Genomic DNA, 110,993 nt, shown 5'->3' on the forward strand with positions numbered 1-110,993 from the left:
CCACCCGGGTCAGCGCCGAGTCGAAGATCGACGAGGCGGGCTGCCCGGTGATGTCGCTCGACACCAGCGGGTCCTCCGAGTAGTCCAGGATGCCGCGCAGCGGGCCGTCGGCCGCCGCACGGTATGCGGCGAGCACCTCGTCGCGGGTGACGTCCCGAGCGACGGTGGTGTTGAGCTCCACGATGGAGCCGACGGGCACCGGCACGCGGATCGAGTCGCCCGACAGCTTGCCGTCGAGCTGAGGCAGCACCAGGCCGATGGCCTTCGCGGCGCCGGTCGTCGTCGGCACGATGTTGACCCCGGCCGCACGCGCACGGCGCAGGTCGCGGTGCGGGCCGTCCTGCAGGTTCTGCTCCTGCGTGTACGCGTGGACGGTCGTCATGAAGCCGTGCTCGATGCCCGCGAGGTCGTCGAGCACCGCGGCGAGCGGGGCGAGCGCGTTCGTCGTGCAGGAGGCGTTGGAGACGATGACGTGACGCTCCGGGTCGTAGGCGTCGGTGTTGACGCCGTACGCCAGGGTCACGTCCGCGCCGTCGGACGGGGCGCTGACCAGCACGCGGCGCGCGCCGGCGTCGAGGTGGGCGCGTGCGGCCTCCGCGGAGGTGAAGCGCCCGGTGGACTCGAGCACGACCTCCACCCCGAGCTCGCCCCACGGCAGGTCGGCGGGCTCGCGCTCGGCGAGCACGCGGATGCGGCGACCGTCGACCACGAGGGTGTCCCCGTCGACCTCGACGGAGCGTCCGAGCCGGCCGAGCGAGCTGTCGAAGGCGAGGAGGTGCGCGAGGGTCGCAGGGGCGGTGAGGTCGTTCACGGCGACGACCTCGAGGTCGGTGTCGCGCCCCAGGAGGGCGCGGAGGGTGTTGCGGCCGATACGGCCGAATCCGTTGATGGCGATGCGGGTCATGGGCGTTCCTTTCGTGTTGCCGCATCCATGCTCGTCATCGGCTGACGCGTCAGCTAGTGGCGTGGATGCCATGCTGCGAAAGTATCGCGCCAGACATTTCGCCAGGTGGCGCAAGGATCACGCCAGCAGCCCGTCGACAGGTGGCCAGGCGGATCGTCAGGCCGAGAACGTGTTCCGGTACTCCGTGGGCGATGTCCCGAGGATGCGCTGGAAGTGCAGCCGCAGGTTGGCGCCCGTGCCGAGTCCCACGCGAGCGGCGACCTGCTCGACGCCCAGATCGGTGCGCTCCAGCAGCTCGCGCGCCAGGTCGACCCGCGCGCGGAGCACCCACTGCATGGGGGTGTAGCCGGTGTCCTCGACGAACCGCCGGGAGAACGTTCGGGCGGACACGTTCGCGTTCCGGGCCAGCTGGTCCAGGGTCAGCGGCTCGGCCAGGTGCGCGAGCGCCCACTCCCGCGTGCTGGCGAACAGGTCGCCGAGCGGCTCCGGCACACTCCGCGGCACGTACTGCGCCTGGCCGCCGCTGCGGTACGGCGCGGACACCAGCCGCCGGGCGACGCGGTTCGAGAGGCCGACACCGTGGTCGCGGCGCACCAGGTGCAGGCAGAGGTCGATGCCGGACGCGGCGCCCGCCGAGGTGAGGATGTCGCCCTCGTCGACGAACAGCACGTTCTCGTCGACCCGGACCAGGGGATGCCGCTCCGCCAGCGCCCGCGTGTAGTGCCAGTGGGTGGTCGCGCGCCTGCCGTCGAGCAGCCCGGTCGCAGCCAGCGCGAAGGCCCCGGTGGAGATGGCGGCGAGCCGTGCGCCGCGCTCGTGCGCGGCCAGCAGCGCTCCGACGACGGAGGCGGGCGGCTCGGTGGTGGCGGGCGAGCGGTAGCCCGGGACGAACACGGTGTCGGCCTGCTCCAGCGCCGACAGACCCTCGGCCACGTGGTACGAGAGGCCGTCCCCGCCGGTCACCAGCCCGGGGGCCGCGCCGCACACCCGCACCTCGTACGGCATGCTCGGCCGGTGCGAGAAGACCTGCGCCGGGATGCCCACGTCGAGCGGCTTCGCGCCCTCCAGCACCAGCACGGCGACGCGGTGCGGCGCGCTCATGACCGGGCGGAGACGATCTGCAGCAGTGCCGCGCGCAGGGCGTCGGGGTCGGCGACCTCGGGGAACACGTCGTCCTCCAGCCCGCGCACCCCCGCGAACGCCGACCGGCCCGCGTCGGTGATCGCGAGCACGTGCCGGCGACGGTCGACCGGGTCGGGAGTGCGGGTGACGAGGCCCTCACGGACCAGGCGGTCGACGGTGCGCGACATGGTCTGCGGTTCGACCTGCGCCATCCGCGCCAGATCGGACTGCGAGTCGAACCCCAGCTCGAGCAAGTGCAGCACGATCAGTCCGGCGTGCGTCAGCCCGCGCTGCTCCAGCGCCTCGGCCCACGCACGCTCGACGGCCCGCGAGGCGGCGCCGAGCAGCCGGCCGAGCGGCCAGTTCTCGGGGCGGTGCTCCTCCGCCTCGGCCTCGCGCGTGTCCATACCCTCATCGTACGGATGCGCGGGCCGCAACGGTGCGCGCTGTGCGCATCCTGTGCGGTCTCCCGCTCGCGCTCAGTCGGTGCCGGAGTCGAACGCGGCGCCCTCGGAGCTGAGGTCGATCTCGCGGGAAAGCTCCTCATCCACCGACTCGACGCCCTCGAGGATCGCGCGGGCGCGTCCCTCCTCCAGTTCGCCGACCAGCGCGCCGGTCGGGCCGCCGATCAGGCCGGCGGCGGCGTACTGCTCCAGCCGCGACCGGGAGTCGGCGATGTCGAGGTTGCGCATGGTCAGCTGGCCGATGCGGTCGGCGGGGCCGAAGGCGGAGTTGCCGACGCGCTCCATCGACAGCTTCTCGGGGTGGTAGCTGAGCGCCGGGCCCGCCGTGTCGAGGATGGTGTAGTCGTCGCCGCGGCGCAGTCGCAGCGTGACCTCGCCGCTGATGGCCGAGCCGACCCAGCGCTGCAGGGACTCGCGGAGCATGAGCGACTGCGGGTCGAGCCAGCGGCCCTCGTACATGAGGCGGCCGAGGCGGCGGCCTTCGTTGTGGTAGTTCGCGACCGTGTCCTCGTTGTGGATGGCGTTGAGCAGGCGCTCGTAGACGATGTGCAGCAGGGCCATGCCCGGCGCCTCGTAGATTCCGCGGCTCTTCGCCTCGATGATGCGGTTCTCGATCTGGTCGGACGCGCCCAGGCCGTGACGGCCGCCGATCGCGTTGGCCTCCAGCACGAGCGCAACCGGGTCGTCGAACTCGGCGCCGTTGATGGCGACCGGACGACCGGCCTCGAACCGGACGGTCACGGTCTCCGGCGTCACCTCGACGTCGTCGCGCCAGGCGGCGACGCCCATGATCGGGTCGACGATGTCGAGACCGGCGTCCAGCTCCTCCAGGCGCTTCGCCTCGTGGGTGGCGCCCCAGATGTTGGCGTCGGTGGAGTACGCCTTCTCGCTCGGGTCGCGGTAGGGGAAGCCGCGGGCGACGAGCCACTCGCTCATCTCGGTGCGGCCGCCCAGCTCCTCCACGAACGCGGTGTCCAGCCACGGCTTGTAGACGCGCAGCCGCGGGTTGGCGATCAGGCCGTAACGGTAGAACCGCTCGATGTCGTTGCCCTTGTAGGTGGAGCCGTCGCCCCAGATCTCGACGCCGTCCTCCATCATCGCGCGCACCAGCATGACGCCGGTGACCGCGCGGCCGAGCGGGGTCGTGTTGAAATAGGTCTTGCCCGCCGAGCGGATGTGGAAGGCGCCGCACTGCAGCGCGATCAGTCCCTCCTCGACCAGGGCGCGCTTGGCGTCGACGAGCCGGGCGATCTCGGCGCCGTACTCCTTCGCGCGGCCGGGGACCGCGTCGATGTCGGGCTCGTCGTATTGCCCGATGTCGGCGGTGTACGTGCAGGGCACGGCGCCCTTCTCACGCATCCACGCGACCGCGCAGGAGGTGTCGAGCCCTCCCGAGAACGCGATGCCGACTCGCTCACCGACGGGCAGACTGCTCAGAACCTTGGACACGGCGACCAGCTTACCGGGCGGGGTGCGCGGTCTCGGTGCCGCGGTGGCGCTGCAGTGCCGCCGCCGCGCGAGCGGTCGCGGGCGCACATTCGTGCCGAATGCGCGGCATCGCGCGCGGTGGAGCGACATTCGTGCCGAATGTGCAGCGCGCATCAGCGCGGCGGGCGCGGAGATTTGTGCCGAATCGCGGTTTTGCGACGCCCATAACCGCGATTTGGCACGAATCGTGAGGCGAGGGGAGGGGAAAGGCGCGGGTCAGCCCCGGCCGTCGGGGGATGGGGCGGGGCACGCGGCGCCGGGCTGCGTCAGCAGCTCGAAGTGCCAGGCCTCGTTGGCGTACGCCTGGCACAGTCCCCAGGCGTCGCCGAAGCGGTTGAGGAAGTCCATCGCTCCGGCGTCGGCGATGTCGACTGCCTCGCCGCGCACGTGAGCGGAGTCGCGGCCGCGCCGCACCCACTTCTCCGCCTCCTCCTCGCTGCCGTACCGGGCGACGGCCTGCGCGAACAGGGACTCCTGGTAGCGTTCCGACCTCCAGCCGTCGGCGATGGTGATGCGCGACCCGTCGCCGTCCTGGACCATCGCCTGCTGCGCCTGCCGCAGCGCGTCGAGCAGCCGAGGGTCCAGCCGGGTGACCGCCGGAAGCTCGCTGTCGAGCTGCAGCGAACTCCCCTCGGGGATGTACCCGTCGTCGTCGGTCAGGCCCCGGACGCTGTCCGGGCCGGCGCCCTGGGCGGTGCCGGGCGCGGTCCCCGGCTCACCGAAGGGCCGGACGAGCGCACCGGCCGAGGCGCTGCATCCCACCAGGGTCGCGGCGAGCAGGAGGGACAACGCTGCCCCGAGGAGGCGCGGACTCTGTGGGTGCATGCCTCCACGCTCGCAGCCCGCGGCCGGGGCCGCGTCCGCCGGCAGGCGCATCCGGGTCCGTCGCGCGGCGTACGACCGAGACACCGTGGCGCCCTGCCTGCTCCCGTCCCGCGCCGCGATTCGTGCCAAATCGCGGTTATGAACGCCGCATAACCACGATTCGGCACGAATCGTGACGGGGCCGAGCGGCGAGACCGGGTCAGGCGAGCCGCGGCGTGCGCGGCGGCTCCGTGCGGCGGCGGCCCGTCGCCTCGAAGGCGGCGGCCAGCCGCAGGAGGGCCGCGTCGTCGTACGCGCGGCCGGCGAACGTGAGGCCGACCGGCATCCGCGTGTCCGTCATCGTCCCCATCGGCACGGTGACCGTCGGGATGCCGAGGTGCCGCGGCACCAGGTTGCCGTTCGCGACCCACACCCCGTTGCGCCAGCCGAGGTCCGCGGCGGCGGGGTTCACGTCCATGTCGGCGGCGGCGACGTCCGCGACGGCGGGGAAGACCACGGCGTCGAGGCCCAGCCCGTCCATCCACTCCTCCAGATCGACGCGACGCGTCTCCTCCAGCCCGCGCAGGCCGCCCTCCAGCTCCGGGATGCTCTCGAGCGTCGTCCCGGGATGCGCACGCACCCAGGCGGGGTAGTCGGCGATGTCGTCCTCGAAGCCGTCGTAGCGGTCGGGAAGTGCGCCTTCCGGGTGCGGGAAGATCCGCGAGCCGTCCACGTCGGCGAGCGTCCGCAGTGCGGGATCGCCGTTCGCCGCGAGGAAGTCGTCCCACGCCCACGCGGACAGGTCCACGATCTCGCGCCGCAGGTAGGCGGGGCTCACCAGCCCCCGCGTCGCGATGGTCGGCGCGCCGGGACGGTCGCCCTCGTAGTTCGACACCGCCGGGAAGTCGACCTCCACGACGGTCGCGCCCGCAGCCTCCAGGTCGCGGCGGGCCGCCTCCCAGAGCGCCATCACGGATTCGCGCGTCTCGATGCGGCGGCCGGTCGGGCCGCCGATGCCCGGGCGCTCGGCCGTGCCGGCGTCCGGGTCGGCGTTGATGTACATGCGTGGGACGCCGATGCGACGCCCGTCGAGGGAGGCGCCGTTCGCGAGAGACGGATACGACGACGGCCGCAGCTCGGACGCCCGCGGGATCGGCACCCACGGCTGGGCGCGCCAGAAGTCGCCGCGCGTCTCGGCGTCGTCGGCGACGATCACGTCGAGCACCTCGAGGAGGTCGGACATGGTGCGCGTGTGGGGCACCACCACATCCATCGTCGGCACGAGCGGCCAGTTCCCGCGCACCGAGATGACGCCACGCGACGGCGTGTAGGCGCACAGCGCGTTGTTGGAGGCGGGCGCCCGGCCGGAGGACCACGTCTCCTCGCCGAGACCGAACGCGGCGAAGCTGGCGGCGGTCGCCGTGCCGGACCCGTTGGAGGACCCGGACCCGAACGCCGCCGTGAGGTAGTCGCCGTTGTAGGGGGACTCGGCGCGGCCGTAGACGCCGCGCTGCATCCCCCCGTTCGCCATCGGGGGCATATTCGTCAGCCCGAGCAGGATGGCGCCCGCGGCACGTAGGCGCTCGATGGTGAACGCGTCCCGCTGCGCGACGAGGTGCTCGAACGCGGGCGACCCGGCCGCTGCGGTGAGCCCGCGGGCGAGGTAGCTGTCCTTCGCCGTGTACGGGATGCCGTCCAGCGGCCCGAGCGTCGCTCCGCCGGCACGGCGGGCGTCGGATGCGCGGGCCTCACCGAGCGCGTCGGGGTTGCGCACCACGACCGCGTTGAGGCGCGGGCCGGAGGCGTCGTACGTGTCGATCCGCGCCAGGTACGCCCTCACCAGCTCCTCGCTCGTCGTCTCCCCGGCCTCCAGCGCGCGTCTCAGGTCGGCGATCGAGGCCTCCACCACGTCGAACGTCATCGGACCCCCTCCACCGCCGGCTGCTGCTGGGTGATGCAGTGGATGCCGCCGCCGCGCGCGAAGATCGGCCGCGAGTCGACCATCGTGACGCGACGCCCGGGGTAGGCGGCCTGGAGGATCTCGGTCGCCTCGGCGTCCGCGCGTTCCTCGCCGAAGCCGCACGCGACCACGCCGTCGTTCACGACCAGATGGTTGACGTAGCTCCAGTCGACGAACCCCTGCGCGTCGCGCAGCGTCGCCGGTGCGGGCAGGTCGATGATCTCCCACGCGCGTCCGGCCGCGTCGGTGGTCGCGGCGAGCAGTGCGCGCAGCTCGCGCGAGACCGCGTGGTCGGGGTGCTCCGGGTCGCGCTGGGTGTGCAGCAGGAGGGTTCCGGGGGACGGGATGGTCGCCACGATGTCGACGTGACCGTTGGTGCCGAAGTCGTCGTAGTCGCGGGTGAGCCCGCGCGGCAGCCAGATCGCCTGCGTGGCGCCGATGGTGCGCGCGAGTTCCGCCTCCACCCGCTCCTTGTCGGCGTAGCGGTTGCGGCGCGGGTCGAGCTGCACCGTCTCGGTGAGCAGCACCGTCCCCTCGCCGTCGACGTGGATGCCGCCGCCCTCGTTGACGAGCAGGGAGCTGACGAGCTCGGCGCCGGTGCGCTCCGCGACGAACCGGGCGATCTCGGCGGACTTCCGCCACTCCGCCCACTCCGGGTCGCCCCAGCCGTTGAACGTCCAGTCGACGGCGCCGAGAACGCCGGGGCGCTCGTCGTCGATGACGAAGGTCGGGCCGAAGTCGCGCATCCAGAACTCGTCGAGCGGTGCCTCGACCTGGTCGACGTGCGAGCCGAGCATGCGCCGGGCGCGCTCGCGCTCACTCGGGTCGACGACCATCGTCACCGGTTCGTACTCGGCGACGGCGTGGGCGACGGCCATCCAGGATGCGTAGGCCTCCTCGGCGGAGGCGGCGTCGTCGCCGAGCGTCAGCCCGGCGCGCGGGAACGCCATCCACGTGCGCTCGTGCGGGGCGGTCTCGGAAGGCATGCGCCAGGTCATCGGGGCCTCCATCGGTCGGGGACGACGTTTGTTGATCAAATGATCAATAAGTTACCCAGAAGGTACCTATACTGGGCGGACCATGTCAAGAGCACCCCGCCGACCGCCCGCCGAGCGCCGCGCCGAACTGGCGACCGCGGCGCGCGACCTGGCGCTCGCCGACGGGCTCGCGGCCGTCACCCTGCGCGGCGTCGCCGGGCGCGCGGGCGTCACCCCCGCCCTCGTCGCGCACTACCACCCGGCGATGGATCAGCTGGTCGCCTCGGCGTTCACCGCGGTGGTCGGCGCCGAGCTCGCGGAGGTGGAGGCGCTGCTCGCTCCCGGTGACGGGGCGGTCGGCCGGCTGGCGCTGCTGCTGCGCACCCTGCTCGACGGCACGCGCGACGACGTCACGCTGGTCTGGGTGGAGGCGTGGGCGCTCGGGCGCCGCAACGACGCGCTCGCGGCGGCGGTCCGTGCCCAGATGGACGCCTGGCAGGCGCTCATCCTCGGCATCGTGACGGAGGGCGTCGACGCGGGAGACTTCTCCGCGGACGACCCGGCCCGGGCCGCCTGGCAGCTGCTCGGGATGATCGACGGACTGAACGCGCAGGCCCTCGTCCGCTGGGGTGCCGGCGGCGACCGTGGCCCCGTGCTCGCCCGCGCAGTCGAGGGGATGCTCGGCCTGCGCCGCGGGTCGCTGGACAGCGCGTCGACGACGTAGGCCGCGTTCGAGACCTGCGTGGATGCCCGTACCTCCCGCGAGTGGTGACGATACGTCGCCATTCGATCGGCGGCTGCGACGCCTCACCTGATCCAGGCGAGCAACTCCGCACGGAACTCGTCGGGCTTCTCGATGTGGGCGGAGTGGCCGCAGTCGTCGAGGACGACCTCGCGCGTTGTGCCGCCGGCGTCCGCGTAACGGTCGAGGACCGCGCGCGTCTGCGCCAGCATGGGTTGCGGCGGGGCGACCTCCTCGCCCGGCCAGCCGGGGATGACCCCGGCGGCGCCGAGCTGGTTGAGGTCGAAGAACGACGCGTCGCCGACGATGGCGTCGAGCGCTCCGTGGATCCACAGGATGGGCGGCTTCGCGGGTGCGTCCACGATCCCGGAGGTGTCGAAGTGCGTCGGTGCGATGGTGTTGAGGATGCCGCGTGCGCCGGGCGCGAATCCGGGCCAGTGCTCCGACGCGCCGGCGTCGCCCGGGTAGTTGTCGGGACCGGTCGCCGTGGAGAGCATCGACTCCACCCACAGGTCCTCGTACTCGGACTCGAAGCCGGGGGCGACGTAAGAGGAGCGGTAGACCGCACGCGGTGAGGTGGGAGCATCCTCCGACGTGTCGCCGGCGGCGAGTCTTGCGACGAAGTCGGGGTTCGCGCCGCCCCCGCCGGTGCCGGAGGCGTCCGCGTTGAGGAGGGAGCCGTCGGCCGCGGTCCCGCCGAAGCCGTACGGCGAGACCGGGGAGACCAGGGTCAGGGTGGACACCAGGTCCGGCCGGTCGAGCAGGAGCTGCATGACCACCCCGCCGCCCAGGCTCCAGCCGACGAGATGGGTCGCGCCAACGCCGAGCGCATCCGCCACGGCGGCCACGTCGTCGGAGAAGTCCCGCACGCCCCGGGTCGCATCCACCGGGAGGGTCTCGCTGTCGCCGAAACCGCGCAGGTCGACGGCCAGCGCTCGCACGCCCGGCGGCAGCGCGAGCATGAGCGGCTGCCAGAACAGCGAGGACGACACGTTCCCGTGCACGAACAGCACCGTCTGCAGTGGGTCGCCGTCGGCGGGCCGCTCCAGCACGTTGGCCGCGTAGCGGCCGGTGGCGACACGGTGGGCGGTGATGCCCGGCAGCAGGGTTCCGGTCATGCGTGGGTCTCCTTCGGGTCGAGGACGGGCATGACCTGCCGTAGGCCGCTCTCCGTCATCAGGATGGTGTAGTGGTTCACGTCGTGGGCCTCGTGCGCGCTCAGATTCGGGAGGCGGCCGCACCACTCCTCGACGACCGACGTCTCGTAGAGAGGCGGCCCGTCGAGCAGGCCCCGCGGCGCCCGGACGAAGTCGATCGGCAGCCGCAACCCGGCGAGGGCGTCGGCGTAACCCGCCGAGCCGTCCAGTTCGAGCGCGTTCACCGAGACGGCCGCCGGGTCGACGCTCGAGCGCAGCTCGGGCGCCTCGCCCACGAGGTCGTACGCCACGTAGTCGGCGATCGCCGTGTTCCACCACGGCCCGATGGCGGGATGCGCGCGCCAGAAATCCTCGTAGGCCTGCGCCGACGGGAACCGCATGCGCAGGCGCTCCAGCGCGGGGCCGAGCACGACGGCCGGCAGGTCCTCCGGCGGCACGCCCTCCGGAAGCGGAACGGGAAGCCCGCCGTCGATCAGCACGAGCCGTTCGACACGGTCGGGATGCCGCTGCGCGAGCCGTACCGCGACGAACGCGCCCATCGAGTGGCCCGCCACGGTGGTCCGCTCGATCTCCAGGGCGTCGAGCACCCGGGTCAGATCGTCGGCGTGGTCGTTGAGCGTGAATGGTCCCGGCAGGCCTGCGCTGCGCCCGCGTCCGCGGAGGTCCGGTGCGATGATGCGCCGGTCCGGCAGGGCCGCCGCGGCGAGCATCCAGGCCACGTGGTTCGCGGTGATCCCGTGCACGGCCAGCAGCGACCCTCGGGTGGCGTGCGGGTTGTAGTCGCCGCCGGCGAGGGTTCCCCCGCGCACCGGGACGGCGAGTGGATGCTCGGCTCCGGTCGTCATCGCGCGCTCCACCCGCCGTCCATCGTGTAGCTCGCCCCGGTGACCATGCCGGCCGTGTCGCCGGTGAGCCAGAGCGCCAGGCTGGCGACCTCGGACGGCTCGACCAGCCGCTTGATCGCCTCCTCCGCGAGCAGCACCTTCTCGAGCACCTCGCCCTCCGGGATGCCGTGCACCCGCGCCTGATCGGCGACCTGCTTCTCGACCAGGGGCGTCCGCACATACCCGGGGTTGATGCAGTTCGAGGTGACGCCGTGCGGTGCCCCCTCCAGTGCCGTCGTCTTCGACAGACCTTCGAGCGCGTGCTTCGCCGTGACGTACGCCGACTTGAACGGCGATGCGCGCAGGCCGTGCACGCTCGAGATGTTGACGATCCGGCCGAAGCCCCGGTCGTACATCCCCGGCAGCGCGGCGCGGATGAGGAGGAACGGCGCCTCCACCATGATCCGCAGCATGAGGGCGAACGTCTGCGGCTCGAACTCGGGGATCGGGCGGACGGTCTGGATGCCCGCGTTGTTCACCAGGATGTCGGTGTCGAGCGTCAGCTCGGCGAGCTCCTCCGTCGTGGAGAGGTCGACCTCCCAGGCGTCCCCCCGGAGCCGGGCGGCGACGCGGCGCGCCTCGTCGCCGTTCACGTCGGCGATGGTCACCCGCGCCCCGGCCTCGGCGAACGCCTCGGCGCAGGCCAGCCCGATGCCGCTGGCGCCCCCGGTGACGAGCGCTCTGCGCCCGGTGAGATCCGTCATCGCGACCCTCCTCCCGGCCGCCATCGGCCTCGGCCGCACTCTAATGCGCGCGCCGGGGGAACGGAAGGGACCGGGGGAACGGAGGGGATTCGCGGTGCCGCGTCACGCGGGCCGGGGGCGCACCGTCTCTTCTCATGAGACCCGAGACCAGGCCGGCGCCCCCTCGATCGAGCGCGGTGTGCGGCCGACGTGAGGAGACCCGCTGTGAAGTACGCCCGATCCGCCCTGCTGGGACTGACCGCGCTCTGCGGCGTCGTGGCCTCTCTGCTGCCGGCAGCGGCGTCCGAGGCCGCGCCGGCCGCCGCGTCCCGCGCGGAGGCGCACTGCTCCGTTCCGGTGCTGCCCGAGACGATGCCCGTCTCGGCGGCGACGGCGGATCACCCGGAGGCGCTCGATGCGATCGCCGCGCTGAGCGGCACCACGGTCGCCGAGTTGCGCGAGCAGGTCGCGGACGATCCGACGGCCTGGGTCGGCGAATGCGGCGTGCTGCAGTACCGCGACATCCCGCACCCCGGCGTCGACGAGGACGCGCTCTCGCCGGCGACCCTGTCCGCGCCGGAGGACCCGGTCGTGGCGCTCGCCGACACGTTCGCCCTGGAATCCCTGCCCGGCGCCAAGCGGACGCTGTTCCTCAACGTCCACGGCGAGACGATCACCGGCACCTGGTGGAACGACGCGGACGACACGCCCATCGTCATCCCGCCCTACTCCATGGACGACGACCCTGCGTTCTCCGACGAGGAACTGCTGGAGATCCAGCGCATCTGGTCCCGGGTGTCCGAGCTGTTCGCTCCGTTCGAGCTGAACGTCGTCACCGGGGACCCCGGACGTGACGCGATCGACCGCACCGACGGTGCGGACGACCGCTTCGGCGCATCCATCGACATCACCAGCGGACGCAACGCGATCCAGGATCGGTGCGGCTGCGGCGGTCTGGCGTGGAGCCCGGCCTTCGATATCACCGGCGACCTCCACATGCAGCTCCAGCCCGCGTTCGCCTTCACGGAGGGCGTCGGGACGGGCGCCAAGATCGTGGCGGGCACCGTCGCCCACGAGATCGGCCACCAGCTGGGACTCCAGCACCACGGGCAGGGCGCCGACGAGTACTACACCGGATCGGATCCGTGGGTTCCCGTGATGGGCGAGATCTTCGCGCAGCCGGTCATGCAGTGGGCGAAGGGCGAGTACGCGGACGCGACCAACAGCGCACAGGACGACCTTGCGATCATCGAACGGTCCATCCCGCTCCGGGCCGACGACCACGGCGACGACCCGGAATCCGCGAGCCTTCTGGGTGAGGGACTGACGGTGGGCGGTCTGATCTCCACCCGCGACGATGTGGACGCCTTCCGCATCACGGCAGCGGGCGAGACCACGGTCAGCGCGCTCGTCCCCACCGGATCAGCGCTCGATGTCGAGCTGACCGTTCTCGACGCGTCGGGTCGCGACGTCGCCCGCGTGAACCCGGAGGTGGTCCGGGTCGACTGGGAGCGGGCGGACGGCCTCAGCGCCACCTGGACGGCGAGCCTCCCCGCCGAGGGTGGCACGTACACCGTCCTGGTCGACGGCGTCGGCACCGGCGACCCGATGCTGCCGGGAAAGTACACGGACTACGGCTCGCTCGGCACCTACACGGTGTCGCTGAGCACGCAGCCGGCTGTACCGGCCGGACCGACGGACCCGGCGCCCCCGGTCGACGCGACCGACCCGACCGATCCGACCGACCCGACCGATCCGACCGATCCGACCGATCCGACCGGTCCCACCGATCCCACCGGTCCCACCGATCCCACCGATCCCGCCGACCCGGCGGTCACCACTCCGGCGGAGGGCCTCGAGCCCGGGTCGGGGGCGGACGGGGACCGGGTGCTCAGCGAGACGACCCCGGCGATCGTGCCCGTCGCCGCCGGCACGGCCGCGCTGGCGACGACCGGAACCGTCGTCGCCTGGTGGGCGGGCGGCGCGGCGGCTGCGACCCTGACGATCGGGCTGGCGCTCCTCCTGATCCGGCGCCGACGCGAGGACGGAGCGGCTCGGGCTCAGCCGTAGACGAGCCCGATGCGCTCCCGGACGCTGTCCAGCGTGCCCATGATCTCGACCGATTGGGAGAGCGGCAGCCGCACGTCCTCACCGCCGCCCGCCGCGATGAGGCGCTCGATCGCGCGGGCCTGGTACTGCATCCCGCGCCCGGTGATGCGCGACTCGTAGGTCTCGATGACGTGACCGTCCGGCGCGACGACACGGAACGAGGTCGGTGCGTAGAACGTGGCATCCAGTTCGACACGCGCGTCGGTCCCGACGACCATGGCGCTGTTGTCGCCCACGCCGTCCAGCCCGCTCGTCAGTGCTGCCTGTGCGCCGCTGCCGTAGCCGAGCAGGAGCGACGTCTGGCGGTCGACGCCGGTGGCGGTCGGGGTGGAGAGGGCCAGCACCTCGGACGGAGCGCCCAGCATGTCCCAGGCGAACGAGACGGGGTAGATGCCGAGGTCGAGCAGCGCTCCGCCGCCGAGGGCCGGGTTCAGCATGCGGCCGAGCGGGTCCGGGTTGGTGCGCTGCTGGTGGTGGGCCACCACCGACCGGAGCTCGCCCAGGGTGCCGTCGCTGATGATCTCCTGCAGCCGCTCCATGTGGGGCAGCCACCGCGTCCACATCGCCTCCAGGGCGACCAGGCCCCGCGCGCGGGCGGCGTCGGCGATCTGCTCGGCCTCGGCGCGGTTCATCGTGAACGGCTTCTCCACCAGCACGTGCTTGCCCGCAGCGAGCGCGAGCAGCGCGTTGGGGGCGTGCTGGGGATGCGGCGTCGCCACGTACACGACATCGACGTCGGGGTCGGCGACCAGCTGCTCGTAGCTGCCGTGCGAGCGCGGGATGGCGTGCGCGGCCGCGAACCGCGCCGCGGACTCCGGCGTGCGCGATCCGACCGCCGCGACGGTGTGGCCGTCGAGTTGCAGGTCCCGTGTCATGGCCGCTGCGATGCCGCCGGTGCCGAGGATGCCCCACGCGGGGGAGGAGGTCGTCATGCGGTCATCGTACCGACGCGGCTCACTCCCTCAGCAAACCTCGCAGCGTGCCGATGGTGTCCGCGTCGCCCGGGTCCTTGTCGTCGCGGTAGCGCTTCACGCGCGCGAAGCGCAGCGCGATGCCGCCCGGGTAGCGGCTGGAGCGCTGCACCCCGTCGATGGCGATCTCGACGACCGTCGTCGGGGCCACCCAGACGGTGCCCGCCGTGCGCCGCACCTCGATCTCCTGGAAGTGCTCCGTCTGCCAGGCGAGCAGCTTGTCGGTGAGGCCCTTGAACGTCTTGCCCACCATGACGAAGCCGCCCGGGTCGCCGTACGCGCCCCCGGGGTCGCGAGCGCCGAGGTGGATGTTCGACAGCAGCCCCTGCCGGCGCCCCGAACCCCACTCGACGGCCAGCACGACCAGGTCGTAGGTGTGCACGGGCTTGACCTTCACCCAGCTCGACCCGCGGCGGCCCGCGGCGTAGAGCGAGTCGACCGCCTTCACGACGACGCCCTCCTGGCCCGCGGCCAGCGCTTCGCGCGAGACCCGCTCGGCGACCTCCGGGTCGTCGGTGATCTCGCCCGGGATGCGGTGCTCGCCCGCCACCCGCTCCAGTTCCGCGAGCCGGGTGGACAGCGGTTCGTCGAGGAGGTCGCGGCCGTCGACGTGCAGCACGTCGAAGAACCACGGGCGCAGCGCCGTCTCGCGCACGGCATCCGCGGGGACCTCGGCCGCAGGCTCCCTCGACTCTGGGCTCGCGGCATCGCTCCGCGCCGCCCCTGAGCTCCACCGTGCGAAACGCGACATGGTCTCCTGGAACGGACGCGGCGCCCCCTCCTCGTCGAGCGAGAGCGTCTCGCCGTCGAGGATGACGTCGCGCACCGGCAGCCGGCGCACCACCTCGACCACCTCGGGCAGGCGGTGCGTGATGTCGGCCAGGTTGCGGGTGAAGACGCGCACCTCGTCCCCGTGACGGTGCACCTGGATGCGCGCGCCGTCGAGCTTGTACTCCACGGAGGCCCGGCCCGTCGTCGCGAGCGCATCGGTCGGCGTCGGGGCGGATGCGGCCAGCATGGGGAGCACCGGGCGGCCGACCTCGAGGCCCACCGCATCCAGCTCCCCGGCCGTGCCGGTGAGGGCGAGACGGGCCGTCTCGCCGAGGTCGCCGGACAGCATCGCGGCCCGCCGCACGGCCTCGCCGGTGCGGTCCGACGCGCGGGCGATCGCATCCGTCAGGACGCCCTCCAGGGCGCCGGTGCGCATCTCCCCGAGCAGCACGCGGGCGACGAAGTCCTGCTCGCGGGCGGTCGCCCGCGACGAGAACCCCTGGAGGACGCGGGTGCGCTCGGCGGCCGATCCCGTGCCGGAGAGCGCGGCGAGCCGGTCGAGCAGCGCATCCAGATCGTCGACGGTGAGCGACGGCTCCGCGGCGGGCTCCGCCATCACGCCGTTGAGCCCGCGCCAGCCGACGCCGACCCGGCCCTGCCGCGCTTTGCCCACGAGGAATCCGACCGCCGGGGCGATCTCCTCGGGCGCGAGGCCGCCGAGCAGCGCGGCCAGCGCATCCACCTTGGCCAGCCGGGACCGTGTGGAGGCGACGGCCTCGGCCGTGGTCACGAGCGCATCGAGGAGCACGAGCCCATCCAACCACCGGCCTCCGACGTTCGGGGTCCGGGATGCGGGCGGCCGGTGTCGGGGGACCGCCCTAGGCTGCATCCATGAACCCCGTTCACAACCTCGACGCCGCGTTCGCGCTCATCCCCGAGCCGTGGCAGCCGCACCGGCTCACGAGCGTCAACGACTACGACGTGAAGGTCGCCCGGCTCCGCGGCGAGTTCGTCTGGCACGCGCATCCCGACACCGACGAGCTCTTCCTCGTGCTGTCCGGGCGCCTCACGATCCAGCTGCGGGATGGTGACGTGGAGCTCGGTCCGCACGACGTGTTCGTCGTTCCGCGCGGGGTGGAGCACCGTCCGCGCGTGGACGACGGCGACGCCCTGGTGATGATGGTCGAGCCGGTGGGCACCGTCAACACCGGGGACAACCCGGGGGAGCGCACGGCCGGACTGCGCGAGCTCCCGGCGACCTGACTCCGCCCTCACACGGTGGCGAGGAACCCGGAGATCACATCGAGTGAGCCCGGGACGATGCGGTAGTAGGCCCAGGTGCCGCGCTTGCTGCGGGAGAGGAATCCCGCTTCCGTGAGCACCTTGAGGTGGTGCGAGACGGTCGGCTGGGAGAGGGCGAGCGGCTCGGTGAGGTCGCAGACGCACGCCTCGCCGTCGGCGTGCGCGGCGACCATCGAGAGGAGCCGGAGGCGGGCGGGATCGGCGAGCGCCTTCATTGCCCGGGCGACCGAGCCGGCGTTCTCCTCGCTGATGACCTCCCGGGTGATGGGCGCGCAGCACGCCTGCAGGTCGCGGAGGGGGAGCAGCTCGGTGATGGCCATGAGGAGATTCTCGTCGCTATATTGACAGCCGTCAATGTATTCGTTCATCCTGTGTTCATCGACAAACGTCGATGAAGGAGGTAGAAACGATATGGATTGCTGTGAGACCGGCGTGTGCCAGCCGCTTCCCGACGGGTCCTGCCCGCCCGACTGCTGCTGACCCACGGGGCCGCCGCTCACCGCGGGCGGCGGCCCCACCCGCCACCCCGACCGCCGACAGGAAGACCCGATGACCGCATCCACCCGACCCACCGTCCTGTTCGTCTGCGTGCACAACGCGGGCCGGAGCCAGATGGCCGCCGGCTACCTGCGCGAGCTCGGCGGCGACCGCGTCGAGGTGCTCTCCGCAGGCTCCGAGCCGGGCGACGCGATCAACCCGGTCGCCGTGCAGGCGATGGCCGAGGAGGGCATCGACATCGCCGGGTACACACCCGCCATCCTCACCACGGACGCGGTGCGCGAATCCGACGTCGTCATCACGATGGGCTGTGGGGACGCCTGCCCGATCTTCCCCGGCAAGCGCTACGAAGACTGGGAGCTCACCGACCCGGCCGGGCGCCCGATCGACGAGGTGCGCCCGATCCGCGACGAGATCAAGGCGCGGGTGTCGGCGTTGCTGGAGGAGCTCCTCCCGGCGTGAGCCGGGCGCATGTTCGCGATTCCCTCTCATCGCTGTCCGCTTTCCATCGGACCACCGGATCGCCGCGCTATCGTCGTCTCGTCCACATCCCTTCTGCAGACGGGCGACGCGTAATGCCGAGACAGGAACGCGCCGAGCGCACGCGGGTCGCCATCCTCGACGCCGCAGCCGCCGAGTTCGACGAGCACGGCTACCAGGGTGCGCGACTGGAGCGGATCGTGGTGCGCACCGGTTCCACCAAGGGCGCCGTCTACTTCCACTTCAAATCGAAGCTCGACATCGCCCGTGCGCTGGTCGACGACAAGTACGGGAACTGGCCCGTCATCATCGGAGAGGTCGCCGAGTCGGGGCTCCGCGGGCTCGCGGCCGCCGAGGAGCTGACGCAGCGCGTGGCGGCGGTGTTCGTGCAGGAAGTGCGGGTGCGGGCGGCGATGAAGCTCTCGCAGACGATGTTCCCTCCGACGCTCGAGCGGAACCCGTACGAGCGCTGGATCGTGGTCATCGGCGGGCTGCTGCAGCAGGAGGTCGACGACCGTGGCCTCCGCGGAGTGGATGTGCGCGAGCTCGCCACCGTGGCGGTCCACGCCTTCTTCGGCGCCTACATGATCGCCGACGAGCTCGGCACCCTGGATGCGTTGCCCCAGGACGTCACGCGCATGTGGGATGCACTCCGGCCGACCCTCGCGGCTCGCTGAACCGTCGGGAAAACGCTTGTTGCGATCAAACCGGTGAGTCCGTATGTTTAAGCCGGGGAAACGGACGGCGTCCGCGCCGTCATCCGGGGGAGTGCGCCCCGTCTCGTTCTGGAGTCGGGGCGTGCCCCGGCGCCCGGCCTACTCGGCCTGCCTGCGGCCGGCGCGCGAGCGGCGGACGCGCCGGACGACCAGCCAGGCGAGCGTCAGGCCCGCTCCCGCGTAGATCACGACGTCGAGGTACTCGGTGTAGCGCTCCACCAGGTGGTACTGCGTGCCGAGGGCGAAGCCCGCTCCCACCAGCAGGGTGTTCCACAGCAGCGTCCCGGCCAGGGTGAAGAGCGCGAACCGGGCGAACGGCATCCCGGTGGCCCCGGCCGGCAGCGAGATGAGGCTGCGGACGAGCGGCACCAGGCGGCCGAAGAACACGGCGCCACGGCCGTGGCGCCGCAGCCAGTCGGCCGACGTGCGGAAGTCGCTCTCGTCCACGAGCGGCAGCCGGGCCAGGAGCCGCACCGCGCGATCCTCTCCGAGCCTGCGCCCGAGCAGGTAGAGCACGACGGCGCCGGTGAAGCTGCCGAGCGTCGCAGCGACCAGCACCAGCACGACGTTCAGTGAGCCCTGGAACGCGAGGAACCCGGCGAACGGCAGGACGACCTCGCTCGGAATGGGTGGGAACACCACCTCCGCCAGCGCGCAGATGCCGACCCCCGCCTCGCCGAGAGCGGTCATGACGCGGGCGGCGGCGCCCGCGATGCCGCCGAGCTCGCCGGGGTCGGTGGAGGCGGTCGGCAGGGCGAGGGCGAGGGTCGTTCCCGTCATGCCGACGACGCTACCGACGGAGCTTGGGAGCCCGGTGGATGCCGTGCTCGCCAGGCGGCGTCAGCTCACGCGCACGAAGGTCTGCTGCCATCCGGTCGAACCGTTCGGTGCGATCGGCTCGCGCTTCTGCTGCTGCACCCGGCCGGCGCGATCCGTCGCGCGGACCGAGAGCGTGTGACTGCCGCTCGTCGCCTGCCAGTCGAGCGACCACTGCACCCACGTGTCGGCGTTGATCGCCGTCGAGAGGTTCGCCTGCTGCCAGGCGCCGCCGTCGATCTTCACTTCGACGCTCCGGATGCCGACGGTCTGCGCCCAGGCGACACCGGCGATCTTCGTCGGGCCTGCGGCCACCGGCTTGTCGACGCGCGGGGTGTCGATGCGGCTCGACAGCTTGATCGGCGCCTTCGCGCTGTAGCCGCGCGGCGTCCAGTACGCCTGGTCGGCGGCGAACGTCGTCACCTTCAGCTCGGTGAGCCACTTGGTCGCCGAGACGTACCCGTAGAGACCGGGCACCACCATCCGCACCGGGAAGCCGTGCTCCAGCGGCAGCGGCTTGCCGTTCATCGCGACCGCCAGGATCGCGTCGCGGTTGGCATCCATCAGCGCCTGCAGCGGCGTGCCCGCGGTGAACCCGTCCACGCTGCGGGAGAGGACCATGTCGGCGCCCGAGCGGGGACGCGCCATGGCCAGCACGTCGCGCACCCGGACGCCGAGCCACTTGGCCGTGCCGACCAGGTTGCCGCCCACCTCGTTCGAGACGCAGGTCAAGGTCACCGAGTACTCGTCGAGTCCCATGTCCAGCAGGTCCTGGAAGCCGAGCTCGACGCGCTTCTCGACCATCCCGTCGACCGTCAGCTTCCACGTCGCGGGGTCGACGGAGGGCACGGTGAGGGCGGTGTCCACCCGGTAGAAGTCGGCGTTCGGGGTGAAGAGCGGGGAGATGCCCGGCACGTCGAGCTCCGCCCCGGCGGGCACCGTCACGCGCGACCGTGGGGAGGGCAGGCGGACGGCCGCGCGAATGGCGGCGATGGACGAGGTCGCGGCGGAGCCCAGCCGCGAGCCGACCCCGGCGACGACGGCTCCGACCGCAGCGACGCCCGTGAACACGAGGAAGCGGCGGCGGTCGACGCCCGCCTCGGCGGCATCCGCCGCGCGTCCGTCGCGCCAGCGGTGGAGGCGCCGGATGAGGAACGTGAGCAGAAGGGCGCCGGCGACGGCTCCCACGGCCGACGGCAGGGCGGAGATCAGTGTCGCGCCCGTGCGGGTCAGGGTCGCCACCACGGCGGCGATCCCCGCGACCGCGAACAGGGCGGCGCCGAGCCGTCGCCGCCACAGCTCGAGCACACCCGCGACGGCGGCCGCGACGAACACCGCGAGCCCCAGCGAGGCGAGCAGGAACAGCTTGTCGTTCGAGCCGAACAGCTCGATGGCGAACTCCTTCGCCCAGCGCGGCACGATGTCGATCACGAACGAGCCGACGGCCAGGATCGGGCCGGCATCCCGCGCGGTGACCAGGGCGACCAGCTCGGCGACGGCCAGGAACACCCCTCCGCTGACAGCGCCCGCGAGGGCCGCCCAGAGGTTGGTGCCGGCCCTGCTCTTCGTTCGCTGCGTCATCACGACGGTGGTTCGTGACCGGGGGCTGCCGCGGATTGGTCCAATCCGATTCCGCCGCCATCCCGAACCCCTCATGACCGCCGCAGCGGTGGCCTCTCGATCAGCAGCATCCCTTGAAGGAGAACAATCATGCGAACCACTGCCCGTCTCGCAGCGGCCGGCCTGCTCGCCGCCGCCGCTCTGGCCCTGACCGCCTGCTCGTCCGGAGCAGGCTCGGCCACGAACGACAAGAGCAGCGCTCCGATGGAGTCGTCCAGCCCGTCGGCGTCCACCATGGACCCGGCCGCCGACCTCGTCGGCCCCGGCTGCGCCGCGTACGCCGAGCAGGTTCCGTCGGGCTCCGGCTCGGTGGCCGGCATGGCCGAGGACCCGGTGGCCACCGCCGCGAGCAACAACCCGCTGCTGACCACCCTGGTCGCGGCCGTGTCCGGCAAGCTCAACGCGAACGTCAACCTGGTCGACACCCTGAACGGCGGACAGTTCACCGTCTTCGCCCCGGTCGACGACGCGTTCAAGAAGATCGACCCCGCGACCATCGACACGCTCAAGACGGACGCCGGCGCTGCGACGCTGACGTCCATCCTGACCTACCACGTCGTGCCCGGTCAGCTCTCGCCGAACGAGATCGTCGGCACGCACAAGACCGTCGAGGGCGGCGACGTCACCGTGAGCGGCTCGGGCGACTCGCTCAAGGTCGACGACGCGAACGTGATCTGCGGCGGTGTGCACACCGCCAACGCGACCGTCTACCTCATCGACTCGGTGCTGATGCCCCCTGCGAAGTGACCCTCTCGCCCCACCCCGGAGCGGCCGTGCTCACGCACGGCCGCTCCGCTGCGTCCGCCGGCCGTGCCGACGCCCCGCGCTTACCGCCCCCGCCGCCTCCGTCGAGGGCGGGGGTGGGCGAGGCGGGTGGGAGGCCGACGGTCGCTCAGTCGCGCGCCTCCTGCACGTCGTGTGCCTTGAGCGTGCGGTAGGTGGTGACGGGATGCGTCCCGAGCACGATCTTGCCCCGCGAGTGCAGGTTCTGGAGGTCGTCGTAGTCGTACGCGATCTCGTCGAGCGGGTAGAAGCCGGAGATGAGGAGGGTGAACGCGCGCTCATCCGCCAGCTGGGCCAGCCGCGCCAGCTGGGCGCTGCCGTGCGCGACCGTCTCCGGGTCGTCCTGCAGCAGGCGCAGCTCGATGTCGCGGCGGTCGCCGCAGGTGCCGATCACCCGCGCGCCGCGGTGCTTGGCGAGCTGGGTCTTGACCATCGTCGGTCGCTCCTTCTCGTGCGGATCTAGTCGTCCGGCAACCACAGTTCTCCCGGCCGGTACGATCCGAAGCTCCACTCGCGGCCGCCCGGGTCGAGGACGCGCGCCCGCCGGCCTCCCCACCCGGTGTCCCCCGGCGGGAACACCTCGGTGGCGCCCGCCGCGATCGCGCGCGCGTACGCGGCATCCACGTCGGGCGTGACGAGGTAGACGCCCACGCCGGTCGACACTCCGACGAGCGGGGGAGGAGGCTGCGTCGTGTCGGTGCCGAGCATCACGACCGTGTCCTGCCACCGCAGCTCGCAGTGGGCGACCGTGCCATCCGGTGACTGCTGCCGCTGCAGTACGTCGAACCCGACCGCCTCCAGCCATTCGATCGCCGCGCGGGCGTCTCGGTAGCTCAGGTAGACGGCCGACGAGATCATCGGTCGAGCTCTGGCCTCTGCACCTGGGGCGGCCGCGCCCGCAGATCGGTGCGGATGCCGTCGAGCACCGCATGGACGGAGACCCGCTTCGCCTCCGTGTCGACGACGTTCGCGGGGACGGTGACGATCAGCCCGGACTGGTAGAAGGCGCGGATGCGGAAGCCGCCCGCCCAGGAGCTGTCGGACTCGTTGTCCGACTCCGATCCGCCCGACAGCTCGAAGCGCAGCAGGCCGGATCGGCTCTCGACGCGGGTGACGACCTGGGCGCCGGGCGTGCCGTCGTCGATGACCTCGCTCGCCACCACGATGCTGTCGGTGAAGACGCCCACGCGCAACGTGACGGTGGAGAGCCCGGACGCCGCCGCGGCTCCCAGGTAGATGATCCGCTCGTCGCCCACGGCGAGTTCCAGCTGGCGGAGCAGCACCGGGTACCAGTCGGGGCTCGAGCCCAGCAGGTCCACCAGGCCGCGCTCCGCGTGAAGCAGTGCTCGGAGCTGCTCCTGAATCGTCGCGGTGTCCGTCATCGCGTGCCCTCCCTGTGAGCGTGGGCGCGATCGACGCCCTGCTCACAGCGTATCGCTAGCCAGGCTAGAAAAGCGATGCTCTCGTGTTCGGGATGCTGAGAAGAGCGGAAGGGGAGGGGCCGTCTGGCCCATCCCCTTCGGTGCGAACCGCGACGAGATCCGGGTCAGCTGGAGTCGATCGTGGAGGCCGATGACGTCGCCGGGTTCGTGACGGCCTTGCCGCCGAGGCGGTGAGGCGCGGGTTCGATCGCGTCGCGGTGTTGTGGCAGCGTGGTGAGGGCGGCCCCGGCGCCCGCCGAGGAGTGAGCGTGCGGGCCGCTGGGGAGCGGCGATCGCCCGCTTCGCTCACGCATGGCACGCCGCTCCGGCAGCTCGCTCGACCGGGAGTGGGAAGGCGCCGTCGATCCGAGCGACGAGCAGTGTCAGAGCGAACGCGTCAACAAAGACGAACGCTACGAGAGGCGCTCCCGGTGGGCGCGGACGCGCGCCGCGTTCCCACAGCGCGTGGAGGAGTGCCAACGGGCGGTGCCGTTCCGCGACGTGTCGAAGAAGGCGACCTGGCAGCGCGGGTTCGCGCACAGCTTGAGCCGGGACAGCTCTCCTCGCGCCTGCGCCTGGAGCAGTGCGGCCGCTACCCGGGTCTCGACCGCATCCACCGCATCGAGGTCAACAGTCGCCGGCCCAACGGTTCGGCGAGCATGTCGCGCCATCCATTCCGCTTCCAGGTGCGAAATGGAGGGAGTCGACCATCCACACTCCGTGGATTCTCTTCAGCTCGGCGACTTGGGGGGTTGCGTATCCGTACTCCGGCAGCGGTTTCGGGCGCAGCATCTACGTCGTCTCCGAGAATTGAGCCCTCATCACCTGCCCCTTCAGGTTCAGGGAGGTCACGGAGATCGTCGTCCTGAAGCCGGTGAATGTGTCGGAGGACGCGGCCTTGGATGGAAGATTCATGAGTGCGGCCTTCTGCGCTGCGGTCACCATCGTCGGAAAAGGAGTTCCAGGCCGCGAAGCGCCGGGTATGGGCGTGACCACTTGGGCATTCCGATAACCGATGTCCGCAGCGATCACCTCGTGGATTTGCTGTTGCTCCACTGATGGCACAGCACCAGTTGCCACTTCAACGACCCACACGCTACCCGCGAGAAGGAAGGCGACCGTGCACCCAACAGCAAGGATCCATCGTCTGCTGCGCCGTCGAGGTCCCTTTAGCCGAACCTCCTGCTCCACGCTCACAAGCTTGCACGCTAGCGGTGGCGACACCTGGTGCTGGCCCGTCACGGCGACGTTGGGCGAAAGCCGGTCGTCTATTGGACACCGATTCAGATCGCGCAGCCCGTCCCGGATCGGGGATCGACTTCCGAACGCGGTCTAGAAATTCGATGCCCGCCTGCCGGCCAACGCTTCGGTGACATCCGCCAGAGATTCGAGTCGAAGGTCTGCCAAGCCCACCTCGGGGCGTTGGGCGTGGATGAATCCCCAGGGGCCGCGTTTGATGAAGGCAGTGCGCATGCCCGCTTCGCGTGCAGGCAGGACGTCATTGTCGAGGCGATCGCCAACGTAGAGGATCTCCTCAGGGGCGAGGCGAGCCTCCCTCACCAGCCGCGCGAAGAACTCGGCCGAGGGCTTTTCGACACCCCACGCCGCGGACGACGCAAGGAAGTCCGGCGAGAAGCCCACCGTCCGCAGTTGCGCCTCTACTCCCGCGGGCTGGTTTCCCGCGATACCGACGACTAGACCGTGGTCGGCGGCCGCTCGGAGGCATGCGAGCGCATCAGGGTAAAGGTCTGCTTGCTCGATCATTGCGGGCACTGCCGGCTTCTCAACACCGAGGAGCGACCAGAGCTGACGGTGGTCCTCCCCGCGCTCGATCAGCGCACCGAGCAGCCCCATGAGGGTGAACGCGGTCACGCCCGCAGCCGCTGCCTGGGCGGACCAGGAGCGCGTTTCGTCGACGAGCGTCTCGCCAACGTCGAAGACGATGCCGTGGACACCTGCGGGCAGTTTGATGGGCACGAGTGAATCCTTCCGCGCAGAAAAGCGCTGTTCCGTAAGCCGGTCGATCAACGGGACACCCGCGCCGGCCTCACCCTAACGCGCCGGATCGCGTACTTCGAAGAGCAGGGCGATTCCCGTAAGATCCGCCCGCAAATATGCCCGGTGGTGGTACCTCAAACGCTCCAGTTCGGACCATGCTCTGCCTCTCCACCGATGCTCAAGATCTCAGTTCGCAGGTCAATGTCTCTGCAGTCGCTCGGCGTCGATGACGAGAATGTCAACCGACGCGGAAATCTCCATGGGACGGGTTGAGTGCCAACTTAAGTTGGTGCTGTCCTAACTAATTCGCGAACTGTCATCAGCTCGCAGACGGGAATGCCGGCGCCCCCCGACGGTTATATAGTTAGCGCATATAAACAATCGACTCCACGTACTGGCACGCACACCGACAAGGACTCCCGTGGCTCGCACCGGCATCTTCACCAAGGACCACCCGCACTACCGCTGGGTGGCGCTCTCGAACACCACCCTCGGCATGCTCATGGCGACGATCAACTCGTCGATCGTCATCATCTCGCTGCCCGCCATCTTCACCGGCGTCAAGCTGAACCCGCTCGAGCCCGGCAACGTCTCCTACCTGCTCTGGATGCTGATGGGCTACATGCTCGTCACCGCCGTGCTCGTCGTGATGTTCGGCCGGATGGGCGACCAGTTCGGCCGCGTGCGCATCTACAACCTCGGCTTCGTCATCTTCACGCTCGCCGCGATCGCGCTCTGCCTCGACCCGTTCACGGGTGGACCGGGGGCGCTCTGGCTGATCGCCTGGCGGTTCGTGCAGGGCATCGGCGGCGCCATGCTGTTCGCCAACTCGACCGCCATCCTCACCGACGCGTTCCCGGCGAACAAGCGCGGTTTCGCGCTGGGCCTCAACCAGGTCGCCGCGATCGCCGGAAGCTTCATCGGCCTCATCCTCGGCGGCGTGCTCGCCGAGATCGATTGGCGGGCCGTGTTCTTCGTCTCCGTGCCGTTCGGCGTCATCGGCACCATCTGGTCCATCAAGTCGCTGCACGAGGTCGGCCAGAAGAACCCGGGCCGCATCGACTGGCTGGGCAACGCGACGTTCGGCATCGGGCTCATCGCCCTGCTCACCGGGATCACCTACGGCATCCAGCCCTACGGCGGGTCCAGCCAGGGCTGGGGCAACCCGTGGGTGCTCGGCGCGATCATCGGCGGACTCGTGCTGCTCGCCCTCTTCGTCGTGGTCGAGCTGAAGGTGCCCGCGCCGATGTTCGACATGCGGCTGTTCCGCATCCGGGCGTTCTCGTCCGGCATCTTCGCCGGCTTCCTCGCCGCGATCGGCCGCGGCGGTCTGCAGTTCATGCTGATCATCTGGCTGCAGGGCATCTGGCTGCCGCTGCACGGCTACAGCTACGAGTCGACGCCGCTGTGGGCGGGCATCTACATGCTCCCGATCACGATCGGCTTCCTCATCGCCGGACCGATCTCCGGCGCGCTCTCCGACCGGTTCGGCTCGCGCGCCTTCGCGACGGTGGGCCTGTTGCTCGTGGCGGCGACCTTCGTGGGCCTGCTGCTCATCCCCGTGAACTTCGAGTACTGGCAGTTCGCCGTGCTGACCGGCCTGAACGGCATCGGCTCCGGTCTGTTCTCGTCGCCCAACCGCACGGCGATCATGAACAGCGTGCCCGCGAACGAACGCGGCGCGGCGTCCGGGATGGCCGGCGTCGCCCTGAACGCGGGAAGCTCGCTCTCCATCGGTATCTTCTTCTCGCTGATGATCGCGGGGCTCTCGGTGGCGCTCCCGTCCGCCCTGACGAACGGCCTGACCTCGCACGGCGTCCCGTCGAACATCGCCGCGCAGGTCGGCAACACCCCGCCGGTGGGCTCGCTGTTCGCCGCGTTCCTGGGCTACAACCCCATCCAGAGCCTGCTGGGCCCGACCGGCATCCTCACCGCTCCGCACGTCGACGGCGCCACGCTGACCGGCAAGGAGTTCTTCCCGCAGCTGATCTCGGGACCGTTCCACGACGGACTCGTGGTCGTCTTCCTCGCCGCCGCCGTCATGAGCGTCATCGGCGCCGTCGCTTCCTTCCTGGGCGGGGGCAAGTATGTTCATGAGGAGGCCGCCGCGGTTCCGACGCGGCAGGCCACTGAGGAAGGCGAGGAAGTCGGTGCCCAGCGCGCATGAAGCTGACGAGCGGCCGGCGGCCGGACGCGACGACGATGTCCCCGGCCGCCTGGCCCTGGCCGTGGGGCGGCTGAACCGCCGCATCCGGTCGTCCACGGGAGGGCTCAGCCACGGGCAGCTCTCCGCCCTGTCCACCGTCGTGCGCAGCGGTCCGCTCAGGCCCAGCGAACTCGCCGCCATCGAGGTGGCGGCAGCGCCGACGATCACCAGGATCGTCGCGGAACTGGAGGCGCGCGGCCTCGTCGAGCGGACGCCCGACCCCGAGGACCGCCGCTCCCTTTTCGTCTCCGGCACGGAAGCGGGACGCGCCCTGCTCCTGGAGGCGCGCTCGGACCGGGCCCGCGCGGTCGCGGACGTGCTCGGCGAGCTCAGCCCGGACCAGGTGGACGCGATCCGCGCGGCACTCCCCGCGCTTGAGCAGGCCGCGCAGGTGGCGCCGCCCGCCGCATCCACCCTCTGAGGTCGAGCTCGCCTCAGGGGCGCCCGCGAGGAGGCCGCGCGGGCACGACAGGGTGCGCACCCGTCTGGCCTGCCGCTCGGCGGCGATCGCCAGGATGCGCGAGCGCTGCGCGTACCAGCCGATCACGAGCAGCGGGATGATCACGACGAGCGATGCGACCGCCCACGTGCCCATCGGGTAGTCGAACGCCATCAGCACCAGCACCGCGACGAGGAACGCGAGCGTGAGCCACGCCGTGAACGGGGAGCTGAACGGGCGGAACGACGGCCGCCGCGCCCTTCACCGCGACGACCAGCGCGCCGCAGCACCCGGGCCCTGGCGCGTCGACTCGGCGCTCAGGCGACGGAGAGCAGCGCGGCAGCGACGACGGCCAGCACGAGCCCCGCCCACTGCAGCGGCGCCACGCGCTCCCGCAGCACCACGGCGGCGAGCAGGATGGTGCCCGCCGGATACAGCGCGACCAGGACCGACATCGTGGTCAGGTCGCCCAGCCGCAGTCCGAGCAGGATGAGCAGGTTGGCAGACGCGTCGAGGGCTCCGCCGGCGACCGCGATGGCCGTGCCGCGCGCGTCGAGCCGCGCGCCGGCCGCCGCTCGACGCCGGCTCCGCAGCACGAGCAGGGCCACGACCGACCACATCACGGCTCCGTTCACCGCACGGTTCGCGATCAGCGGCACGACCCCCGAATCCGCGGGCGTCTGGTCGAGCAGGATGAGGAACACGCCGATCATCGCGCCGGCTCCCACCGCCATGAGCAGTGCGCGGAGGCTCGGGCGGACGGCGCCCCTCTCGGGGACGAAGCCCACGAGCACCACCGCGACCAGCGCCATCCCGAGCGCGACGTATCCGAGCACACCGAAGCGGTCGCCGCCCAGGAGGCCCCAGGCCATCGGCACGAGGGCCGACACCAGGGCGGTCAGCGGCGACAGGATGCTCATCGGGCCGAGCGCGAGGCAGGCGTACAGCAGACCGACCGCGACCGAGCCGACCACGCCCGACAGTGCGCCCCAGCCGAGCGCGGCCGGAGACCAGACGCCGCCGGCCAGCGGCAGCGCGAGCAGCAGCAGGAGGAGCCCGCTGATCGCGCCGACGGCTGTGGTGCGCACCGGGCCGATGCGCCGGGCGGCCACGCCGCCGAGGAAGTCGGCGGAACCGTAGACGATGGCGCTGAGCAGCCCGAGGACTGCGGCCGGCATCAGCTCCCGGCCAGACGATACGTGTGCAGCACGGCCCCGCCGGCGAACCGGTCGAGGGCGGCGAGTTCGAACGTCCACTTCTCGTGGTCGTCGGGGAAGATGCGCAGGCCGCCTCCGACCATCACCGGGTAGGTGAGAAGGCGCAGCTCGTCGACGAGCCCCCACACCAGCAGAGACCGCACAAGGGATGCGCTGCCCGCCACGAGGATCGGGTCGCCCTCGCCCTCCTTCAGAGCCGAGACGGCGGCGCGGACGGGCGGCTCCAGAGCGGTCGCGTTCCAGGTGAGTTCGCTCGGCCGGGAGGTGACGACGGACTTCGGCATGGCGTTCATCTTGTCGGCGAACTCGCCGTCGCGCGGCGGCCAGGCGTCGGCGAACTGCTCGTAGGTGCGGCGTCCCAGCAGCAGGGACTCGGCCTCGAGCACCTCCCGCAGCTTGAACGCGCGGAGGTCCTCGGTGCTGAACGGGATGGTCCAGCCGGAGTGCGGGTGCGTGGGCTCTCCGCCCGGAGCCTCGACGACGCCGTCGAGGGTCATGAACTCGGTCACGATGAGCCGCCGCATGTGGGCGATGGTACCGGAGCCGGGGTGTGGACGGGCGGGTTCTCCACAGATCCGCCGGCGCCGGGGGAGCCGTCAGGGGCCGCCGTTACGATCGATGCATGAGCGACACTTCCGGCTGGGTCCCCGACGACAGGGATGCGCCTCCTCTCGACGAGGAGCCGCCCTTCCCCGAGTACGACGACCCGTATGCGGGTGCTTCGCCGGTGGCTGCCGGGGTTGCTCCGGGTGTTGCTCCGGGTGTTGCTCCGGCAGCGCCGGCCGTTCGGGCCACTCCGCCGCGCTTCGGCACGGCGCACGACGCGTTGCGCACGGTGTTCGGCTACGACACCTTCCGCGGTCAGCAGCAGGAGATCATCGAGCGCGTGGCCGGTGGCGGCGACGCGGTCGTGCTCATGCCGACCGGCGGCGGCAAGAGCCTCTGCTACCAGATCCCGTCGCTGCTGCGCGAGGGAACGGGCGTGGTCGTCTCCCCGCTCATCGCCCTCATGCAAGACCAGGTGGATGCGCTCATCGCCGTCGGCGTGCGCGCCGCGTTCCTGAACTCCACGCAAGACGGCGCAGCCCGTGCGGCGGTCGAGCGGGCGTACCTCGGCGGCGAGCTCGACATCCTCTACGTCGCCCCGGAGCGCCTGTCGTCGGAGTCCACCAAGCGCTTCCTCGAGCGCGGCCGCATCGCGCTGTTCGCCATCGACGAGGCGCACTGCGTCTCGCAGTGGGGGCACGACTTCCGTCCCGACTACCTGGCGCTCTCCGAACTCGCCGACCGCTGGCCGGACGTCCCGCGCATCGCCCTGACGGCCACCGCGACGGAGGCCACCCACCGCGAGCTGACCTCGCGCCTGCGGCTCGAGGGCGCGGAGCACTACGTCTCCGACTTCGACCGTCCGAACATCCAGTACCGCATCGTGCCCAAGGCCGAGCCGCGCAAGCAGCTGCTCGACTTCATCACTCGCGAGCACCCGGGCGACGCCGGGATCGTCTACGCGCTGTCGCGCAACTCGGTGGAGAAGACGGCCGAGTTCCTCTCGTCGCGCGGCCTGACCGCGCTGCCGTATCACGCCGGTCTCGACGCGTCGGTGCGCGCGGCCACCCAGTCGCGCTTCCTGCGCGAGGAGGGCGTGATCGTCGTGGCGACCATCGCCTTCGGCATGGGGATCGACAAGCCCGACGTGCGCTTCGTCGCCCACATCGACCTGCCCAAGTCGGTCGAGGGCTACTACCAGGAGACCGGCCGTGCCGGGCGCGACGGCCTGCCGTCCACGGCGTGGCTGGCGTACGGCCTGCAAGACGTGGTGCAGCAGCGCCGCATGATCGACGACTCCCCGGGTGACCTCGCGCACCGCCGCCGGATGACGCAGCACCTGGATGCGATGCTCGCCCTCTGCGAGACGGTCCAGTGCCGCCGCGTCAACCTGCTCGGCTACTTCGGCCAGAACTCCTCCCCGTGCGGCAACTGCGACACCTGCCTGACCCCGCCGGAGAGCTGGGACGGCACCATCCCCGCCCAGAAGCTGCTGTCGACGGTGGTCCGCCTGAAGCGCGAGCGCAACCAGCGGTTCGGGGCGAGCCATCTGATCGACATCCTGCGCGGCAAGCGCACCGCCCGGGTCGAGCAGTACGGCCACGACGCCCTCGCCACCTGGTCGATCGGCGACGACCTGTCCGAGAGCCAGTGGCGCGGGGTGGCCCGGCAGCTGATCGCCCAGGAGCTCCTCAAGCCTGAGGGCGAGTACGGCGTGCTCACGATCACTCCGGCGAGCGCCGAGGTGCTCTCCGGCGCCCGTCCCGTGATCCTGCGCACCGAGCCCGAGCGACCGGAACGCGCCGCCCGCTCCTCGCGCAGCGCCGCATCCTCGGCCGACGCCGCTCTGTCGCCCGCAGACGCGGACCTGTTCGAGGCGCTCCGCACCTGGCGCGCCGCCCAGGCTCGCGAGCAGTCGGTCCCCGCCTACATCGTCTTCTCCGACGCGACCCTCCGCGCGGTGGCGGCCGCCCGCCCCGCCACGCCTTCGGACCTCGACGGCATCCCCGGCATCGGAGCGAAGAAGCGCGAGGCGTACGGCGAGGCGTTGCTCGCGGTGGTCGCGGCGGCAGGCGCCGCCGCTCCGGTCGCGGGGTAGGGGCCGCAGCCCGGCGCAGCTCGGCGCAGCCCGGCGCAGCCCGGCGTCGGAGAGTCGTCCACCTTATGAATCGAGGGCTTGCGTCGGAGATAAGGACGACTCCCGCCCCATCTCTCCTGCTGGCGCGTTGCGTCGGAGAATCGGCCGCCCCCTCCCGCGGAGGCCCTTATGTCGGAGATCTGCGGCGGTGTGTCGGAGATCCGGTCGAATGCGCCTCGAATCTCCTTCCCCAGAGCGTTCTGTCGGAGATTTTGGCCCTGTTCTCCGACGCAAGCTGCAGCCGCGACGTGCCTCATCGGTCGGAGACTCCGCCGCCCGCCACGCCGGCCTCCCTCTGGCGTTTTGCCTCGGAGAGTCGGCCCCTGAACCGCGAAAAGCTCGGCGCCGGAGATCTGCGGCCGCGTGTCGGAGATCCGGTCGAGTGCACGTCGGTTTCTCCGTCCGGCGCCGTGTGTCGAAGAGTCGAGAACTGTTCTGCGACGCAAGCGGGATGACGGGTGCGGGTGAGGGACGCTGCGGCACGCGGTGCCGGTCGGCGACGACGAGAGGGCGCGCAGCCGCAGCCTCCGGGGCACGGTCGAACAGGCGGTAGACGGCAGCCGACGATCCGGTGGGCGGGCGCGCATCCCCCTCGGTCCGGGGTGTACCCCAACACGCATCCGGCCGTACCCCTTTGCGAACCGCGCAGCGCAGGGTACGTTGCGTGTTTCATGCGGGCGACCAGGGAATTCCTTGCGGCCGTCCGACGTTATGACATCGAACGATTACTGCGGCGATCTCGAAGGAGGAAGCAGGAGATGGCACGAATGATCGAGGAACTCGAGGACGAGACCGGCGCCGTCATCAAGTACAAGCGTCACGCGAACGGTCGGGGACTCGTGTCCCCGACGGCGCGGGTGGCCGACTCGGCCTACATCGAGCCCACGGCCTACGTGGAGGCGGATGCGCGTGTCGGGACCGACGCCTACGTCGGCGCGGGCAGCTGGATCGACAAGGGGGCGACGGTGGGCGACCGCACCTTCGTCGGTGCGAACGTGCACATCGGCGCGGGATGCGTGGTCGGCTCCGGCGTGAAGATCGGCAGCGGTGCGAAGCTCGGGGAGAACGCGATGGTCGGCAACGGCGCGCGCATCGAGCGCGACGCGCAGCTCGCCGCCGGTTCCGTCGTGGAGCTGAAGGGCGCGGCTGCGGCTCGCGCCGCACTCGCCACCCCGCTGCGGGCGCCCCGCCCGCAGCAGGGGCGCGACCTGCGGACCCCGCGGGCGCCCCGCCAGGCCGCCTAGCCGCTCGGCGCCGGGCCCCGGCGCCGGGACAGCGGATCGAAGCGCCGCTCCCCTCCCCGGGGGCGGCGCTTCTGCGTTCCCGGAGTGGGGCGGGGGTTGTCCCATCGCTACGAGGCCGAACACCCGCGTTTGGAGGTTCCCACAACGTGGGGGTTGGACGTCGCCCCGGCCCTTTGTAGGCGGCGCACCGACGTTTTCGTCTGTCACGGCGGTCGTCGTAGCGTGTCGTCATCCCGCGATTTTCTTGAGGAGAGGTCATGGTCGACACTGCCGAACGCGTCCCGAGCGCAACCTCCACCACCCCGGCCCCCGCCGTCCCCGAGCCCGCGCCTGTCGGCGTCGGCGCCGCCCCCCGTGTGGACGTGGAGGCGCTGGGCCGCCAGCTCCTCGGAGACTGGGCGGAGGCGCGGCTGGCGTCACGCCGGCTCGCGGGGCGTCCCGAGATGCAGAAGCAGGAGGGACTGTCCGTCGCCGAGCACCGGAAGCGGGTGTTCGAGCAGCTCAAGCTGCTGGTCGAGAACGGCCAGGTGCACCGCGCCTTCCCGAAGTCGGTCGGCGGCGAGGAGGACAACGGCGGCAACATCGCCGCGTTCGAGGAGCTCGTGGCGGCCGACCCGTCCCTCCAGATCAAGTCGGGCGTCCAGTGGGGCCTCTTCGGCGCCGCCGTGCTGCACCTCGGCACCGAGCGCCACCACAGCGCCTACCTGCCCGCGATCATGTCGCTGGAGGTGCCTGGCGCGTTCGCGATGACCGAGACCGGGCACGGCTCCGATGTCGCGAGCATCGGAACCACCGCCACCTACGACCCTGACACGCAGGAGTTCGTCATCGACACCCCGTTCCGCGGGGCGTGGAAGGACTACCTCGGCAACGCCGCGGTCGACGCGACCGCAGCGGTCGTGTTCGCTCAGCTCATCACGCAGAACGTGAACCATGGCGTGCACGCCTTCTACGTGCCGATCCGCGACGCCAACGGCGACTTCCTGCCCGGCGTGGGCGGTGAGGACGACGGCCAGAAGGGCGGGCTGAACGGCATCGACAACGGCCGGCTGCACTTCACCGGCGTCTGCATCCCGCGCACCGACCTCCTCAACCGCTACGGCGACGTGGCCGAGGACGGCACCTATACCTCGCCGATCGCGAGCCCCGGCCGCCGCTTCTTCACGATGCTCGGCACACTCGTGCAGGGTCGCGTCTCGCTCGACGGGTCGGCGACCATCGCATCCAAGATCGCCCTGAAGATCGCGATCACCTACGCGGACCAGCGCCGCCAGTTCACCGCCGGGAGCGACACGGACGAGGAGGTGCTGCTCGACTACCAGCGGCACCAGCGTCGCCTGCTGCCGCGCCTCGCGACGACGTACGCGGCGAGCTTCGCCCACGAGGTCTTCCTGCGCAAGTTCGACGACGTGTTCAGCGGTGTGGCCGATACGGACACCGACCGGCAGGACCTGGAGACGATCGCGGCCGCGCTCAAGCCGCTGAGCACGTGGCACGCGCTCGACACGCTGCAGGAGGCGCGCGAGGCGTGCGGCGGGTCCGGCTTCCTGACCGAGAACCGGCTCACGTCGCTCCGCCAGGACCTCGACATCTGGGTCACCTTCGAGGGCGACAACAACGTCCTGCTGCAGCTGGTCGCGAAGCGCCTGCTGACCGACTACAGCCGGAAGTTCGCGAAGGCCGACGTCGGTGCGCTCGCCCGGTACGTCGTCACCCAGGCGGCGGGCAAGGCCTACCACGGCAGCGGTCTGCGGAGCGTCGCGCAGACGGTCCGCGACTTCGGCTCGACCGCCCGCGCGGTCAACTGGCTTCAGGAGCCGTCCACTCAGCGCGAGCTGCTGACGGCGCGGGTCGAGACGATGATCGCGACGATCGCCGGACGCCTGCGCCCCGCATCCAAGCTGGGCAAGAAGGCGGCGGCCGACCTGTTCAACGCGCAGCAGAACGACCTGATCGAGGCCGCGCGCGCCCACGGCGAGCTGCTGCAGTGGGAGGCGTTCACGGACGCGCTCGAGGATGCGCCGGACGAGGGCACCAAGCAGGTGCTGACCTGGCTGCGCGACCTGTTCGGCTTCGGGCTGATCGAGAAGCACCTCGCCTGGTACCTGATCAACGGCCGGCTCTCGCCGCAGCGGGCGCAGGCCGTGTCGGCCTACATCGACCGGCTGCTCACGCGCATCCGTCCGCACGCCGTGGACCTGGTGGATGCGTTCGGCTACGGCCCCGAGCTGGTGCGCGCGAAGATCGCGTCCGGCGCCGAGGCGGAGCGCCAGGCCGAGGCCCGCGCGTACTACGCCGAGCGCCGCGCCGACGGCACCCTCCCGCCGCACGAGAAGTCGCAGAAGAAGCGCTGACCCCGCCGCCGGCGCCAAATCGCGCGCGTTCCCGCCCCGCGCGCGATTCGTGCCGAATGGTCGTTGTGGCCGCGCGAGAGCCTCGATTCGTGACGAATGTCGCTCGCCGCCGCGTGCGATGTGCACAAATCGTGAGCTCGCGAACGCGCGTCAGAGCAGGCCGAGGGCGCGCACCGCGTCGCGCTCGGCGACGAGTTCCGCCACCGACGCGTCGATGCGCTCGCGCGAGAAGGCGTCGATCGGGAGGCCGGGGACGATCCGCCACTCACCGCCCACCGAGCGCACCGGGAACGACGAGACCAGTCCCTCCGGCACCCCGTACGACCCGTCGGACACAACGCCGGCGCTCGTCCAGCGCTCGCCGGTTCCGTGCACCCAGTCGTGCACGTGGTCGATCGCGGCGCTCGCCGCCGACGCTGCGGACGACGACCCCCGCACCTCGATGATCTCGGCGCCGCGCTTCGCGACCCGCGGGATGTACTCGTCGACGAGCCAGCGCTCGTCCACCAGCTCCGTGGCGGGACGTCCATCCACGGTCGCGTGACTGAGGTCGGGGTACTGGCTGGCCGAGTGGTTCCCCCACACGATGACGCCCTCGACCGACCGGACGGGCACGCGCAGGTGCCGGGCGAGCTGCGCGACCGCGCGGTTGTGGTCCAGCCGGGTCATCGCGGTGAACCGCTCGCGCGGGACGTCCGGCGCGTGGGCGCTCGCGATGAGCGCGTTCGTGTTGGCCGGGTTTCCGACGACCAGTACCCGGACGTCGGAGGCCGCACCGGCATTGATCGCCTCCCCTTGCGGCCCGAAGATGCCGCCGTTGGCACGCAGCAGGTCGCTGCGCTCCATCCCGGGCCCGCGCGGGCGCGCACCCACCAGCAGGGCGACGCTGGTGCCGTCGAACGCCGCGCGGGCGTCGTCCGTCACGTCGACGGAGTGCAGCAGCGGGTACGCGCCGTCCTCCAGCTCGAGGGCGGTCCCTTCCGCCGAGCGCACCCCGGCCGGGATCTCCAGCAGCCGGAGGCGCACCGGCGTCTCGCGGCCGAGCAACTGGCCGGACGCGATCCGGAACAGCAGCGCATAGCCGATCTGGCCGCCCGCCCCTGTCACGGTCACGGTGACGGGCGTGGGGGACGCGGACGGGGTGGATGCGCTCACGCCGCGAGCCTAAACCGCAGCCGGGTCGACCGCGCAAGCCCCGAGTCCCGCCGTCGCCCGCGGCGTACGGTGTGGCCATGACGTTCGATCCGAATGCCGACATCAGCGGCGGCAAGGTCCGCCGCCGTGGCCGCACCACCGGGATCGCCGCGGGAGGCGTCGGCCTCGGCGCGATCGCGGTCTTCCTCATCGCCCAGCTGCTCGGGGTGGACGTGAGCGGGCTGGTCGGGGGCGGCTCGGGCGGCGGGACGCAGCAGATCGGCACGGGCGACCAGGAGGTGGCCTGCAGCACGGGCGCCGAGGCGAACGCGAGCGTCGACTGCCGGATGAAGGGCGCGGCCGCCTCGCTCGACACGTACTGGTCGGACGAGCTGCCGCGCCTCGGCGGAGCCTACGAGTCGCCGCAGTTCATCCTGTTCACCGACCAGACGAGCACCGGATGCGGCGGGGCGACGAGCGCGGTGGGCCCGTTCTACTGTCCGCCCGACCGGACGCTGTACGTGGACACCGGCTTCTTCGACGAACTACGGTCGCGGTTCGGCGCGAGCGGCGGTCCGCTGGCCGAGATGTACGTCGTCGCGCACGAGTGGGGGCACCACATCCAGAACATCTCCGGGATCATGGACCAGCACACCAGCCGGCAGACCGGTCCGGCGTCGGACAGCGTGCGCACCGAGCTGCAGGCGGACTGTTTCGCGGGGAGCTGGGCGGGCGCGGCGTCGACGACGAAGGACGAGAACGGACGCACCTTCCTGGAGCCGATCACGGATGCGCAGATCGCCGACGCCCTGAGCGCCGCCGCCGCGGTCGGCGACGACCGCATCCAGAAGGCCGCCACGGGCCGGGTCGACCCGGAGGGGTGGACGCACGGCTCGGCGGACCAGCGTCAGCGCTGGTTCACCACCGGCTTCCGCCAGGGCGCCGCCGCCTGCGACACGTTCTCGGTTCCGGCGTCGCGCCTCTGATCGCCGGCAACGCGCGCGGGCGTCACGAACCGGTCGTCACTGCGTCTTAAGGGGTATGGCGCCTTTCACGTCGACGGTCCCCGAGGGGCTCGCGCTGCTCCTGCTGCGCGACTCGGACGGCCGGCGCGCCGTCGAGGCGGCCACGTTCGACGCGGTGCTCGCCGCGGGTGTGCTCGCCGAGCTGGCGGTACGGGGCGCAGTCCGGCTCGACGGGAGCGGCCGCCTGGTCGCCGACGTCGCGGGAGGCGGGGCGGCCGCAAGCCCCGGGGCCGTCCTCGCCGCACCCGGCCCGATCGATCCGCTGCTGTCGCGAGCCCTGGACGCTCTCGCCGCATCCGCTGCGCCGCAGACCGACGAGTGGTGGGTCGCCCGCCTCGCCCGGCCGTCCCTGTCCGCGGAGGTCCTCGACGCGCTCGTCGGTCGCGGCATTCTGGCCGAGCGCGCCCGGACCATCCTGGGGTTCCCGGTGGCGCCCGCCTATCCCGCGCTCGAGTGCGCCGAGGAGGAGGCGCTCCGCGAAGCGGTGCGGTTCGCGCTGGCCGTCGATCACCACCCGGGCCCGCGGGTGGCCGCGACGATAGCGCTGCTGGATGTGGTGGGGCGTCTGCGCGACGTCGCCGGCTTCATCCCCGACGGCGGTCTGGACCTCCGCTCCGGCCAATGGCCCGCTGCCGCACTCCAGGCGTGGCTGCTCGGCGGCGACCCGGTGGCCGGTGGCGCGCTGCGAACATCCATCGAGCGCGGCGACGCCGGCTGAACCGTGCCGGGCACTAGCCTGGCGGAATGCGCACCCTCTACCCGGAGCTCGAGCCGTACGACAGCGGGATGCTGGAGGTCGGCGACGACCAGCAGCTCTACTGGGAGGTGAGCGGCAACCCGGAGGGCAAGCCGGTCGTCTTCCTGCACGGCGGCCCCGGCGGTGCGACGACGCCCGCGCACCGACGGCTGTTCGATCCGGAGCTGTACCGGATCGTCCTGTTCGACCAGCGGATGTGCGGGCGCAGCCTCCCGCACGCCAGCGCCCCGGACGCGGATCTCGCGGTGAACACCACCTGGCACCTCGTGGAGGACATCGAGCGGCTGCGCGAGCACCTGGGCGTGGACCGCTGGCAGGTCTTCGGCGGCTCGTGGGGGAGCACACTGGCCCTCGCGTACGCCGAGACGCACCCCGACCGCGTGACGGAGCTCGTACTGCGCGGCATCTTCACCCTGCGTGCCCAGGAGCTGGACTGGTTCTACGAGGGCGGTGCGGCAGCCCTGTTCCCGGATCTGTGGGAGGGTTTCGTCGAGCCCGTCCCTCCGGCCGAGCGGTCGCACCTGATGCGCGCCTACCAGCGCCTGCTCTCCGACCCGGACCCGGCGGTGCACCGGCCCGCCGCGGTGGCATGGTCGCGCTGGGAGTCGTCGACGATCACCCTGCTGCCGCGTCCGGAACTCGTGGAGTCTTTCACAGAGCCCGCCTACGCCGTCGCCTTCGCGCGCATCGAGAACCACTTCTTCGTGAACGGCGGGTGGTTCGAGGAGGGCCAGCTGATCCGGGATGCGCCGAAGCTCGCGGGCATCCCCACCGTGATCGTGCAGGGCCGCTACGACGTCTGCACGCCCCCGATGACCGCATGGGACCTCCACCGGGCGCTGCCGGAGGCGGACCTGCACATGATCCCGGATGCCGGGCACGCGTTCGATGAGCCGGGCATCCTCGATGCGCTGATCGAGGCGACCGATCGTTTCGCGGGGACGCGCGAGCGCGACCCGGAGAGCGAAGCGGCGGCGGAAGAGGAGCCGGCCGGCTCAGCCGGCTAGCGCCGCCAGCGCCTGCCGCAGCTGCGTCGACGACGTGGTCATCGTGTACGGGAAGTAGACGACTTCGACGCCGACCGCGGCGAACTCGCGCTCGAGCCGCAGGCCCTTCTCGGTGCCGCGCCAGTCGTCGCCCTTGAAGAACACGTCGAACCGCAGCTCGCGCCAGGTGTCGAGTTTGTCGGGGACGGTCTCGGCGACCGCCTCGTCGACGTACTCGATGCTGCGCACGATCTCGAGCCGCTCCGCCAGGGGGATCACGGGGCTGACGCCCTTGGTGAGCTCGAGCATCTCGTCGGAGACGACGCCCGCGATCAGGTGGTCGCACTGGCTCTTGGCGTGCTTCAGGATGTTCAGATGTCCGATGTGGAACAGGTCGAACGCCCCTGCGGCGTAGCCGATGCGTCGGGTCACGGGCTTCCCCCTCGGTTAGTTTGAGATTTCCTCACCTATGTTGGCATGAATAGTGAAGATTTGTCAGCATCTTGTTCTGGGGGTGGACTGGACGGGTGCTTGTCACCCGAATGGGGATGGCGGTTTGTGAGACTTTCTCAATTAGACTGCAGGCACGGCCCGACCGCCGTGAAGACGTCCCACTGACCCGGGTGGGGTGCGCTCGTCGTCGGGTCGTGGAGGGGTGGTCCCATGACGACGCAGGAAGGCGCAGCGCAGTCGTATCGCGCGGTCGTGCGCAGCCTCGCTGGCGCACAGAAGCAGTCGCTGCCGGGTTCGCCTCCCTACTCCGTCTACGTGAACCGCCGTGCCGGCCGCCTCATCGCGGCATGGGCCTACCGGGCGGGACTCACCCCGAATGCCGTGACGGCGATCTCCGCCGCACTCACCTTCTCCGGCATCCTCGTGGTCGCGCTCGTGCCGACCGCCCCCTGGACCGGCCTGCTCGTCTGGGTGCTCCTCGCGCTCGGGTACGCGTTCGACTCCGCCGACGGTCAGGTCGCCCGTCTGCGGGGTGGCGGGTCCGCCGCGGGGGAGTGGCTCGACCATGTGGTCGACAGCGGCAAGATCTCGGCTCTGCACCTCGCGGTGGCGGTCGCCATGTTCCGCTTCTTCGATCTGCCGTCGGCCGCCTGGTTGCTGCTCCCCCTTCTTTACGCGATCGTCGCGAACGTGACGTTCTTCGGGATGATCCTCAACGACCTCCTGCGCGCGGCGCGCGGCGGCTCGACCGAACGGGCCGGAGGCTCGCGGTCGGCGCTCAAGACCCTCCTGCTGGTGCCGACGGACTACGGCGTGCTCTGCCTGGTCTTCCTCGTCCTGGGGTGGCCCCTGCTCTTCACCATCGTCTATGGCCTGTTCTTCGTGGCCAACCTCGGCGCACTGACCATCGCACTGCCTCGCTGGTTCGGTCAGATGCGCGCACTCGGAAGGAAGTCCTGATGTCCGCTGAGAACACGCCCGAGCCGAACGGACGACGTCGTCCGTGGTGGCTCTGGATCGCCGGCGCCGCTGCGCTCGTCCTCCTCGTCGGCGGCGTCTGGTGGGGGGTCGCGGCCGGTTCCGCGTCGCAGACCTCGGCCGACGGCCCGGCCACGGCTCAGCCGTCCACGTCCGCATCGGCAGGTCCGAAGACGGCGGCTCCGGATGCATCCACCCCGGCGCCATCCGCTCCCGGCGAGAAGCCGACGCCGACGACGGTGCCCGGCGCGGCCGGTGCGGACCTCCCCCAGCGGGAACCGGTGGCTTTGAACTCGAAGACCACCGTCGACAAGGGCGTCACGGTGACGATGTCGGATCTCGAGTCCGTGAAGGGCGAGGCGCAGGGCGTCGGCGAGGTGGCCGGTCCGGCCATACGCTTCACGCTCGACTTCGCCAACGCCGGCGACGCCGCATACCCGACCCCGCAGATCGTCGTGAACACCTACTACGGACAGGACAACACCCCGTCGTCGCCGCTGAGCGGCCCGGGGGTGACCGCGCTGCCCGCCAGCATCCCGGCGCACTCGAACGCGTCGGCGACCTATGTCTTCACCGTGCCGGAGGACCAGCGTGGGTCCGTCGTCATCACGGTGGACTATCAGGCGGGCTCGCCCGCCATCGCCTTCCAAGGCGCCGCCCCGAAGTGAGTCCCACGTCCCCCCAGTACGGGGGACCGGCCCTCGTTTCACCCAATAACTGAGCTAAGCTCAGCGTCAAATTAACTGAGAATTAGTCGACAAAGCCCCGTCAGTACCCCGAACCGACGATTCTCCTCAACCCGAACACAGGATGAAACCGTGACTGCATCGCACGAACCTCCCGCCGACGGCGGGACACCCCAGGAGATGGCGGGTCAGCAACGTCGGAGCCACAGGCGCCGACGTGCCGCGATCGGCATCGTCGCTGCAGCCGCAGCGATCCTCGCGTCTCTCGTCGTCGTCCAGCCCGCCGTGGCCGACACGGCCCCGCCTCCCGGTGATCCCGCCACCGTGAGCGCCGACCCGCTGCCCACCGTGCAGATGGACGGCGTCGCATGGGCGGAGCAGGTCGTCGGCAACACCGTCTACGTCGGCGGTCAGTTCTCGAACGCCAGGCCTGCCGGCGCCGCCGCCGGCACCAACCAGACGCCGCGCGCGAACATGCTCGCGTTCGACCTCACCACCGGCGCACTGAACACCACGTTCAACCCGAGCCCGAACGGGCAGGTCAAGGCGCTGGCGGTCTCGCCGGACGGAACCCGGCTGTACGTCGGAGGCAGTTTCACCACGATCGGGGGCGCGACCCGCTACCGCCTCGCGGCGTTCAACACCGCGACCGGCGCGCTCATCACGAGTTTCGTGCCCGTTCTGAACGCGAGCGTGGCCGGCATCGTCGCGACCAACACGACGGTCTACGCTGTCGGTGGATTCAGCTCGGCCGGCAACCAGGCGCGAACGTACGCCGCCGCCTTCTCGGCGAGCAACGGGGCACTGCTGCCCTGGGCGCCGACGATCGCGGGCGGCACTGCGCAGCACCTCGCCATCTCGCCGGACGGTTCCAAGATCGTCCTCGGCGGCAACTTCACGTCCGTCAACGGGTCGTCGAACCCCGGCTACGGCCTCGCCGCCGTCACCCCCGACACCGCGACCCTGTTGCCCTGGAACGTGAACAGCCTCATCCGGAACGGCGGGACGCAGGCGGCGATCGAAGCTCTGCACGCCGACGCGTCGGGCCTGTACGGTTCCGGCTACGTGTTCGGCTCCGGCGGAAACCTCGAGGGCTCGTTCCGGGCCGACTGGACGAACGGCGACCTCGTCTGGGTCGAGGACTGCCACGGCGACACCTATGACATCACGGTGCTCCAGGGCGTCGAGTACGCGGTCGGCCACCCGCACTACTGCGGTAACATCGGCGGCTTCCCGCAGACCAGCCCCGACTGGACCTTCCACCGGGCGCTGGCGTTCACCACGGACGTGCGCGGCACGATCACGAACGACCCGTACGGCTACTACAACTTCGCGGGCAACCCGCGTCCGGACCTCCTGAACTGGTACCCCGACGTCAACACCGGCACCTTCACCGGCCAGAGTCAGGGGCCCTGGAGCAACGAGTCCTCGGGCAACTACCTCATCCTCGGCGGCGAGTTCACGCGCGTGCAGGGCAAGGCCCAACAGGGCCTCGTCCGGTTCGCCATGCCATCCGTGGCGCCTCTGAAGATCGGCCCCCAGATCCCCGCATCCTCGTACAGCCCCAACGTCATCTCCCTCACCGAAGGAACGGCGCGGATCAGCTGGAAGACGAACTGGGATCCGGACAACGAGACCCTGACCTACGATGTGATCCGCGGCCAGGCGACCGGCCACCCGATCTACACGACCCAGGTCACGACGCCGTTCTGGCAACCCAAATCCCTCACGTTCACCGATACCGGGCAGGTGCCGGGCTCGACGCAGACATACCGGATCAGAGCCACGGACCCCAACGGCAACTCCGTCCTCGGCCCGTCGGTCTCCGTGACCATCGCCAGCTCCGGATCGATGACTCCGTATGCATCCAGCGTGCTGAACGCGAGCCCCGAGTACTACTGGCCGCTGAACGAGAGCTCCGGCAGCAACGCCTACGACTGGGCGAACGGGAACGACGCAACGCTCAACCCGGGTGTCACGCGTTCGGGAACGGGACCGCTGAACCCCGACAGCACGACGGCAGCCAGCTTCGATGGCGCAAGTGACGGGTTCTTCCCGTCGCCCACCAACGAAGACGGTCCGAACACGTTCACGGCACAGGCGTGGATCAAGACGACCACGACCCGCGGCGGCAAGATCCTCGGCTTCGGCAACCAGGCGACCGGCGACTCCGGCAGCTACGACCGTCACGTCTACATGGCCAACAACGGCCAGGTCTACTTCGGTGTCTACCCGGGCGGCGTGCAGACGCTGAACACCCCGATGGCGCTGAACGACGGTCAGTGGCACCAGATCACGGCCACGCTCGGCAGCGGAGGCATGGTGCTCTATGTCGACGGCAAGCGCGTCGCATCCCGCACCGATGTCACAACCGGACAGGGCTACAACGGCTACTGGCGTGTCGGTGGCGACAACCTGAACGGCTGGCCGAGCCAGCCGGCGAGCAACTACTTCGGTGGTTCGATCGCCCAGGTGGCCATCTACCCGACGGTGCTGAGCCGCACCCAGGTGTCCTCCATGTACCAGGCGGCCGGATACAGCCTCAACACCCCGTCGGCGCCCGCGGACGCCTACGGTGCAGCCGTGTACCAGAGCGACCCCGACCTGTACTGGCGTCTGGCTGACACCGGTACGACGGCGGCCGACTCCTCCCCGTACGGCCAGACCGGCAACTACCAGGGTGGCTACACCCACGGTCAGACCGGAGCGCTCAGTGGTGTCGCGAACGCCGCAACGGCGTTCAACGGCAGTTCGGGCGTGGTGGTGAGCAGCCAGCAGGTGTCCAACCCGACGACGTACTCGCTGGAGGGATGGTTCAAGACCACCACGACCTCCGGCGGCAAGCTGATCGGGTTCGGCGACCAGCCGAGCGGACTGTCCAACAACTACGACCGGCACGTCTACATGCAGAACGACGGACGCCTCGTGTTCGGAGTGTGGACCGGCCAGACCAACACGATCACGTCGCCGACGCCGCTGAACGACGGCAACTGGCACTACGTGGCCGCGACGCAGGCCTCGGACGGCATGGCGCTGTACGTGGACGGTGTGAAGGTCGGCACCAACCCCCAGACGCAGGCCCAGGGCTACAACGGCTACTGGCGCATCGGCGGGGACAACACCTGGGGATCGAGCAGCCCGTACTTCAACGGAACGCTCGACGAGGTCGCCGTCTACTCGACGGAGCTCTCGGCCTCCACGGTCGCGAACCACTACGCGCTCGGCTCCACCGGAACTCCGGCGAACCAGCCGCCGACGGCGTCGTTCACGGCGTCGACCTCCGGCCTCGCCGTGTCGACGGACGCCTCGGCGTCGGCCGACCCGGACGGCACGATCACCGGATACTCCTGGAACTGGGGCGACGGCTCGACGGGGACCGGCGCCACCGCGACGCACACCTACGGCACGGCGGGTACCTACACGGTCACGTTGACGGTCACCGACAACGCGTCCGCCACGGGGACCACGAGCCAGCAGGTGACGGTGGCACCCGTGCCGAACCAGCCCCCGACGTCGTCCTTCACGGCGACGACGAGCGGTCTGACGGTGAACACCGACGCGTCGGCGTCCGCGGATCCGGACGGCACCATCATCGGCTACGCGTGGAACTGGGGTGACGGCTCCACGGGAGCCGGCGTCACGGCCAACCACACCTACGCCGCCGGCGGCACCTACACGGTGACGCTGACGACGACCGACAACAGCAATGCGACGACCAGCTCGACCAAGCAGGTCACGGTCGCCGCGCCCAACCAGCCTCCGACGGCGGCGTTCACGTCGTCCTCGACCGGGCTGGCGCTGAGTGTGGACGGCTCGACCTCGAGCGACCCGGACGGCACGATCGGCTCGTACGCGTGGAACTTCGGTGACGGAGGGACCGCGAGCGGGGCGACCGCATCGCACACCTACGCGAGCGCCGGCACCTACACGGTCACGTTGACCGTCACCGACAACCAGTCGGCGACGGGCACCACGACCAAGCAGGTGACGGTCGCGGCGGCGAACCAGCCTCCGACGGCGGCGTTCACGTCGTCCTCGACCGGGCTGGCGCTGAGTGTGGACGGCTCGACCTCGAGCGACCCGGACGGCACGATCGGCTCGTACGCGTGGAACTTCGGTGACGGAGGGACCGCGAGCGGGGCGACCGCATCGCACACCTACGCGAGCGCCGGCACCTACACGGTCACGTTGACCGTCACCGACAACCAGTCGGCGACGGGCACCACGACCAAGCAGGTGACGGTCACCTCGGGCACCGCGACCGTGCTGGGAGCCGACGCGTTCGGCAGGACGGTGGCGAACGGCTGGGGGACCGCCGACACCGGCGGCGCCTGGACCCTCACCGGGACGGCGGCGAACTTCTCCGTCGGCAACGGGGCCGGATCCATCGCGGTACCGGTCGGCATGACGCGCACCACCCGCCTGGGTTCCGTCTCGTCCGCGGCGAGCGACGTGCAGGCGTCGTTCACCGTCGACAAGGCGGCGACCGGCGGCGGCCAGTACGTCGGGCTCATCGGCCGGCAGGTCGGGAGCACCGCGTTCTACGGCCGGGCCTGGATCAAGGCCGGAGGCGCCGTGCAGCTCCAGATCCTGGAGGGCGGTACGACGCTGAAGGCGCTGAACATCGCCGGACTCACCTGGACGCCGGGCATGGTGCTCAACGTCCGGATGACGACGGTGGGTGACGGCACGACCACGACGCTGAATGCCAAGGTGTGGAACGCCGCACAGGCCGAGCCGGCCGCCTGGCAGGCGACGGCGACGAGCACCACGGCCGCCATGCAGGCCGCGGGCAGCGTCGGCACCGTCGCGTACGTCTCCGCCTCGGCGACGGATGCGACGACCACGGTGGGCGTCGACAACTTCAGCGCGAAGACCGCTCAGTAGTCGGGGTCATCGGGATGGCGGGGAGTCCGGGACAGGCGAAGGCCGTCTCGAACCCCCCGCCATCCCGCACGTATGGCCGCGGTCGAGGTGAGGAACTGCCGCCTGCCGCCCTGCAGCAGGATCTCCCACGCGACGGGGAGTGTGGCACGGCGCCAGGCGCGCACGGTGTCCGCCGGCAGGTTCCTCGTCGCGAACAGCAGCCGGTTGCGGATGTTGTAGTAGTAGTAGGTGCCGGATTTGGCGGTGCCGGAACGCGAGCCGTCGGTTCCCTGGGTCCCACCCTCGTCGTGGACGGCGGTCGCATCCTCGACCAGCGCGAGCGCGCCGCCGGCCCGGGTGACGCGCACCGAGAGGTCGACGTCCTCCCAGTAGAGGAAGTACTCGTCGGCGAACCCGCCGACCGCATCCCACAGCCGTTCCGTCATGAGCAGGCAGGCGCCGCTCAGCCACGGGACCCGCTCGCCGGGCACGGTGCCGCGGCGTGCGGCGGAGCGGATGCGCCCGTCGCGCAGGTAGACGTCGGCTCCGAGAGACCACGGCGATCCGTCGGGGCGGCGGACGACGGGGGAGAGCAGCGTCATGGGCTCGGCGACCGAGCGTGCGACCAGCGTCTCCACGCTGGGCCGCTGGATGGTCGCGTCCGGGTTCAGCAACAGGAACCGCTGGGCGCCGAGCTCGCGGGCGCGCGCGACGCCGGCGTTCATGCCGCCGCCGAAGCCCAGATTCTCCTGCTCCACCACGTCCCAGCCGAGCGGTCCGGCAAGCGCACGCAGCGCCGTCCGCTCGCTCTCGGTGGAGAAGTTGTCGACGACGACGATCGTCGCCTCGGGCACGTCGGCCGCCACCCCCGCGAGGGTGTGCGACAGCAGCGCCGAGGACCCGTAGTTCACCACCACGACCGCCAGGTCGTCCAACTCGCCCGGGAGCCCTGATCCTGTCATGATGACAATCGTGCACCACGTCGTGATCGCTGTGCTCACTTTCCGCAGGCCCGCCGACATCCGGGCTGTCCTCCCGTCGCTCGCGCGCGAGATCGAAAGCGTGAAGGCGCTGCCGTTCGAGGTGCGCATCCAGGTCGTCGACAACGACAAGGAGGCGAGCGCGCGGGAGGCGGTCGCCCAGCTCGCGGACGGCCTCCCGGTGCCGATCGGCTACGCCGTCGAGAGCGTTCCCGGCATCTCCGCGGCGCGGAACCGGGCGCTCGCCGAGTCCCCGGCCGACGACCTCCTCGTCTTCATCGACGACGACGAGCGCCCCGAACCGGGCTGGCTGGGCGCCCTGCTCGGCGTGTGGCGCACGGGCGAGGCGGAGGCGGTGGTCGGGCCGGTCCGGTCGACGTTCGAGCGGCAGCCGGACGCCTGGATCGAGGCCGGCGGGTTCTTCCAGCGCCGCCGCCTGGCGACCGGCGAACGGGTGGACGTGGCGGCCACGAACAACCTGCTGCTCGACCTCGCGTTCGTGCGGCGCCACGGCATCCGCTTCGACCTCGACTTCGGCATCACCGGCGGCGACGACACCATGTTCACCCGCGAGCTCGTCCGTGCCGGCGGCCGCATCGTGTGGTGCGCCGAGGCGATGGTGGTGGATGTCGTGCCCGCGAAGCGCGTCACCCGCCGCTGGGTGATGCTGCGCGCGTTCTCCAGCGGCAACAGCTGGGCGCTCACGTCGCTCAAGCTGGCCCAGTCGCCGGCCGAGCGCCTCCGTACCGTCGCCGGGCTGGTGGTGCGCGGCGCCCTCCGCGCGGCGGGCGGCTGCCTGCGGATCGTCGAGGGCATCCTGCGGGGGTCGCTGGACCGCCGCGCTCGCGGCGCCCGCACCCTGGCCCGCGGGCTCGGGATGCTGACGGGCGCGTTCGGCTACCGGTACCAGGAGTACCGGCGCGGCTGAGCCGGCCGGACGGCGTCAGGCGGGCAGTCCGCGGAGCCGGCGGGCGTGCCGGTACGCCTCCACGTGCTCCTCGCCGACCGTCGTCCATTCCCGGGCGGAGAGGTCCGGGCGGCCGCACGGCGGGTCGGTCCGGAGCTCCTCGAGCGTCCGCTCCAGCGTCTCGGTGGTCAGCGGGCCGCTGTAGCGGCGCACCCACTTCTCGCCCACCTCCTCGCCCAGGGCGCGGTTCACCTCGTTGTCGGGGATGAGCACAGGGCGGTCGAGGGAGAGTGCGGCCAGCGTCCCGCCCGAGTTGTGCATCTCGCGGTAGGGGAGCACCACGAGTTCTGCGGCGGTGGCGATGCCGACGAGCTGCTCGTCGCTGAGGAATTCGAGCTTCAGTTCGATGCGGTCGTCGTCGTGCGACAGCTCCTCGACCTCCGCGGCGAGCTCGGGCGTCGACGGGCGCCCGCCGACCTCGAGCGAGAGGTCGCCGGGGAGCCCGCGGAAGGCCCGGATGAGCGCCTGCACGTTCTTGTAGCGCCGGATGAGCCCGAAGTAGGCGACGCGACCATCCACCCGCTCCTGCCGCGGCTGCTCGCGGAACCAGTCGCGGTAGTGGCCGTGCACGATCGTGATCGAGTCGGCGTCGTCGGGGACGGACGTCTGCGGGTTGAGGGTGATGCGCAAGGTCGTCAGGCGGTCGAAGCAGTGCAGCAGCGCTCGCTCCCGGCGGCTGATCCCGTCGGGCAGCTCCAGGTTGTGCATGGTGCGGACGAGCGGGATGCCGAACAGGTAAAGCCGGACCAGCAGCAGCCAGGAGAGACCCTGCCGCACCAGGGCGCGCAACGGGGTGCGCCCGGTGACCAGGATCTCCGGCCAGTGCACGTGGAACACGTCGTAGCGTCGCAGCAGGGCGTTCCGCCAGCTGAAGTACCGCAGCTCCACTCCCGGCTGAGCGCGGATCGCGTCGGCGAGCATGATGACGTACGGGTTCGTGGTGGGGCGGGGCTGCGGGAAGGACTGCTGGACCACGAACGGCCGGCGGCTCGCGGTGAGTCGTTCGGTCACGAGGGCACCGCCTTCGTATCGTCTCGGCCGCGTTCCAGCAGGGTCATTCCGATGAGGAGCGTCAGCAGGGTCACCGACGAATACCAGGGACCGAAGAACATCGACCAGAGCGTCCTGACCGCCAGATAGATCAGAAGCGCGCTCGCGGTCCTCCGGGCGACGCTGTGGCCCAGCCCGCGCAGCACGTACCAGAGCAGGGCCGCGGCCAGCGCGACCCCCGCCACGCCGTACTTCGCCCACAGGTCGCCGATCATCGAGTGCAGCTCGAAGCCCGTGCCGAACATGAAGTTGTCGACGTAGCCGTTGTTCGGGTCGTAGTTGATGGCGAGCATCCCCTGCTTGGCGACGAGCACTTGGCTGGGCGAGGCGTAGGTGCCGGAGCCGAAGCCGAAGGGGTAGTGCTGCATGAGCGAGGCCGTGGCTGCGAGCTCCGGCCTGCCGCCGAGGATGAGCGAACCGGAGGTGTCGATCTGCGCGATCGTCCGCTGCTGCGTCGCCTCGCCGAGCGCGCCGTCGACGATGAGCGACTGCCCCACGTTGTACGCGATCCCGGAGACCAGCAGCAGACCGAGCAGCACACGCGTCGTCGAGGCGCGTCTCGTGCGGGATGTCGGCCGCAGTTGCCAGAGGACCAGCACGCCCGTCAGCAGGAGGATGGCGAAGCCGCTCCGGGCGTCGCTCACCATCGACAGCGCCGCGAGCGCCACCACGATGACGAGCTCGAGCACCCGGCTCCTGCGGATCATGGCGATGCTCAGGGCGATCACGGTGACCGGCACGGCGAACACGAACTTCCAGGGGTTGCCTCCGGCGAGGATGCCGTGCGGGTCGATGCCGACCAGCAGGCCGATCCCGAAGAACAGTCCGACGCTCCACAGCGGGAGCAGGGTGCGCGCCCAGAGCACGACCCCGATCGCCATCATGGTCCCCACCAGCACGAGGGTGTTCTGCAGGGCGAGGCCGTTGCCGGTCTGCGCGGTCCCGCGGGCGAGCCCGGTGAGAAGGTAGCCGTTCACGGCGGCGGCTCCGCCGAGCACCATCAGGAGGATGCCGCCGCGGTAGCGGGGCAGAACGGAGATCCAGACGGGGAGCAGCAGCAGGGCGACGACGTACCCGACCGTGAGTCCCTGGGGGAGTTGGATGCGGGCGCCGATGACGACGAGGGAGAGCGCGGCGACGATGCGGGCGACCGTCTGCATCGCCGTGGGACGCACGTCCGCCACGCTGCCCGGCAGCGGGGAGCGGTCACTCCTGGACGCTGCCGTGAAGCGGAGCGGCGAGGGGTCGGCCACGGCCATCTGCGCATCCTTTCGGCTGATTATGAGATTGTCTCATGAACCGCGAGGCCGGCCCTAGTCCCCCATAGGGGTCAGAGTCGGCTCCTGCGCGGCCGCCTCGCGCGCGGCTGCGCGGCGCCGGGCGAGATCCCGCCGCACGTACCAGAGGTTCGGGATGACCTGGCACAGCAGCACCGCGACCGTCGAGCCGATGATCGGCCCGCCCGCGCCCAGCGTCAGGGTGAGCCACCACGACAGCCCGAGGTTGATCGGCACCATGATGACGATCGGCAGCACCTGGAAGGTGAGCCCGCGCTGATCGGTCATGTACATACCGATCGGGTACTTCGCCGCCTGCACGGCCACGAAGGCGATGTAACCGCCCACCAGCCAGCCGTCCAGCTGCAGCTTGCCGTCCGACACGAAGGCCGCCACCCACGGGAGCAGCGCCGCCAGAACGAGCGCCGTCGCGAGCCCGCCGCCGGCGAACGCCAGCGTCGCTCGCCACGGCGTCTCCACCCGGTCGGCCGAGCGTGCCCGGGCGAAGACCGGCCACAGCGCCACACCCGCCGCCGCGATCGTCTGCAGGATCAGGCCGAACAGCTGCGTCGCCAGGTTGTACTGGGCGAGTTCGGTCCCCGTCGTCAGGTGGCTGAGCAGCAGGCGGTCGGTCTGCATGGCGATCGGCAGCGCGAGCATCTGCGCCAGCATCGGCCAGGCCAGGCCGAAAGCCGCGACGTTGCGCACACGACGTACGCGGGGGACATCCCGGATCGCCTTGCCGACCTGCGGCTTCATCAGCCGCGCGGCGAAGAGCAGGCACAGCACCGAGACGAGCCCGGCCGCCACGTACGAGAAGACCGCCAGGTAACTGCCGGCGGGAACGGAGAGGAGCGCCACCAGGCCGACCGAGAGGAACATGAAGGGAGCGACGACGAACTGGGTGGTGACCTGCAGCGTCGTCTTCTCGAGCCCGACGAGGATGCGCTGACCGACCGTCAGCGGCAGCGCGAGGCCGAAGACGGCCAGACAGAGGAACGCGGCCAGGTCGCCGGACCCGGGCGTCAGACCCGCGCCAAGGAGCGTCGGCCACGCGCCGAGCAGTGTGATGCCGAGGGCGATCAGCAGGATGACGGTCCCCGCCCCCATGAGGATGCGGAGCGCGGTCGTGATCGCGCGGCGCACGTACGGGTCCGTCCGCGGGTCGCCCGAGCCGGCGATGGCGTTGATGACGACGGCGGCCATCCCGAGATCGGCGAAGGGCAGCAGCGTCGACAGCGTCGAGAGCAGCCCGTACTGCGCGTAGGCGTCGGTGCCGAAGTGGGAGATGATCAGGCGGCTCGTGAAGATGCCCAGGATGCCGGAGGCGCCCATGACGAGCACCTTGATCAGAGCGGTGGAGGAGACGGCGCGGAGTGCGCCCCTGCGCCCGGTCACCGGGCTGCGACGCTCTCGTCGGGCGCCGGGACGCGGCCGGACAACCAGTCGTCGGCCGCCCGGCGTCCGTCCGTCGACGGCAGCGCCGCCAGGAGTTCGGACGGGGAGCGCCGGTCGTCCAGCGCGTTCGTCAGGGCGTAGGCGAGCTCGTCGGCGTCCGCGTCCGCCGGCAGGACGAAGTGCCCCGTGCGGCTGAGCCAGTCGGCGAGCCCGGTCTCGGCGGTCGTGACGATGACGCAGCCTGCGGCCAGCCCCTCGACGATGGGCAGGCCGACCTGCTCGCGCCACCGCGGCCGGCGTTGCGACGGCAGGACGAGGACCTTCGCGTCCGCCAGGCGGCGGGCGATCTCGTCCCGAGGCGGGTCCACCCGGAGGGTGATGGACGGGTCCGCTCCGGCGGCGTCGCGCGCGGCGTTCTCGAGCGGCCCCTTCCCGAGCAGCAGCAGTCGCGCCTGCGGACGGCGCAGCCCGACCAGCGGCCAGGATGCGAGGACCAGCGGCAGTCCCTTGCGTTCGTCGAAGGCTCCGAGGAAGACGACCTGCTGCGCACGGTCGTGCAGCGGGACGTCCGAGGCCGGTGAGGGGAGTGCCGGGATGGTGATCGTGGCCGCTCGGGGTCGCCCGAGCATCCCTTCGTAGAGGGCCCGCGAGCTCTCCGTGCCGAACGCCAGTCGATCGAGCCGCGCGTGGACGTAGCGCGCGAGCCTCATCCTCGCCCACCATCCCGCTCGGCCCTTCAGCGATGCGGGCGCCGGCGGCCGGAGGTTCTCGATCGCGTAGCTGACCACCTGGGTGCGGCGCCTGCGCAGCATCCCGGATATGCGGACCGCGGCGATGGCCAGCGCGGAACGCGCGGCGGCGGAGAGCATGAGCGGCTCGTTGACTTCGAGGACGTCGACGTCCGACCGTGCCAGCAGGAGGGCGGCGCGGGCGTCGCCCGCGCGCACGATGTCCAGCCCGGCCTCGAGGCGGGGGTCGTAGTCGTACCGTCGGTCGCGGTAGAGGATGCTCGCGGGCGCGTACTCGTGCGCCCGCTCCAGGTGGGCGGTGCGGACGATGTCGTAGAGGCGGACCGACCGGTGCTGCAGCCTGCGTGCGCCCATGTCACTCGCGTCCGGAGCTGACCGCGTCCTGTCGGTCCTCGCTGCGCCGGCGCTCGAACAGCGAGGTGATGGAACCGCCGGCCGCGGCTTCCGGCGCCGTGGACTCGGCCAGGTCGTCGGTGGGAACGGGGTCCGGCAGGGTCTTCTTCACGCCGGTCGCCGGAGAGTTCGTGATTCGGCGGTAGGGCAGTGCGGGCCGTCGCGCCGGCGCGGCGGACGCCACATAGCCGCGGTACGGGTTGCGCGGCGCCGGCGGCATGAAGTTGAGCACAGCGCCCTGGATCGGCGCGTTGACCCCCTGAAGCGCCTCGAGCGCGAGCCGCAGGTCGTGCCGGCTGGTGGAGTTGTGGTGCACGGTGACGAGGGCGCCGTCCGTCAGGCGGGCGAGAGGAAGCGTGTCGGTCACGGCGAGCAGCGGGACGGAGTCGAAGACGACGAAGTCGTATTTCTCGGACATCGTCTGCACGAGGTCCGCGAAGGATGCGGAGCTCAGCAGCTGGCCCGGGTTCGGCGGGATGGCGCCGGAGGCGAGGACGTCCAGGTTGGGCACACCCCACTGCTGGACGGCGTCTTCGAGGCTCGAGCGGCCGACCAGCACGGTCGTCAGCCCCACCGAGCCCTCGATCTGGCAGTAGCCGGCGATCGACGGGCGGCGCAGATCCGCGTCGACGAGGAGCACCCGCTGCTCGCGTTCGGCCATGGCCAGGGCGAGGTTGATGGCGACGGTGCTCTTGCCGTCGTCGACGGACGGCGACGTGACGACCACCACGTGGAGGGGTTTGTCGAGGTCGGCGAACTCGAGGTTCGAGACCAGCCCGCGGTACGCCTCGGCCTCCGCGGATCCCGGAGCCGCCAGGACGGCGAGCGGGTCGGCCCGCCGGCGCCCGCGCGGGATGCGGCCGAGGATCGGGATCTCCGCGATGCGCTGCACGTCGTCCCCGGTGCGGATGCGGGTGTCGAGCAGTTCGCGGAGGATGGCGTAGATCAGTCCGATGACGGCACCGGCGGCGAGGCCGATCACCAGGTCGAGCGTCCGGTTGGGCGAGACGGGCGTCTTCGGCAGGGTCGCCGCGGCGATCACCGAGGCGGAGACCGAGGCCTTCCCGTCCTTGTCCTTCGGAGCGATCTGGGCGATCGCGTTCCCGAGCGACCCGGTCACCGCGGAGGCGATCTTCTGCGCCTGGGCCGGGTCCGTGTCCTCCGCCGAGATGTCGATGATGACCGTGTTCACCGGCGATTCCGCCGTGATCTTGGAGGCGAAGCTCGCGAGCGTTCCCGAGTACTTCAGGTCCTCCATCGCCGGCTGCAGCACGCTCGCCGTGGTGACCAGCGCGGTGTACGACTGCACGACGTTCTGGGCGAACGTTCCGCCCTGGAGCAGCTCGGTGGTGCTGTCGCCTTGGCGGGTGGATATGAAGACGCTGGAGCTGGAACGGTACACGGGCGTCGTCTGCGAGGCGACGAGGAGGCCCAGGGCGCCGCCGACGAGAATGAGGGCGGTGATGGTGATCCAGCGCTTGCGAATGGCGCTGAGATACTGGTGTAGGTCCACGGTCGGTGGTCCCTTCGGTCGGGTAGGTTAAACGCTAAGCCACCGCCATCGATGAGTAAAGCTCAGGTTACACCCCCGAGAGGGGGTCAATCCTCGGCGAGGGTTCGTTCAGCGACCGTCGACGACTGCGGTGACGGCGGCGTCGTAGCCGGCGCGGGAGTGCCGTTCCGCCGCCTCCCGGCTCGCCTCGACCGCCGACTGCCGCGCCGCGGGCCAGTCCGCCGCGATGCGCTCGACCGCATCCGCGATCGCGGTCGCCTCACCCGGAGCGACGAACCAGGCAGAGGCGTACCCGGCGGCGGCCTCACGGAGCCCCGAGGTGTCGGACACGATCAGCGGACGGCGGCTCAGCACCGCCTCGACCGCGGTGTTGCCGAACGGCTCGTCCGCCCGCGAGGGCACGATCGCGATGTCGGCCGCCGCGAGCGCATCCCACACCGCCGGCACGAAGCCGGCGAAGTGCACCCGCCCCGCTACGTCCTCGTGCTGCACCTGCCGATCGAGCTGGTCGCGGAACCACTCGTATCCGGGGAACACGTCCCCGACGACCGCGAGCTCGGACGCGACCCCGCGCCGGGTGAGCTCCGCGACCGCCTCGATGGCCACGTCCACCCCCTTCCGCTCGGACAGCCGTCCGACATAGATCAGCCGGATCGGGCCGTCGAGGCTCGGGCGCGGGTCCGTGGGAGCGGGAGGCGCATCCACCGCGTTCAAGACGACCCGCGTGCGGTCCCGCAGCCTCGGGTACGGCTCGGCGAGCACCTCCGCGCTGAACCGGCTGTTCGCGGCGATCGACTGGGCGAGCAGCAGCGGCGTCGAGAGGGCGCGCTTGGTCAGCGCTCCGGCGGATCCCTCCGCCTCGTGCACGTGGGCCACGGCGCGGCGGCCGGTGAGACGGGCGGCGAGCAGCCACACCGGGATCGTGACCGTGCTGACGTAGACGGTGTCGACGCGGTTGCGCAGGATGGTGCGCATGGCCCGCACCAGAGCGACCGGCAGCTCGAAAGCCAGACGGATCAGGCCGCGGGGCGACAGCATACTCTTGCGCAGCACCGGCGCCGGCACGATCTCGGCGCGCGCACCGCGACTTCGGCACTCCGTGAGCAGCGGTCCGTCCTGGGGCAGCACCACGAGCACGTCGTGATCGTCGCTCAATGCGGAGACTGTCTCCAGCATCACGCGGTCGGAGCCGTACAACTCGGCGCTCGGGTGGGCGATCAGCACGGATCCGCGGCGCGCGCTCATCCGGTCTCCTCACTGAGCCGGGTCCGGGCTCGTCGGGCGCTGCGGTGGTCGGTTCCCTGCAGCGGTCACCGCTAGCATAATGAGAATTCGTCGACGCGAGCGGATCGGAGACCCATGCCCGTCATCCTCCTGGTGTGCACGGCCAACATCTGCCGGTCGCCGCTTGCTGCCGGACTCCTGGACGCCGCCCTCCGTCCTCAGACCGGCTCATCGCTCGCCGTCCTCAGCGCGGGGACCGCGGCCGTGGACGATGCGCCGATCTGTCCCACCTCGATGCGCCAGCTGGAGGCGCGGAACGGCGACCCGTTCGTGGCCGACGCCTCACGGCGCGGCCGGCTCACCGCCGACCTGCTCGGCGACGCCGATCTCGTCCTGACCGCCGATCGCAACCAGCGCTCGGTCATCGCCCAGCTGGCGCCTGCGGCGCGCGCCCGCACGTTCACGCTGCGGGAGGCGGTCCACCTGGCGCGCGCCTGGCCGGCGGCCCGCGAGACGGCAGACCTCGCCGAGCTCGTCCAGGGGCTCAACGGACTGCGCGGGCGCGTGCCGCTGCCCGGAAGCGGCCGGAGCGCGCTGTTCTCATCGCGGCACAGCGGCATCGACATCCACGACGGCCACGGGGCGTCGCCCCGCCACCACGCCGAGACCCTGCAGGAGGTCAGCGCGTTCACCGAGGGGCTCGCCGCCTTCCTGCGGCAGGCCGTCGCGGTCGCGTGACGCGCGGCCGCCGGCGCCGGCTGAACGAGAAGGCCCCTCCCCGCGACGCGGGAAGGGGCCTTCTCGTTCAGCTCGAGGGTCTCACCAGGAGCCGAGGTGCCGCGTGCCCGTGGGCTGGCCGATGAGGGCCGCCACGGCGGCGGGCAGGGGCAAGGCTGTCGAGGCGACCTCGGCCTGACCCGCGCTCGTCAGCGTGAGGGCGGACGAGAGCACTCCGGTGCCGGTCACGGACGTGGAGTTCCTGTCCTGACCGGTGGCTGCGGCGAACGCCTCGGCGGTCGCGTAGCCCTTGGTCGACGTCGCGGTCTGCATCCAGACGATGTCCACCGACGGCTTGCCGGCGACCGTGCGCTGGTAGAGGTTGCCGTTGATCGTCAGATTCATGGCAGCCCCGGACAGCTGGTGCGCCTGGTCCTCGACGGTCAGCTGGGCGATGCCCTTGGCGTCAGCCAGCACGTTGTTCGAGACCGTCACGTTCTGCACGATCCACGAGAACGTGGGGTCCGGCTGCGGACGCTTCGGGTCGTGACCCGGAACGGACAGATCTGTCTCGCGCCGCGAGTCCTGCATGAGGGCGATGTTGCGGCTGTTGCGGACGGAGGTGTTGTTCCAGATCGCGCTGTCCGAGGTGTCGAAGAGCCGGATGCCGTTTCCGCTGTTGTCTCGGGCGACGTTGTCGGCGACGGTCACGTGCGCGGAGAGCTCGGCCTCGAAGCCGTCGCCGCCGTTCGACACGAAGTCGTTGCCGGTGATGGACGCGTCGTAGACCGACTCATCGAGCCAGAGGCCGGTGGTCGCGTTCCGCAGGAACGCGCTGTCGGTGACCGAGATCCCCCGGCTACGGGTGATCTTGAAGCCTCCGGAGACCGGCTCCTGCTTGAAGTGCTCGCTGTTGTTGTCGGCGACCAGCAGGCCGGACGCCTTCAGGCCGTAGGCGCCGTTGGCGCCGGCGCCCAGCATGCCGTTGCGTGCGACCGTCAGGTTGCGCAGCACGTCGTTCGTGCCCCAGGCGTAGACACCGATGGTCGCGTTGTCTACGACCGTCAGGTTCTCGAGGGTCACGTTTTCGACCTGCGCGGTGACGGCGCCCATGTCCTTGGCGGACGGCGCGTACCGCTGGAAGCCGATGCCGCGCACGACGGAGCCGGCGCCCTGCACCCGCAGGGCCTGCTGCAGCGTGCTCACGCGCACCGAGTGGCCGGCCGGGTTCGTGCCCAGCACCAGCTGGTTCGAGCCGTTGTCCACGAAGAACGTGCCGGCCGTGACCTGACTGCGCGAGGCGACCTGCTTCTGCTGCACGCCGTCGACGAAGACCTGGTCCGGGTGAGCGGCCATCGGATACGCCGGGTCGAGGTAACGCGAGGCGTCACTCATACCGCCGCCGAAGGATGGGCTGGCCAGGAAGTCGTACGTGTAACCGCCGGAGACCCACGCGGAGCCGGAGGCGCTCCAGCCGCCCCAGCTCTGGCTGCCGTCGAACCACACGGCTTCGCCGGGGTAGTTCTGGATGGTCAGCTTCTTACCGCTGGGAACGGTGACGGTCTCGTGGTACGAACCGCCGCGGATCACCACGGTCGACCCGCTGGGGGCGCCGTTGACGGCGGCCTGGACGGTCGAGTACGGGTGGGCCGAGGTGCCGTTGCCGCCCGCAGGAGCGGACGACGAGGCGAAGACGGCGTTGGCCGGGACCGGGTAGTTCGCCGTGCCGACGGCCGCCGAACCGACGCTGCCGCGCGAGCCTGCCGACGAGACGCCGTCCTTGGGCGGCTGCACCGGGGAGGTGGGCTGGGTCGGAGCCGGCGCAGTGGGCGCCGGCGGAGCGGGCGCCGGAGCGGCGGGCTGCGTCGGGGCCGGGGTCGGCGTCGGAGTGGTGGGCGACGGAGTCGGCGTGGGGGCCGGCTGCGTGCTTCCCGCATCGGGCGTGGCCGTCAGGTTGTCGACGCGCACGGTTGCAGCGGTCGACGACTGGGACAGATACGACCACACGCCGATTCCGCCGGCGGTCTGGATGCGACGACTGCTCGTGTCGGTGCCGCTCGCCTGCCAGGTGCCCGCCCCGGTGCCTGCGGCGGTGACGCGGGCGCTCAGGGAGACGGAGGACGTGCCCTTGACCGCGAAGTCGAGGGTGTACGGCTTTCCGGCCTCGACGCCTGTCGCGACGACCTTCTCGGCCACGACGTTCGTCGTGTTCGAGGTGGAGCCGTCCACGCGCCGGATGAGCAGCGTGGCGTCATGCGCGGCGTTGAACCGGAGTACCGCTTCGTAACGCGTCCCGCCGGAGCTTCGGGCCTGGAGGGCCGTGGAGACTCCGGAGCCGCGTGACGGCAGCGCAGGGAGCGTGAACGTCGCTGACGTCTGCACGTCGAGTGCGGAGAAGGAACGCAGCGACGAGCTGGCGCTCGTCCCCGGCTTGCTCAGGGTGAAGACGCCCGTTCCGGACGAGACCGTGAGCGCCGGAGCGTTCTGCGAGGTGTAGGCACCGCCGCTTTCTGCGGTGCCCCAGCCGCCGCTGAGGGTGCGGCTGAAGTCGTCCGAGACGACGGTGGGGCCGACGGCCAGAGCCGACGAGAGCCCAGCTGCGACGGGAGCGGCCAGCACTGCGGTCACCGCAATGGCGATCGCGGAGTTCCGCACCGTGCGGTGCTTGTTCGTCTCGGGGGTCGGGGTGGAGGAGGGGATACGGGTAGTGGCGGCGTGCCGCCCATGAGATTTCTGGGTTTTGCGCGTCATATGCGGGGGATTTCCCGCCGTCTCGGGTGGGGGTGGCAGCCGGAGATGGCACGTTACGGGTCCGAGTACGGCGTGTTCGAAGGATTATTGCTCATGACGCAGCCGTTGTCGAATCGTTAACTTGCCCAGACCACAAGTCCCCCTTTCGTGGTACACGCCGTCTACCCGCAGACCGACCGGACTGTTCGCCCCGAGACTTCCGCATCACGACGCGGGTCTCGAGGTGGACGGCCAGTTCGGTGTACCCCTCGGCCACCCGATCCCAGTCGTAGCGCTGCAGCGCCCGGTCGCGAAGGGTCGTCCCGACCTCTCTCCAGTGTGCCGTATCCCCCTCGATCTGCTCGATCCGGTGCGCGACGTCATCCGCGCCGGCGAAGTAGAGCGCGTCCGGCCCGGCGACCTCGCGGTTGAAATTGACGTCGTATGCGAGCACCGGTGCCGCCGCGCCCATCGCCCGCAGCAGCGACGGATTCGTGCCGCCGACCGAGTGGCCGTGCACATAGCTCGCAGCGTTGGCGTAGAGCTGGTCCAGCAGGTCCTGGTCCCAGACCCCTCCCAGCAGGCGGATGCGGTCGTCGTCCGCCGCAGCGTCCGCGATGCGCTTCGAGTACTCGGCGGCGTACGGCGCCGACCCGACCACCACGAGCGGCAGCTTCGCCGAGCTCCTGCGGTACCCGTCGACGATGACGTCGACATGGTTCTCCGGCTCGAAGCGCGCCACCACCAGGTGGTACCCGCCCGGGGTGAGGCCCAGCGCATCCAGACCCGGGTCGTCGAGGGCGGGGATCGCCTTGGCGCCGTAGGTGAGAAGGCGGGTGTCGACGCCGAATTCGTCGGTGTAGTAGTCCGCGATCCCCTGGGCGTCGGCGATGAGCGCATCCGCCCAGCGCACCGACAGCGATTCGGCGATCCGGTAGTAGCGGCGGCCGACGCGTCCCCACTTGCCGCGCTTCCACTCCAGACCGTCGACGTGGACGGCCACCGGCACGCGCCCCAGCCGCAGGATGGGGAGGAACGGCGAGTTGGCGGCATTGAACACGAACGCAGCGTCGAAGCGCCGACGCAGCACCGCGTGCAGCACGGAGAGCCCGGTGTGGCTCAAGGTCTCGAGCGTCTTGGAGCGCAGGGCGGGCAGGTGCACGAGTTTCATGCCCTCGTACACCGCCGGCCGCTCCGCACCCTTCCGGGTGCGGCAGTACACGGTGACGTCCGCTCCGGCCGCCGCCATGCGCCGCCCGATCTCGTCCACCGCAGTCTCGAACCCGCCGTACGCCGCCGGCACGCCGCGCGTGCCGATCATCGCCACGCGCATCGGGCGACTCTCCGGACGCGGCATCAGTACGCCCCCACGGGATGCGTCAGCACCTTGACGGTGCGCCACATGATGACGAGGTCGCCGGTCAGCGACCAGTTCTCGACGTAGTAGAGGTCGAGGCGGACGCTCTCCTCCCAGGAGAGATCGGAGCGACCGTTCACCTGCCACATCCCCGTGAGTCCCGGCTTGATGTAGAGCCGGCGGTGCACGTGGTTCTCGTAGACCTCGACTTCGGAGGGCAGCGGCGGGCGCGGGCCCACCAGGCTCATGTCTCCGAGGAAGACGTTGACCAGCTGCGGCAGCTCGTCCAGCGAGAACTTGCGCAGCGTGCGGCCGACACGGGTCACGCGGGGATCGTGCTTCATCTTGAACAAGAGGCCGTTGCCGTCGCTGCTCTCGCGGAGCGCGGCGAGCCGCGCCTCCGCGTCGACGACCATCGACCGGAACTTGTACATCTTGAAGCGCTCGCCATTACGGCCGACGCGCTCCTGCGAGAAGATCACCGGTCCGTTGTCGTCGAGCTTGACGGCGACCGCGACCGCCAGGAAGAGCGGCGAGAGCAGCAGCAGGGCGAGGCCGGATGCGAAGAAGTCGAACGCCCGCTTGAGCACGTGCTTGCCGCCCTCGAACTGCGGGATCTCCACGTGGATGAGCGGCAGGCCCTCCACGGGACGGAAGTGGATGCGCGGGCCCGCGACGTCGGTCAGCGGCGCGGCGAGCACCAGCTCGGTCGCCGTCCCCTCCAGGTTCCAGGCGAGCTTGCGCACGAAGTCCCCCGAGCTGAGGGCGCGACCGGCCACGATCACCGTGTCCGCGTCCAGCCGCGCCGCAGCGTCGGCGACCCCCGACAGGTCGGAGACGATCGGTACCTCGCGCTCGGGGCTCGCGATGCGGCGCCGCATCTCGGCGTCCTTCTTCGCGCCCTTGCGCTTTCCGGTGTCGAGGGCGGCACCCACGACGTTGTAGGCCGCCCCCGAGTTCTGGTGGATCTGCCGCACCACGTAGTCGACGTCGTCGAAACGCCCGACCACGAGGGCACGCGACAGGTAGTGGTCGAAGCTGCGCTGCCTGATGAGCCAGTGGCGCCACATCCAGCGAGAGAACAGCACGCCGGCCATGCCGGCCGGAAGCGCGACGATGAAGTAGCCGCGGGCGATGTCGATCTTCGCCACGAGGAAGAGGATGGCCAGGACGCCGAACGTCGTCGCCGTCGCCGAGACGACGCGGCGGTACTCCGAGACGCCGATCCCGATGACGCGGGGATCGCGCGTGCGGTACACCGACAGGGTGAAAAGCCAGGTCGCGGCGATGATCAACGACAGGTAGACGTAGTCGAGGTGCATCCCGGCGGTCGGGGCGGCCGCGTCGTCGAATCCGAAGCGCACGAACACCGCGCCGATGGTGGCGGCGAGGATGATTGCCGTGTCCGTGGCGAGCAGTCGATAGCGGTAGCGCTTCGCCCAGGTGAGTTCCGAGCTGCGCCCGCGCAGTGCCGTGGGCGCGACGATGCCGGGGAGCCGGGGGCGGATGACGGTCATGCCGTCACCTCCGCAGCGCCGGCGCCGGCATCGTGTCCCATCGGGGAGCCGGCGGCGGCTGGGGGGAAACCGTGGTCTCGAACGGCTTCACCGCCGCCGGCTCCGCTCGTGGGGCGACTCCCGTGGTTCCGCGCGCGCCGAGTGCTCCCCGTTCGGATGGGGTTGAGTGCGGGGAGCGCTCGGCGCGGCGAATTCGGGTACACGTGTAGTCACCTGCGGGTCGGGTTGGTATTGCTTTTTTCGGGTGGTGTGAACGATCGGAGTTCCAGTACCGTAAAGTGACTGTTCCTCACCAATTCACAAAACTGAGAATACATCGTTTTCTCAGGTTGGCGTCACCCGCTTTTGGGGGGTGAGTTATTCTCACCTTTCGTTCCGGTGTCGGTGGAGCGGCATAAGCTGGCGGCATGTGCGGCAGGTTCGCGATGGACGACAAGGTCAACGCCGAGATCACGGAGTTCGTGGAGCGGACGGGACGGCGGCCCGAGGAGTGGCGCGCCGACTGGGAGGCGGACTACAACATCGCGCCGACCGACGACATCCCCGTGCTGATCGACTCGGCGAAGACGCGGGAGCTGCGCTTCGAGCGCGCGCACTGGTCGCTCGTGCCGTCCTGGTCCGACACGCTCAAGACGAAGTTCCCCACCTTCAATGCCCGGGCGGAGGACATCGCCGAGAAGTCGACCTGGCGCAAGCCCGTCCAATCGCACCGGGCGATCGTGCTTGCGCGCGGCTACTACGAGTGGCAGGGGCCGAAGGGCAGCAAGACGCCGTACTTCATCCGCTACCCGGAAGGTCGCCTCATGGGCTTCGCCGGTCTGTACTCGTGGTGGCGCGACAAGAGCAAGGCGGAGGACGACCCGGATCGGTGGGTGCTCACGGCCACGATCCTCACGTCGGATGCCGTGCAGACGCTGGCCGACATCCACGACCGCAACCCCGTGATCCTGCCCGAGGAGCTGTGGCAGCACTGGATCGACCCGTCCATCGTCGGCGACCAGGCCCTGGTCGACGAAGCGGTGCGTGCGGGTGTCGCCGAGGCCGAGACCCTGCGCTTCGACCAGGTGGCCCCGTTCAAGACCAGCGACGACGGGCCGCAGCTGATCCAGCCGGTCGACGCCGCCTGAGTGTTCGGCGCCGCCTGAGTGTTCAGCGCCGCCTGAGTGTTCAGCGCCGCCTGAGGGGTCGACCAAGCCCGCACGGTCGGCGCAGCCCGGACGGTCGGCCAAGCCCGCACGGTCAGCGCAGCCCGGACGGTCAGCGCGTCAGCTCGATGATCACGCTCCGGTGGGTCGTGATCGTCCGGCCGGTCTCGAAGAAGCCGAGCGCCTGCAGATCGGCGAGGCCCCACGTGTCCTGCACGCCCTCGTCGTCGAGCTCGATCATCCAGACCCGCTCCACCCCGTCGAAGCGGCCGCGCTGCGCCGCCTGCGGCACCGAGTAGGCGCTGTCCGCCCACCAGTCGTTCCGGTAGTAGGGGACACGCAGTGTGACATCCCGCACGCCGCGGAACCCGTCGGGGTAGGTGCGCATCGCGAGCCGGGGGCGCTGCGAGGGTCGCGCCGACTCATCGAAGACGACCGCATCGCCCGGCCCGGCGTTCGCGGCCATCGCCGCGCTGATCTCCGCCCAGTCGCTGTCGTTCTTGGCGTAGGGACCGCGCTGCAGCACGTAGACCGGTGCGCACAGGGCGACGAAGACGATGGTCGTGCCGGCGGTCGCGGCCACCGTTCTCCGCGGGTCGCCCCCGAGCAGCCTCCCGAGCAGCAGGATGCCCTCCGCGACGAGCAGAGCGGCCGCCGGGGCGGCGAACGTCGAGTAGCGGCCCGTGTACATCGGGTAGACCAGATTGACCAGGAGCATGACCCCGGTGGGCAGGAACAGCCAGGTCGCCGCGACGAGGCTGGTCGACACGCCGCGGGGTGCCGTGCTGGAGGGGCGCATCCCGCGTGAGCGCCACGCCCGCCACGCGGGCCACAGCGCCAGAGCGATCAGCGCCCATGCCGGGATCGCGACCCACGGCATCCCGAACCACAGGAAGTAGTACCAGATCGACGGGTCGTCCGGGGTGGCGCTCAGGTACGCAATCTGGCTGCGTTCGAGGTAGGCCAGCGCCGCGAGCGGCACGAGTGCGACCACGCAGGCGGCGGCGCACAGCGCCCATGCCCGGAGGATCGAGCGCGAGGCCCTGCTGCCGAGCAGCACGGCGCCGTGCGCGATCAGCAGGGTGCAGAAGTACAGGAAGAGGTACGAGGACACGGCCATGCCGGCCGCGTACAGCAGCCACGCGATCCGCCGCGCTCCCGGTGGGAGCCGTCGCCCGCCTCCGTCGACGAGCCAGAGCAGGAGCAGCGTGAGCCAGGCGGCCGCCGCGGCGGTGAACGCGTACGACCGCGCCTCCTCACCGGCGTACGTGAGCCGGGGCAGGACGGTCGCGACGATTCCGGCGACCACCGCCGCCCGGGCGCCACCGCGCCGCCCCGCGAGCAGGGTCACCGCCGCGACCGCCGCGCCCACCGCCAGGGCGCTGGGCAGCCGCAGGGCGAACGCACTTTCTCCCGCCAGCCGGATCCAGCCGTGCATGAAGAGGTAGTAGAGCCCGTGCACCGCGTCGACGTGGAGCAGCATCCCGAGCAGGCTGCCGATCGGGCGCTTCGCCGAGAGCAGCGTCGCCGCCTCGTCGCCCCACAGTGACGGGATCCAGCTCGCCGCGGCGCACAACACGGCTGCGAGGAGGCCGAAAGCGCCCGCGATGCTCCACGGACGCACCGCGCGGGGCGGCGCTCCGACCCGGAGCTCCGGTTCGACGAGGACGGCCATACCACCCGGTTCTAGACGGCGGACGGGAACACCTCAGAGACAACCAGATAACCCTGGGGGACGCGTGGGGGAGCACTACGGAAACTCACAGCCCGTACCTGCTCCGGCGGCCACTGCGCCGGTTGCTTCCCTCGCGTTCCCGCGGTTTTTCAGACCTCGCCGCGCCGCGCGCCCGCCCAGAGGTCGACGCCGGCGTCGACCGCATGGCGGTCGATTGCGGCCAGTTCCTCGTCGGTGAACGACAGGTTGCCGAGCGCCGCCACGTTCTGCTCGAGCTGGCCCACGCTGCTCGCGCCGATCACCAGCGACGTGACGCGCGGGTCGCGCAGCGCCCACGCCAGGGCCAGCTGGGCGAGCGACTGGCCGCGCCCGGCGGCGATCTCGTCGAGCGCGCGCAGGTGCCCGATCGCCTCGTCGGTGAGCCACGACGCGTCGAACGAGTCGCCGCGGCTCGCTCGGGAGCCCTCGGGCACCCCGTCGAGGTACTTGTCGCTCAGCATCCCCTGAGCCAGCGGCGTGAAGCCGATCACGCCGGTCCCGAGCTCGTCGACCGTGTCGAGGAGGCCCTCGGTCTCGATCCAGCGGTTCAGCATCGAGTACGACGGCTGGTGGATGAGCAGCGGCGTCCCGAGGTCGGCCAGGATCTCAGCGGCCCGCCGGGTCTCCTCGGCGCTGTACGACGAGATGCCGACGTAGAGCGCGCGCCCGGACCGGACGGCCGTGTCGAGCGCCTGCATCGTCTCCTCCAGCGGAGTCGAGGGGTCCGGACGGTGCGAGTAGAAGATGTCGACGTAGTCGAGCCCCAGCCGGTTCAGCGACTGGTCGAGGCTGGCGAGCATGTACTTGCGGCCCCCGCCGCCCTGCCCGTACGGCCCTGGCCACATGTCCCAGCCGGCCTTGCTCGAGATGACGAGCTCGTCCCGATGGTCTCGGAGGTCGTCGCGCAGGATGCGGCCGAAGTTCTTCTCGGCCGAGCCGTAGGGCGGCCCGTAGTTGTTCGCCAGGTCGAAGTGGGTGACGCCGAGATCGAAGGCGCGGCGGATGATCGCGCGCTGGGTGTCGAGCGGCCGGTCGTCGCCGAAGTTGTGCCAGAGACCGAGCGAGAGGGCGGGCAGGTCGAGTCCACTGCGCCCGGTGCGCCGGTAGAGCATGTCGTCGTAGCGTGCGGGATCCGGAGTGTAGGCCATGCCTCCACAGTGCTACGGCGCGGGTGCGATGTCCAACCGGCGCCGGCTTCCGGTGCGCTGTACGAATCCACCGCCGGCTACCGCAGATCGATGGCCGATCAACCCCTTGCCGCCGCGGTGGTTCAGCGGTCGCATGGCACCATGACCGACGAAATCACTCCCTCCACCGACGCCACCGCTCCCGGACAGCCCCAGGGCGCTCCAGCACCCTCCGACACACCGGTGCACGATCAGCCGACCGCGGCCGGGCAGGCGCCGGCCGGCACCGCGCTCGACGACGACGCCGACCTCCCCGCCGACGACGAGACGGCCGACACCCTCCAGAACGACGCGCTGCTGGACGAGGAGCAGCCCTGACGCCAGATGCGTAGAAACGGGTGAGGCCGGGGCCATCCGTGCGGATGGTCCCGGCCTCAGTGGTGGTGCGGGGTGTTACGGGGTGGCCTTGGCCTTCTTGCGGCGGTTGATCAGGATGCCGCCGCCGGCGCCGGCGGCGCCGAGGAGGGCGATTCCGGCGACGATCGGGGAGACGATCGGGCCGACGACACCGGCGGGGGTGTCGATGGTGGCCAGGGTGGCCGGCTGCACCGTGGTGGTGCCGCCGGTGGTGGTGACGCTGCCGGAGCCGATGAAGGGCAGGTCGGTGGCGGCCTGTGCGCCGTCGGCTGGGGCGGTGACCTGGACCTGGGCGCGGATCAGGATGGTGTCGCCGCTGTTGAGCGGGACGGTGGTGTCGGTGACGGTGCCGTCACCGATCACGAACGGGCCGGAGCAGTGGAGCACGGTCGGGGACTCGATGGTGCACTTCACGTACGTGGGGTAGGCCGTGTACTGCTGGGTGACGCGCAGGAAGCCGCCGTCGGAGGAGAGCCCGGTGCCCTGGGCGAAGGTGGTGCCTTCGGGCGCGGTGACGCGGAAGTCGACGCCGCCGGAGCTGATGGTGTCGGTGTCACCGGTGTACTGGAAGGCCATGTCCACGGTCTTGTTCTGCCCGACGGTGTAGTCGCTGGCGGTGTAGTGCGGCGCGGGCTGGTACGCGGCCCACGAACCCGACGGAGCAGCCGGAGCGTCAGGCCACACGCCCTTCAGGTACAGGTTGGCGGAGCGGGGTTCCGTTTGGATCGCCATCTGCTGGTTTGACGCGTTGAAGGCCTCCTGCAGGTAGATCGTGTCCTCGAAACTTCCGCCGGGACCCGTCGGCTCCCAGTCGAGGTCGGACGTCGTGATGACCGTGGACGGCTTCGCGAGCGTCACGTCGACCGTCACGGTCCCGACAGTGCCGTTGTAAGGAGCGATCCACTTGAGCGGCGTGATCTTGATCGTGTCGCCCTTGGCGTTGGTATACGTGTACGGCTGCACGCTGACCTGGGTGCCCGTGGGGGGCGGGAAAGTGAAGCTGTGGCCCTCGTGGACGTACGGGCTGTCCGACAGCTTCGTGTTGGCCGGCCAGTAGTGGTTCCATGTGCTGTAGCTGTAGCGGGCGACAGGCACGTCGCTGGTCCACGTGGCGGTCGGGCTCCAGTGCTGGCCTGCGGGAACGTTGACGATGTGCGCCTCCCCGGGAACGCCGGGCGTCGGGGTGGTCAGCGTGACGGTGCCGGGCGTTGCCGCGCTGGCGGGGGCGGCCGCGAGGGCCAGAGCGCCCGCGGCGATCGTGGCGCCGAGGACGCTGGCAGCGACCGTGCGCTTCCAGAACTTGCTCATAGATGGTTTCCTTTTGATGTCGGCAGCTTCGTCTCATCCACGGTCGGATTCCGTTGGCGCGAAGCGTTGTCATCAAAAGAGACGTTGTAATGCCTGCATTCATGACGCGGGCTGACTGCAGCATTTGGCCGCATTCCGCCCGCAAACGAAAACGGCGGCCGTGCTCGGTGAGCACGGCCGCCGCGGGACGGAACAGGGGACGGGTCAGGTGCGGCTCGCACCGCGGCGCATCCAGCCGACGATCGCCGTGATGATGAAGAAGACGATGCCGAGGATCGCCAGCCAGAGCAGGCCCTTGATGGCGAAGCCGAGGATGGCCAGGATCAGCCAGATGACGAGCAGGATGATGATGAGAGCGATCATGTGAACATCTGACCCCTCCGCGTGCGGCTCGTCAATGTTCAGCGGCGGCCCTTGCGTGCCGCCCGGTTTCGTGCGAAGACCCAGCCGACCACGCCGCCGATCGCGAACACGATGAGGACCAGCGCCCAGGTCGGGATGACGAGCTGCCCCCAGAGCAGGTAGATGGTGGCCTGGTCGCCGCCGACCCCGTTCTGGATGGCGACCACGATGAGCAGCACGACCAGCACGATGGCCAGCCACTTGCGCTTGAGGAAGCGCACGAACGCGTTCTCCTGGGTGCCCGGGGTGCTGGTCATGGCGTCAGTATGGCGCGACGGCCCCGCCCTCCGACAGGGCCGTCGCACCGCGGGCCGGCGGGATCGGTGTCAGCCCACAGGGAGCTTCGTGTCGTCCTGGTGGTACAGGAAGTCCTCGAGCGGGAACGGCTTGTGCTCGATGGCCGCGGCGATCGCCAGCTGGCCGATCACCGTCTCCACCACCGAGCGCTCGAACGGGCCGAGCCCCGCATCCACCGGCACGATGGTCAGGCCCGCGTGACCGGCGCCCGGCACGGTCGCCGGGTCGGCGGCGGTCACGAGCACGACGCGCACGCCGGCGTCGAGCACGGATGAGGGGATGGCGAGCTCGCGTCCATCGCCGAACACCACGAGCGCATCGCCCGCCGACAGCACCTCCATCGGGCCGTGGAGGTACTGGTACGTCTCGAAGGCGGCGCTCGGGGTCCGCAGCCCCTCGCGGACCATCAGCGAGAGCTCGGACGCGGACGACAGCGAAGCGCCACGCCCGACGACGTCGATCGCGTCGGCCTCGGCGAGCACACGGCCGATCGTCTCGGCCGCGTCCGCGTAGTCGCGCAGGGCGTCGGCGGCCCTCGAGGGGATGCGCTTCGCCTCGGCGGCGGCGTCGAGCGCGCCGACGTGGTCGAGCAGCAGCGCGTAGGCGAGGATCGTCGCGGTGTAGCCGCTGGTGTACACGGGGGAGTCGGGGAAGCCGCCCAGGCCGAGCACCGCATCCACCGTGTCCCGGATGGGCGCCTCGGGGTGGTTCGAGATGCCGATCCGCGTGCCCTCGGGGAGCGTGCGGGCGGCGTTCAGCGGCTCGGGGCTGCGTCCGGACTCGGACACCACGATGTGGTGGTCCGCCCGCACGGCGACGAGGCCGTCGGCGAGGTCGGACGCGACGACCGATGAGGCCGGCCGGCCCGTGGCCGCCAGGGCGGCGACGAGCGCGTGCGCGGAGTTGAGCGAGGCGCCCATCGCCACGACGGACACCGACTCGTCGGCACCCCACCGGCCGAGCCCGGAGGCGGCCAGGTCGAGCAGCACGGTCTCCCGGGCGAGGGCGAGGTTCTCCGGCTGGGCGCGCATCGCGTCGACGAACGGGGCTTTGGGTTCCATGTGTGTGGTCCTTACGTGTGGGTGAGGGAGGTGGGTCGGGGGATGGTCAGCCCTTGACGGCGCCGGCGGCCATACCGCTGACGACGTACCGCTGGAAGATCAGCGCGACGATGATCGGGGGCAGAGCCGCGAGGATGCCGCCCGCGGCCACCAGCCCGAAGTCGGTCGTGTAGCGTCCGGCGAACTCGCTGATCGCGACGGGCAGCGTCTTGGCCGCGTTCGACGAGGTGAAGATCAGCGCGTACATGAACTCGTCCCACGCCAGCAGGAACGCGAACATGATCGCCGCGAAGATGCCCGGACGTGCGGCGGGCAGCACGACGCGGAACAGTGCGCCGAGCCGCGACGCTCCGTCGATGCGGGCCGCCTCCTCCAGCTCCTCCGGGATGGTGAGGAAGTAGTTGCTCAGGATCCAGAGCACGAACGGCACCACGAGCGAGCAGTCCACGATGATCAGGCCGACCACCGAGTCCAGCAGGCCCAGCGAGTTGAGGATCAGATAGAGAGGTATGAGCAGCGCGATCTGCGGCAGCATGTACGTCGCCAGGAAGAGGATGAGCACCGCCTGCCGGAAACGGAACCGCAGCCGCGCGAACGCGTAGGCGCCGAGGATGCCGACGACCATCGAGACCGCCACCGTCCCGACCGCGACGATGGTCGTGTTGGCGAGCGCCGCGCGGAAGGTCGCGCCCACGCTCTCCGCCCCGCCGCGGAAGATCAGCTCGTAGCGGCTCCAGTCGAGCGTGCCCGGGATCCACTCCAGCGGTGTCGAGATCAGGATGCGCTGCGGCGTGACGCTCGCGATCACCATCCACCCGAAGGGCAGCAGGATGACCACCGCGACCACCAGAGCCGCCAGGTGGATCAGGATCGAGTTGCGGGTGGTGCGCTTCACAGCAGGCTCATCTCGGATCGGCGCAGCATGCGCAGGTAGACGAAGGTCAGCGCGAGGATGACCAGCACGATGATGTACGACAGCGCGGCGCCGACGCCGAAGTTCTGGTCGGAGAACGCCGTCGTGTAGGCGTAGTACGCGATGGTCTGGGTGCCGTTCACCGGCCCGCCGCGCGTCATCGCGTAGACGATGTCGAACACCTTGAACGCCTCGACCGTGCGCAGCACCAGCACGATCGAGATCGACGGCACGAGCATCGGCAGCACGATGCTGCGGAAGATCCGCGGCCAGCTCGCCCGGTCGACCTTCGCCGCCTCGTACAGCTCGCTCGGGATGGACGTCAGCCCGGCCAGCAGGAAGAACGCCACCAGCGGGGTCGTCTTCCAGACGTCGGCGACGATCACCATGTTGAGCGCGAGGGTCGGGTCGCCGAGCCACGCCTGGTACTGGTCGATGATGCCGAGCTGGGTCAGCGCCGCGTTCAGCGCGCCGTACTGGGCGTTGAAGATGCCCTTCCACATCGCCGCGTTCACGATCGTGGGGATGGCCCACGGAATGATGACGACGGCACGGAACAGCCACCGCGCCCGCAGCTTCGCGTTGAGGAGACCGGCCACGATCAGGCCGAGCACCAGCTCCAGCGCGGTCGAGACGAGAGTGAAGTACAGCGTCCGTCCCATCGCCGCCCAGAATCCCGGCGCGGTGAGCGTGTCGATGTAGTTCTGCAGCCCGACGAACGGGGTGTCGGTCGCCAGCGCCGAGTTCACCTCGAAGAACGAGATGAGGAGAGTGCGCAGGATGGGGTACACGATGACCCCGAACACCGCGATCGCCGCGGGCAGCAGCAGCCAGAAGGCGAGCCTCCCCTGGTTGTCGCGCTTGCGCCGGTTGCGGCGCTGCCCTGTGGCGGGGGCGCGTCGCTCCGTCTCGACTCCGGCGACCGACACGCCGCTCATCCCTGGTTCTCGTTCGCGGCCTTGACCGCGTCGTCGAGGGCCTGCTGCGGGCTCTTCTTGCCGAGCAACGCGTTCTGCAGCTCGACCTGGATCGCCTGCGACACGGTGTTGTAGTTCGGCACCGGCGGGCGCAGGATCATCGAGTCGTAGGCCTTGCCCGCGGCGGCGAACACCTCGGGGTTCGTCTTCGTGATCTCGGGCTTGGTGTAGCTGGCCTTCCAGTTCGTCATCGAGCTCTTGACGTACTTGTCCTGAACGGCCTCGCTGGTCATGTACTCGATGAACTTCCACGCAGCCGCCTGGTGCTTCGACTTGGCGCCGATCGCCAGAGCCATCGAGCCGTTCACGCCGGGGTTGTCGCCGTTCGGGCCGGCCGGGGGAGCGGTGACCGCGATCTGCCCGACCACCTTCGAGATCGACGGGTCGTTCTGGTCGCGGAAGGTCGACTCCCAGTTCAGCTCCATCGCCGTCTTCCCGGCCGCCATCGACTTGTCGGTGTCGTCCTCGAGGAACGTCGTCGACGCCGGGTCGCTGAGCCCCTCATCCAGCGACTTCTTCATGAACTCGAGCGCCTGCACGCCCGCGCCCTTGTTGATGTCGAGCTTTCCGCTGGAGTCGGTGAACTGGCCGCCGTACGCCCCGAGCAGCTCGGCGTAGTCGCACACGAGCGCCTCCGCCTGCGACCAGCTCCACGCGATCGGGTACTGCACCACCCCGGCGTCCTTGAGCTTCTTGGCGACGGCGAGCACGCCGTCCCAGGTCTTCACGTCGTCGGCAGTCGCCCCGACCTTGGCGAGCATGTCCTTGTTGTAGAAGAACAGCTTGGTGGACGGACCCCACGGGACGCCGTAGAACTTGCCCTTGTACTCGGCGCTGGTGAGCGCGCCGCCGAGCATGTCGCTCTTCCACGACGACGGGAACCGCTTGGTCACGTCGGTGATGATGTTCTTGGAGGCGAACTCCGCCGGCCAGATCACGTCCAGATGCACGACGTCGTACGTGCCGGCCGGAGCCGAGGTGACGATCTTGTCGTGCAGCGCCTCGTAGGCGACGAACGTCGGCTTGACGGTGATCTTCGGGTTCTTCGCCTCGAAGTCCTTGATCATGGCGTTGACGTCGGACTCCGAGTAGCCGGCCTGCTTCATGAACAGGGCGTTGATCGTGCCGGTGCCGTCGCCCTCCCCGCCCGACGCGGTGCCCGCGCCGGTGACACTGCAGGCGCTGAGGGCGAGAGCGGCGGTCGCGGCGAGCCCGAGAGCCCCGAGTGTGCGACGGCGCCCGGTGGATGTGATTCTCATGACTTCCTCCGTGTGTTCGATGGTGCGAAGGGGACGACAGTGGCCGCCTCCGTGAGCCGCCGGGCGAGCGCGAGGGCGCCGCGCACCGGGGCGACATCCAGCAGGTGGATGGAGTGGGTGAGCCCGCGGGCGCGGAGGCGCTCGCCGAGGGCGTCGAACAGGCGAGGCTGGTGGCTGACCACGCCGCCAGCGCAGACCACGTCGTCTCCGGCCGCGCCGCGGCGGTGGACCAGCTCGACGCTCCGGGCCAGCTCGTCGGCGGCGGCGTCGATGACGCGCGCGGCCCGCGCGCTGCCCGCATCGGCCGCCGCGAAGACGAGGGGTGCGGCGGCGCCCCAGGCGGTCACGCGGGGGCGGACGGTGAGGGCGTTGGAGAGCCCGACGATCTCGTCGACGCCGAAGTGGGCGAAGAGCGCGTCGGCCAGCGCGTCGCGCGGCTCGTCCTCGTCGACCGCGTCGAAGAGCGAGCGCACGGCGTCCCGCACCAGCGCGGGGGCGCTGCCGGGGTCGTTCAGGATGTAGCCGTAACCTCCGGCGCTCACCAGGCCGCCGTCGGCGCGGCGGCCGACGACCTTGCTGCCGGTGCCCGCGATGACGGCGATCGCCTCGTCGAAGCCGGCGGCCGGCCCCACGAGCTCGACATCGTTGACGGCCAGCGCCGGCCCGTCGTGCAGCTCGGAGAGCATGTCATCGAAGGCGAGTGTCTGGGCTTCGCTGTCGAGGCCGTGGGCGCCGACGACGAGGGGCGCCTCCGCGGCGCCGGGAACCGCATCCAGCAGGGCGAGGAGGCCGCGGACGTTGTCCTCCGAGTGGAGGTTGCCGCCGTGCTGCCAGTCGGCGGTCTTGACCGACCGGTCGAGGAGGGCGGCGCCGGCGTCGTCCTCGACGCACACGTGCGTCTTGGTGCCGCCGATGTCGATTCCGACGATCACGTCTGCTCCTCTGCGTCGTTGAAGGGCCTCCTTCTTTCCTATCGGAGTGAGAAGAAGGTGACGCCCAACCTAGGCGACGCTGCGCGCTTCCGTCAACCCCCGCCCTTCCCCCGCCCCGTCCTCGGCAGTGCGACATTCGTCACGAATGAACCCCTTCGCCCGTCCCGAAGCGACATTCGGCACGAATGGGCCCCGGGCGCCCGGCGCGACATTCGTCACGAATGTGTGCTTCGGGGCCGCCGAAGGCGACATTCGGCACGAATGTGCGCGTCAGAAGGCGAGGTACGCGACATTCGGCACGAATGTGCGCGTCAGAAGGCGAGGTAGGCGACATTCGGCACGAATGTGCGCGTCAGAAGGCGAGGTAGGCGAAGCCGTTGACCTCGGCGGCGGCCAGTTCCGCGGCGCCCAGCAGCACCGCATCCTCTCGGTGGGTCGCCGGCTCGATCCGCGGCACGCGGATGATGCGGCCGCGCAGCCGCTCCTGGATGCCGGGGATGACCATGTCCGAGCTGCCCACGAAGCTGCTCCCCACCACGACGAGCTCCGGGTCGAGCACGATCACCAGCGCCGCGACCGCGATCGCCACCATGTCGAGGATCTCGTCGGCCAGCTCCTGCGCGTCCGCATTGCCGGTGCGGGCGAGTTCGAAGACGTCCTCGGCGGTCAGCGAGCCGGAGGCGGGGATGGGCATGCCGCGTTCCCGCGCGCGCTGCGTCAGGGCGAGCGAGCCGATGCGGTCCTCCAGGTCGCCGCGCGCGTCGTAGGAGCGCTCCAGTGAGGACCGCTCCATGAGCAGGTAGCCGATCTCTCCCGCCTCCGCCCTCGCCCCGCGGTGCAGTTCCCCGTTCGCGACGATTCCCGCGCCGAGGCCGTTCTCGAGGAACAGTGCGACCAGGCTGGACAGCCCCCGGCCGGCGCCGGCGTGCAGTTCGCCGTAGGCCAGTGCGTTCGCATCGTTCTCGACGACGACGGGCAGGTCAGTCCGTTCGCGCAGCAGTGCGCCGAAGGGGACGCCGGTCCAGCCGAACTCCGGCATCGTGCCGACGACGCCCTCCGGCTGCTGCACGACACCGGGCACGGCGATCCCGACCGCGAGGCACGGGGTGCCCATCGAGTCCGCGGTCGCGATGAGGTCGTCGAAGAGCCGGAACACCTTGCGCAGCTGCCGGTCCTGGTCGGCCGTGCCGCGCTCCCCGCCGCCGTCGGCCCCGCCCCCGGCCGCCCCCGCCTGCCGAGCCGCGAGCGCCACCGACCGCCGGAACACCACCTTCCCGTCGAAATCGACAAGGATGCCCGTCACCGTCTCGGCGCGCAGCTGGATGGCCGCGACGAGGCGCGAGCTGCCGGCGTACCGGAGCAGGACGGAAGGCCGCCCGCCGGTCGACGGCTCCTGCCCCGCGGGCACGATGAGGCCGTCGTCGATCAGGGATGCGGTGAGCCGGTTGATGGTGGCCGGGCTGAGCCCCGTCCTGACGCCGAGCTGCTGCCGCGAAAGCGCGCCGGATTCACGCAGCGCCTCGATGATGGCCGTCTGGTTGACGCGCGCGAGGGTGCTCGTGGTCGCCGTCGCCCGCGTCCGCTTCGCCACCGGCGCCTCCTCGTCCCGTCACCGCTCCCGCGGCCTGCGCACACTTTACTATCGCAGTGAGGGGATGTCGCCGCCGCCGCCCCCGCCGCCGCCCCGACACCGGCCCTGCGCCGCGCTCAGCCTAGCGACGCTGCGATCGCTTCCGGGATGCAGTGCGCTCGCCGCCCCCGTGACCCGCTGCGGGGGCACTCGAAGTGGGGCGAGCATCCGCTCGGACGGTAGGGGTACCGTCGGCGGCATGTTCCGGTTCCCTCATGCAACGGGCCGGCGGCGGACTGACCCCGCCGTCGGCTCGTTGCTGGCCGGAGCCATGGCGGGCGGCATCCGCGACATCTACGGGCACACGGTCACCTACGTGCCGGAGGACCTCGTGTACGTCGAGCGGCTGTTCACCGACCTCCGCACCGACGACGGGTTCGTCGGCGACGAGTTCACCGTGCAGAGCCTCGGCTGCCTGATCGGCGAGATCCTGGTGCGCACCGACGGGGGCCACTGGAGCGCTCCGCATCGTCGGCGGGGAGCCCCGGACGACGCGGGGCTTGAAGTCGTGCTGCCGAACGGCCGGGCGGTGAACCCCATCCGTGCCGCCTACGATCGCGCGGACCGCGGCGCCGACTCGTCGGTGATCCGGTTCCGCCAGGTGGCGCTGGCGTCCTGACCCGCGTCGCCGGACCTGTGCGCACGCGCCGGCGTGCGGCATGATCGTCGCCGGGAGCACATCCTCCCGCCAGGAGGGACGGCGATGTCGAAGACACGGCTCGAGGCCTTCAGCGACGGCGTGCTCGCCGTCGCCATCACGCTCCTGGTGCTCGACCTGCACCTCGGGCCCGGCGAGCCGGGCGGCCTGCTCGCGCAGCTGGCGGCGGCGTGGCCGTCGTTCGCCGCGTACGTCGTGAGCTTCCTGGTCATCGGGGTCATCTGGGTGAACCATCACGCGGTGGTGCGGCTGGTCGAAGTCGTCGACCGCACCCTGCTGTTCTGGAACCTGGTCCTGCTCATGTTCGTCACCGCGCTGCCGTTCACGACGTCCACGCTGGCTGCGGCCCTCGCCGGCGGCGACCCGAGGGATCTCCGCGTCGAGGCGGTGCTGTACGGCGGCGCCATGACCGGCGTCGCGATCGCGTTCACCGTCCTCCACGCGCGCATCACCGGCCAGCTGGTGGCGTCGGGCGAGATGGATGCGGCCACACGCCGCCGCTCGCTGCTGCGGTTCGGCGCCGGCACCGTGCTCTACCCCCTGGTCACCGTCGTCGGACTGTTCAGCGTCGTCGCGATGCTCGTGGCGCTGGCCGCCCTGAGTCTCTACTACCTGTTCAACCAGACGGGCACGCCGGAGAGCGGCCCCCTCCATGACCGTCAGCCGTCCTGAATAGGACGCTTTCACTACGCTTTTTGACGCTCCGGGTCGCGGCGCCGCCGCGGCTGCGGCACAGTGTCGGAATGAGCTTCGGACCGGCACGATCCCTGGAGCAGCTCTTCGCGACCAGGTCGAGCATCAAGTGGCGCCGCTACCCCGCCGACGTCCTTCCGGTGTTCGTCGCCGAGATGGACTTCGATGTCGAGCCGGCCATCCTGGACCGCGTCGCCGAGACGCTGCGGCACTCGGACACCGGCTACCTGGACTCCGCCGGTCCGCTGGCGCCCGCGTTCGCCGCCTTCGCGGCGCGCGAGTGGGGCTGGGAGGTCGATCCCGGCACCGTGCACCTGGCGACGGATGTGACGGTCGGCGTGGTCGAGGCGCTGCGGCTGGACCTGCCCGACGTCGCTGGACGCGTGGTGCTCACCCCTCCCGTGTACCCGCCGTTCTTCGAGATGGTGGACGAGGCGGATGCGGTGGCCGTCACCGTTCCGCTTCTCGAGGACGCGGAGTGGTCGCTCGACCTCGCAGGGATCGAGCGCGCCTTCGCGGAGGGGGCGGACGCGTTGCTGCTCTGCAACCCCCAGAACCCGACCGGCCGATGTCACAGCCGCAGCGTCCTGGAGGCGCTCGCCGCGCTGGCCGCCCGCTACGACGTGTTCGTGGTCAGCGACGAGGTGCACGCGCCGCTCGCGCATCCCGGAGCCGTCTTCACCCCCTTCGCGCCGATCGCCCGGGCCGCCGGCGCCCGCTCGGTCACCGTCACCTCGGCGAGCAAGGCCTGGAACCTCGCCGGCCTCAAATGCGCCGTCGTCGTCCCGGCCGACGATGCGTCGGCACGGCTGCTGACCGATCTGCCGGAGGAGCTGGCCGCGCGCACCAGCATCCTCGGCCTCCACGCCAACGTGGCCGCCCTCTCCTGCGTCGGCTGGCGGGACGACCTCCTCGACCTGCTGGTGTCGAACGTCCGGCTGCTCGAAGCCGAGCTGGCCGGGCACGCGCCTGCGGTCCGCGTCGTCCGGCCCGACGCCGGGTATCTGGTCTGGCTCGACTTCCGCGACGCCGGCCTCGGCGACGACCCCGCCCGCGTTCTGATCGAGCAGGGGAGGGTCGCGCTCAACTCGGGGCTCGCGTTCGGCGAGCCGGGGCGTGGCTTCGCCCGCATCAACCTCGCGTGCAACCCGTCCACCGTGGTGGAGGCGGTGCGCCGCATCGCCGCGACCGTCGCCGCTGCCCGCGAGCGGGCGGTGCTCGCCGGCTGAGGGTGCGCAGCGGCCGACGGTGCTCGCCGGCTGACGGTGCTCGCCGCCGACGCCGACCCCGCCGACGCCGCCGTCGATCGTCGGAGAATCGGTCCCGAATCTCCGACGCAGAGCTCTGGCGCAGGAGTTCCGGGCGGAGGTCAGCCGATCATCCGACGGCAGGCGCCGGATTTCCGACGATGGCGCCGACCGGGCACTTCACGGCGTACCGCCCGTGCCGCCCGCAGCCCCGTCCCCCGCGGCGACCAGCCCGCGGTCGAGGTCGTCCAGGATGTCGCGCACGCTCTCCAGCCCGATCGACAGGCGGATCAAGCCCGGGCCGATCCCCGCCTCCGCCTGCTCCTCGGGCGTCAGCTTGGCGTGGATGGTGCTGCCCAGGTGGATCGCGAGCGTCCGCACGTCTCCGATGTGCGTCATCGGCGAGATCAGCTCCAGCGCGTCGATGAAGCGGCGGGCGGCCGCCCGGCCGCCGGCCAGCTCGATGGACACGATCGATCCCGCTCCCGCGGGCAGGTAGCGCTGGGCGCGGGCGTGGAACGGGTTCGACGGGAGCCCGGGGTAATGCACCGTGGCGACCTCGGGCCGTGCCTCCAGCCACTCCGCCACCGTCTGCGCGCTGGCGACGTGCCGGTCCATCCGCACCGACAGCGTCTCGATGCCGTGGAGCAGCAGGAAGCTGCTGGTCGGCGGGACGGTCGGCCCGTACTCGAGCACGATCACGCTGCGCACGTACGCGAGGTAGGCGCCCTCGCCGTAACGCTCGACGAAGGACGGCGCGCCGGGTCGCGGCGCCGCGGCGAGCTGCGGGAACCGCTCCGCCTGCGCCGCCCAGTCGAAGCGGCCCGCGTCGACGATCGCGCCACCGATGACGGAGGCGTGCCCGGACAGCCACTTCGACGTCGAGTGGATGACGATGTCGGCGCCGTCCTCGATCGGGCGCCACAGGTACGGGGTCGGCACGGTGTTGTCGACGACCAGCGGGACCCCCGCCTGGTGGGCCAGCCGGCCGATCCGCTCGATGTCCACGACCTGACCGAGGGGATTGGGGAGCGTCTCGGTGTACACGGCCTTGGTGTTCGGTCGGATGCGCGACGCCCATTCGGCGTCGTCGGCGTCGTCGGGCACGTACTCGAACTCGATCCCCTGGCGGGCGAGCACACCGCGGAACATCTCGCGCGTGCCCTCGTAGAGCGAGCGTGTGGCCAGGATGTGGTCACCGTGGGCCGCGAGGGCGCTCAGGGCGGACGCGATGGCCGCCTGTCCGCTGGCGACGACGATCCCGTCGACGCCGCCCTCGAGGTCGGCGATCCGCCGCCCGGCGACGGCGTTGGTGGGGTTCTCGTTGCGCGAGTACGCGCGGTAGGCGCTGCGGCCGGCGAACCGCTCCTCGCCGTCGTCGAAGCTGTCGAAGACGTACGCGGCCGTCTGGTAGATCGGGGTCACGCGCGACCGGGTCTCGGAGTCGACCACGGCTCCGGCGTGGATCTGGCGGGTCTCGAAGTCGAGAGGTCGGGTGCTGCGGCCTGGCATGGGGTCACTGTAGTGAGAGCCGCGACGGCGTGCCACGTTGTTGCGCCATGCGACGGCCGCAATTCGTGCATCCTCGTCACGCAGGCGAGGGGACCTCGTCTGTCAAAGTATGAGTATCGAACTCGAACGCTTCATCGACAATCTTCCCGAGCGCCGCCGGCAGGAGACGCGCGAACTGATCGCGCTGTACGAGCGGGTGACCGGTCAGCAGCCGACGCTGACGCATCCGTCGATCGTGGCCTTCGGGCGCTACGAGTACCGCTATGCCAGCGGTCGCAGCGGGGAGGCGGCCGCCGCGGGATTCGCACCCCGCTCGCGCGAGCTCAGCATCTACCTCTCGGACGGCGTCGATGCTCATGCGCACCTGCTGAGCGCTCTCGGCCCGCACCGAGCGGGCGTCGGCTGCCTCTACGTCACACGGCTGGCAGACGTGGATCGGGTCGTGCTCGAACGCATCGTTCGTCGTTCGTACGAGCGGCTGACATCGGGCACCTACGGTCTCCGGGCCCGAGACGGCGGCTCGACACGATGACGGGACATGATCCCGACTTGTGCTTGCCCTTTGTAAACAATGTGTGACGTTTTCGGCTCGAACGGCTCCTCGGGATGGCGCGCTGCGCCGGATTTCGTATGCTCGCTCGCATGACGAGAACCCCGACGATCGGCACCGAGACCGCTTCCGCCCCGCGCCGTACGGCCACGAGCATCGAGGGCGGCGGTATCGAGGCGATCCCGCCGGAGCGACGGCACGGTTCTCCGTGGCAGTTGTTCGCGACCTGGACCGCGCCCAACCTCGAGTTCGCCACGATCTTCGTGGGCGTCATCGCGGTGGCGTTCTTCGGGCTCGGCTTCTGGCAGGCGATGACGGCGCTCGTCTTCGGCACGGCGCTCGGCGCGCTGAGCCAGGGCATCCTCTCCACCTGGGGCCCGCGCGAAGGGCTCGCCCAGATGGTCATCGGCCGTACCGCGTTCGGCAGCCGGGGCAACATCCTGCCCTCGGCCCTCAACACGGTCATGGCCGGACTGGGCTGGTTCGCGGTCAACTCGGTGAGCGGAGCCTTCGCGCTCACGACGCTGACGGGTATCCCGGCGGTGCTCTCGTTGCTGATCGTGGTCGTCATCGAGGTCGTCGTCGCCTTCGTCGGGCATGACCTCGTCCAGCTGTTCGAGCGTTATGCGACCTACGTCCTGGGCGCGATCTTCCTCGTCGCGACCGTCACGATCTTCCTGCACGCGAACCTCGGCGCCCCGGTCAAGGGCGGCGGTTTCAGCTTCGCGGGCTGGACCCTGACGGCTGCCGCCGCTTTCGGATACGCCGCCGGCTGGAACCCGTACGCCTCGGACTACAGCCGGTACCTCCCGGCGAGCGCCAGCCGCCGGGCGATCGGCTGGGCCGCGGGCCTCGGCAATTTCGTCAGCTGCGTCGTCCTGATGGCCGCCGGTGCGGCCGCGGCGACGATCGCCGGCTTCAACCCCGACGACCCGACGGCGTCGTTCACCGCCAGCATGCCCGTCGTCATCCGCGACCTGACGCTGCTCGCCATCGCGGTCGGCGCCATCGCCGCCAACGCGCTCAACATCTACTCCGGGGCGATGTCGTTCCTCGCCGCCGGCATCCGGATCCCCTTCGCTCTGCGCCGTGCGATCGTCGCGCTCGGCTTCGGCGTCGTCGGCTTCTTCCTCGCGTGGAGCGCCCTGCCGGACGCGGGCGCGAAGTACGAGAACTTCCTCCTCGTGATCGCGTACTGGATCGCACCGTGGCTCGGAATCGTCCTGACCGACCGCCTGCTGCGTCGCGGGACCGAGATCGCGAGCCTGGTGCCCAGCCACGCCAGGTACCGCAACCCCGCCGGCTGGCTCGCGCTGGTCATCGCGGGCGTGATCTCGGTCTGGCTGTTCTCCAATCAGACCTTCTACACCGGTCTTCTGGCCAAGGCCGCGCCGATCGGCGACCTGACGCCCCTCGTGGGCTTCCTGCTCGCTGCGATCCTCTACTGGGTGCTGTTCCGGGCTTTCAAGGTCCGGCTCGGTGCTCCCCTGGAATCCGAACCGACCGTGATCGTCGGCGTGGACGCCGCGGACGATGTCGCGTGAGCTCCGATACGGAGCGCCTGTACGCCTCGGATGCTGAGAAGCTGGCTGTCGCCGCGGAGGAGGCCCGTCGCGGGGCGGCCGAGGGCGGGATCCCGATCGGCGCCGCCCTCTTCGACGGCGACGGGCGATTGCTCGGCAGGGGCCACAACCGGCGCGTGCAGGACGGCGACGCCTCCATGCATGCCGAGACGAACGCGTTCCGCGATGCCGGCCGCCAGCGCAGCTACCGGGACACCGTCATGGTCACCACGCTGTCGCCGTGCTGGTACTGCTCGGGACTGGTGAAGCAGTTCCGCATCGGGCGGGTGGTCGTCGGAGACGACCAGAGCTTCCACGGGGGACAGGACTGGCTGCGCGAGCACGGCGTCGAGGTGACGGTGATGAACGACCCCGAGCTGATAGAGATAATGGGCGCGTTCATCGCCGCGAACCCCGAACTCTGGAATGAGGACATCGGAGAGGAGTGACGCTTCGCGTCGCTCGGACGTCTGCGGACGATGGCGATACCAGCCAGGACGAAGACCCGCGGAGACAGGACTGCGGCGTCACCGCGCAGCGCCCACGAGGCTTTCCGTCCGGTCGATGATCACCTCCACGAGGTGCCGCGGGGTCGACGCAGCCGTGAGGAGCGGAGCCGCGACGACGTCCGCGCCGGCCTGCCCGGCGAGGGTGGAGAAGTGGCCGGGAGCGAGCAGGTACGTCGAGATCAGCACGCGGGAGCCGGGCGACCGCCGGCGTGCGGCGGCGACGGCGTCCGGCAGGCTCGGGGCGGCGGCGGAGATGAAGCCGGCAGTCACCGGCGCGCCGAGGCGGCCGGCAAGCAGGGCGGCCGTTCGGTGGCAGTCCGCGACGGCGCGGTAGTCCGTGGAGCCGGCCGCGCCGAGCACCACCTGGTCGCCTGACCGGTAGCCGGCCTCGACGAGCCGGTCGGCCAGCACCTCGACGAGCCGGAGGTCGGGTCCCAGTGCCGGGGTGACGGTCGCGGGCACGGGGGACGCGGCGGCACTAGCGGCGAGGTCCACGAAGACATGGAATCCGGCGGAGAGCAGCAGCGGCACGACGATCGCCCTGTCGGCGTGCGCCGCCGCCGCGGCGAGTGCGGTCACGACATCCGGCTGCTGCACATCCACGTGGCATGCGGCCACCGGGATGGGGAGGGAGGCGGCTACGGCGTCGACGAGGCGGCGCACAGCGCGCTGCCCCTCGGGTGAGGCGGTGCCGTGGGAGGCGAGCACGGCCGCAGTGACGCCCGGCTCAGTCATCGCCCAGCTCGATCTCGATGAAGCCGCCGACGATGCGCGTGCGGAACGTCCGCAGGGCGAGGGCGGGGTCGCCGAAGCACTCGCCCGTTCCGAGGTCGTAGACCTCCTTGTGCAAGGGGGAGGCGACCGTCGGGCGGTCGCCGCGCGAGCCGACGATGCCGCGGGCCATCACCGGCGCGCCTCCCGCCGCGGGATCCTCGTGCGAGACCGCGTAGACCTCGCGCGGGCCGAGCAGGAAGACGGCGATCTGGCGCATCCTGAGCAGGACGGCTTCGCCCCACGACGGCTCCAGGTCGTCGACCCGGCAGGCGCGCACCCAGGCGGTAGACGCCGAGGCGGAGGACGCAGAGGCGGAGGAGACGTCGGCGGCTCGTACGCCGGCGGTCTGAGCGGCGTTCCCGGTGATCGTCATGGTCCGACGCTAGACGGCGGATGTTTCGGGAGGACGCGCGCCCGGTAACGTCGGCGTGACGCCCGTCTCACACGGTCCCCGATCGGCTGTGCGGCTCATGTTAACGCGCGGTTACACCGCCGAAACGGTCGGGAAACCGGCCCGCCGTACGCTCGGATCGCACCAGGGCGACGACGTTCCCCTGGTGCGGCGGCAGCCGCCGACGGGGAAGGGACCCGCATGACGACCGAACGCACGCTGATCGTGGGAGGCGGCCCGGCCGCCCACCGCCTGGTCGACGCCCTGGTCTCCCGGGGAGCGCAGGTGGGCACCGACCGCTCCATCGTCGTCCTCGCGGAGGAGGCGTACCTGCCCTATGACCGCGTGCAGTTGAGCAAGCGGCTCGCCGACGGGCGCGTCGATCTGACGCTGCAGCCGGCGACGCACTGGGAGGATGCGGGAGTCGAGCTGCGCGTCGGCGAAGCCGTGACGGCGATCGACCGCAGGGCCCGCACCGTCACGACGTCCTCGGGGGCGGTGCTCGGCTACGACCACCTCGTTCTCGCGACGGGCTCGTCGGCGCCCGTGCCGGACATCCCCGGAGCCGCTGCCGGCCGTGTCTACCGCACGATCGACGACGTGGATGCGCTGGTCGCCGAGGTCGCCGAGCTGCGGAGACGCCTCGGACGGGCGCCGCGCGTCGCCGTCGCCGGCGGGGGCCTGCTGGGTCTCGAAGCGGCCGGCGGCGTCGCGGAGCTGGGGGCGGAGGCGGTCATCATCCACTCGGGCGGCTGGCTGATGTCGGCACAGCTCGACGAGGGTGCCGGACAGGCGCTCGGCCGGCTGATCGCGGCGCGTGGCATCGACCTGCACCTGGGCACCCGGCCTCGCGAGATCCTCCTGGGTGAGGACGGGCTGCCGACCGGGGTGCGCTGCGCCGACGGCCGCACCGTGCCCGCGGATATCGTGGTCTTCGCCATCGGCATCCGCGCCAGGGACGAGCTGGCCAGGGAGGCGGGCATCGCCACGGAGGAACGCGGGGGCGTCGTCGTCGATGAGGCGTGCCGCACGTCCGACCCGGCAGTGTGGGCTATCGGCGAAGTCGCCGCGATCGGCGGCCGGACCGTCGGCCTGGTAGCGCCCGCGAACGCTATGGCCGAGACGGTCGCCGATCGCCTTCTCGGCGGCGGCGCCACTTTCACCACCGTGGACGACGCCACGAAACTGAAGCTCTCGGGGGTCGACGTCGCCAGCTTCGGCGACGCGTTCGCCCGTGAACCCGGCGCGCTGGAGATCGTCTACGCCGACCCGGCCCGCGGGCTCTACCAGAAGCTGGTGGTCAGCGACGACGCCCGCACCCTGCTCGGCGGCGTCTTCGTCGGCGACGCCTCTCCGTACACGAGCCTCCGGCCGCTGCTCGGCCGGGAGCTGGACGCCGAACCGGCCGCCTACCTCTCCGCGGCGGGGGCCGAGCCGCCCGCGGGTGGCGCGCTCCCGGACGACGCCCTGGTCTGCTCGTGCAACAACGTCACCTCCGGGACTGTGCGGTCCGCCGTGGAGGACGGCTGCCACGACCTCGGCGAGCTGAAGGCCTGCACGCGGGCGGGCACGCAGTGCGGGTCGTGCGTCCCCCTGGTGAAGAAGATCCTGGAGGCCGAGCTCACCCGCACCGGCGCCACCGTCTCCCGTGCACTGTGCGAGCACTTCGACCTGTCGCGGCAGGAGCTGTTCGAGTCGATCCGGGTTCTCGAACTGACCAGCTGGGAGGAGACGATCGCGCGTCTCGGTCGCGGCCGGGGCTGCGACATCTGCAAGCCGGCGGTGGGCTCCATCCTCGCCAGCCAGCACAGCCAGTACCCGCTGGACGGCGGCCGCGGCCAGCTGCAGGACACCAACGACCGCGCGCTCGCCAACATGCAGAAGGACGGCACCTACTCGGTCGTGCCGCGCATCCCGGGCGGGGAGATCACCCCGCAGAAGCTGGCCGTGATCGCCCAGGTGGCCACCGACTTCGGGCTCTACACGAAGATCACCGGCGGCCAGCGCATCGACATGTTCGGTGCACGTCTGGAGCAGCTCCCCGAGATCTGGAAGCGGCTGGTGGACGCGGGCTTCGAGTCCGGTCAGGCCTACGGCAAGGCGCTGCGCAACGTGAAGAGCTGCGTCGGATCCACCTGGTGCCGCTACGGCGTCCAGGACTCGGTCGGGATGGCGGTCGACCTCGAACTGCGCTACCGGGGTCTGCGCGCGCCGCACAAGTTCAAGTTCGGCGTCTCCGGGTGCGCGCGCGAGTGCGCGGAGGCCCGCGGGAAGGACGTCGGCGTCATCGCCACCGACAAGGGATGGAACCTCTACGTCGGCGGGAACGGCGGCTTCCAGCCCGCGCACGCGCAGCTGCTGGCCTCCGACCTCGACGATGAGACGCTGATCCGCTACATCGACCGCTACCTCATGTACTACATCCGCACGGCCGACCGGCTGCAGCGCACGGCCCGGTGGATGGAGGACCTCGACGGCGGCGTCGAGCACGTCCGCGCCGTGGTCGTCGACGACTCGCTCGGCCTCGCCGGCGAGCTGGAGGCGGCGATGGCGAAGCACATCGACACGTACGAGGACGAATGGGCGGCGACGCTGCGCGACCCGGAGCGGTTGCGGCGGTTCCGGTCGTTCGTGAACGCGCCGGACACCCCCGACCCCTCGATCGCCCGGGTCGAGGAGCGCGGCCAGCTGCGCCCGGCCACCGCGGAGGAGCGCGCCGCGGGTCCCGTCCTCGTCGCGGGCTCCACCATCCCGGTCCGGCCGGGCGCTGCCGACGGAGGAGAGACACGATGACACGCACAGGAACGGTCACGCTCGTCGGCGGCGGGCCCGGCGACCCGGACCTCCTCACGGTCGCGGCGGTGCGGGCGCTCGCCGCGGCGGACGTGGTGCTGTTCGACCGCCTCGCCCCGCACGAGACGCTCGCGGAGCTCGCGCCGCACGCGCGACTGATCGACGTGGGCAAGCGGCCGGGCCACCATCCCATCCCGCAGGATGAGATCGAGCGCATCCTGGTCCGGCACGCGCAGGAGGGCTCGGACGTCGTGCGGCTGAAGGGCGGCGACCCGTTCGTGTTCGGCCGCGGCGGCGAGGAGGTGGAGGCCTGCCGGCGGGCGGGCGTCCCGGTTCGCGTCATCCCGGGCGTGACGAGCGCGATCTCGGTGCCGGCCGCGGCGGGCATCCCGGTGACCCACCGGAACATCAGCAGGATGTTCACCGTCGTCTCCGGGCACGCCCCGCTCTCGCCGGCCGAGCTGGAGCACCTGGCCGGCCTCGGCGGCACCATCGTCATCCTGATGGGGATCACGAACCTCCCCTCGATCACCGCGGGGCTGGCACGGTTCGGGATGGACCCGGGCATGCCGGTCGCAGTCGTCGAGCACGGCTACTCCGCGCGGCAGCGCACGACGTTCGGGAAGCTGTCGACCATCCTCACCAAGTCGGTGCGGGCGGGCGTCGGCTCGCCCGCGGTGGTGGTCATCGGCGAGGTCGTCCGGCTGGCGAACGACGGGGATGCGGCAGCGGCGGCCGCCCTCGCGAGCGCGGCCGCGGTGACGGGACCGTGAGATGAGCGACGAGCGCCCCGGTGTCGCGGCGTTCCGCCCCGACCAGCTGGCCGGATTCCGCATCGGCGTCACGAGCGACCGCCGCTCCGCAGACCTGATCGACGCGTTCGAGCGCCGCGGTGCCACGGTGCTGCACGCGCCGACGGTGCACATGCGTCACGCCGACGACGACGCACCTGTGATCGCCGACACCGAGCGCATCCTCGACGCGGCGCCCGACGTGCTCCTGGCCACCACCAGCTACGGGATGCGCCGCTGGTTCGAGGTCGCCGACTCGGCCGGGCTCGGGGAGGCGCTGCAGCACACGCTCGCGAAGTCGACCATCCTGGTCCGCGGCCCCAAGGCGCGCGGCGCGGTGCGTGCCGCCGGTCTCGACGACGCCGGGATGAGCGACGAGGAGACGACCGCATCCCTGGTCGGCAAGCTGATCGCCGAGTTCCCATCCGGAATCACCGTCGCCGTGCAGCTGCACGGCCAGCCGGACGAGGCCCAGCTCCAGCGGTTGCGCGATGCCGGCGACACGGTGATCACCGTCGCCCCGTACTCGTGGTCGGTCGCTGCGGACACCGACGAGCGCGTCACCCGGCTCGTCGACGCCATCGCGGGCCGGCAGCTGGACTGCGTGACGTTCACCAGCGCACCGGCCGTCGACGGCCTGTTCGCCGCGGCGCTCGCGCGCGGCCGCCACACGGAGGTGGTGGATGCGCTGAGCAGCGACGTCGTCGCGGCCGGGGTCGGCCCGGTCACCGTCGCCCCTCTCATCGCCGCGGGGATCGATCCGCTCCAGCCGGACCGCTTCCGGATGGGTGCGCTCATTCGGCTGGTCTGCGAGCACCTGGAAGCGCGGTCCACCCGCCGGGTCAGCACGCGGCACGGCGATGTCGAGCTGCGCGGGAGCCTGGCGATCGTCCGCGGGACGCCGATCCGGCTGACCCCGACTTCGCTGTCGCTCTTCCGGGCGCTCGTGGCCGCCAACGGGGCCGTCGTATCGCGCAAGCAGCTGTCGGTCGCGCTGGCCGACACGTGCGACCAGTACGACGAGCACGCCATGGAGGTCTCCCTCAGCCGGCTGCGGCAGAGCCTCGGAACACCCGGCCTCGTGGCGACCGTCGTGAAGCGGGGGTACCGGCTCGACGTGTGAGCCCCGTGACACCTGTCGTCATCCCGGCACCGCCTGTGCGGCCGCGAGGAGGCTCGCGATGCGGCCCTTGCATCCGCCGCAGCCGGTTCCCGCGCGGGTCTCGCGGCCGACCTGCTCCACCGTGCCGCAGCCTCCCGCCGCGGCCTCGGAGATGCGCCCGGCCGTCACCCCGTTGCACCAGCACACCGTGGCCTCCGGGCCTTGCGGGTCGTCCGCGGGAACCTGCCCGTCGTCGGCGGCATCCAGCCGGAGCAGCGCGGACGGCTCAGCGGGGAGCGCGCCGCCGCGCTCGAACAGCAGCGTCAGTTCGGCGCCGGCGTGGGGGAGCCCGACGGAGACGAATCCGGTGAGAGCGTCGTCGCGGACGACGGTCTTGAGGTAAGCACCCCGGGCCGGGTCGAGCCAGACGGCGACCTGGGCCGTCTCGTCCCAGGCGTCTGCCGCGTGGTCGCCTCCCGCGACCACGTCGAGGCCGGTCGCCTTCATCATGACGACGGCCGGGCGTTCGCGCAGCGCCACGGCGGCATCCGCTCCTCCCGATCCGCCGGCCGCCTCCGCGCGCAGGCGTCGAGCGAGGGCGGCGGCCTGGCGCCAGCCGGGGCCGATCAGTCCCGACGGCGTTCCGGGGACCCGGCCGTCGGTTCCCGCGTCCTCCGGCGACGCGACCTGCGCGCAGTCGCCGAGGGCGAAGACGTCCGGGTCGCTCCAGCTACGCAGCTCCTCGTCGACCAGGATGCCGGACGAGCACGCCAGACCGGCGGCCAGCGCCAGCTCCATCCGTGCGCCGACGCCGCAGGACAGCACCAGCAGGTCGCCGGCGATGTAGGTGCCGTCGGCGCAGCCGATGCCGTCGAAGACCGGGCCGGTCGGCTCGTCGCGGAAGCCGACGCTCTCGGCGCGTGCATGCGCGGCCATGCCGACGCCGAGGGTGCGGGCGGCGCGGCTCAGCATCCGTCCGCCCGCCTCGTCGAGGTTGCGCGCCATCGGCGTCGGACCGTGATGGACGACGACCACCTGCGCGCCGTGCTCGGCGGCGAGCAGCGCGAACTCCATCCCGAGCACGCCGGCTCCGAGCACGACGATGGTGCCGCCGCCCGCGACCACGGGTGCGACGGCCTCGGCGTCGGCCAGGTCGCGCAGGGCGACGACGCCGGTGGGCAGGGGACGCGCACCCTGGTCGAGCGCGGCTCCGGGCGCCGCCGAGCGGTCGCGCCTGGCGTACTGGAGGCCGTCGAGCGTCGGGATGTTGGCGCGCGCACCCGTGGCGAGCACGAGCCGGTCGTAGGGAAGCTCCTCGCCGGTGTCGAGCAGCACACGCTGGCGCTCCCGGTCGAGCGCGACCGCCACCTCCCCGAGCCGGATGTCGGCACCGGCAGCGCGCGCCGCAGCGGTGTCCGTGAGGTCGAGGCGCTCGCGTGCGGCCGCCCCGACGGCGTATTCGGCGACGAGGACGCGGTTGTAGGCGTCCTCGCGCTCGGCGCCCACCACGGTGAGCGTCGCCTCTCCGTCGGCGACGGAGGGCAGCAGCTCCTCGACGAAACGGGCACCGACCGGGCCGTAGCCGACCAGCACCACGCGCAGGGGACGTCCGCTCATGCCGCCTCCTCTTCCACAGCGGGGCGGACCGTCACGGCGGTCCGCTTGAACTCGGGCATCGCCGAGATCGGGTCGACGGCCGCCTCGGTGAGCAGGTTGGCGCACTGCCGGCCGGCGAAGTGGAACGGCAGGAACACCGTGTCGAGGCGCATCCCGGTCGACAGCAGGGCGCGTGCGCTCACGTCACCGCGCTCGTTGCCGACGATGACCCGGTCGCCGTCGGCGATGCCCAGCCGGGCGGCCGTCGCCGGGTGCAGCTCGGCGCGCACCTCGGGCTGTGCGGCGACCAGCTCGGGCACCCGGCGGGTCTGGGCACCCGACTGGTAGTGCTCAAGGAGGCGCCCGGTGATCAGGGTGAGTTCGCCCGGCCGTCGCCCTGTCGTCAGTTCGCGGGCCTGCACGGCGACGAGACGCGCTCGTCCGTCATCGTGGCCGAAGCGGTCGAGGAAGAGGCGGGGCGTACCCGTCGATCCGGCGGGGTACGGCCAGTGGGCCGCCTCCCCGGTCTCCGCCTGTGCGTCGAGGAAGGCGTGGCTGAGACCCGAGTAGTCCGCGACACCGCCCGCGGAGGCCCGAGCGAGTTCGTCGAAGACCTCGGCCGGGTCGGTCGGCCACACCGACGGCGCATTCAGCCGGTGGGCGAGGTCGGCCAGGATGTCGAGCTCGCTGCGCACCCCGGGCGGCGGATCGAGGGCGCGTCGCCGTCGCAGGACGCGACCCTCCAGGTTCGTCATCGTGCCTTCCTCCTCCGCCCACTGCGTCACCGGCAGCACCACATCGGCCAGCTCAGCGGTCTCCGACAGCACGAAGTCGCACACGACGAGGAGGTCGAGCGCCTCGAGGCCGGAGCGGATGGCGCCGGCGTCCGGGCCGGAGACGACCACGTTGGAGCCGTGGACGAGCAGCACCCGCACGCCGTCGGGCCGCTGCCCGAGCATCCCGAGCAGTTCCACAGCGGGTACGCCCGGGCCGGGGATGACGTCGGGCTCCACACCCCAGACGGTGGCGACCGCGGCGCGGGCCGCCGGGTCGGTGATCCTGCGATAGCCCGGCAGCTGGTCGCACTTTTGCCCGTGCTCCCGGCCGCCCTGCCCGTTGCCCTGCCCGGTGAGGGTGCCGTAGCCGGATCCGGCCCGGCCGACCAGGCCGAGGGCCAGCGCCAGGTTGATGGCGGCTGTCGCGGTGTCCGTGCCGTCCACGTGCTGCTCCACGCCGCGCCCGGTGAGGATGAAGGTCCCGCGCCCGCGCGCGAGCCGGCGGGCGACATCACGCAGCTGCCCGACCAGGACGCCCGTGTGCTCCTGCACCCGCTCGGGCCACCATCCCGCGACGCTCCGGCGCACCGCGTCGAAGCCGGTCGTGCGTGCTTCGAGGTACGCGGTGTCTGCGAGGCCTTCGGCCAGCACCACGTGCAGCAGTCCGAGCAGAAATACGAGGTCGGTCCCGGGTGCCGGCTGCACGTGCACCCCGGCGCCGTCCGCCGTGAGCTGCGCCGTCTGCGACCGCCGCGGGTCGACCACGATCAGCCCGCCGGCCGCGCGGGCGCCCGCCAGGTGACCGAGGAACGGCGGCATGGTCGCCGCGACGTTCGAGCCGAGAAGCAGGATGGTGTCCGCGTCGTCGAGGTCGGTCACCGGGAACGGCATCCCGCGGTCGACGCCGAACGCCCGGTTGCCCGCGGCCGCCGCCGACGACATGCAGAAACGCCCGTTGTAGTCGATGCGCGAGGTGCCGAGCGCCAGCCGGGCGAACTTGCCGAGCAGGTAGGCCTTCTCGTTGGTGAGGCCGCCGCCGCCGAAGACGCCGACCGCGTCAGCCCCGTGATCGCGCCGGATGTCCGCCAGGCGCTCTGCGATCATCCCGAGGGCGTCGTCCCAGGTCGCCGCCCGCAGCTCGCCGTCGCGGCGGACCAGCGGGACGGTGAGCCGGTCGGGCGTGCGCAGGAGCTCCGCCGAGGTCCAGCCTTTCTTGCAGAGACCGCCGCGGTTCGTCGGGAAGGCGCGCCCGCTGACCGTGACCGGGGTCGCCGCGAGCGGATCCGGAGTCAGCGTCATCGCGCACTGCAGAGCGCAGTACGGGCAGTGGCTGTCGGCGGCCATGGGGCGCGTCCCGGCCTAGATCCGGACACCGCGGCGGCGCCCGTGCAAGGCGACGCCGGCGGTGACCGCGAGCAGCACGGCGTACGCGGCGACGAACCACAGAAGGCCGGACTCGTAGCCGCCGGTCGAGGTCTTCGACAGGCCGAGCACCTGCGGGATGACGAACCCGCCGTACGCGCCGAACGCCGAGACGATCCCGAGGGCGGCCGCCGCGGTGCGCTGGGCGGAGACGTCGCCCGCCGTGCTGTGGCCGTCGGCGGCGCCGGCACGCAGGGCGAACAGGGTGGGGATCATCCGGTACGTCGCCCCGTTGCCCGCGCCGCTCGCGACGAACAGCACGAGGAAGAACGCGAGGAACAGCCAGAAGTTGTCCAACGGAAGAGTGAGCACCACCGCCAGCGCGCCCGCGCCCATGACGACGAAGGCCGCGATCGTGATGACGCTGCCGCCGAACCGGTCGGCCAGCCGTCCGCCGATCGGGCGGGCCAGCGAGCCGACGAGGGCGCCGAGGAAGGCGAGCGAGAGCGTCGCGCCGGCCACAGGGAACGCGCTGAACGACGGGAACTGGTCGGCGATCAGCTTCGGGAAGACGCCGGAGAAGCCGATGAACGACCCGAACGTCCCGATGTAGAGCAGCGCCATCAGCCACAGCTCCGGGGCCTTCAGCGCGGCGAGGGAGGCGGTCAGGTCGGCCCGGGCGTTGGTCAGGTTGTCCATGCGCCGCCACGCGCCGACGATCGCCACGATGATGAGCGGCACCCAGATCAGGCCCGCGAGCGGCAGCTGCAGGGTCGCGCCCGCTCCGATGGTGATGACGATCGGCACGACGAACTGCGCGACGGCCGCGCCGAGGTTGCCGCCGGCCGCGTTGAGGCCGAGCGCCCATCCCTTCTTCCGCTGCGGGTAGAAGAACGTGATGTTCGCCATCGAGCTGGCGAAGTTGCCGCCGCCGAACCCGGCCAGCGCCGCGACCAGCAGCATCACGCCGAACGGCGTCTCCGGGTTGGCGACGCAGACGGCAAGGCCGATCGCCGGGATGAGCAGCAGGGCTGCCGAGATCATCGTCCAGTTGCGGCCGCCGAATCGCGGGACCATGAACGTGTACGGGAAGCGGAGCGTCGCCCCGACCAGGCTCGGCATCGAGATCAGCCAGAACGTCTGCGCGGTGTCGAAGGTGAAGCCGGCGGCGGGAAGCGACACCACCACGATCGACCAGAGCTGCCAGACGACGAAGCCGAGGAACTCGGCGAAGATCGACCAGCGCAGGTTGCGCTGGGCGATGGCGGCGCCCTGGTCGCGCCACTGCACCGGGTCTTCGGCGTTCCATCCCTCGATCCACCGGCCGGGACGGACGATGAGCGCCGGCGCATCCGGTGCAGGCCGGGCGGCTTCGCCGGTGGGAGCGATCGAGGTCGATTCGGGGACGGTGCTGGTCATGGCGGACCTCCAGACTCGGTGGGTGGCACCACGCTAGGGACGCCGTGTTTCGACTGTGGACGCGCGGCGTGAAGCCGGCGTAACGAAGACCTCTCGGCGCCCGTGACGCGGTGTGAGGGGAACGTAACCGGGCGTGATCGCAGGGCAACGGCGCGGACATAGCCTTCTCGTACCGTGGTCGCATGAGACGAGTCGAGAGCACCCGGAACGAGATCGCGGGCGCGGAACCGCACACCGTCGAGAGCTACCGTCACGCCGTATTGGCCCTCGTCCGGACGCTTGCGTCCGAACGGATCCCCGTCGTCGAAGGGCTGGGCGCGTGACCGCGGAGACGATCACCGCATCCACCCCGGTGCCGCTGTTCGACAATGCAGCGATGGACGGCTTCGCCGTACGAGCGCGCGACGTGGCCCGCGCTGCGCCGGATCGTCCGGTCCGCCTCAACGTCGTCGGACGCCGTACGGCCGGACCGGGGACGGCAGCCTCGATCGGCCCCGGCGACGCGGTGCGCATCATGACCGGTGCGCCGATTCCCGTCGGCGCCGACCTCGTCGTGCCGGTCGAGTGCTCGCTCCCCGGCCGGTTCGTCGATGGCGTGACCGTCGACCTGTGGGCTCCGGCAAAGACGAACATCCGCCGTCGAGGGGAGGACATCGCCGCGGGTTCGCCGATCCTGGCGGCCGGGGTGTCGCTCACACCGCGAGCGCTCAGTCTGCTGGCGGCTGTCGGCCACCACGACGTTGTGGTAGTGCGTCGACCGCGCGTCGCGGTGGTGTCGTCGGGCGACGAGCTCGACGAGCACGCGGGCGGGGTCGCTGGCACCATCCCGGACTCGAATTCGGTCTACCTGCGCGCAGCGGTGGCATCACTCGGCGGCGAGGTCGTCGGCTGCCACCGCGCGCTCGACGACACGGCCTCGGTCGCGTCGGCCATGGATGAGGCGTCAGCCGGCGCCGACCTGATCCTGTCCACGGGCGGCCTTGGCTCCGGCTCGCACGACCTGATGGGGCGAGCCGCCGCGGAGTCGCCGGGCGGGATGCTCGCCCGCGTGGCGATGCGACCGGGGCGCCCGCAAGCGCACGGAACCTGGAACGGGGTGCCGTGGATCGCTCTGCCGGGCAACCCGACGGCAGCGTTCGTCTCGTTCGAAGTATTCGCCCGGCCGGCGCTCGACGTCCTCTCCGGCCGGCCGGCGGGAGCCCACTTCAGTGCCGAGACCGTGTCCGAGGGGTGGGCCGGGTCGGCGGGAGCCGTCCGGTACCTGCCATTAGCCGTCACCGACCGCGCGGACGGTGGTCTCGCGGTCACCCCGTTGGGCCACCCGTCGGGTGCCGCACACGCTCTCTCGTCGATGTTCTCCGCCCCGCTGATCGCCGTGGTCGGGCCGGATGTCGGCGACGTCCATCCCGGCCAGCTCGTGACCGTCATCCAGCCCGCATGACTGGAGGAGAGATCGTCGCGCCGCTTGCTGCGGTCGTGCTGGCAGGCGGTCGGGCGCGACGGCTGGGCACCCCGAAGCCTGCGGTACGCGTGGGCGAGGAGACCCTCCTGGAGCGATCACTCCGTGCCACCGACGGGATGACCGTCGTCGTGGTCGGTCCCTGCGATCTCACGGGGTCCGTCGGGCTGCGGCCTCACGTCACGGTGACGTGCGAGGAGCCGCGTTTCGGCGGTCCCGCGGCCGCGGTCGCCGCGGGACTCGACGAGCTCGCGCGTCGCCACTCGACGGCCGATCACGTGGTGGTGCTCGCCTGCGACATCGTCCGCGCGCCGGACGCCGTTGCTCTCCTGCTGCGCGAACTCGCTGCTGCCGGCGACGGTGACGGCGTCGTCCTGACCGACGCGGCGGGTCGCCCGCAGTGGCTGTGCGGGGTGTATCGCGCCACCGTCCTGCGTGCGAACGTCGAGCGTCTGCGCCGGCAAGATGCCGTCGACTCCGCCCCAGCCCGCGCGCTCTTCGACCTGACGCGGCTGACTCACGTCGCGGATGAGGCGGGCCTCAGCGACGACATCGACACGCCCGACGACTTGGCTGCTGCGCACGAGAGGGTCCGGACATGACCGAGTTGGCTGCATGGGTGTGCGCGCTGAACGATGAACTCGGCACCGACGTCACCGCCGAGGTGGTGTCGTTGGTGTTGGAACTCGCTCGGGACGCGGCTCACAACATCGCACGGCCCGCTGCGCCGGTCTCAGCGTACCTGGCCGGGTACGCAGCCGGCCGTGCATCCGGTACGGTGTTCGACCTGGAAGCGGCATCGAACCTGTTGGAGCGAGCGCGAGCGCTTGCCGTCGCGTCCCAAGGGGTTGATCGCACGACTGGATGAACCCCATGGAGCGGCGCTGGTCGGCAGTCGCCTCCGGTGCCGACGGTAACAACCACGAACGCGGAAAGTGATGCTCCGAGATCAGGTTGCATCTCGAGAGTCTCCTCGTTGGGTCCTCGCTGCATCCCGGCAGCATCCACGCCGGCACCGACAAGGGCGAGATCGGTGGTCTCGCCTCGGACGCCGCACGCGGTCGACGCGTCTCCGAGATGAGGGCGCCCTGCAGTCCCGGACCCTTTTTTCTCGATGGCGAAGTAAAGGAGCACTTCCGGTGGCGGTGGGTCCGCGAGTTGAATGCTGTCATGGACGATCGCGAGGCGTTTCTCGACTGGTTCAACACGCGGTGGCGGGCGGCCGAAGTCGCGCTCCATGGCGGAGATGCAGCGCCTCGATTCCAGACGTGGTCCGACCGCGAACCTGTCACGCTGTTCGGTGCGTGGGTCAGCGCGGAGAACGCGGTCGCCGTGCGCGAGGTGTTCGTCAGGCTAGCTGAAGCGTTCTCCCATGCGTCCAGCAGCGAGATCGAACTCGTTGCTTCCGAGGTGAGCGGCGACCTCGCGTATACCGCGCATCGCGAAATCACCTCGACGATCGTCGACGGCGAACCACGAAGCTACACGCTCCGGGTGACGCAGGCCTACCGCCGCGAGGGCGGGGAATGGAAGGTCGTCCACCGCCATGCGGACGAAGTGGGCCCCGCAGCTGAGCGACCCTGAGCACTGCCTTCCCGCACCCCTCGCGATGTTGAAATGGGCGCGCCTGGGAGGCCGTTCTTCTTTCTCGGTGCCGAGGACGAACCGCATTCGGGGCCATGCCGCCCGCGTAGTTGGGCGCCTATCATGAGCGTGCAAGCGCCGGGGGTGCCCTCAGGCGCCCGAGACGGAGGACCCGATGGCTTACCTCGAACGACAGACTCCGCTGCCCGATTTCTCGACCGACGCCGTCCATTCGGACGAAGTGCCCGTGCAGGAGAATGTGGTCTCCACGGGCACCCTTCCCGACGTCGAACGAGTCCACGCACTCATCGAAACCGCCCACGAACGCTACCGCAGCCTGGATGACGGGAAGGTCGCCGACTACATCCCCTCGCTCGGTGAAGCAGACCCGGCCCTCTTCGGCATCAGCGTGTGCGGTGTCGGAGGCCAAACGACGAGTGTCGGTGACTCTATCCACCCCTTCTCGATACAGTCGATCTCCAAGGTGTTTGTGTTCGCCCTGGTTTGTCATGAACTGGGGCACTCGGAGGTGTCGCGCCGCGTCGGCGTGAACAACACGGGCCTCCCGTTCAACTCGGTCATGGCTCTTGAACTCAGCGACGGCGACCCCAGGAATCCCCTCGTGAACGCGGGCGCGATCACGACGACGAGCCTGGCGCCCGGCTCGACGGCGGCGGAGAAGTGGGACTTTGTACAACAGGGACTATCCCGCTTCGCCGGGCGGCGGCTCGAGATCGACGATGAGGTCTACGCATCGGAGTCGGCCACCAACCAGCGCAATATGGCGATTGCCCGGCTCCTCCAAAGTTATGGGCGGATGCAATTCGACCCGATTCAGGCGACCGACGTCTACACGAGACAGTGCTCACTCCTAGTCACCGCCGAGGACTTGGCGGTCATGGCCGCCACTCTCGCTGATGGAGGTGTCAATCCGATCACCCGGGAGAAGGTCATCGATGCATCCGTCTGCCGTGACACGCTCGCCGTGATGGCGACGAGTGGACTCTACGAGTTCTCCGGGGACTGGCTGTTCGAAGTGGGCATTCCAGCAAAGAGCGGTGTCTCGGGCGGCATCGTCACGGTCGCACCGGGCAAGGGCGGCCTCGGAACCTTCTCACCGCGCCTCGACCCTGCCGGTAACAGCGTGCGGGGGCAGCGGGCGGCCCGGTTCCTCTCTCATTCGCTCGGACTCGATATTTTCGCTTCGACCCCGGGCGGGGCTTGATCCGTTTGATCGCAGCCTGAGACGCCGGCTTGGAGGAATCGAGCTGGGCCCGCGAGCCACTTCCTGCGCTCGACGGATCGAGGAGGGTCGCCTTGGGGCTACCCGAGTCTGTCGACGCACTCTTTTCGCAAGACAGTGGCCACCCTGCTCGACCAGGCGGGCCTGTCGGCTACGGAGATCGCTGATCCCTTCGGTCACAAGAGCCCGTCGATGACGCAGGGCGTCTACATGAACACGATCAAGTGCGCGACGCGCGCAGCCGAAGTGCTGGACAAACGGCTGGAAGGCCTGATCTGAAAGTGCGGGGTTTGCGCGGGGTGAACGATTCAGCGAAATGAAAAACCCCCGGCTGACCCGGGGGTTTTGTGGCTCCGACCGGCATCGATCCGGTGACCTTTCGATTTTCAGTCGAAATCCTAGCGTGACAGAGGCTCTCGTACAGTGACAGATCGTTGATTTTCCGCGGAAGGAGATGCTCTGAGATCGCGTTAGATCACGTTGGATCTCGGAGGATTGTAGTCACAATGTAGTCACGCGTAGCTGCCAAGACCCTCACTTTGAATTTTAGTGTGTGATGCTGGCGGGCGTGCGGCTCTGACTTTCGTGTCCGGGAGAAGTACTACTTGGGCGTCAAGCCTGAGCTTAATCTGCACCTGTCTGCGCGCGGAATGGTGTTCGATTTTTTCGATTTGACGTCTAGGATGGATGTCATGAACACCTCGACCGACACGCCGCGCGTCGCCCGTCGGGCTCAGACGTACCTCCCCGAGGCTGGTGCTCGCGAGGAGCTACTCGACTTCGCCCAGTTGATGCACGAGCTCGAGGCCTATCTCACGCGGCATTCGTCCAAGGCGGCGCTCGTGGACCCGCACGGTGAGGCTCGTCCGATCCCGGATGAGATCTTCCGCATCCTCGAGCAGGTCGCGAATGCTCTCGCGGCGGGGGAGGGCATCACGGTCGTTCCGCAGGGCATGACAATGACGACGCAGCAGGCTGCGGACTTCCTCGGTATCAGTCGCCCTACGCTGGTTCGTCTGCTCGAGGCTGGCGATATCGCGTTCGACAAGCCGGGCCGTCATCGTCGTGTCCGATTGGAGGATCTGGTCGCATATCAGGCGAACTTCCGTAGCGAGCGGCGTGCCGCCCTGCGTGAGCTTCGGCGTGCCAATCTCGACGCGAAGGTCCAGGTCGGAAACCCGGCGGAGGTCAAGCGTCTCGCGGAACTCGACGCTGAGTGAGCTTTCCTGCCTTCTTCGATACGAACGTCCTATACGGGGCGCTCTTGAGCGACTTCATTCTGGAGCTCGCTGACAGAGGCCTCTTCCGGCCGCTGTGGTCGAAAGACGTCCTGTTCGAGCTTGCGAAGAACCTTGTGAAGAACGGCGAGGACCCCACGCTCGTCGAGAAGCGGGTCGGCACTATGGAGCGCTACTTCGCCGACGCGATGGTCACCGGCTACGACGACCTCGTGCCGACGATGACGAACGACGAGAAGGACCGGCACGTGCTCGCGGCCGCAGTCCGCGGCGGTGCCGAGGTGCTGGTGTCCTTCAACACCAGAGACTTCCCGGAGAGCTCGGTCGAGCCGTTCGACCTCGAAGTCGTGCACCCCGACGACTTCCTTCTGGACCAGCTCGACCTCTATTACGCACCCACGCTCCGCGCCCTTGTCGAACTCGTCGAGGGCTACGACTCCCCGGCGATGACCGTGGATCACTTCTTGCTCGCGCTTACCCGTGCCGGCGTGCCAAGATTCGCGGAGTCCGCGCGGGCCAAGCTCTACTGAAGCCGCCCTCGCGATGGTGACGCAGAACTCGAGCGTCGTGGAGTCTGAGTCTCGCTGACGGAGAAGATGCCTCGCCTGGTGGGCTTGTTGTGAGCGATGCCTTTACGCGTGTCAACGACCGACACGCTTGCTCAGCGCTTGCCGGCTCAGCCCGGTGCGCGCAGCGAGAGCATTCCAACTCTCGCCGACGTCCTGGAGTCCGGCGATCAACTCGTCACGTTCTCGAAGGGCGGCGTTCTGCTCGAGCCGAATGCGGTCGAGGGTCTGCGATAGCCAGAGTCGCTTGAGGGCGTCGGCGTGCGTGCTCCACTTTGCCTCCAGCTCCGACAACGCGTCGGCGGCGTGCCGCTTCGCGGCCTCACACTCCCGCTCGAGAGTGCGACGGGATCGGATTGCTTCGTGATCTCGACGCTGCCGTTCATACGACGCCGCGCGTCGCTCGGTGCGCGCGGATGAGCCCCGGTTTGCCATGCAACCAGGTTTACACGGAACCCCTGTCATACCGCGGCCGCGGCGCGAGCTCGCTTAAAGTGCCTGCGTGCATTGGCTCTTTCGTTTCGTCTTTCTCGGCTGGGGCTTCTTCGACCCGTCGTCCCTTTCAATTCATTGGTACTTGGCCCCCCTCTCTCGTTCATGGCCTTCTTCATCTCCTCATCGCACTGCGCTGTCTGTCTTGTCGCCCGGTGCTTCCAACCAAATTGGCGTTTCATAGGCCGCGACTCTCGTAGTCCAGCGGCGGCCGTCCCAGTGCGGGCTGACCTTCTTGGCTGGAGACAACACACAGGGTTTCGAGCGTGCGGAGAAGTATAAGATGATCCTGAACGGCGTTCAGGTGAACGTTGTTCAGGTGGGAGGTCCCGTGTCGTCGGTCATCGCCGTGTTGGACGATGATTGCGCGTTGGTTGAGCACCTCGAGGCGATCCAGGCGAACGGGGATGTGCCCATGGTGCTCGATCATCGCGCGCCCGCTGCGGCGCGATCGGCCGCCGTCGATGCCGCCTCTGCCGCTGATCTGAGTGGGATCGCCTGGGCTACCTCAACCTCGGGAAGTTCGGGCGCGCCACGCGTCGTCCTGCGTAGCGAGTCCTCTTGGGCGGAGAGTTTCGCCGCTGTCGCCGAGCTCATGACGCACTCGTCGCCGCCCCTGTGCTCCGACGTGGCCCGCGAGGTCTTCCTGCCGGGGCCGGCTTCGTCGTCGATGACGCTGTTCTCGCTAGCTCATCAGCTCAGCGGCGGCCCCGCTGCGCGACTCCTCCGAGCGGCCGGCAGTGACGGAATGCACGGCACACCTGAGTCGCTGCGACGTGTGCTCGAATCCGGTACCGCCCCCGGGCTTCGGGTGGCGCTCGTCGGCGGGTCGAGGCTCGATCCCGGCCTTCGCCGTCTCGCCGAGGCATCGGATGTCCGGGTCGCGGCATACTACGGGGCGGCCGAATTGTCGTTCGTCGCGGTGGATGAGGGCGACGGTCTTGCCCCCTTCCCCGGTGTCGAGATCGAGATCCGCCAGGGGGAGGTCTGGGTGCGGTCCCCCTTCGTGGCCGCCGGCTATGCGGGAGCCGCAGGCCCTTTGCGACGTCATGGCGCGTGGGTGACTGTGGGGGATCGCGGGGAATGGGTGCGCAACAGCGAGGGAGCTCCGCGGCTGCGGTTGCTCGGACGCGCCGACGAGGCGATCCTGAGTGCGTCGGCGACTGTCGTTCCCGAAGAGGTGGAGTCGGTCCTTCGTGAGGTCGCGGGAGTCCGCGACGTGCTGGTGTTCGGCCTTCCGATCCAGGGGATCGGCGCGTTGGTGGTGGCGATGATCGAGCCCGGAGACGCCCGGTTCTCACTGCCGCAACTCCGAGCCGCGGTCACGGCTCGTCTCGCTCCCGCTCACCGTCCCCGCCGTTGGTTCGCTGGCCCGATACCGCGAACTCTCTCGGGCAAGCCAGCGCGGGCGGAGGCTCGTCGTCGTGTGATGGAAGGGCAGGCGAAGCGTCTCGATGCGTGACCTCGGAGCCGGATCCCGGAACGAAGCGGTGATCATCGCCGCGCGTCGAACCCCGATCGGGATTCGCGGGCGCGGTCTCGCCCGATTTCGTGTGGAGGAACTCGCGGCGCCGGTGCTGCGCGCGGTCGTTCGCGATGCCGAGACGGCACTGGGACATGAGATCGAGGTTGCGGACGTCATCCTCGGCAACTGCATGGGACCCGGCGGCAATCCTGCCCGCGTCTCCGCATTGGCCGCGGGCCTCGGCGTGCACACACCGGGAGGCACCGTCGACCGGCAGTGCGGGAGTGGCCTGGCTGCGATCGTGGATGCGGCAGCCGGGATCGACGCGGGGGACCGGCGGATACGAATAGCGGGAGGTGTGGAGAGCGCCTCGACCGCACCCGTGCGAATGCAGGGGGATGTCGCGTATGAGCGCGCTCCGTTCGCGCCAGAGGGCTTTCCCGATCCGGACATGGTGCGTGCCGCCGAAGACCTGGCTCGACACGACGGCATGACGCGGGCGCAGGTCGACGCCTACGCCGCGCGCAGCCGCCGGCGTGCGGCGATCGCATCAGCAGCCGGCGCGTTCACGTCCGAGTTGGTCCCACTCGGCCGCCTCGACCGTGACGAGGGAGTCCGGGGAAGTGAGCGGGTCCTCGCGCGCCTCCCCTCCCTGTACGCCGGCGGGATACTCACCGCGGCCTCCTCGACACGGCTCAATGACGGCGCGGCCGCGGTCGTCCTGGCTCCTGCCGGAACGGCGCGGGGTCTCGCCGTCCGAGCGAGTGCGGTCGTCGGGTGCGACCCGGCGCTCCCGGGGATCGGCGCCGCACCGGCGATCATGCAGGCGCTTGCGAGAGCGGGGCTCGCAGTGAGCGACGTGTCGGCGTTCGAGGTCGTGGAGGCTTTCGGCTCTCAGAGCATCGCCGTGCTGGAGCGGATCGGAGTGGCTGAGGACGACCCGCGGGTCTGCGCCGACGGCGGAGCGCTGGCCCTCGGTCACCCGTGGGGGGCGAGCGGAGCCATCTCCGTGGTCCGTCTCTTCAGCCGCCTCGTCCGAGCGGGAGCCCCGCACGGCAGCTACGGCGTCGCCGCGGCTTCCGTCGGGGGCGGGCTGGGCATCGCCGTCGTGCTCGAAGTCGTGGACTGAGTCGGTCGGTTTCGCCGAGAACGACCGACCGTCCTACTGGTCCGAAGTGCGTGGCTTGCGCTGGAAGAGCACCGCCACGCCTGCCGCGAGCAGCAGCACCACCGAGAGCCAGAGACCGCCGACGATCCCCAGTCTCGTGTCGGACACGACGCCCGAGGCGACCGGCCCGACGGCCTGACCGACGGAGAACGCGGCGGTGAGAGCCGCGATACCCGCGGTCAGCGCCGCGGGCGGAAGGAACCGCTTGGCAGTCACGGTGGCGGCGGTCGGTCCGGCCATGAAACCCGCGCCGAAGATCACCGCGGAGATGAACGCCCCGACGACGCCTGGCCAGATCAGCACAGGGATGATGCCGATCAGAACGACGAGAGTGACGAGCGCCGGTCCGAGGGCCGAATTGAGCCGGGCGACGACAGGTCCCCAGATCAGCAGTGTGCCGAGCGCCGAGGCCACTCCGATCGAGATGAAGAACGCGGCGATCGCCCAGGCGCTCAGCCCCTGCTGGCCGACCAGCGCGACGACGAACGTGAGATACGAGACGTAGCCGGCTCCATACAGGACGTACCAGATGAAGGTGGGGGTGAGGAAGGCGAACGAGGTGCGCGGACCTCCCGCGGCGGCTGGGGGGTCGACACGCTTCGACGCGACGACCGTCGGCCAGACCGCGAGCACCGACAACAGGCCCATCAGGATCCAGCCGGCCGGCCAGCCCTGGATTCCAAGCCAGCCGAGGACGATGGGGACCGCGATGCCCGAGATCGCGATTCCCGCGCCGACCCCGGCGATGTAGATGCTGACCATGATGGACGACTGGCGTGGCCGGGGCACGCGGATGCGGGACGCCATGGCGGATCCGATCACGAAAACGACCGAGGTCGACAGGCCGCCGACGAAGCGCACGATCGTCAGGTAGATGTAGTCGCCGGATGAAGCTGTGGCCAGTAAAGCCAGCGCGCTGATGATCATGCCGACGACGAAGACGCCGCGCTCGGTGAACCGCCGGGCCAGCACAGCCGCCGTGGCGCATCCGATGACATACCCGACGGCGTTCGCCGTCGTGATCCCGCCGGCGGTCGCAAACGACCAGCCCAGGTCCGTGCGCATTGCGGGGAGCAGGAGGGCGTACGCGAAACGGGTGAACCCGAGGGCAACCACCGGTGCCGCGGCCAGGCCGATCGCGATCAGGGCGGCGGCCCGGAACTCCCGGCGTTCTGCTGTGCTGAGCGGTGCGGTCGTCGGTTGTGCTCGGCTTGTCGACATGGTCTGGTGCCTCGGGTTCCATAGGGATCGTGACGCGATCGCGCCCGACTGTAATGTACCTGCAACTACACAATTCCGCACCCGTGCCGTTGTCGCCGGGCGCCAGAATTGACCCGTTAGTACAGAACCGCTATCGTTCGCGGCATGGGAAGGCCGAGGAAATTCGAGGCGGACGCCGCCGTGGAGCGCGCGATGGAGGTATTTTGGCGCAACGGCTATGCCGGCACAACACCTCAGTTGCTGCTGGACGAGCTGGGTATCGGCAAAGGCAGCTTCTACAACACGTTCGAGAGCAAGCATCAGCTCTTCATATCCGCCTTGGAGCGATACAAGCAGCGGCGGATCGATTACCTGGCCGCGGCCTTCGACGCGAAGGGTCCCGTCCGGCCGCGGATCGAGGCGGCGGTCTACGAGCTGACCGGGCTCGGAACCCATGCGCAGGGCTGCTTAATGGTCAACTCGATCGCCGAGGTCGCCAGCGTCGACGCGAGCGCGCGTGGGATTGCCGACGATCTTTTCGCCGGTATCGAGACCGCTTTCCGCGACGTGGTGGAAGCGGGGCGCCGGTCCGGCGAGTTCCGCGCCGAGTCGGACGCGGCCCGGTCTGCCTCGATGCTACTGACCACCGTCATCGCGACGAGCATCCTCTTGAAGATGCGAACGGATCCGGCTCGCGCGGTCGTGGCTGTGCGGGAGGCCGTCGCGTCGCTCTGAGTGCCGGCGCCCGCCGACGCATGGGGGAACTGCGGCGGGCACCGGCGCGAGTGCATCGTCATCGATGGGCAGTCGACCGCCGCCGTTCCGGCGCGCTCGCACCAGCAGCGTATGCTTTATGGACCCGTAGGTCAAATACCGCCCCGGCGGTGTAACCAGGAAGGTCTGCTCGTGTCCCGAATCGCTGTGATCGGTGCCCACCATTACCTCGCACATCCTCTGCTTGCGGAACTCTACGATCGCGACCACGACTTTCTCGGTGTGGTCCATGACGTTGTCGCGGCCGACGATGTCTACCGCTTGGGCGGCGAGGGTGTGGTCGTGCCTCGTGAGACGACGGTGGGCGACCTGGCCGAGGTTCTCGGCGATTGCGACGCGGTCGTCCTGCTCGAGTTCGATGGCGAAGCAGACGCTTCATTTGCTGGCACGGTCGCACGGGCGGCAACTGCGGCGGACGCTCGGTTGGTTCGGAGATCCGGATCGTTGCTCGATGCGGCCTCGTTCGTGTCGGAGCTCGAGAGCTGGCTCCAGTGATTCTCGAACGGCTGCGATCGCCCCGGGATCTCGACGATCTGACTGACCCGGAACTCGACGCTCTAGCCGCTGAGATCCGTGCTTTCCTCGTGGACGCCGTCTCGAGAACGGGAGGCCACCTTGGGCCGAATCTCGGTGTGGTCGAACTGACGATTGCCATCCACCGCGTATTCGACTCCCCGTCCGAGCCGATCATTTGGGACGTCGGCCACCAAACCTACGTCCACAAGTTGCTCACCGGGCGCCGTGACTTCGGGGCGTTGCGCGGCCAGGGTGGCGTGGGAGCCTATCCGCTAAGGCGGGAGTCCGTCCACGACGTGGTCGAGAGCTCCCACGGTTCAGCGGCCTTGTCGTGGGCGGCCGGGATAGCGTCCGCGTTCGACGCCGACGAACCATCGGTCCGGTCTCGGAAGGTCGTCGCCGTGGTCGGCGACGGGGCACTCACCGGTGGCCTGGCGTGGGAGGCGCTTGCCGACATCGTCCGCACCCGGCGTCGAAACCTCGTCATGGTCATCAACGACAACGGCAGATCATATGCGCCAACGGTCGGAGGCATCGCGCACGCCCTCCGTGCGCATCGGAGCGGTGATGCGGATCTCTTCCCCGGATTGGGGATTGTCGTCGTCGGCCCGGTCGATGGTCATGACCGCGCAGCCGTCGAACGTGCGCTTCGCGCCGCACGCGACGCCGCCGAGCCCGTCATCGTCCATGTAGTGACGGAGAAAGGGAGGGGATTCGCTCCAGCCTTGGAGGACGCGGCCGACCGCTTCCACGCGGTCGGCAGGATCGACCCTGTCTCGGGCAGGGCGGTGGCACCGAAGGGGGTTAGTTGGACGGAGGTATTCGGGCACGCCATCCTCGAGGAAGCGCGCAGGAACGACAGGGTCGTGGCGGTCACGGCGGCGATGCTCCTTCCCACTGGCCTGGGGCCGCTGGCAGAGGCCTTTCCGGAGCGCGTGATCGACGTCGGCATGGCCGAACAGCACGCGGTCGCGTGCGCCGGCGGACTGGCCCACGCCGGACTGCACCCGGTGGTGGCGCTCTACTCCACATTCCTGGGTCGCGCCTTCGACCCGCTGCTGCACGAGGTCGCCGCCCGCCGGGCCGGGGTGACGTTCGTGCTCGATCGAGCCGGTGTCACGGGCCCAGACGGCGCCAGCCATCATGGCATGTGGGACACGGTGCTGCTCGCTGCGGCGCCGGGGGTACGCATCGCAGCCCCGCGCGATGCGGCAAGCCTGCGGAAGCTGCTCTCCGAGGCCGTTGCGGTCGATGACGGCCCGACTGCACTGCGGTTCCCGCGCGGCGTGGCGCCGAAGGCGATCACGGCCCTTTATCGCTCCTCCGATGGCATCGATGTGCTGCACGAGTCGCGGGCGCGGGATGTTCTGCTCGTTGCGATCGGCGCAATGGCCGAGCGGGCGCTGGAGGTCGCGCGGAGGTTGGCTGAAGACGGGATCGGGGTCACCGTCGTGGACCCGCGCTGGGTGGCGCCGTCGCCGACCGGGCTCGACACCCTCGCGCGCGAACACGACCTCGTCGCGATCCTCGAGGACGGTGTCCGCTACGGCGGTGCCGCCAGCCGGCTGCAGAAGCATCTGTCGGCCTCAACCACCGTTGATCCCCTGGTGTTCGCGCTCGATGACGCTTTCCTCGGACAAGGAACTCGCGAGCAGATACTGGATGCCTCGGGTCTGGCCGTCGAGAAGATCGCCGCGAGGGTCGCATCTGCGCTGCCCCGCGTCGATTCCCGCGATCAGCAGAAGGAGGTCTGGCGCCGATGAGGTTTGCGCGAGGCGATCTGGCCCATTTCACCGGAAGGACGCTTCCTGACCTCCTGCCGCGGCCGACACGGTTGCTGTTCGTCGGAATCAATCCAGGACTCCTGAGCGTCGCCGTCCAAGCCCACTTCGCGCCGCGCGGCAATCGGTTCTACAAAGCGCTCTACCGTGCGGGAATCACGGACCATGTGGTGGACGCGTCAGACGGATTCATCCCCGAAGATGTCGCGCAACTCAGCAGACAGGGCGTGGGAATCACATCAATCGTCCCCGGGGCGACCTCGCGGGCAGCGGAGCTGACGCGCGAGCAACTCCAGCAGGGCGGGAACGCCCTTCAGGAGCGCCTCGCGAACATTCGGCCGACTGTCGTGGCGATCCTGGGCATCAGCGCATACCGGGTCGCGTTCGACCGACCGGACGCGGTTATCGGCCGCCAACCGGAGGTGTGGGGAGGATCGCAGGTCTGGGTCGTGCCGAACCCGAGTGGCTTGAACGCTCACGCATCGGTCGACGACCTCGCGGCTGCCTACCGGCAAGTCGCCCTCGCTGCCGGACTCCGCCTGCTCGGGCCCCGGGTCAACCCTCGCTGAGAAGCTTCTGGCCTCCATCGATGTCGAAGGTGGCGCCGGTGATCGACTCGTTCTCCATCAAGTGAAGGGCAAGTGAGGCGACATCGTCCGCCGTGACCACCCGCCGTATCGGCAGCGTCTCGCGGAGTGTCTTTCGCCGTGTATCCAGGTCGTTCCCGAGCAGGCGTGCAGAGAGGGGTGTGTCGACGAAACCCGCGGCGATGAGGTTGACCCGGACCGGTGCGGTCTCCAACGCGAGGTTCGCGACGACCTCGGGCATGCCGGTTGCGAAGAGGCCCGCCACGGACAGTCCCGGAGCCGGATGACGCGCGGCAGTGCCGGTCATGAAGATGAGGGTGCCGCCCGGTCGTACCTGCGCCGGCGCGTACTTGGCCACGGCCAATGGGAGAAGAACGTGCTCGGCGATCGCGCCGGCGACGCGTCCGAGGTCGAGGTCGGGAACGCGCGCATAGTAGGAGCCCCCGGCGGAGACCATCACCTGGTCGACGGGGTGGGTCAGGCCGGAGAAGAAGCGCTCCAGTGCTTCAGTATCGGTCGCGTCGAAGGCCGCGGTATCTACTCCGCCGAGCGCAGCGCCAGCCTCTTCGAGACGCTGCGCATTTCGTCCGGTGAGGACCACCTGCGCACCGCGGCTCAGGGCGTGCTCGGCGGTCGCCCTGCCGATTCCCTGGCTCCCGCCGATGATGACGACCGTCTGACCCCGGAGGGTCTGACCGGATCCGCGGTGGCTGTCGGTCTCTTGTTCGTCGGTCATGTCACCGTCTCCTCGGCTCTGTCAGGTCCGGGCATGGGGAATGCGCAGGTGTTGACCCGTGGTCCCGGCATGAGGTGTGGCGGTCCCACCCGGGCGTTGGACACGAACACAGCTGCAATGATGGCGGCGGCAAGGCAGAAGACGGCCATGATGACCATCGCCGTCGCGTAGCCGTTTTCGATTGCGGAAGTGAGGCCGCCACCGGACCCCCCGATCAGGACGGGCACTAGCGCGGTGATGAGCAGGGCGCCCACCCGCGAAGCGCCGTCGTTGATGGCAGAAGCCTCACCCAGGTCTGTGTCAGGAACGGCTGCGAGCACCGAGCTGGTCAGGGGCGTGACGAGCAAGCCGGCGCCGAAACCCCAGAGGAGAGCCCCGGGGAGCACCGCCTGAACGTAGCTTTCGCCGGGCCTGGCTCCGGCAAGAAGCAGGAAGGCGATGCCGACGATGATGATGCCTGCCGCCATGAGCCACCGCGGTCCCCAGCGGGCGACGAGCGCTCCGGTGAATGGGGAGAGCAGCAGAAAGACGATCGATTCGGGGATCAGGACTGCGCCGGCCTGCGAAGCGGAGTATCCCAACCGCAGCTCGCACTGGAGCACGAGCAGATAGTTCGCCGCGGCAAAGGCGCCGTAGAGCAGTACCGTCGTCACGTTGATGGCGCTGAACTGACGCGAACGGAAGAGCTGGAGCTTGAGCATCGGGTTCGGACGCCGCCGCTCCACGAGCACGAGGGCGACCAGGGAGAGGACGCCGATGACGCCGGCGGCGATCACGATTGGGTTGGTCCATCCGGATGCCGGTCCCGCGGTGAACGCATACGTCACCCCGCCGAGTCCCAGGATCGCGAGCACAGCGCCCGGGATATCCGCCGAAGCGGATCGGTCGCGGACGAGCACCTCCGGGACGAAGCGGAGGATGACGAGCGCGACCACGATGATGGGGACGTTGAGGATGAAGACCCAGCGCCAGTTCGCGTGGTCGACCAGCCAGCCGCCCAGGAACGGCCCGACGGTGGTCCCCAGTGTGGAGATCCCGGCCCAGATCCCGATCCCTCGTGCGCGATCGGCGACCCGCAGGGTGCCGTTGAGCATGGCGAGACTGCTCGGGACGACCAGCGCGCCCCCCGCGCCCTGAAGGATGCGGGCGCCGATCAGCCAATCGATGTTCGGCACCAGCGAGCAGAGCACCGAGGCGATCAGCATGACGAGTAAGCCCGCTTCGAGCACGCGTCGCCGCCCGAACCGGTCGGCGAGCGATCCCGAGAGGAGTAAGAGCGACGCAACGGTGAGAAGGTACCCGGTCACCACGAACTGGATCTCGGTGGCGGTCCCTCCGAGGTCGGCCTTGATGGCAGGAACCGCGACGATGACGACGTAGGCGTCGAGGAAGCCGACGAGTGACGCCAGCACTGTCGCGGCGATGAGGAGCACTCCGGTCCGGCTCCGCAGAGGACTTAGTGCGTCCGATTCGTGTGGTGTGTTGTTGTCGGCGGCCATTTCATTCGCGCCCACCTGTCCTGGGGTGATCCCAGGGTGATTCTCTTCCGATGGGGAGGGGTCGGCAAGAGCCCATCTGCGCGAAGTAGGTCTCGTCGGGCGGGCTTGGGAGTTCTACACTCTGGTCCCATGCCGGGGATAGAGGACTACGCGATGGTCGGCGATCTCAAAACCGCGGCCCTGATCAGCACCGAAGGCTCGGTTGACTGGCTTTGTCTGCCGCACTTCGATTCGCCCGCGTGCTTCGCAGCCCTCCTCGGCACAGGTGAGAGCGGGTACTGGAGCGTCCGGCCCCGCAGCTCGGGCGCTGTGGCCCGGCAGGCGTACTGGCCGGGCACGCTGGTGCTGGAGACGGATTGGACCGACGGCGACGATCGCGTCCGCATCCTGGACTTCATGCCGGTGCGAGCCGATCGCGACGACGAGGTCACGCTGGTCCGGATCGTGAGCGGTGAAACCGGACGTGTGGCCGTGCGGAGTGAGGTGGCCTTCCGCTTCGACTACGGCCGTGTCGTGCCTTGGGTCACCCGCGGCGAGTCGGGCATTCGTGCGATCGCAGGACCGGACGGCGCCTATCTGTGGTCGGATGCGCCGGTCTCCGGCGAGGGACTCACCAGTGTCAGCGAGTTCGAGCTCGGTCCCGGAGAGCAGAGGACGTTCGTGCTCACCTGGAAAGCAAGCCACCTGACGCCTCCGGAGCGTGTCGACGGGAACGGCGCCCTCGAAGAGACCGTGGCCTTCTGGAGGGAGTGGTCGTCACGCGCCGTCGGCGTAAACGGGCCGTACTCCGATGCGATCGAACGCTCGCTGATCACGCTGAAGGCGCTCACGTTCCGGCCGACCGGGGGAATCGTCGCCGCCGCGACCACGTCCCTGCCGGAAAAGCTGGGCGGCCCGCGCAACTGGGATTATCGGTTCTGCTGGCTGCGCGACGCGGCGATGTCGGCCCGCTCGCTCTCCAGCGCCGGGTACACCGAAGAGCCGGAGGCATGGCGGTCGTGGCTGTTGCGCGCCATCGCCGGCGAGCCCGCCGAGCTGCAGATCATGTACGGGCTGGACGGTCGTCGACGGCTGCCCGAGACGATCCTCCCCTGGCTCGACGGATACGAAGGCTCCCTCCCCGTACGCGTGGGGAACGAGGCCGCGGACCAGCTGCAACTCGACGCGTGGGGAGAGATTATGCGGGGTCTCTCAGTACGGCCGGCGACGGGTACGGAGGTGACCGGCGACGCGTGGAGCCTCCAGTGCGCGCTGCTGCGGCGTCTGGAGGCGGTGTGGCGGCAGCCGGACAACGGCCTGTGGGAGGTGCGCGGGCCTCGCCGGCACTTCACGTACTCGAAGGTCATGGCGTGGGTGGCGGTCGACGGAATGATCGAGGAGGCGACGGAATTCGGGCTCCAGGCACCGCTGGATCGGTGGCGGCGGCTGCGAGCCGACATCAAGGCGGATGTGCTCGCCAACGGCTTCGACCACGACCGCAACACTTTCACACAGAGCTACGGCGAGTCCGCACTGGATGCGAGCCTCCTCCAGATCGGCGTCCTCGGCTTCGTCGCAGAGGACGACCCCCGGCTGGTCGGGACGGTCGAAGCGATCGAGCGGGAACTGCTTTACGACGGTTTCGTGCTGCGTTACCGGCCTGAGGAGAGCGATGACGGCCTCCCGGGCGACGAAGGCGTCTTCCTGGCGTGCTCGTTCTGGCTCGTCGACGCACTTCTCGGAATCGGGCGGCGGGGCGATGCGATGCGGTTGTTCGAGAGGCTGCTGGCAGTGCGCAATCACGCCGGGTTGCTGAGCGAGGAGTGGGACCCCCAGTCACATCGACAGCTCGGCAATACGCCTCAGGCGTTCAGCCACTTCGCGCTGATCAACACCGCGATGCGACTTCAGAAATCCGTTGCGCTCGCAGCGGGGCGGTGATCGGGCGAGGAGATGAGTGTGGACCAGCAGCAGTATGACGTCGTCATCATCGGAGGGGGAGCCGTCGCGGAGAACGTCGCGGAGCGATCGGTGCAAGGCGGCCTTTCAGCAGTTCTCGTCGAGCACGAACTCGTCGGCGGAGAGTGCTCCTTCTGGGCGTGCATCCCGTCGAAGGCGCTGCTGCGACCGGCGCAATCGCTTCGGGAAGCGCGCGCGGTCGACGGCGCGGCTGCGGCCGTGACCGGTGAACTCGACGTGGAGGCGGTGCTGCGCCGCAG

Annotated in this window: 104 protein-coding genes and 1 pseudogene (2 of these 105 running past the window's edge); 48 read left to right on the forward strand and 57 right to left on the reverse strand. The window is 70.5% G+C overall.

Features of this window, described 5'->3' with window-relative positions:
• From gap to ACR9Y5_RS03140, 7 genes are all read right to left on the reverse strand, one after another.
• Positions 1 to 904, reverse strand: the 5' portion of a protein-coding gene (gene gap, locus ACR9Y5_RS03110) for a type I glyceraldehyde-3-phosphate dehydrogenase (RefSeq protein ID WP_481296592.1). It extends 95 nt beyond the left edge of the window; only the first 904 of its 999 coding nucleotides appear in the window; the start codon lies at positions 902 to 904; its stop codon lies off the left edge, out of view.
• 156 nt (positions 905 to 1,060) lie between these two features.
• Positions 1,061 to 2,005 (reverse strand): GlxA family transcriptional regulator, encoded by a 945-nt coding sequence (locus ACR9Y5_RS03115; RefSeq protein WP_481296593.1) that lies wholly within the window; start codon positions 2,003 to 2,005, stop codon positions 1,061 to 1,063.
• Positions 2,002 to 2,433, reverse strand: a complete 432-nt coding sequence (locus ACR9Y5_RS03120) for a MarR family winged helix-turn-helix transcriptional regulator (RefSeq protein WP_481296594.1) — start codon at positions 2,431 to 2,433, stop codon at positions 2,002 to 2,004. Before ACR9Y5_RS03120 ends, ACR9Y5_RS03115 begins: the two co-directional genes overlap by 4 nt.
• 72 nt (positions 2,434 to 2,505) lie before the next feature.
• The gene (argG, locus tag ACR9Y5_RS03125; RefSeq protein WP_481296595.1) at positions 2,506 to 3,939 is read right to left on the reverse strand and encodes an argininosuccinate synthase; all 1,434 of its coding nucleotides are present in this window, start codon (positions 3,937 to 3,939) and stop codon (positions 2,506 to 2,508) included.
• 255 nt (positions 3,940 to 4,194) lie between these two features.
• Positions 4,195 to 4,803, reverse strand: coding sequence for a M15 family metallopeptidase (locus ACR9Y5_RS03130; RefSeq protein WP_481296596.1), 609 nt, complete (start codon positions 4,801 to 4,803; stop codon positions 4,195 to 4,197).
• A gap of 199 nt (positions 4,804 to 5,002) precedes the next feature.
• On the reverse strand, positions 5,003 to 6,703 hold the full coding sequence (locus ACR9Y5_RS03135; RefSeq protein WP_481296597.1) for an amidase: 1,701 nt from the start codon (positions 6,701 to 6,703) through the stop codon (positions 5,003 to 5,005).
• Positions 6,700 to 7,740 (reverse strand): agmatine deiminase family protein, encoded by a 1,041-nt coding sequence (locus ACR9Y5_RS03140; RefSeq protein WP_481296598.1) that lies wholly within the window; start codon positions 7,738 to 7,740, stop codon positions 6,700 to 6,702. The genes ACR9Y5_RS03135 and ACR9Y5_RS03140 overlap by 4 nt, the downstream gene beginning before the upstream one ends.
• An 82-nt stretch (positions 7,741 to 7,822) precedes the next feature.
• Here ACR9Y5_RS03140 and ACR9Y5_RS03145 point away from each other — a divergent pair, with 82 nt between their 5' ends.
• Positions 7,823 to 8,443, forward strand: a complete 621-nt coding sequence (locus ACR9Y5_RS03145; RefSeq protein ID WP_481296599.1) for a TetR/AcrR family transcriptional regulator — start codon at positions 7,823 to 7,825, stop codon at positions 8,441 to 8,443.
• A gap of 83 nt (positions 8,444 to 8,526) precedes the next feature.
• On the opposite strand, the gene ACR9Y5_RS03150 is transcribed toward ACR9Y5_RS03145, so the two are convergent.
• The 3 genes from ACR9Y5_RS03150 to ACR9Y5_RS03160 are packed head-to-tail and all read right to left on the reverse strand — an operon-like array spanning position 8,527 to position 11,206.
• Positions 8,527 to 9,579, reverse strand: a complete 1,053-nt coding sequence (locus tag ACR9Y5_RS03150) for an alpha/beta fold hydrolase (protein ID WP_481296600.1) — start codon at positions 9,577 to 9,579, stop codon at positions 8,527 to 8,529.
• Entirely contained in the window at positions 9,576 to 10,463 is an 888-nt protein-coding gene (locus ACR9Y5_RS03155) for an alpha/beta fold hydrolase (protein ID WP_481296601.1), read from the reverse strand. Before ACR9Y5_RS03155 ends, ACR9Y5_RS03150 begins: the two co-directional genes overlap by 4 nt.
• Positions 10,460 to 11,206, reverse strand: coding sequence for a 3-hydroxybutyrate dehydrogenase (locus ACR9Y5_RS03160; protein ID WP_481296602.1), 747 nt, complete (start codon positions 11,204 to 11,206; stop codon positions 10,460 to 10,462). Before ACR9Y5_RS03160 ends, ACR9Y5_RS03155 begins: the two co-directional genes overlap by 4 nt.
• 204 nt (positions 11,207 to 11,410) lie before the next feature.
• Between ACR9Y5_RS03160 and ACR9Y5_RS03165 the strand changes: the two genes are divergently transcribed.
• Complete coding sequence (locus tag ACR9Y5_RS03165) at positions 11,411 to 13,255, forward strand: zinc-dependent metalloprotease family protein (RefSeq protein WP_481296603.1); 1,845 nt, start codon at positions 11,411 to 11,413, stop codon at positions 13,253 to 13,255.
• Here ACR9Y5_RS03165 and ACR9Y5_RS03170 read toward each other — a convergent pair.
• Both ACR9Y5_RS03170 and ACR9Y5_RS03175 read right to left on the reverse strand, forming a co-directional pair.
• Positions 13,246 to 14,226 carry a Gfo/Idh/MocA family protein gene (locus ACR9Y5_RS03170; RefSeq protein ID WP_481296604.1) on the reverse strand — a complete coding sequence of 327 codons (981 nt, stop codon included), beginning with the start codon at positions 14,224 to 14,226 and terminating at the stop codon, positions 13,246 to 13,248. The two genes, ACR9Y5_RS03165 and ACR9Y5_RS03170, sit on opposite strands and share 10 nt — an antisense overlap.
• A 22-nt stretch (positions 14,227 to 14,248) precedes the next feature.
• The gene (locus ACR9Y5_RS03175; protein WP_481296605.1) at positions 14,249 to 15,844 is read right to left on the reverse strand and encodes an ATP-dependent DNA ligase; all 1,596 of its coding nucleotides are present in this window, start codon (positions 15,842 to 15,844) and stop codon (positions 14,249 to 14,251) included.
• Positions 15,845 to 15,927: 83 nt separating this feature from the next.
• Between ACR9Y5_RS03175 and ACR9Y5_RS03180 the strand changes: the two genes are divergently transcribed.
• Positions 15,928 to 16,299 carry a cupin domain-containing protein gene (locus ACR9Y5_RS03180; protein WP_481296606.1) on the forward strand — a complete coding sequence of 124 codons (372 nt, stop codon included), beginning with the start codon at positions 15,928 to 15,930 and terminating at the stop codon, positions 16,297 to 16,299.
• An 8-nt stretch (positions 16,300 to 16,307) separates the two neighbouring features.
• Here ACR9Y5_RS03180 and ACR9Y5_RS03185 read toward each other — a convergent pair whose 3' ends face one another.
• Positions 16,308 to 16,658: an ArsR/SmtB family transcription factor gene (locus tag ACR9Y5_RS03185; RefSeq protein ID WP_481296607.1), complete on the reverse strand. Its 351-nt coding sequence runs from the start codon at positions 16,656 to 16,658 to the stop codon at positions 16,308 to 16,310.
• A gap of 229 nt (positions 16,659 to 16,887) precedes the next feature.
• On the opposite strand from ACR9Y5_RS03185, the gene ACR9Y5_RS03190 reads away from it, so the two are divergent.
• Complete coding sequence (locus ACR9Y5_RS03190; RefSeq protein ID WP_481296608.1) at positions 16,888 to 17,298, forward strand: arsenate reductase ArsC; 411 nt, start codon at positions 16,888 to 16,890, stop codon at positions 17,296 to 17,298.
• Positions 17,299 to 17,411: 113 nt separating this feature from the next.
• A complete protein-coding gene (locus tag ACR9Y5_RS03195; RefSeq protein ID WP_481296609.1) occupies positions 17,412 to 17,993 on the forward strand; it encodes a ScbR family autoregulator-binding transcription factor in 582 nt (193 codons plus the stop codon).
• A gap of 138 nt (positions 17,994 to 18,131) precedes the next feature.
• Here the strand turns inward: ACR9Y5_RS03195 and ACR9Y5_RS03200 are convergent, their stop codons facing one another.
• Both ACR9Y5_RS03200 and ACR9Y5_RS03205 read right to left on the reverse strand, forming a co-directional pair.
• Positions 18,132 to 18,812, reverse strand: coding sequence for a DedA family protein (locus ACR9Y5_RS03200; RefSeq protein ID WP_481296610.1), 681 nt, complete (start codon positions 18,810 to 18,812; stop codon positions 18,132 to 18,134).
• Positions 18,813 to 18,872: 60 nt separating this feature from the next.
• On the reverse strand, positions 18,873 to 20,429 hold the full coding sequence (locus ACR9Y5_RS03205; protein WP_481296611.1) for a molybdopterin-dependent oxidoreductase: 1,557 nt from the start codon (positions 20,427 to 20,429) through the stop codon (positions 18,873 to 18,875).
• A 129-nt stretch (positions 20,430 to 20,558) separates the two neighbouring features.
• On the opposite strand from ACR9Y5_RS03205, the gene ACR9Y5_RS03210 reads away from it, so the two are divergent.
• The gene (locus ACR9Y5_RS03210) at positions 20,559 to 21,215 is read left to right on the forward strand and encodes a fasciclin domain-containing protein (protein WP_481296612.1); all 657 of its coding nucleotides are present in this window, start codon (positions 20,559 to 20,561) and stop codon (positions 21,213 to 21,215) included.
• 145 nt (positions 21,216 to 21,360) lie between these two features.
• On the opposite strand, the gene ACR9Y5_RS03215 is transcribed toward ACR9Y5_RS03210, so the two are convergent.
• The 7 genes from ACR9Y5_RS03215 to ACR9Y5_RS03245 form a co-directional block, all read right to left on the reverse strand.
• The gene (locus ACR9Y5_RS03215) at positions 21,361 to 21,684 is read right to left on the reverse strand and encodes a hypothetical protein (protein WP_481296613.1); all 324 of its coding nucleotides are present in this window, start codon (positions 21,682 to 21,684) and stop codon (positions 21,361 to 21,363) included.
• 26 nt (positions 21,685 to 21,710) lie between these two features.
• The gene (locus ACR9Y5_RS03220) at positions 21,711 to 22,109 is read right to left on the reverse strand and encodes a VOC family protein (protein WP_481296614.1); all 399 of its coding nucleotides are present in this window, start codon (positions 22,107 to 22,109) and stop codon (positions 21,711 to 21,713) included.
• On the reverse strand, positions 22,106 to 22,633 hold the full coding sequence (locus ACR9Y5_RS03225) for a hypothetical protein (protein WP_481296615.1): 528 nt from the start codon (positions 22,631 to 22,633) through the stop codon (positions 22,106 to 22,108). The genes ACR9Y5_RS03220 and ACR9Y5_RS03225 overlap by 4 nt, the downstream gene beginning before the upstream one ends.
• Before the next feature lie 164 nt (positions 22,634 to 22,797).
• Entirely contained in the window at positions 22,798 to 22,986 is a 189-nt protein-coding gene (locus ACR9Y5_RS03230; RefSeq protein WP_481296616.1) for a hypothetical protein, read from the reverse strand.
• Positions 22,987 to 23,085: 99 nt separating this feature from the next.
• A complete protein-coding gene (locus ACR9Y5_RS03235; protein WP_481296617.1) occupies positions 23,086 to 23,343 on the reverse strand; it encodes a CGNR zinc finger domain-containing protein in 258 nt (85 codons plus the stop codon).
• 121 nt (positions 23,344 to 23,464) lie between these two features.
• Positions 23,465 to 23,728 carry a hypothetical protein gene (locus ACR9Y5_RS03240; protein ID WP_481296618.1) on the reverse strand — a complete coding sequence of 88 codons (264 nt, stop codon included), beginning with the start codon at positions 23,726 to 23,728 and terminating at the stop codon, positions 23,465 to 23,467.
• Between the two features lie 276 nt (positions 23,729 to 24,004).
• Positions 24,005 to 24,649: an HAD family hydrolase gene (locus ACR9Y5_RS03245; protein WP_481296619.1), complete on the reverse strand. Its 645-nt coding sequence runs from the start codon at positions 24,647 to 24,649 to the stop codon at positions 24,005 to 24,007.
• A gap of 442 nt (positions 24,650 to 25,091) precedes the next feature.
• On the opposite strand from ACR9Y5_RS03245, the gene ACR9Y5_RS03250 reads away from it, so the two are divergent.
• Genes ACR9Y5_RS03250 through ACR9Y5_RS03260 form a run of 3 tightly spaced genes read left to right on the forward strand, consistent with a single transcriptional unit; the run spans position 25,092 to position 27,478 of the window.
• Positions 25,092 to 26,837 carry an MFS transporter gene (locus ACR9Y5_RS03250; protein ID WP_481296620.1) on the forward strand — a complete coding sequence of 582 codons (1,746 nt, stop codon included), beginning with the start codon at positions 25,092 to 25,094 and terminating at the stop codon, positions 26,835 to 26,837.
• A complete protein-coding gene (locus tag ACR9Y5_RS03255) occupies positions 26,821 to 27,297 on the forward strand; it encodes a MarR family winged helix-turn-helix transcriptional regulator (protein WP_481296621.1) in 477 nt (158 codons plus the stop codon). The genes ACR9Y5_RS03250 and ACR9Y5_RS03255 overlap by 17 nt, the downstream gene beginning before the upstream one ends.
• A gap of 52 nt (positions 27,298 to 27,349) precedes the next feature.
• Complete coding sequence (locus ACR9Y5_RS03260) at positions 27,350 to 27,478, forward strand: hypothetical protein (RefSeq protein WP_481296622.1); 129 nt, start codon at positions 27,350 to 27,352, stop codon at positions 27,476 to 27,478.
• Between the two features lie 154 nt (positions 27,479 to 27,632).
• Here ACR9Y5_RS03260 and ACR9Y5_RS03265 read toward each other — a convergent pair whose 3' ends face one another.
• Complete coding sequence (locus ACR9Y5_RS03265) at positions 27,633 to 28,493, reverse strand: EamA family transporter (RefSeq protein ID WP_481296623.1); 861 nt, start codon at positions 28,491 to 28,493, stop codon at positions 27,633 to 27,635.
• A complete protein-coding gene (locus ACR9Y5_RS03270; protein WP_481296624.1) occupies positions 28,493 to 29,056 on the reverse strand; it encodes a dihydrofolate reductase family protein in 564 nt (187 codons plus the stop codon). The genes ACR9Y5_RS03265 and ACR9Y5_RS03270 overlap by 1 nt, the downstream gene beginning before the upstream one ends.
• Before the next feature lie 98 nt (positions 29,057 to 29,154).
• Between ACR9Y5_RS03270 and recQ the strand changes: the two genes are divergently transcribed.
• From recQ to ACR9Y5_RS03285, 3 genes are all read left to right on the forward strand, one after another.
• Positions 29,155 to 31,176 carry a DNA helicase RecQ gene (gene recQ / locus ACR9Y5_RS03275; RefSeq protein WP_481296625.1) on the forward strand — a complete coding sequence of 674 codons (2,022 nt, stop codon included), beginning with the start codon at positions 29,155 to 29,157 and terminating at the stop codon, positions 31,174 to 31,176.
• Positions 31,177 to 31,973: 797 nt separating this feature from the next.
• Entirely contained in the window at positions 31,974 to 32,459 is a 486-nt protein-coding gene (locus tag ACR9Y5_RS03280; RefSeq protein ID WP_481296626.1) for a DapH/DapD/GlmU-related protein, read from the forward strand.
• 257 nt (positions 32,460 to 32,716) lie between these two features.
• Complete coding sequence (locus ACR9Y5_RS03285) at positions 32,717 to 34,813, forward strand: acyl-CoA dehydrogenase family protein (RefSeq protein ID WP_481296627.1); 2,097 nt, start codon at positions 32,717 to 32,719, stop codon at positions 34,811 to 34,813.
• A 150-nt stretch (positions 34,814 to 34,963) separates the two neighbouring features.
• Here ACR9Y5_RS03285 and ACR9Y5_RS03290 read toward each other — a convergent pair whose 3' ends face one another.
• A complete protein-coding gene (locus ACR9Y5_RS03290) occupies positions 34,964 to 35,968 on the reverse strand; it encodes a malate dehydrogenase (RefSeq protein ID WP_481296628.1) in 1,005 nt (334 codons plus the stop codon).
• A 77-nt stretch (positions 35,969 to 36,045) separates the two neighbouring features.
• Here ACR9Y5_RS03290 and ypfJ point away from each other — a divergent pair, with 77 nt between their 5' ends.
• The 3 genes from ypfJ to pip are packed head-to-tail and all read left to right on the forward strand — an operon-like array spanning position 36,046 to position 38,736.
• A complete protein-coding gene (gene ypfJ / locus ACR9Y5_RS03295; protein WP_481296629.1) occupies positions 36,046 to 36,933 on the forward strand; it encodes a KPN_02809 family neutral zinc metallopeptidase in 888 nt (295 codons plus the stop codon).
• A 55-nt stretch (positions 36,934 to 36,988) separates the two neighbouring features.
• Positions 36,989 to 37,690, forward strand: coding sequence for a GOLPH3/VPS74 family protein (locus ACR9Y5_RS03300; protein WP_481296630.1), 702 nt, complete (start codon positions 36,989 to 36,991; stop codon positions 37,688 to 37,690).
• Between the two features lie 26 nt (positions 37,691 to 37,716).
• Positions 37,717 to 38,736 carry a prolyl aminopeptidase gene (pip, locus tag ACR9Y5_RS03305; protein WP_481296631.1) on the forward strand — a complete coding sequence of 340 codons (1,020 nt, stop codon included), beginning with the start codon at positions 37,717 to 37,719 and terminating at the stop codon, positions 38,734 to 38,736.
• Here pip and ACR9Y5_RS03310 read toward each other — a convergent pair.
• The gene (locus ACR9Y5_RS03310) at positions 38,725 to 39,147 is read right to left on the reverse strand and encodes an FAD synthase family protein (RefSeq protein ID WP_481296632.1); all 423 of its coding nucleotides are present in this window, start codon (positions 39,145 to 39,147) and stop codon (positions 38,725 to 38,727) included. The two genes, pip and ACR9Y5_RS03310, sit on opposite strands and share 12 nt — an antisense overlap.
• Before the next feature lie 231 nt (positions 39,148 to 39,378).
• Here ACR9Y5_RS03310 and ACR9Y5_RS03315 point away from each other — a divergent pair, with 231 nt between their 5' ends.
• From ACR9Y5_RS03315 to ACR9Y5_RS03325, 3 genes are all read left to right on the forward strand, one after another.
• Positions 39,379 to 40,128, forward strand: a complete 750-nt coding sequence (locus ACR9Y5_RS03315; protein WP_481296633.1) for a CDP-alcohol phosphatidyltransferase family protein — start codon at positions 39,379 to 39,381, stop codon at positions 40,126 to 40,128.
• Positions 40,128 to 40,814, forward strand: coding sequence for a hypothetical protein (locus ACR9Y5_RS03320; protein WP_481296634.1), 687 nt, complete (start codon positions 40,128 to 40,130; stop codon positions 40,812 to 40,814). Before ACR9Y5_RS03315 ends, ACR9Y5_RS03320 begins: the two co-directional genes overlap by 1 nt.
• A gap of 150 nt (positions 40,815 to 40,964) precedes the next feature.
• Positions 40,965 to 45,719 (forward strand): PKD domain-containing protein, encoded by a 4,755-nt coding sequence (locus ACR9Y5_RS03325; protein ID WP_481296635.1) that lies wholly within the window; start codon positions 40,965 to 40,967, stop codon positions 45,717 to 45,719.
• Here ACR9Y5_RS03325 and ACR9Y5_RS03330 read toward each other — a convergent pair.
• A complete protein-coding gene (locus ACR9Y5_RS03330) occupies positions 45,713 to 46,660 on the reverse strand; it encodes a glycosyltransferase family 2 protein (protein ID WP_481296636.1) in 948 nt (315 codons plus the stop codon). The genes ACR9Y5_RS03325 and ACR9Y5_RS03330 overlap by 7 nt on opposite strands.
• A 1-nt stretch (position 46,661) precedes the next feature.
• Between ACR9Y5_RS03330 and ACR9Y5_RS03335 the strand changes: the two genes are divergently transcribed.
• Positions 46,662 to 47,606 (forward strand): glycosyltransferase family 2 protein, encoded by a 945-nt coding sequence (locus tag ACR9Y5_RS03335; RefSeq protein ID WP_481296637.1) that lies wholly within the window; start codon positions 46,662 to 46,664, stop codon positions 47,604 to 47,606.
• 15 nt (positions 47,607 to 47,621) lie between these two features.
• Here ACR9Y5_RS03335 and ACR9Y5_RS03340 read toward each other — a convergent pair whose 3' ends face one another.
• The 6 genes from ACR9Y5_RS03340 to ACR9Y5_RS03365 form a co-directional block, all read right to left on the reverse strand.
• Positions 47,622 to 48,656, reverse strand: a complete 1,035-nt coding sequence (locus ACR9Y5_RS03340; RefSeq protein WP_481296638.1) for a glycosyltransferase family protein — start codon at positions 48,654 to 48,656, stop codon at positions 47,622 to 47,624.
• The gene (locus ACR9Y5_RS03345; protein ID WP_481296639.1) at positions 48,653 to 49,954 is read right to left on the reverse strand and encodes a hypothetical protein; all 1,302 of its coding nucleotides are present in this window, start codon (positions 49,952 to 49,954) and stop codon (positions 48,653 to 48,655) included. The genes ACR9Y5_RS03340 and ACR9Y5_RS03345 overlap by 4 nt, the downstream gene beginning before the upstream one ends.
• 54 nt (positions 49,955 to 50,008) lie before the next feature.
• Positions 50,009 to 51,370, reverse strand: a complete 1,362-nt coding sequence (locus ACR9Y5_RS03350; RefSeq protein WP_481296640.1) for an oligosaccharide flippase family protein — start codon at positions 51,368 to 51,370, stop codon at positions 50,009 to 50,011.
• Entirely contained in the window at positions 51,367 to 52,473 is a 1,107-nt protein-coding gene (locus tag ACR9Y5_RS03355; RefSeq protein WP_481296641.1) for a glycosyltransferase family 4 protein, read from the reverse strand. The genes ACR9Y5_RS03350 and ACR9Y5_RS03355 overlap by 4 nt, the downstream gene beginning before the upstream one ends.
• 1 nt (position 52,474) lies before the next feature.
• Complete coding sequence (locus ACR9Y5_RS03360) at positions 52,475 to 54,025, reverse strand: tyrosine-protein kinase domain-containing protein (RefSeq protein WP_481296642.1); 1,551 nt, start codon at positions 54,023 to 54,025, stop codon at positions 52,475 to 52,477.
• A gap of 108 nt (positions 54,026 to 54,133) precedes the next feature.
• Complete coding sequence (locus tag ACR9Y5_RS03365) at positions 54,134 to 55,270, reverse strand: glycosyltransferase (RefSeq protein ID WP_481296643.1); 1,137 nt, start codon at positions 55,268 to 55,270, stop codon at positions 54,134 to 54,136.
• 114 nt (positions 55,271 to 55,384) lie between these two features.
• On the opposite strand from ACR9Y5_RS03365, the gene ACR9Y5_RS03370 reads away from it, so the two are divergent.
• Complete coding sequence (locus ACR9Y5_RS03370; RefSeq protein WP_481296644.1) at positions 55,385 to 55,987, forward strand: arsenate reductase/protein-tyrosine-phosphatase family protein; 603 nt, start codon at positions 55,385 to 55,387, stop codon at positions 55,985 to 55,987.
• Between the two features lie 81 nt (positions 55,988 to 56,068).
• Here ACR9Y5_RS03370 and ACR9Y5_RS03375 read toward each other — a convergent pair whose 3' ends face one another.
• The 3 genes from ACR9Y5_RS03375 to ACR9Y5_RS03385 all read right to left on the reverse strand — a co-directional run bounded on the left by ACR9Y5_RS03375 (position 56,069) and on the right by ACR9Y5_RS03385 (position 61,570).
• A complete protein-coding gene (locus tag ACR9Y5_RS03375) occupies positions 56,069 to 58,717 on the reverse strand; it encodes a right-handed parallel beta-helix repeat-containing protein (protein WP_481296645.1) in 2,649 nt (882 codons plus the stop codon).
• Between the two features lie 91 nt (positions 58,718 to 58,808).
• Positions 58,809 to 60,029 (reverse strand): DUF1972 domain-containing protein, encoded by a 1,221-nt coding sequence (locus ACR9Y5_RS03380; protein ID WP_481296646.1) that lies wholly within the window; start codon positions 60,027 to 60,029, stop codon positions 58,809 to 58,811.
• Positions 60,030 to 60,052: 23 nt separating this feature from the next.
• Positions 60,053 to 61,570 carry a sugar transferase gene (locus ACR9Y5_RS03385; protein WP_481296647.1) on the reverse strand — a complete coding sequence of 506 codons (1,518 nt, stop codon included), beginning with the start codon at positions 61,568 to 61,570 and terminating at the stop codon, positions 60,053 to 60,055.
• A 407-nt stretch (positions 61,571 to 61,977) separates the two neighbouring features.
• On the opposite strand from ACR9Y5_RS03385, the gene ACR9Y5_RS03390 reads away from it, so the two are divergent.
• Entirely contained in the window at positions 61,978 to 62,697 is a 720-nt protein-coding gene (locus ACR9Y5_RS03390; RefSeq protein WP_481296648.1) for an SOS response-associated peptidase, read from the forward strand.
• A gap of 130 nt (positions 62,698 to 62,827) precedes the next feature.
• Here the strand turns inward: ACR9Y5_RS03390 and ACR9Y5_RS03395 are convergent, their stop codons facing one another.
• Together ACR9Y5_RS03395 and mgrA are read right to left on the reverse strand one after the other, a co-directional pair.
• Positions 62,828 to 64,390, reverse strand: coding sequence for a hypothetical protein (locus ACR9Y5_RS03395; protein ID WP_481296649.1), 1,563 nt, complete (start codon positions 64,388 to 64,390; stop codon positions 62,828 to 62,830).
• Between the two features lie 149 nt (positions 64,391 to 64,539).
• The gene (mgrA, locus tag ACR9Y5_RS03400) at positions 64,540 to 65,577 is read right to left on the reverse strand and encodes an L-glyceraldehyde 3-phosphate reductase (protein WP_481296650.1); all 1,038 of its coding nucleotides are present in this window, start codon (positions 65,575 to 65,577) and stop codon (positions 64,540 to 64,542) included.
• A gap of 141 nt (positions 65,578 to 65,718) precedes the next feature.
• Between mgrA and ACR9Y5_RS03405 the strand changes: the two genes are divergently transcribed.
• Positions 65,719 to 65,934, forward strand: coding sequence for a hypothetical protein (locus tag ACR9Y5_RS03405; protein ID WP_481296651.1), 216 nt, complete (start codon positions 65,719 to 65,721; stop codon positions 65,932 to 65,934).
• A gap of 75 nt (positions 65,935 to 66,009) precedes the next feature.
• Here the strand turns inward: ACR9Y5_RS03405 and ACR9Y5_RS03410 are convergent, their stop codons facing one another.
• The 9 genes from ACR9Y5_RS03410 to ACR9Y5_RS03450 all read right to left on the reverse strand — a co-directional run bounded on the left by ACR9Y5_RS03410 (position 66,010) and on the right by ACR9Y5_RS03450 (position 74,713).
• The gene (locus tag ACR9Y5_RS03410; RefSeq protein WP_481296652.1) at positions 66,010 to 67,281 is read right to left on the reverse strand and encodes a hypothetical protein; all 1,272 of its coding nucleotides are present in this window, start codon (positions 67,279 to 67,281) and stop codon (positions 66,010 to 66,012) included.
• A 204-nt stretch (positions 67,282 to 67,485) separates the two neighbouring features.
• Complete coding sequence (locus ACR9Y5_RS03415; protein WP_481296653.1) at positions 67,486 to 67,644, reverse strand: hypothetical protein; 159 nt, start codon at positions 67,642 to 67,644, stop codon at positions 67,486 to 67,488.
• A 38-nt stretch (positions 67,645 to 67,682) separates the two neighbouring features.
• Positions 67,683 to 67,940, reverse strand: a complete 258-nt coding sequence (locus ACR9Y5_RS03420; protein ID WP_481296654.1) for a DUF1049 domain-containing protein — start codon at positions 67,938 to 67,940, stop codon at positions 67,683 to 67,685.
• 69 nt (positions 67,941 to 68,009) lie between these two features.
• Positions 68,010 to 69,041 (reverse strand): SIS domain-containing protein, encoded by a 1,032-nt coding sequence (locus ACR9Y5_RS03425; protein ID WP_481296655.1) that lies wholly within the window; start codon positions 69,039 to 69,041, stop codon positions 68,010 to 68,012.
• Positions 69,042 to 69,087: 46 nt separating this feature from the next.
• A complete protein-coding gene (locus tag ACR9Y5_RS03430; protein ID WP_481296656.1) occupies positions 69,088 to 69,936 on the reverse strand; it encodes a carbohydrate ABC transporter permease in 849 nt (282 codons plus the stop codon).
• Positions 69,933 to 70,892, reverse strand: coding sequence for a carbohydrate ABC transporter permease (locus ACR9Y5_RS03435; protein WP_481296657.1), 960 nt, complete (start codon positions 70,890 to 70,892; stop codon positions 69,933 to 69,935). The genes ACR9Y5_RS03430 and ACR9Y5_RS03435 overlap by 4 nt, the downstream gene beginning before the upstream one ends.
• Positions 70,889 to 72,190 (reverse strand): extracellular solute-binding protein, encoded by a 1,302-nt coding sequence (locus ACR9Y5_RS03440; protein WP_481296658.1) that lies wholly within the window; start codon positions 72,188 to 72,190, stop codon positions 70,889 to 70,891. The genes ACR9Y5_RS03435 and ACR9Y5_RS03440 overlap by 4 nt, the downstream gene beginning before the upstream one ends.
• Positions 72,187 to 73,122 (reverse strand): N-acetylglucosamine kinase, encoded by a 936-nt coding sequence (locus ACR9Y5_RS03445; RefSeq protein WP_481296659.1) that lies wholly within the window; start codon positions 73,120 to 73,122, stop codon positions 72,187 to 72,189. The genes ACR9Y5_RS03440 and ACR9Y5_RS03445 overlap by 4 nt, the downstream gene beginning before the upstream one ends.
• 352 nt (positions 73,123 to 73,474) lie before the next feature.
• On the reverse strand, positions 73,475 to 74,713 hold the full coding sequence (locus ACR9Y5_RS03450; RefSeq protein WP_481296660.1) for an ROK family protein: 1,239 nt from the start codon (positions 74,711 to 74,713) through the stop codon (positions 73,475 to 73,477).
• Positions 74,714 to 74,951: 238 nt separating this feature from the next.
• On the opposite strand from ACR9Y5_RS03450, the gene ACR9Y5_RS03455 reads away from it, so the two are divergent.
• The 3 genes from ACR9Y5_RS03455 to ACR9Y5_RS03465 all read left to right on the forward strand — a co-directional run bounded on the left by ACR9Y5_RS03455 (position 74,952) and on the right by ACR9Y5_RS03465 (position 77,332).
• Complete coding sequence (locus tag ACR9Y5_RS03455; protein WP_481296661.1) at positions 74,952 to 75,371, forward strand: hypothetical protein; 420 nt, start codon at positions 74,952 to 74,954, stop codon at positions 75,369 to 75,371.
• A gap of 84 nt (positions 75,372 to 75,455) precedes the next feature.
• Positions 75,456 to 76,082: a TMEM175 family protein gene (locus tag ACR9Y5_RS03460; RefSeq protein ID WP_481296662.1), complete on the forward strand. Its 627-nt coding sequence runs from the start codon at positions 75,456 to 75,458 to the stop codon at positions 76,080 to 76,082.
• 71 nt (positions 76,083 to 76,153) lie between these two features.
• Positions 76,154 to 77,332, forward strand: a complete 1,179-nt coding sequence (locus ACR9Y5_RS03465; RefSeq protein ID WP_481296663.1) for a MalY/PatB family protein — start codon at positions 76,154 to 76,156, stop codon at positions 77,330 to 77,332.
• 198 nt (positions 77,333 to 77,530) lie between these two features.
• Here ACR9Y5_RS03465 and ACR9Y5_RS03470 read toward each other — a convergent pair whose 3' ends face one another.
• On the reverse strand, positions 77,531 to 78,862 hold the full coding sequence (locus tag ACR9Y5_RS03470) for an O-acetylhomoserine aminocarboxypropyltransferase/cysteine synthase family protein (protein WP_481296664.1): 1,332 nt from the start codon (positions 78,860 to 78,862) through the stop codon (positions 77,531 to 77,533).
• A gap of 109 nt (positions 78,863 to 78,971) precedes the next feature.
• Here ACR9Y5_RS03470 and ACR9Y5_RS03475 point away from each other — a divergent pair, with 109 nt between their 5' ends.
• The 3 genes from ACR9Y5_RS03475 (at position 78,972) to ACR9Y5_RS03485 (ending at position 81,423) form a co-directional block, all read left to right on the forward strand.
• Positions 78,972 to 79,394 carry a DUF1801 domain-containing protein gene (locus ACR9Y5_RS03475; protein ID WP_481296665.1) on the forward strand — a complete coding sequence of 141 codons (423 nt, stop codon included), beginning with the start codon at positions 78,972 to 78,974 and terminating at the stop codon, positions 79,392 to 79,394.
• Between the two features lie 110 nt (positions 79,395 to 79,504).
• A complete protein-coding gene (locus ACR9Y5_RS03480; protein ID WP_481296666.1) occupies positions 79,505 to 80,956 on the forward strand; it encodes a purine-cytosine permease family protein in 1,452 nt (483 codons plus the stop codon).
• On the forward strand, positions 80,953 to 81,423 hold the full coding sequence (locus ACR9Y5_RS03485) for a nucleoside deaminase (protein ID WP_481296667.1): 471 nt from the start codon (positions 80,953 to 80,955) through the stop codon (positions 81,421 to 81,423). The genes ACR9Y5_RS03480 and ACR9Y5_RS03485 overlap by 4 nt, the downstream gene beginning before the upstream one ends.
• A 78-nt stretch (positions 81,424 to 81,501) precedes the next feature.
• Here ACR9Y5_RS03485 and ACR9Y5_RS03490 read toward each other — a convergent pair whose 3' ends face one another.
• Positions 81,502 to 82,218, reverse strand: coding sequence for a sirohydrochlorin chelatase (locus ACR9Y5_RS03490; protein ID WP_481296668.1), 717 nt, complete (start codon positions 82,216 to 82,218; stop codon positions 81,502 to 81,504).
• The gene (gene nirD, locus ACR9Y5_RS03495; RefSeq protein ID WP_481296669.1) at positions 82,211 to 82,630 is read right to left on the reverse strand and encodes a nitrite reductase small subunit NirD; all 420 of its coding nucleotides are present in this window, start codon (positions 82,628 to 82,630) and stop codon (positions 82,211 to 82,213) included. Before nirD ends, ACR9Y5_RS03490 begins: the two co-directional genes overlap by 8 nt.
• A 219-nt stretch (positions 82,631 to 82,849) precedes the next feature.
• On the opposite strand from nirD, the gene nirB reads away from it, so the two are divergent.
• The 3 genes and pseudogenes from nirB (at position 82,850) to ACR9Y5_RS03510 (ending at position 87,355) form a co-directional block, all read left to right on the forward strand.
• Positions 82,850 to 85,441 carry a nitrite reductase large subunit NirB gene (gene nirB, locus ACR9Y5_RS03500; RefSeq protein ID WP_481296670.1) on the forward strand — a complete coding sequence of 864 codons (2,592 nt, stop codon included), beginning with the start codon at positions 82,850 to 82,852 and terminating at the stop codon, positions 85,439 to 85,441.
• An 8-nt stretch (positions 85,442 to 85,449) separates the two neighbouring features.
• Positions 85,450 to 86,214, forward strand: a pseudogene (gene cobA, locus ACR9Y5_RS03505) (uroporphyrinogen-III C-methyltransferase); the annotation flags it as partial.
• A 1-nt stretch (position 86,215) separates the two neighbouring features.
• Positions 86,216 to 87,355: a uroporphyrinogen-III synthase gene (locus ACR9Y5_RS03510; RefSeq protein ID WP_481296671.1), complete on the forward strand. Its 1,140-nt coding sequence runs from the start codon at positions 86,216 to 86,218 to the stop codon at positions 87,353 to 87,355.
• Positions 87,356 to 87,373: 18 nt separating this feature from the next.
• Here the strand turns inward: ACR9Y5_RS03510 and ACR9Y5_RS03515 are convergent, their stop codons facing one another.
• From ACR9Y5_RS03515 to ACR9Y5_RS03525, 3 genes are read right to left on the reverse strand one after another with little or no spacing between them, the layout of a single operon-like run.
• Positions 87,374 to 88,951, reverse strand: a complete 1,578-nt coding sequence (locus ACR9Y5_RS03515) for an FAD-dependent oxidoreductase (RefSeq protein ID WP_481296672.1) — start codon at positions 88,949 to 88,951, stop codon at positions 87,374 to 87,376.
• The gene (locus tag ACR9Y5_RS03520) at positions 88,948 to 91,050 is read right to left on the reverse strand and encodes a molybdopterin oxidoreductase family protein (RefSeq protein ID WP_481296673.1); all 2,103 of its coding nucleotides are present in this window, start codon (positions 91,048 to 91,050) and stop codon (positions 88,948 to 88,950) included. Before ACR9Y5_RS03520 ends, ACR9Y5_RS03515 begins: the two co-directional genes overlap by 4 nt.
• Positions 91,051 to 91,065: 15 nt before the next feature.
• The gene (locus ACR9Y5_RS03525) at positions 91,066 to 92,487 is read right to left on the reverse strand and encodes an MFS transporter (RefSeq protein ID WP_481296674.1); all 1,422 of its coding nucleotides are present in this window, start codon (positions 92,485 to 92,487) and stop codon (positions 91,066 to 91,068) included.
• A 182-nt stretch (positions 92,488 to 92,669) separates the two neighbouring features.
• Between ACR9Y5_RS03525 and ACR9Y5_RS03530 the strand changes: the two genes are divergently transcribed.
• The 9 genes from ACR9Y5_RS03530 (at position 92,670) to ACR9Y5_RS03570 (ending at position 98,541) form a co-directional block, all read left to right on the forward strand.
• On the forward strand, positions 92,670 to 92,810 hold the full coding sequence (locus ACR9Y5_RS03530; protein WP_481296675.1) for a hypothetical protein: 141 nt from the start codon (positions 92,670 to 92,672) through the stop codon (positions 92,808 to 92,810).
• Positions 92,807 to 93,928, forward strand: coding sequence for a molybdopterin molybdotransferase MoeA (locus ACR9Y5_RS03535; protein WP_481296676.1), 1,122 nt, complete (start codon positions 92,807 to 92,809; stop codon positions 93,926 to 93,928). The genes ACR9Y5_RS03530 and ACR9Y5_RS03535 overlap by 4 nt, the downstream gene beginning before the upstream one ends.
• Entirely contained in the window at positions 93,925 to 94,548 is a 624-nt protein-coding gene (gene mobA, locus ACR9Y5_RS03540) for a molybdenum cofactor guanylyltransferase (protein WP_481296677.1), read from the forward strand. Before ACR9Y5_RS03535 ends, mobA begins: the two co-directional genes overlap by 4 nt.
• Positions 94,545 to 94,814 (forward strand): DUF6457 domain-containing protein, encoded by a 270-nt coding sequence (locus ACR9Y5_RS03545; protein WP_481296678.1) that lies wholly within the window; start codon positions 94,545 to 94,547, stop codon positions 94,812 to 94,814. The genes mobA and ACR9Y5_RS03545 overlap by 4 nt, the downstream gene beginning before the upstream one ends.
• A 302-nt stretch (positions 94,815 to 95,116) precedes the next feature.
• A complete protein-coding gene (locus ACR9Y5_RS03550; RefSeq protein WP_481296679.1) occupies positions 95,117 to 95,530 on the forward strand; it encodes a nuclear transport factor 2 family protein in 414 nt (137 codons plus the stop codon).
• A 175-nt stretch (positions 95,531 to 95,705) separates the two neighbouring features.
• Positions 95,706 to 96,755 carry a glutaminase A gene (gene glsA, locus ACR9Y5_RS03555; RefSeq protein ID WP_481296680.1) on the forward strand — a complete coding sequence of 350 codons (1,050 nt, stop codon included), beginning with the start codon at positions 95,706 to 95,708 and terminating at the stop codon, positions 96,753 to 96,755.
• Positions 96,756 to 96,863: 108 nt separating this feature from the next.
• Complete coding sequence (locus tag ACR9Y5_RS03560; protein ID WP_481299511.1) at positions 96,864 to 97,052, forward strand: tyrosine-type recombinase/integrase; 189 nt, start codon at positions 96,864 to 96,866, stop codon at positions 97,050 to 97,052.
• Between the two features lie 413 nt (positions 97,053 to 97,465).
• Entirely contained in the window at positions 97,466 to 97,993 is a 528-nt protein-coding gene (locus ACR9Y5_RS03565; protein ID WP_481296681.1) for a helix-turn-helix domain-containing protein, read from the forward strand.
• Positions 97,990 to 98,541 (forward strand): PIN domain-containing protein, encoded by a 552-nt coding sequence (locus ACR9Y5_RS03570; protein WP_481296682.1) that lies wholly within the window; start codon positions 97,990 to 97,992, stop codon positions 98,539 to 98,541. The genes ACR9Y5_RS03565 and ACR9Y5_RS03570 overlap by 4 nt, the downstream gene beginning before the upstream one ends.
• A gap of 111 nt (positions 98,542 to 98,652) precedes the next feature.
• On the opposite strand, the gene ACR9Y5_RS03575 is transcribed toward ACR9Y5_RS03570, so the two are convergent.
• On the reverse strand, positions 98,653 to 99,012 hold the full coding sequence (locus ACR9Y5_RS03575; RefSeq protein ID WP_481296683.1) for a hypothetical protein: 360 nt from the start codon (positions 99,010 to 99,012) through the stop codon (positions 98,653 to 98,655).
• Between the two features lie 340 nt (positions 99,013 to 99,352).
• Here ACR9Y5_RS03575 and ACR9Y5_RS03580 point away from each other — a divergent pair, with 340 nt between their 5' ends.
• Complete coding sequence (locus ACR9Y5_RS03580; protein ID WP_481296684.1) at positions 99,353 to 100,531, forward strand: AMP-binding protein; 1,179 nt, start codon at positions 99,353 to 99,355, stop codon at positions 100,529 to 100,531.
• Entirely contained in the window at positions 100,524 to 101,663 is a 1,140-nt protein-coding gene (locus tag ACR9Y5_RS03585) for a thiolase family protein (RefSeq protein ID WP_481296685.1), read from the forward strand. The genes ACR9Y5_RS03580 and ACR9Y5_RS03585 overlap by 8 nt, the downstream gene beginning before the upstream one ends.
• A gap of 33 nt (positions 101,664 to 101,696) precedes the next feature.
• Here ACR9Y5_RS03585 and ACR9Y5_RS03590 read toward each other — a convergent pair whose 3' ends face one another.
• Positions 101,697 to 102,923, reverse strand: coding sequence for a YbfB/YjiJ family MFS transporter (locus ACR9Y5_RS03590; RefSeq protein ID WP_481296686.1), 1,227 nt, complete (start codon positions 102,921 to 102,923; stop codon positions 101,697 to 101,699).
• 144 nt (positions 102,924 to 103,067) lie between these two features.
• On the opposite strand from ACR9Y5_RS03590, the gene ACR9Y5_RS03595 reads away from it, so the two are divergent.
• The 4 genes from ACR9Y5_RS03595 (at position 103,068) to ACR9Y5_RS03610 (ending at position 106,542) form a co-directional block, all read left to right on the forward strand.
• Positions 103,068 to 103,637 (forward strand): TetR/AcrR family transcriptional regulator, encoded by a 570-nt coding sequence (locus ACR9Y5_RS03595; protein WP_481296687.1) that lies wholly within the window; start codon positions 103,068 to 103,070, stop codon positions 103,635 to 103,637.
• Positions 103,638 to 103,808: 171 nt separating this feature from the next.
• Positions 103,809 to 104,171 carry a hypothetical protein gene (locus ACR9Y5_RS03600; RefSeq protein WP_481296688.1) on the forward strand — a complete coding sequence of 121 codons (363 nt, stop codon included), beginning with the start codon at positions 103,809 to 103,811 and terminating at the stop codon, positions 104,169 to 104,171.
• Positions 104,168 to 105,955, forward strand: a complete 1,788-nt coding sequence (locus tag ACR9Y5_RS03605) for a 1-deoxy-D-xylulose-5-phosphate synthase (protein WP_481296689.1) — start codon at positions 104,168 to 104,170, stop codon at positions 105,953 to 105,955. Before ACR9Y5_RS03600 ends, ACR9Y5_RS03605 begins: the two co-directional genes overlap by 4 nt.
• Positions 105,952 to 106,542 carry a mismatch-specific DNA-glycosylase gene (locus ACR9Y5_RS03610; protein ID WP_481296690.1) on the forward strand — a complete coding sequence of 197 codons (591 nt, stop codon included), beginning with the start codon at positions 105,952 to 105,954 and terminating at the stop codon, positions 106,540 to 106,542. The genes ACR9Y5_RS03605 and ACR9Y5_RS03610 overlap by 4 nt, the downstream gene beginning before the upstream one ends.
• Here the strand turns inward: ACR9Y5_RS03610 and ACR9Y5_RS03615 are convergent.
• Both ACR9Y5_RS03615 and ACR9Y5_RS03620 read right to left on the reverse strand, forming a co-directional pair.
• Positions 106,529 to 107,296, reverse strand: coding sequence for an SDR family oxidoreductase (locus ACR9Y5_RS03615; RefSeq protein WP_481296691.1), 768 nt, complete (start codon positions 107,294 to 107,296; stop codon positions 106,529 to 106,531). The two genes, ACR9Y5_RS03610 and ACR9Y5_RS03615, sit on opposite strands and share 14 nt — an antisense overlap.
• Positions 107,293 to 108,795: a DHA2 family efflux MFS transporter permease subunit gene (locus ACR9Y5_RS03620; RefSeq protein WP_481296692.1), complete on the reverse strand. Its 1,503-nt coding sequence runs from the start codon at positions 108,793 to 108,795 to the stop codon at positions 107,293 to 107,295. Before ACR9Y5_RS03620 ends, ACR9Y5_RS03615 begins: the two co-directional genes overlap by 4 nt.
• A gap of 129 nt (positions 108,796 to 108,924) precedes the next feature.
• On the opposite strand from ACR9Y5_RS03620, the gene ACR9Y5_RS03625 reads away from it, so the two are divergent.
• Together ACR9Y5_RS03625 and ACR9Y5_RS03630 are read left to right on the forward strand one after the other, a co-directional pair.
• Entirely contained in the window at positions 108,925 to 110,715 is a 1,791-nt protein-coding gene (locus ACR9Y5_RS03625) for a glycoside hydrolase family 15 protein (RefSeq protein WP_481299512.1), read from the forward strand.
• Between the two features lie 12 nt (positions 110,716 to 110,727).
• On the forward strand, positions 110,728 to 110,993 hold the 5' portion of the coding sequence (locus ACR9Y5_RS03630; RefSeq protein ID WP_481296693.1) for a dihydrolipoyl dehydrogenase family protein. The gene runs 1,183 nt beyond the window's last position; 266 of the gene's 1,449 nt are visible here — the first part of the coding sequence; its start codon is at positions 110,728 to 110,730; its stop codon lies beyond the right edge, outside the window.

The sequence above is a fragment of the Leifsonia sp. KNZ13-11D genome, from assembly GCF_056754895.1.

What these genes read in the sequence shown, in the direction of transcription:
- ACR9Y5_RS03115 (WP_481296593.1), bottom strand. Translation starts at nt 2,005, where the DNA reads ATGAGCGCGCCGCACCGCGTCGCCGTGCTGGTGCTGGAGGGCGCGAAG.
- ACR9Y5_RS03120 (WP_481296594.1), bottom strand. Translation starts at nt 2,433, where the DNA reads ATGGACACGCGCGAGGCCGAGGCGGAGGAGCACCGCCCCGAGAACTGG.
- ACR9Y5_RS03130 (WP_481296596.1), bottom strand. Translation starts at nt 4,803, where the DNA reads ATGCACCCACAGAGTCCGCGCCTCCTCGGGGCAGCGTTGTCCCTCCTG.
- ACR9Y5_RS03135 (WP_481296597.1), bottom strand. Translation starts at nt 6,703, where the DNA reads ATGACGTTCGACGTGGTGGAGGCCTCGATCGCCGACCTGAGACGCGCG.
- ACR9Y5_RS03140 (WP_481296598.1), bottom strand. Translation starts at nt 7,740, where the DNA reads ATGACCTGGCGCATGCCTTCCGAGACCGCCCCGCACGAGCGCACGTGG.
- ACR9Y5_RS03145 (WP_481296599.1), top strand. Translation starts at nt 7,823, where the DNA reads ATGTCAAGAGCACCCCGCCGACCGCCCGCCGAGCGCCGCGCCGAACTG.
- ACR9Y5_RS03150 (WP_481296600.1), bottom strand. Translation starts at nt 9,579, where the DNA reads ATGACCGGAACCCTGCTGCCGGGCATCACCGCCCACCGTGTCGCCACC.
- ACR9Y5_RS03155 (WP_481296601.1), bottom strand. Translation starts at nt 10,463, where the DNA reads ATGACGACCGGAGCCGAGCATCCACTCGCCGTCCCGGTGCGCGGGGGA.
- ACR9Y5_RS03160 (WP_481296602.1), bottom strand. Translation starts at nt 11,206, where the DNA reads ATGACGGATCTCACCGGGCGCAGAGCGCTCGTCACCGGGGGCGCCAGC.
- ACR9Y5_RS03170 (WP_481296604.1), bottom strand. Translation starts at nt 14,226, where the DNA reads ATGACGACCTCCTCCCCCGCGTGGGGCATCCTCGGCACCGGCGGCATC.
- ACR9Y5_RS03180 (WP_481296606.1), top strand. Translation starts at nt 15,928, where the DNA reads ATGAACCCCGTTCACAACCTCGACGCCGCGTTCGCGCTCATCCCCGAG.
- ACR9Y5_RS03185 (WP_481296607.1), bottom strand. Translation starts at nt 16,658, where the DNA reads ATGGCCATCACCGAGCTGCTCCCCCTCCGCGACCTGCAGGCGTGCTGC.
- ACR9Y5_RS03190 (WP_481296608.1), top strand. Translation starts at nt 16,888, where the DNA reads ATGACCGCATCCACCCGACCCACCGTCCTGTTCGTCTGCGTGCACAAC.
- ACR9Y5_RS03195 (WP_481296609.1), top strand. Translation starts at nt 17,412, where the DNA reads ATGCCGAGACAGGAACGCGCCGAGCGCACGCGGGTCGCCATCCTCGAC.
- ACR9Y5_RS03200 (WP_481296610.1), bottom strand. Translation starts at nt 18,812, where the DNA reads ATGACGGGAACGACCCTCGCCCTCGCCCTGCCGACCGCCTCCACCGAC.
- ACR9Y5_RS03205 (WP_481296611.1), bottom strand. Translation starts at nt 20,429, where the DNA reads ATGACGCAGCGAACGAAGAGCAGGGCCGGCACCAACCTCTGGGCGGCC.
- ACR9Y5_RS03210 (WP_481296612.1), top strand. Translation starts at nt 20,559, where the DNA reads ATGCGAACCACTGCCCGTCTCGCAGCGGCCGGCCTGCTCGCCGCCGCC.
- ACR9Y5_RS03215 (WP_481296613.1), bottom strand. Translation starts at nt 21,684, where the DNA reads ATGGTCAAGACCCAGCTCGCCAAGCACCGCGGCGCGCGGGTGATCGGC.
- ACR9Y5_RS03220 (WP_481296614.1), bottom strand. Translation starts at nt 22,109, where the DNA reads ATGATCTCGTCGGCCGTCTACCTGAGCTACCGAGACGCCCGCGCGGCG.
- ACR9Y5_RS03225 (WP_481296615.1), bottom strand. Translation starts at nt 22,633, where the DNA reads ATGACGGACACCGCGACGATTCAGGAGCAGCTCCGAGCACTGCTTCAC.
- ACR9Y5_RS03230 (WP_481296616.1), bottom strand. Translation starts at nt 22,986, where the DNA reads ATGCGTGAGCGAAGCGGGCGATCGCCGCTCCCCAGCGGCCCGCACGCT.
- ACR9Y5_RS03235 (WP_481296617.1), bottom strand. Translation starts at nt 23,343, where the DNA reads ATGGCGCGACATGCTCGCCGAACCGTTGGGCCGGCGACTGTTGACCTC.
- ACR9Y5_RS03265 (WP_481296623.1), bottom strand. Translation starts at nt 28,493, where the DNA reads ATGCCGGCCGCAGTCCTCGGGCTGCTCAGCGCCATCGTCTACGGTTCC.
- ACR9Y5_RS03270 (WP_481296624.1), bottom strand. Translation starts at nt 29,056, where the DNA reads ATGCGGCGGCTCATCGTGACCGAGTTCATGACCCTCGACGGCGTCGTC.
- recQ (WP_481296625.1), top strand. Translation starts at nt 29,155, where the DNA reads ATGAGCGACACTTCCGGCTGGGTCCCCGACGACAGGGATGCGCCTCCT.
- ACR9Y5_RS03280 (WP_481296626.1), top strand. Translation starts at nt 31,974, where the DNA reads ATGGCACGAATGATCGAGGAACTCGAGGACGAGACCGGCGCCGTCATC.
- ACR9Y5_RS03285 (WP_481296627.1), top strand. Translation starts at nt 32,717, where the DNA reads ATGGTCGACACTGCCGAACGCGTCCCGAGCGCAACCTCCACCACCCCG.
- ypfJ (WP_481296629.1), top strand. Translation starts at nt 36,046, where the DNA reads ATGACGTTCGATCCGAATGCCGACATCAGCGGCGGCAAGGTCCGCCGC.
- ACR9Y5_RS03300 (WP_481296630.1), top strand. Translation starts at nt 36,989, where the DNA reads ATGGCGCCTTTCACGTCGACGGTCCCCGAGGGGCTCGCGCTGCTCCTG.
- pip (WP_481296631.1), top strand. Translation starts at nt 37,717, where the DNA reads ATGCGCACCCTCTACCCGGAGCTCGAGCCGTACGACAGCGGGATGCTG.
- ACR9Y5_RS03315 (WP_481296633.1), top strand. Translation starts at nt 39,379, where the DNA reads ATGACGACGCAGGAAGGCGCAGCGCAGTCGTATCGCGCGGTCGTGCGC.
- ACR9Y5_RS03320 (WP_481296634.1), top strand. Translation starts at nt 40,128, where the DNA reads ATGTCCGCTGAGAACACGCCCGAGCCGAACGGACGACGTCGTCCGTGG.
- ACR9Y5_RS03330 (WP_481296636.1), bottom strand. Translation starts at nt 46,660, where the DNA reads ATGACAGGATCAGGGCTCCCGGGCGAGTTGGACGACCTGGCGGTCGTG.
- ACR9Y5_RS03335 (WP_481296637.1), top strand. Translation starts at nt 46,662, where the DNA reads ATGACAATCGTGCACCACGTCGTGATCGCTGTGCTCACTTTCCGCAGG.
- ACR9Y5_RS03345 (WP_481296639.1), bottom strand. Translation starts at nt 49,954, where the DNA reads ATGGCCGTGGCCGACCCCTCGCCGCTCCGCTTCACGGCAGCGTCCAGG.
- ACR9Y5_RS03355 (WP_481296641.1), bottom strand. Translation starts at nt 52,473, where the DNA reads ATGGGCGCACGCAGGCTGCAGCACCGGTCGGTCCGCCTCTACGACATC.
- ACR9Y5_RS03365 (WP_481296643.1), bottom strand. Translation starts at nt 55,270, where the DNA reads ATGAGCGCGCGCCGCGGATCCGTGCTGATCGCCCACCCGAGCGCCGAG.
- ACR9Y5_RS03370 (WP_481296644.1), top strand. Translation starts at nt 55,385, where the DNA reads ATGCCCGTCATCCTCCTGGTGTGCACGGCCAACATCTGCCGGTCGCCG.
- ACR9Y5_RS03375 (WP_481296645.1), bottom strand. Translation starts at nt 58,717, where the DNA reads ATGACGCGCAAAACCCAGAAATCTCATGGGCGGCACGCCGCCACTACC.
- ACR9Y5_RS03380 (WP_481296646.1), bottom strand. Translation starts at nt 60,029, where the DNA reads ATGCGCGTGGCGATGATCGGCACGCGCGGCGTGCCGGCGGCGTACGGC.
- ACR9Y5_RS03385 (WP_481296647.1), bottom strand. Translation starts at nt 61,570, where the DNA reads ATGACCGTCATCCGCCCCCGGCTCCCCGGCATCGTCGCGCCCACGGCA.
- ACR9Y5_RS03390 (WP_481296648.1), top strand. Translation starts at nt 61,978, where the DNA reads ATGTGCGGCAGGTTCGCGATGGACGACAAGGTCAACGCCGAGATCACG.
- ACR9Y5_RS03395 (WP_481296649.1), bottom strand. Translation starts at nt 64,390, where the DNA reads ATGGCCGTCCTCGTCGAACCGGAGCTCCGGGTCGGAGCGCCGCCCCGC.
- mgrA (WP_481296650.1), bottom strand. Translation starts at nt 65,577, where the DNA reads ATGGCCTACACTCCGGATCCCGCACGCTACGACGACATGCTCTACCGG.
- ACR9Y5_RS03405 (WP_481296651.1), top strand. Translation starts at nt 65,719, where the DNA reads ATGACCGACGAAATCACTCCCTCCACCGACGCCACCGCTCCCGGACAG.
- ACR9Y5_RS03410 (WP_481296652.1), bottom strand. Translation starts at nt 67,281, where the DNA reads ATGAGCAAGTTCTGGAAGCGCACGGTCGCTGCCAGCGTCCTCGGCGCC.
- ACR9Y5_RS03415 (WP_481296653.1), bottom strand. Translation starts at nt 67,644, where the DNA reads ATGATCGCTCTCATCATCATCCTGCTCGTCATCTGGCTGATCCTGGCC.
- ACR9Y5_RS03420 (WP_481296654.1), bottom strand. Translation starts at nt 67,940, where the DNA reads ATGACCAGCACCCCGGGCACCCAGGAGAACGCGTTCGTGCGCTTCCTC.
- ACR9Y5_RS03425 (WP_481296655.1), bottom strand. Translation starts at nt 69,041, where the DNA reads ATGGAACCCAAAGCCCCGTTCGTCGACGCGATGCGCGCCCAGCCGGAG.
- ACR9Y5_RS03435 (WP_481296657.1), bottom strand. Translation starts at nt 70,892, where the DNA reads ATGAGCGGCGTGTCGGTCGCCGGAGTCGAGACGGAGCGACGCGCCCCC.
- ACR9Y5_RS03440 (WP_481296658.1), bottom strand. Translation starts at nt 72,190, where the DNA reads ATGAGAATCACATCCACCGGGCGCCGTCGCACACTCGGGGCTCTCGGG.
- ACR9Y5_RS03455 (WP_481296661.1), top strand. Translation starts at nt 74,952, where the DNA reads ATGTTCCGGTTCCCTCATGCAACGGGCCGGCGGCGGACTGACCCCGCC.
- ACR9Y5_RS03460 (WP_481296662.1), top strand. Translation starts at nt 75,456, where the DNA reads ATGTCGAAGACACGGCTCGAGGCCTTCAGCGACGGCGTGCTCGCCGTC.
- ACR9Y5_RS03465 (WP_481296663.1), top strand. Translation starts at nt 76,154, where the DNA reads ATGAGCTTCGGACCGGCACGATCCCTGGAGCAGCTCTTCGCGACCAGG.
- ACR9Y5_RS03470 (WP_481296664.1), bottom strand. Translation starts at nt 78,862, where the DNA reads ATGCCAGGCCGCAGCACCCGACCTCTCGACTTCGAGACCCGCCAGATC.
- ACR9Y5_RS03475 (WP_481296665.1), top strand. Translation starts at nt 78,972, where the DNA reads ATGAGTATCGAACTCGAACGCTTCATCGACAATCTTCCCGAGCGCCGC.
- ACR9Y5_RS03480 (WP_481296666.1), top strand. Translation starts at nt 79,505, where the DNA reads ATGACGAGAACCCCGACGATCGGCACCGAGACCGCTTCCGCCCCGCGC.
- ACR9Y5_RS03490 (WP_481296668.1), bottom strand. Translation starts at nt 82,218, where the DNA reads ATGACTGAGCCGGGCGTCACTGCGGCCGTGCTCGCCTCCCACGGCACC.
- nirD (WP_481296669.1), bottom strand. Translation starts at nt 82,630, where the DNA reads ATGACGATCACCGGGAACGCCGCTCAGACCGCCGGCGTACGAGCCGCC.
- nirB (WP_481296670.1), top strand. Translation starts at nt 82,850, where the DNA reads ATGACGACCGAACGCACGCTGATCGTGGGAGGCGGCCCGGCCGCCCAC.
- ACR9Y5_RS03510 (WP_481296671.1), top strand. Translation starts at nt 86,216, where the DNA reads ATGAGCGACGAGCGCCCCGGTGTCGCGGCGTTCCGCCCCGACCAGCTG.
- ACR9Y5_RS03515 (WP_481296672.1), bottom strand. Translation starts at nt 88,951, where the DNA reads ATGAGCGGACGTCCCCTGCGCGTGGTGCTGGTCGGCTACGGCCCGGTC.
- ACR9Y5_RS03520 (WP_481296673.1), bottom strand. Translation starts at nt 91,050, where the DNA reads ATGGCCGCCGACAGCCACTGCCCGTACTGCGCTCTGCAGTGCGCGATG.
- ACR9Y5_RS03525 (WP_481296674.1), bottom strand. Translation starts at nt 92,487, where the DNA reads ATGACCAGCACCGTCCCCGAATCGACCTCGATCGCTCCCACCGGCGAA.
- ACR9Y5_RS03530 (WP_481296675.1), top strand. Translation starts at nt 92,670, where the DNA reads ATGAGACGAGTCGAGAGCACCCGGAACGAGATCGCGGGCGCGGAACCG.
- mobA (WP_481296677.1), top strand. Translation starts at nt 93,925, where the DNA reads ATGACTGGAGGAGAGATCGTCGCGCCGCTTGCTGCGGTCGTGCTGGCA.
- ACR9Y5_RS03545 (WP_481296678.1), top strand. Translation starts at nt 94,545, where the DNA reads ATGACCGAGTTGGCTGCATGGGTGTGCGCGCTGAACGATGAACTCGGC.
- ACR9Y5_RS03550 (WP_481296679.1), top strand. Translation starts at nt 95,117, where the DNA reads ATGGACGATCGCGAGGCGTTTCTCGACTGGTTCAACACGCGGTGGCGG.
- glsA (WP_481296680.1), top strand. Translation starts at nt 95,706, where the DNA reads ATGGCTTACCTCGAACGACAGACTCCGCTGCCCGATTTCTCGACCGAC.
- ACR9Y5_RS03565 (WP_481296681.1), top strand. Translation starts at nt 97,466, where the DNA reads ATGAACACCTCGACCGACACGCCGCGCGTCGCCCGTCGGGCTCAGACG.
- ACR9Y5_RS03575 (WP_481296683.1), bottom strand. Translation starts at nt 99,012, where the DNA reads ATGGCAAACCGGGGCTCATCCGCGCGCACCGAGCGACGCGCGGCGTCG.
- ACR9Y5_RS03580 (WP_481296684.1), top strand. Translation starts at nt 99,353, where the DNA reads ATGATCCTGAACGGCGTTCAGGTGAACGTTGTTCAGGTGGGAGGTCCC.
- ACR9Y5_RS03585 (WP_481296685.1), top strand. Translation starts at nt 100,524, where the DNA reads ATGCGTGACCTCGGAGCCGGATCCCGGAACGAAGCGGTGATCATCGCC.
- ACR9Y5_RS03590 (WP_481296686.1), bottom strand. Translation starts at nt 102,923, where the DNA reads ATGTCGACAAGCCGAGCACAACCGACGACCGCACCGCTCAGCACAGCA.
- ACR9Y5_RS03595 (WP_481296687.1), top strand. Translation starts at nt 103,068, where the DNA reads ATGGGAAGGCCGAGGAAATTCGAGGCGGACGCCGCCGTGGAGCGCGCG.
- ACR9Y5_RS03610 (WP_481296690.1), top strand. Translation starts at nt 105,952, where the DNA reads ATGAGGTTTGCGCGAGGCGATCTGGCCCATTTCACCGGAAGGACGCTT.
- ACR9Y5_RS03615 (WP_481296691.1), bottom strand. Translation starts at nt 107,296, where the DNA reads ATGACCGACGAACAAGAGACCGACAGCCACCGCGGATCCGGTCAGACC.
- ACR9Y5_RS03620 (WP_481296692.1), bottom strand. Translation starts at nt 108,795, where the DNA reads ATGGCCGCCGACAACAACACACCACACGAATCGGACGCACTAAGTCCT.
- ACR9Y5_RS03625 (WP_481299512.1), top strand. Translation starts at nt 108,925, where the DNA reads ATGCCGGGGATAGAGGACTACGCGATGGTCGGCGATCTCAAAACCGCG.